The sequence below is a fragment of the Candidatus Krumholzibacteriota bacterium genome (assembly GCA_016931295.1).
Lineage (GTDB): Bacteria > Krumholzibacteriota > Krumholzibacteriia > Krumholzibacteriales > Krumholzibacteriaceae > JAFGEZ01.
Genome location: JAFGEZ010000047.1, coordinates 1 through 113,574, shown reverse-complemented (window position 1 = coordinate 113,574; position 113,574 = coordinate 1). Strand labels below are relative to the sequence as shown.

The window sequence follows — 113,574 nt, the reverse complement described above, 5'->3', positions numbered from 1 at the left end:
TTCCCGCGGACGATCGGGAAATTCGTCGTCATACGATGAGTGCGAAGCGAGAGAACTTTCGAGGAGGTCTGGTGATGATGCGCAAGGTATTCGTGGGGGTCATATTCCTGGCGCTCGTTCCGGGGCTGGCCGTGGGAGGCACGCAGCCGTTCGAGAAGGTGGGGACCTACGCCGCCCAGTTCCTGAAGATCAACACGTCGGCGCGCGCGGCCGGCATGGGAAGCGCGTTCACGGCGGTTGCCAACGATGCGTCGGCGATCTACTGGAACCCCGCCGGGATGGTCGAGCTGAGCCGGACGCAGGTGACGCTCAATTCGGTCGTCTGGCCCGCCGACATCGACGTCTATTTCGCCGGCGCGGTCTTCACGACGCCGTACTTCCCCGGGACCTTCGGGATCAGCGCCCGGGCGCTGACGATGGATCCGCAGGAGGAGCGGACGATCTACATGCCGCAGGGGACGAACCGGTACTTCGACGCCGGCGACATGTCCTTCGGTCTTTCGTACGCGATGTACTTCACCGACCGGTTCTCGGCCGGCATCACGGCCAACTTCATCCACATGGGGCTGGCCGACAAGAGCGTCGAGACGATGGCCTTCGATTTCGGCCTGATCTACCGGATCGGCATCCAGGGGATGAAACTCGGCATGATGATCCAGAGCCTGGGCGCCGAGGTCGATTTCGACGACCGGTCCTCGAAGCTGCCCACGCTCTTCCGCGTCGGGCTCTCGGTCGACGCCTACCGGCAGGGTGCGCATGCGCTGCTCGCCGCCGGCGAGTTCTCCCATCCCTCCGACAACAAGGAACGGATGAACGTCGGCATGGAGTACGGATTCAACCAGTTCTTCTTCCTCCGCGGCGGCTACAACATCGAGTACGATTCGCAGGGCGTGGCCGGCGGCGTCGGGTTCCGGATCGATACGAGCCAGACCTCCGACATCGGGCTCGACTACGCGTGGGAGGATCTCGGATATCTCGGAAGCGCGCATCGTGTGACGCTGAACTTCAGCTACTAGGGAGCGGAGAGGGTCGCCGGAGGCCCGGATCGTCGATGAGGCTTGTCCGCATATTCCCGACCCTGATCGTGCTGGCGGCGCTGGGCGTGCCGCTGGCGGCCGGCGCCGATGAGGCGCTGACGGGCGAGGGGAAATTCGAGTTCTTCGTCGACGTCGCCTCCTTGCCGGTCCCGGGAGAGAAGACGCTCGAGCTCTTCCAGGTCGCGATCCCCACGAAAGAGGTGGCCTACCGCGAAACGGACGGGCGGTTCGAAGCCTCGGTCCGGATCCGGCTGACGCTCTCCCTCGAGGGAACGGTCGTCTACGACAAGGCATTCGGACTCCGCGACGCGCGGAGCGAGCGTCCCGTCGAAGACGACCTTTCCGGTTTCATCTACTTCACCGATTCCCTCCTCGTCGATCCCGGCCAGTACAGCCTCGACGTGACGGTCGAGGATCTCAACCGGCGGGAGAAGTCCCTCTTCGGGATGATCAAGGACCGCCACCTCCAGTCCGAGATCCGTGAGGCCGTCGTCGTCGTCGCCGATTTCGGAACGGACCGGCTCGCCCTGGGCGATCCCGTTCTCGTCTGGCGCTTCGAACCGGACGGCTCCTGGGTGCCGAACCCGATCCGGATCTACGGGCTCAAGAACGATACCCTTTCCCTGTTCGTCAGTGTTCTCGCGCCGCAGCGGTCGATCGGCGACTCGCTCGCCCTCGATTTCTACGTCGTCGACAGGCGCGGCGACGTGCTGGCGGAGGAGCGGGTCGAATCGGTCGTCGACGACCGCCGCAAGACGATCTTCGCGCGTTTCGACGTCAACACCTTTCCGGCGGATACCTATCGCCTCTTCGTCGACGCCTTTACCGGCTCGGGCGAGACCGCCTCGTCGGGAAAGGATTTCAGCGTCGCCTGGCAGCTCGTGAACTGGCGGAAACCGCGCCGCGACGTCATGACCGAGGCGCGAATCGTCCTGTCGGGAAGCGACTTCCAGATCTTCCGGCAGAAGAGCATCGGCGAGCAGGAGCAGATGCTCTCACGGTTCTGGCGCGAGAACGACCCGACGCCGTCCACCGCGTACAACGAGACGTACGAGGTCTTCCGCGAGCGCGTCGCCCGGGCGGACCGCACCTACGGCTGGATGCAGCGCGGCGCCCTTTCCGATCGCGGGCAGATCTTCATCCGGTTCGGGCCCCCGGACGAGATCGTCCAGCAGGTGCTGCCGAAGACGAGGGACGAGCTGGAATCGGCCATCGATATGCTCGAGGACGAGTTCCAGGTGGTCGTGTTCAGCTCGGCCACCGGTCCCGAGGCCGACGAACTCCGCCTGGTGGACAACCGGACCCGATCGCGGTTCTACCGCGGGTCGGAGGGACACGACACGGGCGGGTACGAGCTCTGGGTCTATACGGGAAACGGCGATCCGATCTTCAAGCGGGACATGCTCATGACGATACACGCGGGGCTGCGGTACCTCTTCATCGACAAGGACGGTGTGGGGAATTACCGCCTCGCGGCGGACTCGGAGGAATTTCAGGTATCAGAATGATACGTAACGAGTTCAGGCCTTTTTGCTTTCGGGATTTTCTATTGACAAGGGGGGACGCATAAACTATTTTATTGCAGTCGCGGTAATCACCGGGGTGGATGTCGCCCGCTCCGGACGCGGCCGCTTTCGCGAATGATCCGTCTCTGTGTTGATCGGTCAGACGTCAATACATCCGTCACTGCAAGGAGTGCGTCGTATGCTCAAGAGAAGCCCCTTTGCGGCAATCCTGATCGCCACCGTCCTGATGCTCGCCGTCGCGGGGCCGATCCTCGCCCAGGAGGAAGGTTCGGCCGTCCCGGTCCAGGAGTGGACGGTCCAGGCCGAAACCGATTCTCTCGGCACGGCCAAGGGAGATTCGGTCGCCATCGCGCGCAAGATCGATGACATGGTCGAGCGCGAGCGTCTCGGCTGGTTCTACAACCTCAAGCACAGCGGGATCGGAGAGAAGTACACCCAGGGCGGGATGTTCATGCACTTCCTCCTGATCGCCTCGGTAACGGGCATCGTCTTCATCATCGAGCGCCTCTTCACGCTCTCCCGCGCACGCACGAACGTGCGGCACCTCATGGGGGACGTCATCTCGACGCTGCGCTCGGAGGGCATCGACGCATCGATGAAGGTCTGCGAGCGGACTCGCGGCCCGATCGCGGCCATCCTGCACTCCGGGATGCTCCGTGCGAACCGCGGTCCCGAGGCCGTCAAGGAAGCCATCGAGACGGCCGGCGGGATCGAGACCTCGTTCCTCGAGCGCGGACTCGTCGCCATCGCGACGGTCGCGCAGGTCGCGCCGCTTCTCGGATTCCTCGGCACCGTGTCGGGTATGATCAGCGCATTCGCCTCGATCGCCGCCGCCGAGCAGGTCAGCGCGAAGGTCGTGGCGTCGGGTATCGAGGAAGCGCTCATCACGACCGCGACCGGTCTCATCATCGCCATCCCGGCCAGCATCGCTCACTCCTTCTTCGTCTCGCAGATCGACCGCTTCGTTCTCGAGATGGAGGAGGCTTCCAGCGAGCTGGTCAACGAACTGATCGAGATGGGTGCCGCCGGCGGACGGTAACCGCCGCGACGGAGAAAAGACATGATCAAGAAACGAAGCAAGGTCAGCGCGGAATTCAGCACCGCCTCGATGTCGGACATCAACTTCCTGCTGCTCATCTTCTTCCTGGTGACGACGATGTTCGCCGTGGAGAAGGGTCTGCCGATGTCCCTGCCGGGAAAGCAGTCGCAGACGGTCAAGTTGAAGCGCGACAACGTTCTGGCGATACAGGCGTTCGCCAACGGTTCGATCGTGATCCGCGGCACGGGTCCGGTCGGGCTGAGCGACATCAAGCCGATCATCGAGCAGAAGCTGATGGCCAATCCGAAGCTCGTCATCGTCATCGAGACCGACAAGCAGGCCGCGTACGGCCGGATGATCGACATCCTCGACGAGTTGCGGCTGGCGAAGGCGTCGAGGATCTCCCTCAGGACGCTGAGCGCAGAAGGCTGACGATACAGGAGCTGAAGCCTTGAAATTCGAACGAAGACAGACCGTCCAGAGCTCGATCCCGACAGGGTCGATGGCGGATATCATCTTCCTCCTCCTCATCTTCTTCATGGTGACCACCATCTTCAAGATGGAGGAAGGGCTGCCGATCAAGCTCCCCCGGGCCGATTCCGGGGCCGAGCTGGAGCGCGAGCGGCTGATGCAGATCTGGGCGGACCGGTACAACCGGATCAGCATCAACGACAAGCTCGTCCGTATCTCGAACATCCAGGCGCTCGTGACGAGGCGCTTCGAGGAGAATCGTTCGCTGATCGTCGCCTTCAACGTCGATCACCGGACGCAGTATCACCTCGTGTCCGACATCATCGAGGAGCTCAAGGAAGCGAACGCCGTCAACGTGACATTCGTCTCCGTCGGCGGCGACGAGGAATGACAACCGAATAAAGGGGTAGCAGGGTGGCCCTTGTAGCTGTTGCAAACGTAGAATTCAAGAAGGGATACAACCGGTATCTCCGCAACTCTCTGCTTGTGGCGATACTGATCCACTTCCTGCTCTTCTACTTCACGCCGCAATTCGAGTTCAAGCCGTACGTGCTCAAGGAAGAGTACTTCGAGGCCGTCGATCTTCCCGAGCAGTTCGATATCCCGCCTCCGCCGAAGGAGATCGCCCAGCCGGCGATCCCCATGGAGGCCGCGGAGGGCGAGGAGGTGGACGAGGAGGCGGAGATCGCGCCGACGAGCTTCGAGAGCATCGAGGACGTTCCGCCGCCGCCGCCGCCCGCGAGCGAGCAGGCCCAGGAGTTCTATGCCTTCGACGAGCCGCCGGTTTTGATCAAGTTCGTGAGCCCGTCCTATCCGGCCCTCGCGCAGCAGGCGGGGATCGAGGGGACCGTCCTGATCCGGGTGCTCGTGACCGAGAAGGGCGATGTGGCGGAAGCCATCGTCATCCAGTCGGACGTGACGCCGGCGATGGAGAAGGCCGCGATCGCCGCGGCGAAGAAGTTCCGCTTCAAGCCGGCGAAGCAGCGGACCGTGCCGGTGCCCGCGCACATGGCGATCCCCATCAGGTTCAGGATCCACGGCTCCTGACGCCGCGACACAGACGATACCGAGACGCCCGGTTCCGTGCCGGGCGTTTTTTTTGCCGTTTGGCTCGGGTTGGAGCCGCGATTTACGGTGGAGGGGGTTCGGCGGCTGTGATATACATGTGGAACAACGGCTTTCCGATTGAAACCTGCGGCGCCGCCGGGCCGTATTCCTGTTGAGCCCGGTCATGCCGACCGGTTGCGGGAACGCGATACGAAAGGTGTCGATGATGAAGCACACGGCCACCCGGGTCCCGGCCCTGATCGCCGGATTCTGCATGCTCGCCCTATTCGCCGCCGCGGGCGGCGCAGGCGCCGAAGGCCTCTCGCTCGACGAGTGCGTGAGGATCGCGCTGGCGAACAATCCGCGCATCGGGATCTCGGAGGAGAATTACCGCAAATCGGAAAGCAACCTCTTGATGAACTACGGGGGGTTCCTGCCCAGCATCGGAGTCGATTTCTATACCGGCCACCAGGTGTTCGGACCGTCGGCCTCGGTCCAGTTCGATGCGCAGGGGCGTCCCGTCCAGAACGAGGGATTCGACTACGAGAGCTACACGTTCCGGTTCTATTCGGACATCGCCCTCTTCGACGGCGGCGCCTCGATCGCGGGCGTCAGATCGGCGATGCGTTACCGCGACGCCGCCGGCGAACGCCTTCGCTACGAGAAGGATTTGCTGGCCGCGCAGGTGATCCGCGCATACTACGATCACGTGCGAAGCAGGAGGCTGGCGCTCGTGCAGGCGGAGGCGCTCGACCAGGCGAAGCAGAACCTCGACCGTTCCGAGGCGTTGCTCGAGGTGGGCTCGGCCACGCGGGCGGACGTCCTCAAGGCGCGCGTCCGCCACTCAAACACGCGGCTCGGCCTGATCCAGGCGCGGAACGCGGTCGAGCTCACGCGGGAGGACCTCGCGAAACTGCTCAATATGCGCGAAAGCCGCCAAGTCGCCGTCGACACATCCATGACGATCATGCTCGTCGAACCCGACGAGCAGGACGAGATCTCATTCGCTCTCGCGAACCGCCCCGACCTGCGCTCGCTCGGCCATACGATCCGCGCGACTCGGGCGGACGTCTCCGGCGCGAGAAGCGGCTGGCTGCCGACGATCGGGGCGAATTTCAGCTACCTGTGGAATGACCGCGAAATGGCCGACAACCTGAACTTCTTCAAGAACGAGTACCAGTGGAGCGTCACCGGGTACGTCTCGATCAATCTGTTCGACCGGTTCCGGACGGCCTCGAACGTGCGGACCGCCCGGGCGAACGAGCGTATCGCCGAGTACGACCTGGAGAACGCCCGTCTCGACGCGGTGCGCGAGATCAAGAGCCTGCTCTTCAGCATCCGCGAGGCCCGGGAGCGGATCGACGTGGCCACCGAGACGGTCGAGCAGGCGATGGAGGATCTCCGGCTCGCCGACGAGCGCTTCCGGGTCGGGGCGGGAACGATGCTCGAGACGATCGACGCGCAGGTGGCCCTCACGCAGGCGAAGGCGGACGTCATCGAGGCGAAATGCGATTACCTGATCGCCGTGGCCGATTTGTCGAGGGCGACCGGCCGCGAGAAGCACGAATGAGGGACCGGCGGTCCCGGGAGCGAGGAACATGCTGATCAAGGTCGAGCAAGTCAGGAAGATATACGAGGTCGGCGTGCAGCGGATCGAGGCGGTCGCCGGCGTCGATCTCGATATCGCCGAGAACGAGTACGTCGCCGTCATGGGGCCGTCCGGCTCGGGGAAATCGACGTTCATGAACATCCTCGGATGCCTCGACACGCCCACGGACGGGCGGTACTGGCTCAACGGGCAGGAGGTGAGCAACCTCAGCGACGACGATCTGGCCTACATACGGAACAAGGAGATCGGGTTCGTCTTCCAGACCTTCAATCTCCTGCCGCGTGCAACCGCTCTCCAGAACGTCGAGCTGCCGCTCATCTACGGTGGCGTGGGCGCGGCCGAGCGGCGCAGGCGCGCCACGGAGGCCCTCGATCGCGTGGGCCTCGGCGATCGTGCGCTGCACAGGCCGAACGAGCTCTCCGGCGGCCAGCGCCAGCGGGTCGCGATCGCGCGGGCGCTGGTCAACCGGCCGTCCATCATCCTCGCCGACGAACCGACGGGCAACCTCGACTCGAAGACGGGCCAGGAGATCATGCAGATCTTCGACTCCATCTACGCGGCGGGGAACACGATCGTGATGGTGACGCACGAGGAGCACATCGCGAAGCATTCGAAACGCGTGATCAGGCTCCTCGACGGCAGGATCGAGTTCGACAGACGGATGAACTGACCGCTCCGGGGGCGCCGGGGACGCTCCGATCGCGGACCGCGAAGGTAAGGGGGATCAATGAAGAAGCGGATCCTGATTTTCGCGGCGATCGCCGTGGTGATCGCCGTGCTCGTCATCGTCAATCTCCGCGCCCGGGGAGGGCGCGCCGTCTCCGTGCAGACGGAGGTCGTCTCGCGCAGAGACATATCGATGGTCATCTCGGCGTCCGGGTCGATCCGGCCGAAACGGCAGGTCGACGTCAGCGCGCGGAGCATGGGGAAGGTCACGCGCGTGGCCGTCGAGGAGGGCGACGTCGTCCGCCGCGGCCAGTTCCTGCTCCAGATCGATCCAATCCAGCTCGAGTCGATCGTGGGCCAGCTCGAGGCGTCCCTCTCGGCGGCCCGCGCCGAGGAGCGTCGCTCCTGGGCCCAGGTCCAGCAGGCGAAGAGCGACCTCGACCGCTCGGGGCCGCTCTCCGAGCGGGGCTATCTCACCGAGCAGGAGGTGGAGACGACGCGGACGGCGTACGAGGTGGCCGTCGCCGCCCACCAGGCCACGAAACACCAGATCGAGCAGTACGAGGCCAACCTGAAGAGCGCCCGCCACAATCTCGACGAGGTCACGATTGAGGCCGAGATGGACGGGATCGTGACACGGCTGAACGTCGAGGAGGGAGAGACGGCGATCATGGGGACGACGAACATCCCCGGCACCGTGCTCCTCACGATCGCCGACCTGTCGACGATCGAGGCGGAGGTCGAGGTCGACGAGACCGAGGTCGTCCACATCAATCTCGGCGACCGGGCCGAGATCACGCTCGACGCCTTCCCCGACACGACCTACGCCGGCGAGGTGACGGAGATCGGCAACAGCCCGATACTCTCCGCGTCGACGGCGGGACAGCAGGGGGTGGACTTCAAGGTGGTGATCACCGTCATCGATTCGATCGTCAGCGTCAGGCCGGGGCTCTCGGCGGACGCGGAGATCACCGTCGCCGAGAAGGACAGCGCCCTGACGATCCCCATACAGAGTTTGACGGTCCGGCGGCGCAAGGACATCGAGGCGCTCGCCGATTCGACCGGCGTCGACGCCGAGGAGGAGATCGAGGGCGTCTTCGTCGTCACGGGCGGCAGGGCCCGGTTCCGTCCGATCGATGTCGGCATATCGAGCCAGCAGCACTTCGAGGTCGTCTCGGGGCTCGATGAGAAAGAAGAGGTCGTCAGCGGGAATTTCAGGGCGATCAGGGATCTCGGCGACGGCCAGCGGGTGAAGGTCGCCCGGAAGGCCGCGAAGAGATGAAGGGCCGACCGGCGCTGCTGATCTTCCAGGGCGTGCGGATCGCGCTCGGCGCGCTCCGCGAGAACAAGCTGCGCACGTTTCTCACGCTCCTCGGCAACATCGTCGGCACGATGTCCGTCATCGCCGTCGTCTCGTTGATCGGCGGCATCGACGAGTACGTGCGGGAGGAGGTCGCCGACGAGGGGAGCAACGTCTTCACGATCGAGCGGATCAACTTCTTCGAGGCGATCACCGATCTCGACAGCTTTCTCGAGGCGATCGCCCGCAATCCGGTCATCCGCATGAGCGACGTCGAGCACGTGCGGGAGTCCGTTCACTCCGCCTCGCAGATCGGGGCGGCGGCCAGCGCGACTGACAACGTCGTCTTCGGAAACGAGACGGCGGAGGGGATCGCGATCAGGGGCCGTTCGGCGGAATACCCGATGATCGAGAAGGCGCCTCTCAAGGTCGGCCGCCACATCTCGCGGCTCGAAAACGAGCGGAGCGCCGCCGTCGCCGTGCTCGGATGGGAGGTCTACGAGCGCCTCTTCGGCGTACGGGAGCCGATCGGACGGAAGATCAAGATCGGCGGCAAGCATTTCCGGGTCATCGGCGTCGTCGAGGACATGGGCACGGTCATGGGAGAGTCGCGGAACCGCTTCGTCTACGTTCCGGTCAACGCCTTTCTCAAGCTGTACGGTGCGCGCACGTCGCTCGAGATCAAGGTGAAATCGGAGGACATCACCGCACTGGAGGACGCGATCGACGAGGCGACGATGGCGATGCGGATCCGCCACCGGCTGCGGCCGCTCGAGAAAAACGATTTCTCCATATCCACTTCGCAGCAGCTCGTTTCCCTGTGGGAGAAGATCTCGACCTCGATCTTCAACGCCTTGATCTTCATCGTCTCCATCGCGCTCGTCGTGGGCGGGGTCGTCCTCATGAACGTCATGCTCGTCTCCGTGACTGAGCGGACGAGGGAGATCGGGCTGCGCAAGGCGCTCGGGGCGCGGCGCTCGCATATTCTCTGGCAGTTCATCGTGGAATCGGTCACGCTCTCGATCGTCGGCGGAACGATCGGCATCCTGGTCGGATTCACGATCGCGGCGGTGATCTCCCTGCTCACGCCGCTGCCGTACCTGATCGCCCCGTGGTCGATCGCCGCGGGTCTGATCGTCACTTTCATGATCGGGCTGGTCTTCGGGACCTACCCGGCGGGCCGCGCGGCGGGACTCGATCCCGTCGTCGCGCTTCACCACGAGTAGGACGGCCATGCCGGAACGAACCGATTCCACGAACGGCGTCCTGCGGGGCCGGGGCGGCCAGGTGTGGCGGGAGAACGTCAGGCAGGCGTTCGAGGTCATCAGGACGCACCGCCTGCGATCCTCGCTGCTCATCGTCGGGGTCGCCATCGGCGTGACGACCGTCCTCGCGATGGTCACCGTTCTCACGGGGCTCGGGAAACGGATCGAGGGGGACATCCTCTCGGCCAACCGGCCCTACCTCTACATCACCCGCTTCGATCCGATGGAGGGCGGGGACGAACGGGATCGCCTGCGCCGCAAGCAGCTCACCCCGGAGGACGCCGCCGCCATCGCCGAACTCGGCACGGTGGACCGCGTCGACATCCAGATCGATCCCCAGAACATGCGGGTGCTCCGGTACGAGGGGGAGAGGACCAACCTGATGCAGGTGGTCGGCTCGACGCCCAACTTCGCCTATCTCTTCAGTTTGAATCTCGACGAGGGGCGGTTCTTCACCGATTTCGAGGTCGAGAAGAAGCGCCGTGTCGTCGTGCTCGGCTACGGTCCCGCCACGGATCTCTTTCCCAACCGTGATCCGGTCGGCAAGCGGGTCCGCATCGCCAACCACGAGTACGAGGTCGTCGGGACGATGCAGTCCCGCGAGCACATACTCGGCGCCATCGGCGACAACTTCGCCGTCGTTCCCTACACGAGCTACGAGAAGGATCTGTCGGGCCGGTACGACGATTACCAGATCGCCCTGACGGTGAAGCCCGAATTCACGATCGAAGAGGGCCGGGAGGAGACGATCGCGCTGTTGCGCGTCCTCAGGAAGGTCGCGCCCGGGGAGGAGAACGACTTCCACGTGACGACCTCCGAGACCTTCAAGGAGATGCTGGAGAACATCACGAAGGGAATCGCGCTCGTACTCGTCGTCATCTCGTCGATCGGCCTGATGGTCGGGGGGATCGGCGTGATGAACATCATGCTGATCTCGGTGACCGAACGGACGCGCGAGGTGGGCATACGCATGGCCACCGGCGCGAGGCGGAGCGACATCCTCACGCAGTTCCTCATCGAGGCCGCCACCCTGACCGGCGTCGGCGGTTTCATCGGGATCGTTCTCGGGCTCCTCGCCGCGCGGGGCGTCGCCAACCTCATCCATTTCCCCTACGCGGTTCCCTTCCTCTGGGTCATCGTGGCATTCGTCTTCTCCGCATCCATCGGGATCATCTTCGGGATGTACCCGGCGAACCGGGCGGCGAAGATGGATCCGATCACCGCCCTCCACTACGAGTGACGGGGGTGATTCGCGGTTGCCTCGGGCCGCGGACGCACCTATACTCGTATCGAGACGGTCATCATGTACCCGAGTTTCGCGGAGTCGAAGATGAGACGATCGATCCGGGTCGCGGCGGTCGCGGCCTTGCTCTCCATCGCGGCGGCGCCCCTCTCCGGCCAGTACGCTTCGCCGGAGCGGCAATCCGCGTTCGAGCTGCTCGTCGGGCAGCAGTACGATCCCGACGGCCGGACGGTGCTCGTCCTCGGCGCGACGGTGCCGTACCGGCGCCTCGTCTTCTTCAGGACGCCGGGCGGGTTCCGCGCCTCCTACCGCGTCTACATGGATCTCAGGGATCGAAAAGGCCGGCAGGTCCGCGGCGACGTCTGGGAGGAGGAGCTCGGCGTCGAAAGCTACGACGAGACGCGCGCCCCCGCCGTCCAGGCCGTCTCCCGCCGCACCTTCGACGTGCCGCCCGGCGAATACACGGCCCGCGTGACGATCGAGGTGATCGGCACCGACCGCCGATTCTACCGGGAACGGCGGATCAGGATGCTCGGCAGGAAGGAGGGGCGGCTCGAGCTCGGCGACCCGGTTTTCTACTCGCCGGTCGGCCCCGCCGCCGAACCGCCGCCGGGAGGCGAGATCGCCATCTCCGTCTGCGATCCGGAGGGGGATGGGCGCTTCGAGTCGAACAACGACGCCGTCTACGCCGGCCTCGACAGCTGGCCGCGCATCGCCCACGACATGATCATCCCCGATCCGACCGACGAGATCCGCGAGTACGTCATCTCCGTGCGGATCAGCGAATACCGCGGCCCCGCCATCCTCTACAGCCGGAAGCGCGGCGATATCACGCGCGGGGGACACGGGAGGATCTGTCTCGATCTCGGCACGGACCTCCTTCCGATCGGGGAATACACCGTCGAGACCGCCGTCGAGATCCCGGGGACCGACGAGCGCGTGACGACGAAGGGACGGTTCACCGTCGTCCTCGGCCGCGGCATCCTCGTCTCGCAGTTCGACGAGCTCCTCGATATCCTCTCCCTCTTCGCAAACGACGAGGAGATTGCCCGTCTCGCCGCCGCCGCGCCGGAGGAACGGATGGAGGCATGGCGCCGTTTCTGGCTCGCCCGGTCGGGGGAACGCGAAGGGCCCCACCCGGCCGACGAGGGGGAATTCCTTTTCCGGCTCCGCCACGTCATGCGCAATTTCTCGGATCACGGCGCGGGCTGGAAATCCGACCGGGGCAGGGTCTGGATGCGGTACGGCAGGCCGGACGACATCCGCGAGGGTTCGGACCGGGCGTACGGGCGGGGCTACCTGGCCTGGTACTACTTCAACTGGGACATCATGTTCCTCTTCGAGGACTCGATTGGCACGGGGGATTACAGGCTCCTCGAATCCCGCCCGATCTAGGAACGGGCGGCGATCGGCCATCTTCGCCGCGATCGGCGTGGCCGCCGCGATCCTCGTGGCGGGATGCGGCGCGGAGGAAGCGACCTCCGTCGTCAAGCTCGCCCTCGAGACGGAGCCGGCCACGGCCGATCCGGCCTTCGCCGTCGACTATTCCTCCGGGCTGCTGGCCGCCCTCGTCCACGGCGGTCTCGTCGCCTTCGACGAGGACGGCGCGCTCGTCGCCGACCTGGCGAAGAGCTGGCGCGTCTCGGCCGACGGGCTGACGTGGCGCTTCGTCCTCGCCGGACGGCGATTCGCCGACGGCACGCCCGTGACGGCATCCGCCGTCGCCGCCTCCTTCCGCAGGCTGCTTTCCCCCGACACAAGGTCGCCCCGCTGGTGGGTGCTCGCGCCGGTCGCCGGCGCCGCCGCCTTCCACGCGGGGGGCGCGTGGGAGGCGGTGGAAATCGAGGCGCCGGACGATTCGACGCTTTCTTTCCGGCTCGAGCGCCCGGCGGCGCACTTCCTCTCCCTGCTCGCGATGCCCGCCGCGGGAATCGTGTGTTCCCGGCGCGCCGACAGCCTCGGCGCCGCGTACGGCCGGGCGCCCCTGGGAGCGGGGATCTGGACCGTCGGCGCATGGCGGGAGGGGGACGAGGTCGAGCTTTCCCCCAATCCCTTCGGGCTGCCCCGTCCCATCGTCGGGGGCCTTGTCTTCCGGATCATCCCCGAGGCGATGACGCGCGTCGCCGAGTTCGAAGTCGGCGGGCTCGACCTCCTCGAGGTGCCCCGGGCGGAGCTCGCGATGTGGCGGACGGCCGGCGTCGATCTCCTCTCCTCCGAGGAGCTGCGGGTCGTCTACATCGGGCTGGCGCTCGAGCGTCCCCCCCTCGACGATCCGCGCGTCCGGCGGGCCCTCAACCACGCGATCGACGTCGAGACGATCATCGCCCGCATCCTCTTCGGGGCCGGCCGCCGGGCGAGGGGCGTCGTTCCCGCGGGGCTCCGCGCCTGGCCGGAGCAGGCGGAAGCCTATCCATACGATCCGGCGCGCGCGCGGCGCCTGCTCGCCGAGGCGGGGCTTTCGGACGGCTTCGAGATGGAGATCTGGCAGCGCGACAATCCCGAGGGCGGGCGGATACTCGAGAGCGTCCAGGGATACCTCGCCGCCGTCGGCGTGCAGGCGCGGCTCGTGACGCGCGAGTGGGGCGCCTTCAAGGAGGCGATCGCGAACGGCGCCGTCGACGCCTTCTACCTCGACTGGTTCGCCGACTACCCGGACGCGGAGAATTTCCTCGTACCCCTCTTTTATTCGGCGAACCGCGGAGGCGGAGGGAACCGGACGGGGTACGCGAACGCCGTCGTCGATTCCCTTCTCGACACCGCCGCCGCGGCGGCAAACGGCGAGCGCGCGAAACTCTACCGGGAAGCGGAGGAGATCGTCTACCGGGACGCGCCGTGGATCTTCCTGTGGTTTCCCCGCCGGTACGAGGTCGTCTCGCCCCGCCTCGAGGGCTACCAAATCCCCGTCATCTTCAACGGGCAGCGCTGGACAGGGGTCTCCCTGAAGGGGGTGGGCGGGTGATCGCCTATCTCGGCAGGCGCCTGCTGCACCTCGTGCCCGTTCTCTTCGGCGTCGTCACCGTCACCTTCCTGCTCCTGTACGTCGTGCCGGGCGACCCGGTGCTGGCGATCGCGGGGGAGCGGTACGACGAGGAGACGATCGGGGAGATGCGTCGCGACCTCGGTCTCGACCGGCCACTCGTCGTCAGGTTCGGCACCTACCTCGGCCGCCTCGCGCGTTTCGATCTCGGCGAGTCCTACGTGACCAGGCGGCCCGTCGCCGACGCGATCCGCGAGCGGTTCCCGCGCACCCTCGCGCTCGCGGCGAGCGCGACGGCCCTCGCCGTGATCGCCGGGACGGCGATCGGCGTCGTCGCCGCGTGGGGGCGGGCCCCGCTGCTCGGCCGGCTGCTCATGGGCGGATCGCTCGTGGGGGTGTCGATCCCCGTCTTCTGGCTCGGGCTGCTGCTGATCAACGTCTTCGCGATCAGGCTGTCTCTCCTGCCCCCGTCGGGATACGGCGGCGGATCGCTCCGCCACCTCGTCCTTCCCGCGCTCACGCTCTCCTTCGCCTCGATGGCGACGATCGCCCGTGTCACGCGGGCGGGCGTCCTCGACGCCATCGACGCCGAATTCGTCCGGACGGCCCGCGCCAAGGGGATGGGCGATCGGCTCGTTCTGCTCAAGCACGTCCTCCGGAATGCCCTCGTGCCGGTCGTGACGATCGTCGGCACGGATTTCGGCAGCTACCTCGGGGGGTCGGTCCTCACCGAATCGATCTTCGGCTGGCCCGGCCTCGGGCGCTACGTCGTCCAGGCGATCATGAAACGCGATTTTCCCGTCATCCAGGGCGCGGTGCTCTTCATGGCGGTCGTCTTCGTTTTCGTCAATCTCCTCGTCGACGTGAGCTACCGCCTGATCGATCCGCGGACGCGAGAGGGGGGAGGATCGTGACGGGCGAGCAGGCGGGGCTGTCCCGCAGGTTCCGCCGGCGTCCCGCCGCCGTCGCGGGGCTGTGTCTTCTGGCGGTCGTCCTGCTCGGCGCAATCTTCGCCGGACGGATCGCCGGCGGGGGCGGCGAGATCGATCTCGACGCCGCCCTGCGTCCCCCCTCGGCGGCCCACCCCTTCGGGACCGATCCCTTCGGCCGGGACGTCCTCGCCCGCGTCCTGCTCGGGGCGCGGCTCTCGATCGGCGTCGGCTTCGTCGCCCGGACGGTATCGGTTTTCCTCGGGCTGTTCTTCGGCGTGCTCGCCGGGTACGTCGGCGGCCGGACGGAGACGGTCATCATGCGCCTCGCCGACATCACCTTCGCCTTCCCGACGCTGCTCCTGCTCATCGCCGTCATGGCGGTCGTCGCGCCGGGGTTCCTCTCGCTGACCCTCACGCTCGGCGTCGTGGGCTGGGCGGCGACCGCGCGGCTCGTCCGCGCGCAGGTCCTCTCCGTGAAGAACCGCGAATACGTGCAGGCGGCGCGGCTCGCGGGCGCCGGGCATCTTTCGCTCGTCAGGCGGCACATTCTGCCGCAGTGCCTCTCGCCGGTCATCGTGGTGTACACGCTCGGGCTGGGCATGACGATCATGGCCGAATCGAGCCTCAGCTTTCTCGGGCTCGGCGTCCAGCCTCCCGCGCCGAGCTGGGGGCGCATGGTCTCCGGCGGGATCGTCTTCATGCGCGCGGCGCCCTGGCTGACCTTCTTCCCCGGACTCGTCCTCACCCTCACCGTCTGCTCATTCAATCTCGTCGGGGACGGGCTGCGCGACGCGCTCGATCCCCGGGGCGGGAAGCGGGCGGCCGCCGCGAAAGGAGTCGATCGATGAATGAGACGGTGGCGCTGATCTCGGCCTGCATCCGGGAGACGGAGAAGCGGCTGGGCCTCGACTGGCGTTTCAGCTGGTCGTCGATCGAGGTCTCCCCGGACGGGGAGATCGTCGTCTCGGTGAGCGTCCCGGCGGTCGCCGAGGCGGTCCGCGAACTCGGGGGCGGGGAAGCGGGCGGCCCCGGTTGGCGTCCGGGAAACGTTCCGGTGCGGCTGCTGCTGCTCGGCGACACCCCCCGCCGGCTCCAGGTGACCTCGAGCGTGGCCGATATCCGGCGCGAGCCGACCCACGCGGCCGAGCTCCTCACCCAGGCGATCATGGGCGAGGAACTCGTGCCGATCGTCGAGCGCGACGACTGGCATCTCGTCGTCCTGCAGGGGGGTTACCACGGATGGGTGCGGTCCTGGTCCGTCGCCGAGACAACGGTCGACCTGCTCGCCGACTGGCGCCGGCGGGCGGCGATGCGGATCGCCGCGCCGGTCGCCTACGTCCTCGCCGAACCGGTCGCGGGGAGCCTGCCCGTCGCCGACATCACCGCCGGTTCGGCGGTCGTGCCCGTGGCCTCGCGGGAGGGTTGGCGGGAGGTCGAGATCCCCGGGGGCAAGCGGGGATTCGTCGGCGAGGCGGATCTCGAGGAAGCGCCGGCGAACCCGCCGTCGCGCGAGGGGATCGTCGCGCGGGCCGCGCGATTCACCGGCATCCCCTACCTGTGGGGGGGGACGTCGGCGAAGGGATTCGACTGCTCCGGGTTCGTTTTGCGCGTCTGCCGTCTCGAGGGCATCGAGCTTCCGCGGGATTCCGACCGGCAGGCGGCCGCAGTCCGGCCGATTTCCCGCGACCGGCTCGAGGATGCGCGCCCGGCCGATCTCCTCTTCTTCGGCGAGGGCGAAACGGTGAGCCACGTGGCCGTGTACCTCGGCGGAGGGCGGTTCATCCACGCCTACGGCGACGTCCGGGTCAACGGTCTCCTGCCGGAGGATCCCCTCCTCGAGGCGAAACTGGCGGGAAGCTTGCTGCACGCCGGTGTCCTGCCGGCGCTCGATCGGCAGGCGGGAAATGCGGAGGATACCGGGCCGCGGCGGGACCCGACGCACCGGAAATAGTAAAAAAAGTGTTGACAGGCCTTTCCGGCTCAGTTAATTTTTCGCCCAAATAAATCAGGCACTGTCGTTCGAGCATCTGAAAGGGGGTTTCCTCGAACGGCCAGGGGACGGAAGCGGTTCTGCGGCGACGTTCGCAGGAGCCACACACCGGGAAGAACAGGAGAAGGGAGGAGCCGGCAACAGACGACACGGCGCCGGAAGGCGCACCGAAAAAAAAGTGCTATCGGGAAGTATCCGCACTCGTGCGGTGATATAGACTCTGCAACCTGGAAGGGTTCTTCCCCGAATGGAAGACGACTGACAGGAGGTTATCATGAAGAAGCTTCTGACTCTGATCCTGGCCGTGACGATCACGGCCGCGCTTGCGGCGCCGGCGATGGCGACGCAGTCCCGCCTGCGCGCCATGGGCGACGTGGGCAACTACATCGAGGACGACGCGAACATCTTTTCGTGGTACGCGACGCTGCCTTCCTATTCCAACCTCGTGCTCATCGAGCTCCAGAACGACGACATGGTCTGGGGCGACTACTGGATGAGCGACAACGGCGAGGGCGACTACGGCGACTGGGTCCGCGGGACCTACGGCCTCACCTACGCCCTGGGCGAGGACGGCCATTACGGAACGCTCGCCATGTTCTTCCAGGAGGGCGCATTCGGCATCAACCCCTTCAGCTCGTACTACGACATGTACGCGCCCTGGAGCGGTGCCTACCTCTTCAGCGACTGGCTCTGGGAGAAGTGGAACGTCATGTACGGCTACGCGATGGACGGCATGAGCTTCGGCCTGTACTTCGCGCGCGCCGACCAGATGTACAAGGAAGAGTGGACTGACGGCGAGGACGAGGAGAAGATGGCCTACACGACGATCGGCGTGGGCGCCCGCTTCGACATCGGCGACGACATGTACGCCGACCTCGCCTTCGACGTGTCGATGGGTTCGTATCTCGACAGCGAGACGTCCTACGGCGAGATCACCGAGGACGCCAACATGGCCCTCGGCTTCCGCGGCCGTCTCTTCTACGAGAAGAGCGAAACGATCACCCTCGTTCCCTACTTCAGCTACAAGATGTTCGACTTCAGCCTGCAGGCCGACAGCGCCGACTTCTACGATGACGACGAGTGCTACGGCTCCAAGGGCATGATGTTCGACTTCGGCGTCGGCGCCAACATCATGGTGAACGACGACAACCTGATCGTCTTCGCCATCGAGCCCTTCAAGTACATGAAGGGCGAGCCCTCCGACTGCCTCGGCGACTACTCCTTCGAGGGCTCCATCACCACGATGCCCCGCTTCCTGATGGCTCTCGAGAGCGACGTCAGGGACTGGATGACCTTCCGGACCGGCTGCTCGAAGTCCCTGGAGAAGTACGAGCTCACCGGTTCCGAGGGAAGCGACGAATACACCGAGACGATGACCTGGGCGCCCTTCGAGTGGTACCTCGGTCTCGGCTTCCACGTGGGCGATTTCGACGTCGACTGCGTGCTCAACAAGGAAGTCCCCTTCTCGATGGGCTACTGGCTCACCGGGTTCCGTCCCTACGAGGACGAGGAGACTCCCGTATGGATGATCTCCGCCAAGTACCACTTCTAGGGTACGGCGACGATATCCGACCTGCGGGCGGGGGGCCGATCGCGGCCCCCCGCCTTTTTCGTCTTTCGCGGTCGCCGCTGGCCCGCCCCTTGCACCAATGTGCTCCGTTTGGACGGCAAGGAGCACCGTGTACTTTTTCTATTACATCCCCGTGGGGCTCGACGTGGAGCGGCGTCGACAGACGTTCCTGACGTGGTTCCTCGCCGTCTTCTGCACAATCATCTATCTCGTAACCCGTTACGCCCCCGTCGGCTCGTGGTGGAACGTCTACAACCTCGTCTTCATTCCCCTGGATCCGTCGCCCGCCACCGCCGTGGCCCACCTCTTCGTCCATGCCGGCTGGTTTCACCTCGCCGGAAACATGGTTTACCTCCTGGTCTTCGGGCGCGCGGTCGAGGACCGGCTCGGCGCCGTCCCGTTCGTCCTCGTCTTCGCCCTCTCGGCCATGGCGGGCGCCTACACCCACGTCCTTTTCGGCCATCTCTTCTCGCCGGCGATGCTCGAATACGGGATCGTCGGCGCGTCGGGCGCGACCTCGGGGCTCCTCGGCGCCTTTCTCGTCCGGTTCTGGTACGGCCGGATCGACGTCGCCTGGTGGGTGTTCATGCCCCTCCAGGGCGTGAACCGCGCGGGGCGCAGCGGGGTGCCCGTCTTCGTGGCGATCGTCGTCTGGGCGGGTCTACAGGCCCTCCAGGCGGTGCTGCAGTTCGGGGAGGGGGGGCTGCGCGTCGCCTACGGCGTGCACGTGGGCGGTTTCGCCGCCGGCGCCCTGCTCGCCGTCCTCTTCGGGGCCGCCCGGGAGGCGCGCGTGGAGCGGATCCTCGTCAAGGCGCGCAGGCACGTCCGCCGCGCCGAGTGGTTCGCAGCGCGAGCGGAATTCGCCGATTACCTCGAACGGCGTCCGGGCGAGCCGGTTATCCATCTCGAGGCGGCCCGCGCGTCCGTCTGCGGCGGCGACGCGGGAGCGGTCCGCTACCACTACGTCGAAGCGATCCGCGCCGCGCTCCGGCGGCGGGAGCGGTCGGAAGCGGAGGACGCCTTCATCGAGGGGATGCGGCACATCGAGGGATTCAGCCTGGCCGAGCGACTCCACCTCGACCTCGCCTGCGGCATGGAGCGATCCCTGCGGTTCCGGGGCGCGATGATGGCGTACGCCAATTTCGTCGGGCGGTATCCCCGATCGGCGGAGACCCCCTTCGTCCTCCTCAGGATGGCCGGGCTCCTCGAACGGCGCGATGAAGATCCCGCCGGTGCGCTGCGATGCCTGCGGAGGATCGCCGACCGGTACCCCGACGATCCGTGGGTTGATTTCGCGGTTAAGGAGGCGCGGCGGATCGAGACGACCTGCGTCGTCCTCGGCCCCGGCCCGGAGGCGAAACATCTTGAAACCGGTTGAGGCTTCTGTTAGTTTCTGGCCGGAGATGCGGGGTGGTGCGGTGTGCAAAGTTCCGGGGAGACGTCTCTCGACGCGTTACGCTCCAGGGGGAGCCTCCGGGGGCTCGATGCGCTCGGCGACACCGAGCTCGTCGCCCTGATTCTCGGGCGTCAGCGGGGGCGCTCGGGGGGATCGATCGCGCAGGAGCTCGTCGACCGGTACGGTTCGATCGCGGCGCTCGGCCGGGCGGGACTGCGCGAGCTGATGGGCGTCGACGGTGTCGGGATCGCGGGGGCCCTGCGGCTCAAGGCCTCCTTCGAAGTGGGCAGGCGGTGCGTCATCGCCCGGCGGGAGCGGGCGATCAGGAAAGTCGGCTCGCCCGGGGACGTGGCCATGCTGATGGCCCCCGAGATGAGGGAACTCGACCGCGAGCATTTCAAGACCATCCTGCTCAACACGAAAAACGGCGTCATCGAGATCGCGACCGTGGCGGTCGGCTCCCTGAACGCGGCTCTCGTGCATCCGCGGGAGATGTTCAAGGCCGCGGTGGCCGCCAGCGCGGCGGGGTTCATACTCGTGCACAATCATCCGACCGGCAACCCCGAACCGAGCAGGGAGGACGCCGATCTCACCGTCCGCTTCGCGCGGTGCGGCGAACTGATGGGGATCGACCTCGTCGATCACGTCATCATCGGCGGAGCCGATTTCGTGAGCATGCGCGAACGGGGACTCGTGACCCTGTGATGTGAAAGGGGATTGCGTTGCTTGACCGGCTGTCCAACTATTTCTCGAACGACATCGCGATCGATCTCGGGACGGCGAACACGCTCGTCTACCTGAAGGGGAGCGGTATCGTCCTCAACGAGCCGTCGGTCGTCGCCGTCGACCAGAAGACAAGGAAGGTCTACGCGGTCGGGGCCGAGGCCAAGACGATGCTCGGCAAGACCCCGGATCATATCACCGCGATCCGTCCGATGAAGGACGGCGTGATCGCCGACTTCGAGATCACCGAGGTCATGCTCCGCGAGTTCATCAAGAAGTCGCAGAAGAAACGCTTCTTCATCCGGCCGCGCATCGTGGTCTCCGTGCCCAGCGGGATCACCGAGGTCGAGCGGCGGGCCGTCACCGATTCCTGCCAGAACGCGGGCGCCCGCCAGGTCTACCTCGTCGCCGAACCGATCGCCGCGGCGATCGGCGTCGGCCTGCCCGTCGACAAGCCGTCGGGGAACATGGTGATCGACATCGGCGGGGGCACCACGGAGATCGCCGTCATCGCCCTCAACGGGATCGTGACCGACATCTCGATCCGCATCGGCGGTGACGAGATGGACGAGGTGATCGTCCAGCACGTCAAGAAGGCGTACAACCTCCTGATCGGCGACCAGACGGCCGAACACGTCAAGATGGTGATCGGTTCGGCGACGAAGCTGAAGCAGGAGGAGGAGATGGAGATCAAGGGCAGGGATCTCGTCTCCGGTATTCCGAAGACCCTGCGCATATCGAGCGTGGAGATCCGCGAGGCCCTCGCAGAGCCGCTCAGCCAGATCACGGCCGCGGTCAAGACGGCGCTCGAGCAGACGCCGCCCGAGCTCGCCGCCGACATCGTCGACCGGGGAATCGTGATGATGGGAGGCGGATCGCTGCTTCGCGGCATCGACCGGCTCCTCAAGGAGGAGACGAACCTGCCGATCAACGTCGTCGAGGATCCGCTCACCTGCGTCGTGCTCGGCAGCGGCAGGATTCTCCAGAACCTGCACCAGTACGAGCGGATCATCATGAAGAACTCGCGGTTCTAGGCATGCAGCTGCGTTTCTTTCTCTTCGAACGACATCGCGACAAGACGGCGCTCGTCGTGGCGGTCGCGCTCTCGATCTTCCTGATGACGCGCGACGACGGGGGCAAGGCGGCAACGGCCCGGGCCTTCTCGGCGGTGCTCCTCGGACCCGCGGTGCGGGTCGGGGCGTACTTCGACTCGATGGAGGAACTGCGGTCGGAGAACCGCCGGCTCCGCGAGCTCGCGGCGAGCCTCTACCACGAGCGGGAGCGCCTCGTCCGCCAGGGACGCGAACGCGACCGTCTCCGCCGCCTGCTCGAGCTCCGCGAGAAATCGCCCTTCCGTTTCCTTCCCTGCGAGGTCATCGCCCACTCGTCGAGCCGCTTCCACCAGGCCGTCACCGTCGACCGCGGCGAGGCGGACGGCGCGCGCGCCGGGATGGCGGTTGTCGGCTATCGCGGTCTCGCGGGCCGCGTGACACAGACGTTCGAGAACACGTCGCGCGTCCTGCTGATCAACAACAAGGCGATCGCGGTGAGTTGCCGGGATCACCGGAGCGGCGTGGTCGGGATCCTCGAGTGGGAGCGGGGGAACCTCTTCCGGCTCGAATACGTCGGGCGGGAAGAGGACGTCGCCCCCGGCGACACCCTCCTGACGAGCGGTCTCGGCCGCCTGTTCCCCGAGGGCTTCCCCGTCGGGACCGTCTTCCAGGTGTCGACGGAGCCGGGCAACCTCTCGCGGCGGATCGGCGTGGTCAGCATGGCCGATCTGCACAAGCTCGAGGAGCTCTTCATCGTGGTCTCCGGCGAGGGATGGGACGCCGAGGCGGTCTTCGACGAACTGCAGCGCCGCGAGGGGGGGGGCGAAACGCCGTGAGATTCGCGAAGGCGGCGATCGCCGCGATCCTCGTGTTCCTTTTCCAGCTGATCGTCGTCGGGCGGTTCGCTGTCGCCGGCGCCGCGCCCGACATCATGACAATCCTCGTCGTGGTCCTTGTTCTCGACATGGACCCGGTCCTGGCCGTCGTCACGGGCTTCTTCCTCGGATTCCTGCAGGATCTCGGCAACGCCTCCTTTCTCGGAATGAACGCCCTCGCCAAGTGCCTCGTCGCGTGGGGCGTGGCCCGCACCGGCGGGGGGCTCGTGCCGGAGAGCGTCCCCTTCCGCGCCGCGCTCGTCTTCGCCGCCTCGATCGTGAACGACATCGTGGTTCTCGTCGTGACGACGGGGTTCGACGTGCCGCTGATCCTCGTCTCCTTTTTCCGGTATTCGCTGCTCTCCGCCCTCTACGCCGCGGCGGTCGGCGCCGTCGTCTTCGTGCTGCAGGGGGAGATCGCCGGAAGGATGGTGCGCGCCGGTGGACGCCGCTGACCGCCAGAGCGAGGGCGCCCTCAGGAGGCGGCTGATCCTTGCGGTCGTCGTCGTCGCCGCCGTCATGCTCGTTCTCGTCATCCGTCTCTTCCATCTACAGGTCGTCGCGCACGGGCACTACGCGAAGCTCGCCCTGACGAACCGCATCCAGCGGGAACGGGTCGTCGCGCCGCGCGGACTGATCCGCGCGCGGGACGGGACCAAGCTCGTCGTCAACGTTCCCGTCTACCAGATCAGCATTCTGCCCAACAAGCTCCGCGGGGCCGGGGAACGGCTCGGCATCGCCTGCCGGTGGCTCGGCATCGACGAGGTGAAACTCGACGCCGACCTGGCCGCCTGGCGGGAGCGGTACCGCGACGGCCGCGAAATGACGGTCGTCCAGGCGGCCGACAAGCGGCAGATCTCGGTGCTGATCGAGAACCGGAGCCTCTTCCCCTTCTTCCGGCTCGTGCTGAAGCACCGCCGGCAGTATCCCCAGGGGGAACTCGCCGTCCATCTTCTCGGCTATACGGGCGAGGTGGGAGACGACGACATGCGCCGGGCCTCCGCGCTGCAGCCCGGAGACATTATCGGCCGCACGGGTATCGAGCTGCAGTACGAGGCCGACCTCAGGGGCGTCGACGGCGTCAAGATCGTCGAGATAAGCGCGGAGGGGACGAAGATCGGGGAGATCGATCAGCACGAGAGCGGATTCGCCGGCGAGGGGGAGGCTCTCGGTTCACGGCCCCCCGTTCCGGGAAGCGACGTCTACCTGACGGTCGACATCGAACTGCAGCGGTCGATCGAGGAGATCTTCGACTGGGCGAAGGGATGCGTCGTCGCGATGGATCCGGAGAACGGCGAGGTGCTCGCCGCGGTGAGCCGCCCGGGCTACGATCCCAACATCTTCCTCGAGGGGGTGACGCGACGGCAGTGGCAGGATCTGTTCGGCAATCCCGACAATCCCCTGTTCAACAGGATCGTCCAGGCGGTCTATCCGCCGGGGTCGATCTTCAAGATCGTCACGGCCACCGCCGCGCTCGACGCCGGCGTCATAGGCCCGAGGGACCGCCTCGCGCCGTGCTGGGGCGTCTACCGGTTCGGCAACCGCGATTTCCGTTGCTGGAAGGCCGAGGGGCACGGCTCGCTCGCCCTGTCCGCCGCGATCGAGCAGTCCTGCGACATCTTTTTCTACCAGATCGGCGAGATGCTCACGGCAGACCGGTTCCACGAGGCGGGCGAGCTCTTCGGCCTCGGCCGCCGGACGGGGATCGATCTTCCCTCGGAAGCGCGCGGCCTGTTGCCAAGCAAGGCCTACTACGACAAGCGGTTCGGGCGGGGCAGGTGGACGAAGGGCCACCTGCTGAACATCTCGATCGGCCAGGGAGACCTCCTCGTCACGCCGGTGCAGATCTGCGTCCTCGCCGCGGTCGTCGCGAACGGGGGATTCCGCGTCACGCCCCACCTCGTCCGGGAGATCCGGAGCCCCGACGGACGATCCGCCGGTAGCCGGCCAGAGTCGCCCGTCCCCGTGCGCGGCCTCGACCGCTCGACACTGGCCCTTCTCCGGCGGTCGATGGAGGCCGTGGTCCACGGCGAGCACGGAACGGCGCGCGGGGCCCGCGTTGCCGGCGTCCGGGTCGCCGGCAAGACGGGCACGTGCCAGAATCCGCACGGCGAGGACCACGCCCTCTTCGTCGCCTACGCCCCCGCCGACGATCCCGAGATCGTCCTCGTGATCGTCATGGAGAACGCGGGGCACGGCGGCGCGATGGCCGCGCCGATCGCGGGACGGATTCTTTCCTCCCGTTTCCTCGGCGTCGCCTCGGGGCCGGCGCGCGCCGCCGCGTCTTCAAACGGCGAGGTGACGAGATGAAACGGGAATTCGACTGGTTGATTTTCGTGTCCGCGCTCATGCTCATCGGGATGGGCCTGCTGACGCTCTACTCCGTCGGCCACGTGCCCGCAGAACTGAGCGAGACGGTGCCCGAGGCGGAGGGCGCCTGGTTCCACCGGCAACTCGTCTGGGCGCTGATCGGCATCTCCGTGATGGCGGTCGCCGTCTTCATCCCCTGCAGGTACTACGAGACGCTGGCCGTCCTCCTCTACGGCGCCTGTCTCGCGCTCCTCGTCATCGTCCTCGTCATCCCCGCGCGGGGAGCGTCCCGCTGGATCGCGATCGGTCCCTTCGGTCTGCAGCCGAGCGAGTTCATGAAGCCGGCCCTCGTCTTCCTGCTCGCGCGGTTTCTCGCCGAGAAGCGCAAGGATCCCAACCGCCTGCGCGTTCTCGCGGCGACGCTGCTGATCACCGCCATCCCCTTCCTCCTCGTCAAGCGCCAGCCCGATCTGGGCACGGCGCTCGTCTTCCCGGCGATCCTCCTGCCGATACTCTACTGGCGCGGTCTCGACGGGGGAGTGCTCGCCTTCTTCGTCACGCCCGTCGTGAGCGCCTTCCTCGTGATCTACAGCGAATGGTCGATCGGCGAGGGATATCCCTTTCTGCTCCTTCTCTTCTTCCTCTTCATCCTGATCCTCGCATACGCCGGGCGCCGTCGGCTCTTCCAGAGCATCATGCTCGTCGGTGTGAACCTCGCCGTCATGCTCACCGTCCCGGGCGTCTGGAGCCGCCTGCACGTCTATCAGCAGAAGCGCGTTCTCGCCTTTCTCCGCCCGGAATCCGATATCCTCGGAGCCGGGTGGCAGGTGTACCAGTCGAAGGTCTCGATCGGCTCGGGAGGATTCGCCGGCAAGCAGTACCTGCACGGCACGCAGAAGCTGCTCGCATTCCTCCCGGAGCGTCATTCCGATTTCGTCTTCTCCGTTCTCGCCGAGGAGCTCGGCTTCATCGGCGCGATGATCATCCTCGTCCTCTTCACGATCATCATCGTCCGCGGCCTGTTCCTCGCCGCGAAGATGAAGAGCCGGTTCGCGTCGCTCGTGGCGATCGGCATCTGTTCCTATTTCGCGTTTCATGTTATCGTGAACGTCGGCATGGCGATCGGGCTGGCGCCGGTGACCGGACTGCCCCTGCCGTTCATGAGCTACGGGGGAAGCTCGATGCTCGTGAGCTGCTTTTTCGTCGGGGTGCTGCTCGACATGTCGATCAGGTTCTACGAGTACTGAGGAGGAGTCGCGCATGGAGCGGGGTGTCGACCGGTTGCTCTCTCTCGCCGGCAACGACGGGTTCGAATGCGAGGTCTACGCCGAGCGCGTCCGGCGGTTCCAGGTGGAGGTGTTCCGCGGCGAGGTGGAATCGGTCGACCGGTCCGTCGACGAGGGTTTCGCCCTGCGCCTCGTCCGGCATGGGCGGGTCGGCGCCGCGTTCACGACCGCCACGGGCGCCGACGGTCTTTTCGCGGTCTACGCCGAGGCGCGGGGAAACGTTCGCGCCGCCTCGCCGGTCGACGCGGACGTGCTCGCCGATTTCCGCGAAGCGCCGGCCCGCGCCGGGCTCTTCCCTCGTTTGCCGGGGGAAAAGGATGCGCGGATCGCGCTCGACGGGGTTCGCGAGATGGAAGCCGCCTGCTACGGGACGGACGACCGCGTCGAGAACACCGAGGGAGCCCTGTACGCCGAGGAGGTCGAGGAGGTCCTCGTCGCCGGTACGCGCGGGTTTCTTTGCCGCGAGACGCGGGGGATGTGCTCCTGCTCGATCGCGGCGGTCGCGCGGACGGGCGGGGAGACGCGCACCGGCTGGCATCACGGGCAGGCGCATCATCCGTCGGACCTCGATTTCGCCGGTATCGGACGGGAGGCGGCCGTCAAATCCGTCGATCTGCTCGGTTCGCGCCCGGTCGCCACGAAACGGTGCGGCGTCGTCCTCGACGCCCCCGCGGCCGCCGATATCGTCGGTCTCCTCGAGCAGGCGCTCTCCGCCGAATCGGTCGTCCGCGGGATGAGCGTCCTCGCCGGCATGCTCGGCGGGCGGATCGCCCCCGCCGGCGTCTCCGTCGTCGACGATCCCTTCCTGCCGGGGGGCTGCTACAACGCCTCCTTCGACGCGGAGGGGCTTCCGAAGAACCGCGCCGTCCTCGTTCGCGACGGCGTTCTCGAACAGTATCTCCACACCGCCTATTCGGCCAATCGGATGGGCGTCGAGGCCACGGGAAACGCCGTGCGCGCCTCCTGGAAGAGCCTGCCCGTCCCGGGGCCGGCGAACCTCTGCCTCGAACCGGGCGGCGCGACGCTGCAGGACCTCCTGGCAGCGGCCGGAGAGGGGATATTCGTCAGGGACATCATGGGCATGCACACGGCCGATCCGATATCGGGGGATTTCTCGGTGGGCATCAACGGCCGCCTGATCCGCGGCGGCGCCTTCGCCGGACCGGTCAGCGAGATGACGCTGAGCGGCAACCTGTCGAAGCTGCTCGCCGGCATTCGCGGCGTGGGCCGGGAGCGGACGTTCATCGGCCCGTACGGCGCGCCGCCGCTCTTCGTCGAAGGATTGACCGTCAGCGGAACGTGAGGAGAATCAGATGCACCCGGTACTCGTCGAACTCGGCCCGTTGAAGATCTATTCCTACGGATTCATGCTCGCGCTGAGTTTCCTCGTGGGGATCTGGCTCGCCGCGCGGCGCGCCGACAGGCGCGGACCGGGCGGGGACCTGATCTACGACCTGAGCATCATCCTCGTCCTCGGCGCGGTGATCGGCTCGCGCGGTCTCTATATTCTCACCCACCGGGACAACTACCACAGCATTCTCGACATCATCGCCCTCTGGCAGGGAGGCGCCACCTATTACGGCGGACTCGTCCTCGCCGTCGCGGGGGCCGTCGTCTTCCTTTGGCGCAAGAACATCTCCTTCATGCTGATCGCCGATATCTGCGCTCCATCGATTGCCCTCGGGGTCTTCTTCACGCGGATCGGCTGCTTTCTCTCCGGTTGCTGCTTCGGGCACCCGACCAGTTGCCCCGCGGGCATGGTCTTCCCGGCCGGATCGCCGGCCGGCTGGATGTTTCCGGGGATCCACATCCACCCGACGCAGCTCTACTCCTCCCTGTACGGCATCGCGATCTTCGCCCTCCTTCTCCTCGTCGAGCGATGGAAGCGCTTCGACGGTTTCGTCTTCTCCTTTCTCTGCATCTTCTACGGCATCGCCCGGTTCGTCGTCGATTTCTTCCGGTGGTACGAGGACTCGGCGATGGTCGGCGGCGGGCTGACGTTCAACCAGGTGATCAGCATCGGTCTCGTCGCGGCGGGCGGGATTCTCCTCGCCGTGCTGGGCAGGCGGAAAGGCCGAAGCTGACCGGACGGCATGCGGGGTGCGGTGGTGCGGGGTCTCATCTCCATTCTTCTCGAACAGCTTCTGCCGTCCGTCTGCCTCTCCTGCAAAACGACGCTCGATGAGAATCCGTGCTTTGTCGCGGAGATCCCGCCCGGCTGGCCGCCGGAGACGATCGATTTCCTCGGCGCCGACCTGCGCGTCGCCCTTTTCGGCGGGGTGGAGCTCCCCGCCCGCGTGCTCTGCGCCTCCTGTTTCTTCCGCCTCGAGTTGGCGGCCCCCGGAGCGGAAAGGGTCATCGCGCCCTTCCAGACCAACCAGCTCCTGCTCGAGACGGTCCGTTTCCTGAAATTCTCCGGCGGACGCGCCGCCGTTCCCTCGCTCGCCTGGTGGATGGCGAACGCGCTGGCTTCGCGGGCGGGGCGCGAAACGGTCCTCGTCAACGTGCCCCTTCATCCGCGCAGGAAGCGGGACCGCGGATTCGACCAGGCGGAGCTCCTCGCTCGCGACGTGGGCCGCCGCCTCGGTTTGCCGGCGCCGCGAGGCGTCCTCCGGCGCGTCCGCCATACGCGCGGGCAGCGCCTCCTCGATCGCCGGGAACGGGAAGGGAACGTGAGCGGGGCCTTTCGTCTCGAGCGGCCGGAGGCGGTGGCGGGGCGCGACGCCGTGCTCGTCGACGATCTCGTCACCTCGGGCGCGACCGCGAGGGCTTGCCTGGCCGCTCTCGCCGAAGCCGGCCCTCGCTCGACGAGGGTGCTCGCGGCGGGGACGGCCGGCGCCCCGGAGGGGCTTATTTGATTTGACATGCAAGGTCGCGGGTGCTAGAAATATCCAGGACCGTGCGGGGCAGCTTCGCGCGGATCGCCCGATATCTGACACGGGAGGGCCCGGAAAGAAGCGATTTCCCGGTGTTCTTCGCCGCTCGGCAATCCAATCAACGACAAACAGGGAGGACGACGTGCTCGTCACGAACAAGGAACTTCTCGACGCCGCCCGGGCGGGAGGATACGCGGTCGGGGCCTTCAACATCAACAACATGGAATTCGTCCAGGCGATCACCGACGCGGCGATGACGCTGCAGAGTCCCGCCATCCTCGCCGTCTCGCAGGGGGCGCTCGCGTACGCCGGATTCGAGAATCTCGTCGAGCTCGCCCGGACGGCCGCGGAGGTCAGGAAGATCTCGATCTCGCTGCATCTCGATCACGGCCAGGACATGTCGATCATCGAGCGGTGCATCGAAGAGGGATTCACCTCGGTGATGATCGACGGCTCCCATCTGCCCTTCGACGAGAACGTCGCGGTCACCCGGAAGGTCGTCGAGAAGGCGCGTCCGAGGGGGGTGTCGGTGGAGGGCGAACTCGGCCGTCTCGCCGGCATCGAGGACAACATCTCGGTCAGCGAGCAGGAAGCGCGGTTCACCGACCCCGACGAGGCGGCCGCGTTCGTCGAGAAGACGGGCGTCGATTCGCTCGCCGTTGCCGTCGGAACGAGCCACGGGGCGTACAAGTTCAAGGGCGAGGCGAAGCTCGCGCTCGACCGGCTCTCCGAGATCGTCGCCCGCGTGCCGGTTCCGATCGTGCTGCACGGCGCGTCCGGCGTGGATCCTGCGCACGTGGCCCTCGCCAACGAGTACGGGGCCGAACTCGCCGGGACGCGCGGCGTGCCCGACGAGGCGATCGTGGACGCGGTCCGGCGGGGTGTCTGCAAGGTCAACATCGATACCGACATGCGTATCGCGTTCACCGCGTTCGTCCGCCAGACGCTCGGCAAGCAGCCCGCGGTCTTCGATCCGAGGAAGATCCTCGGGCCGGCGCGCGAGGCCATCAAGAACGTCGTTATGCACAAGATGAAGCTGTTCGGCAGCGAGGGCAGGACGCCCTCCGCCTGACGGGGCAATCGCCACAAAAGGAGGAGACGATGGCGATCAACGTCGCGATCAACGGTTTCGGGAGGATCGGGCGGCTCGTGTTCCGCGGCGCGCTCGCTGCGCGCGGCATCAACGTCGTCGCGATCAACGACCTGACCGACGCCGACACGCTCGGCCACCTGCTCAAGTACGATTCCGTCCACGGGCGATTCCCGGGATCGGTCACCGTCCTGAAATCGGGGTACATCAAGGCGACCTCCGGCGGGCAGACGGCGAAGGTGAAGGTCCTCGCCGAACGCGATCCCGCGATGCTTCCCTGGAAGGAGCTCGAGGTCGACGTCGTCATCGAATCGACGGGGCTCTTCCGCAAGCGCAAGGACGCCGGCAAGCACATCGCTGCAGGAGCCAGGAAGGTGATCATCTCCGCCCCCTCGGGCGACGCGGACATCATGATCGTGATGGGGGTCAACAGCAACCTGTACCGCAAGGGCAAGCATCACATCATCTCCACCGCCTCCTGCACGACGAACTGCCTCGCGCCGGTCGCGAAGATCCTGAACGACGCCTTCGGCATCGCGAACGGCCTGATGACGACGATCCACGCCTACACGAACGACCAGATGATCCTCGACGCGCCGCACAAGGACCTCCGCCGCGCCCGGGCCGCCGCCGTTTCGATGATCCCGACGACGACGGGGGCCGCCAAGGCGACGGGCGTCGTCCTGCCCAAGCTCGCCGGCAAGCTCGACGGCATGGCGGTCCGCGTGCCCACGGCCGACGGCTCGCTCGTCGATCTCACCGTGACGCTCCGGAAGAAGACGACGATCGGGGAGATCAACGCGGCGATGCGCACGGCGGCCGCCGGCCCCCTGAAGGGCATCCTCGAGTACACCGAGGATCCGATCGTCTCCTGCGACATCATCGGCAACCACCACTCGTCGATCTTCGACGCCCGGGCGACGATGATGATCACGCCGACCGTCTTCAAGGTCCTCTCGTGGTACGACAACGAGTGCGGCTACGCGATGCGGATGGTCGACATGATGAAGCTCCTCATGAAGTGACGGGGATGGGGAGAAAGGAACGGTTGTGAGGAAAAAGACTGTCAGGGACCTGCCCCTCGCCGGCCGCCGGATACTGATGCGCGTCGATTTCAACGTTCCCCTCACGAAGGAGGGGGACATCGCGGACGACACGCGCATCAGGGCGGCGCTGCCCACGATCGAATACGCGGCGGGGCAGGGGGCCTCGATCGTGCTCCTCTCGCATCTCGGAAGGCCGAAGGGGAAGCGCGATCCGAAGTACAGCCTGCGGGTCGTGGCCTACCGCCTCGGCGAGCTCACCGAGCATCCGGTCCGTTTCGTCGACGATTGCGTCGGCCAGGCGGCCGAGGAGGCCGCCGGATCGCTGGATCCCGGGGAGATCCTCCTGCTCGAGAACGTCCGGTTCCACGAGGAAGAGACGAGGAACGATCCCGCTTTCGCCGCCCGTCTCGCGTCGCTCGGCGATCTCTACGTCGACGACGCGTTCGGAACGGCCCACCGGGCGCACGCGTCCACCGAGGGCGTCACCGGTTATTTCGACGATCGCGTCGCCGGGCTCCTCATGGAGAAGGAGCTCGAGATGCTCGGCGGTCTCCTCCAGGAGCCGGGCCGGCCGTTCGTCGCCGTGCTCGGCGGGGCGAAGGTGTCGACCAAGATCGGCCTGATCCGCAACCTGCTCGATCGTGTCGACCGGATCCTGATCGGGGGAGGGATGGCCTTCACCTTCTTCCGCGCGGCCGGGTTGGGAATCGGGGATTCCCTCGTCGACGAGGAGTGTCTCGGCACGGCGAAGGAGCTGCTCGAGCAGGCAGGCCGCGGTGACCGCAAGCGGATCTTCCTGCCGGTGGACTGCCTCGTCGCGCGAGAGATCGAGGAGGGGGCGGAGACCCGGACCGTTTCCACCGGCGATCTCCCCGACGGCTGGGTTGGCGTCGACATCGGCGACAAGACTGTCGAGGTCTTCCGGGCCGAGCTCGAACGGGCCAGGACGGTCTTCTGGAACGGGCCGATGGGGATCTTCGAGATACCGGGCTTCGACGCCGGGACGCGGCGCATCGCGCGCATCGTGGCCGAACTGACCGGCGGCGGCGCGACGACGGTCGTCGGCGGCGGCGACAGCGTCGCCGCGCTGAACAGGCTGCATCTGACCGACCGGATAACGCACGTTTCGACGGGAGGCGGCGCGTCCCTCGAGCTTCTCGAGGGAAAGAGCCTTCCCGGGGTCGCCGCACTCGACGATCCGGACTGAAGACGGACGAAAGGCGTGTCAAGCGGCGGCCGGATCCCGGCGGGGTCCGGCCGCCGTGCCGAACGACGGCAAGCGAAAGGGGACGCGGACATGGGCAGGATCATCGTCGCCGGCAACTGGAAGATGCACAAGACGCACGAGGAGGGACGCCTACTCGCCGAGGCGATCGTCCACGGGACGGAAAAAGCTCCGCCGGCGTGCGAGATCGTTCTCATCCCGCCCTTTACGGCGATCCCGGCCGTTTGCGGCGTCACCGGGGGGACGACGGTGCGATGCGGAGCGCAGAACCTCTGGCATGAGCCCGCCGGGGCCTTCACCGGGGAGATATCCGGCGCGATGCTCGTCGCCCTCGGCTGCGAATACGTGCTCGTGGGGCACTCGGAACGGCGGCACGTGATCGGCGAGGAGGACTCCCTGCTCCAGCTGAAGCTCGTCGCGGCGCTCGAGGCGGGCCTGCAACCGATCCTCTGCGTGGGGGAGACGCTCGAGCAGCGCGAGGCGGGGCGGGCCCGGGAGATCGTCGCCGCGCAGGCGACCGCCGCCCTCGGGGAACTCAACCGCCCGGCCGCGTCGCGCGTACTGCTCGCCTACGAACCGGTCTGGGCCATCGGGACGGGGAAGACCGCGACGCCGGAAGACGCGGCCGATATGCACGGGTACCTGCGCTCGGTCGTCGGCGATCTCTTCGATGCCGTGGTCGCCGAGGCGATGCCGATCCTCTACGGCGGAAGCGTGAAGCCCTCGAACGCCGCGACCCTTCTCGGCCGGCCGGGGATCGACGGGGCCCTCGTGGGGGGCGCCGCCCTCGATGCCGCTTCATTTCTCGGCATCGTCGCGGCGGCCCCGGAGAGCAGATAACTCCCGGGATACGAACGAGTTGAGGGGAAACACAAAGCGTTTGACTTGGCCGCGGCCATGTATTAGACTATAGTTTCGAAAAGGTTGGTGCGTATATGCTGTTCAACGTGTTCGTTACATTTCACGTCGTTACCTGCTTCCTGCTCATCGTCGTCGTGCTGATGCAGTCGAGCAAGGGTGGCGGGCTCTCCGGCGCGTTCGGCGGAGGCGGCGGCCAGGCGATGATGGGCGGCCGGGAGGCGGCGACCTTCCTCTCGAAGGCGACGACCTGGCTGGCGATCGTCTTCATGGTCACGTCCCTGACGCTCGCCTTCCTGTCCGCCGACCAGGGCGGCAACGAGCAGGAGAGCGCCCTCAGGCGCGCCGCCCAGCGACAGCAGATCAACACGATCGTTCCCGAGGAGCAGAAGGACATCGACGACGTCCTCGGCAACGTCCCGGAGCCGGCGGGCGACGAGGACGAGTCCGGGGAGGGCGGCGAGACGCGCCAGCCCGACGGCGGCGAATAGGGACGCGATCGATTCGTGCCGAGATGGTGGAACTGGTAGACACGCTACTTTGAGGGGGTAGTGGGAGAAATCCTGTGCGGGTTCGAGTCCCGCTCTCGGCATTAGATTCCCGGGGCCGAAGGGCCCCGCTTTTTTTTGCCCCGGCGCCGGATCGGCATGGACGGCCCGCCGGCCACTATTCGCTTTACACGGGAGTCGGCGTTGGGTACCCTCACCGCTGTTCGATGTCAAGGAGGTCGGGATTGGGCTGGAACGCATATATCGAGGCGCACGTCGATCTGCTGACGGTGGCGGCCCTCGTCATCGCTCTTCTCTCGCTCGCGGCCGCGATCGTGCTCCTCGGCCAGGTGCGGCGACTCCGTCGACCCTACCGGAGCATGGCGGCGCTCTGCGAGAAGAAGGGCGCGGAGAAGGCGCTCGAGGAGCTCCTCAAGGGCGTCGACGAGAATCGCGCCCTTCTCGGCGAGCAGTCCGGGCGGCTCGCCGGCATCGCCGCGCGGCTCGAGGGCTCGTTCAGCGGCGCCGGCCTCGTGAAATACAACGCTTTCGAGGACGTCGGCGGCAACCAGAGCTATTCGCTCTGCCTGCTGACCGGGGAGCGGAACGGCGTGATCCTCACGAACCTCGTCGGCAGGAACGCGACGAGGGGCTACGCGCTCGACGTCTCCGGAGGGACGCCCTCGCGCGACCTGAGCGACGAGGAACGGACGGCGCTCGAGACCGCCACGAAGGCGGTCGGCGGCTGACGGGGCCGGCGCCGCGGCATGGAAAACGACGAGGGCGGAAGCCGGCGATGCGGCGTCCGCCCTCGTTTTGTCTCCGCCAGTCGGCCGCGGGTTACCTGATGATCGACTTGATCCCGCCCCAGCTCGATTCCTCGGTGCCCACGCCCAGCGGGCAGCAGGTCGAGGTCAAACCCATGTACTGGAAGGGGAGGTTGTCTGGCCAGCAGGTCCCGGTGATCATCCCCGTGTCGGGGTGCGGAAGGATCATGATCGGCACGTTCGACATCGTCCCGCCGAAATCCTCGCAGACATCGAGAGCGAAGAGATGCAGGGTGGCGAGGAGATTGTATCCCGGCGTGAATCCGTCGAGTGGCGGCCAGTAGGTGATGGCGACGCCCGAGAGCGGATCGCCGAGATTCAGCGAGCCCTCGGGAATCTCCATCCCGGAAAAACCGATCATCGGCGAGCCGATGGCGAGCTGGAACTCGACGGCGGTGAGATAGCATCCCGTGTTGTGGGCGTAGACGTACGCGTCGAACATGACGCCGGGCGATGCCGGGCTGTAGTGCATCTGGTACGGATCGTACGTGAAATAGACGCCCATCGTCGGCGCCGCGAGAAGACCGGCCGGTACCAGCATGATCAGTGCGACGATGCAGCAGCGTTTCATTGGTTCCCCCTTGTTCGGTCGAATCACGATGCAGCGGAAAGCAAACGGTCGCAAAAAGGAGCCGTGCGTCATCACCTCCCCGCGCGCGTGTCGTCGTGGTCGTCTGCCGTTTGAGATATTCGAAGGATTGTTCCCCTGGAGCAGCATCGAACAGTATACACCAACGCGCCGGCGGCGTCAAGGCGCATTTCGATTCAATCATTTGTGGAGAAAAGGGTTACGGAATGTTCAACGTGGGCGGTGCTCGTCTGAGTAGCGTTCGAGGATGCGCCGCTCCGTCTCGGTGAGATTCTCCCATCCCTTTTCCGATATCTTGTCGAGGATCGAGTCCACCTTCGCCGCATCGTCGTTCGCCGCCCCGTCAGGGGGGGATTCGTCGCCGAAGCGCACGCTGATCGGGATGCGCCGCCAGAGGCGGCCGAGACGGTTCCAGAGGCGGAAGGAACGGTGGTCTCCGCGGAGGACGAGCAGCCCCGCGGCCATTCCCCCGAGATGCGCGAAGTGGGCGATGCCGTCGCCGCCGGTGATGCCGTTCAGGAATTCGATCCCGGCGATCACGATGACGAAGGTGCGCGCCCGCACGGGAAAGAGCCCCCAGACGTAGATCTCGTTGTAGGGAAAGAGGACCGCGTAGGCGAGGAGGATGCCGTACCCGGCTCCCGACGCGCCGATGACGGTCGTCCGGTAGGAGAAGAGGAACGAGGCCGCGGCAGCGCCGAGGCCGCAGAGCAGGTAGTACCGGAGAAAGCGGGCGTTCCCCCAGACCGCCTCGAGCTGGCGGCCGAACATGTAGATGATGAACATGTTCAGGGCGAGGTGGAAGAAGCCCCCGTGGAGGAACATGTAGGTGACGACCTGCCAGATCCAGCCGCGGTGGACGACCAGCCACGGCGTGAGGCCGAAGACGTCGCCGAATCGAGTCCGGATGAGGACGATCTGCAGGATGAAGACGATGACGTTGATCGCCACGAGGGTCAGAACGGCGCTTCCCGTCACGTTGTCGAGGAAACTGCCGCCGGGTTTCCGGTATCCGCGTCGTCCGTACATGCCAGGCCTTTCCGGTGCGTGTGCAGTCATCACATGATAATCGATCGGGCCCCGCCGGGCAACCGGCGAATGCGGTAAAAAAAGGGAGTCGACTCCGGCCAATCCGCTGTGGTATCGTCGTATGGAGGTGATGCACGGTGAAAGGGATCCTGGTATCGCTCTTCGCGCTCCTCTTCCTCGCCGGCGCCGCCGAGGCGGCGTTCTGGAATGTCTACCCGGACGGTTCGGGCGTGTGCCCGACGATCCAGTCGGCGCTCGATTCGGCTGCCGCCTCCGGCGATTTCATCTCCATCGAGGGCGGGGTCTACCACGAGGAGAACCTTTCCGTCGCGGGCAAGGACGTCTTCCTCTCCTTCAACGGCGGGAACGTCTACGTGACCGCGCCGACACCCGGGAGCGGCACGGGGATCACGATCGCGGGCGCCTCGCCGGCGTTCAATCTCTTCGGCATCTCCTTCGTCGGCTTCGCGACGGGCGTGGCGATCGAGGACGGCTCGCCGGCCGTCTCCTACGCGAACATCAGGGAATGCGGCACGGGGATCGCCGTCTCGGGGGCCTCCTCCGCTCCCGATCTCTCCTTCAATTTCATCGACTCCTGCGCCGTCGGCATCGAGGCGGCGGGGGGGATGCTCGTCGATGTGGGCAACCACACGATCGTCGATTGCGAAACCGGCGTCCGCGTCGCCGGCGCCGCGGCCGTCGTCCAGCGAAGCATCGTCTACGGGTGCGACACGGGGATCGACCTGGCATCCGGCACGGTCGCGATCGACTGCAGCGATTTCTGGATGAACGGCGTCGATGCCGCCGGCGTCTCCCTGCCGCCGACGAACATCCACGAACTGCCCCGTTTCTGTTTCGTCGCCTATCCGCAAGCCCCGTTCTTCCTGCACGTCGATTCTCCCTGCTGGAGCGCCAACAACGATTGCGGCGTGAACATGGGGGCCTTTACCGTCACCTGGGGGTGCGAGGGGACCGCCGTCCGCGAGACGACCTGGAGCGGAATCAAGTCGCTCTATCGCTGAACATGCCGCGATCGGGAGGACGTCACGTGACAACGATGAATCCGGCGGCCATCGTCGCCCTGCTGTTCGCCGTGTCGGCGGCGGCCTGCGGCGTCGCGCACGGAGGTGAGACGACGGTGAACACCGTTTTTTCGAACGCAGTGATCCATACCCTCGACGAAGACAGGCCGCCCGCGGCGGCGATCGCCTTCGGGGACGGACGCATCATCGCCGTCGGTTCCACGGACGAGGTTCTCGCCGCCGCCGGCCCGGGCGCCCGGACGGTCGATCTGGGAGGCGCGACGGTCATCCCCGGCCTCGTCGATGCGCACGCGCATTTCCTCGGCTACGCGAAGAGCCGGGCGTGGATCGATCTCGTCGGCACGGGTTCGCCGGAGGATGTCGTCGGCCTCGTCGCCGGGCGCGCTGCGTTTGGATCGGGATGGATCGCCGGCAGGGGATGGGACCAGAACGACTGGGACGATCCCGTCTACCCCGGGCGGGGCGACCTCGACGCGGTCGCGCCGGACTGGCCGGTCTATCTCTCGCGCGTCTGCGGGCACGCCGCGTGGGTGAACGGCGCCGCCCTCGCGGCGGCGGGCGTCACCGCGGAAACGCCCGATCCAACTGGGGGAAAAATCCTCCGGGACGCCGGGGGCGAGCCGACGGGCATCCTGCTCGACACGGCGATGGAGCTCGTCTCGTCGATCATGCCGCCGCCCACGCGAAACGAGGAGCGGGCGCTTCTCCGGGACGCGGCGAGGCGCTGTCTCGCCGCCGGGCTGACGGGCGTCCACGAGATGGGCGTGAGCGCGGCGACGATCAAGCTCTACCGCGAGATGTACGATGCGGGCGAATTGCCGATCAGACTCACGCTCTACGTCGATTGCGAGGAGCCGGGGCTCGATTCGATCCTCGCCGCCGGGCCCCTGCGCGGCCATGCCGGCGGCATGCTCGATGTCGTCGGGGTCAAGTTCTTCGCGGACGGCTCGCTCGGGGCCAGGAGCGCGGCCCTTCTCGAGGATTACCACGACGATCCGGGCAACCGGGGCATACTCGTCGTCGATTTGGACACGCTCGCCGATCGCCTCGCCGCATGCCACCGGCACGGCTTCCAGGCGGCCGTCCACGCGATCGGCGACCGGGCGAACCGCGTCGTGCTCGACGCGATCGAGCGGATTTCCGGGGAATCGCCCGCGCCGGACCGCCGCCACCGGATCGAGCACGCGCAGGTCGTTTCCGAAGCCGACATTTTGCGGTTCGCGGCGCTCGGCGTCGTGCCGTCGATGCAGTTCACCCACTGCACGTCCGACATGTCGTGGGCGCCGGATCGGCTCGGAGCGGACCGGCTCGCGGGGGCGTACGCCTGGCGGCGCCTGCTCGACGCCGGGTGCCGGATCCCCGGCGGCTCGGATTTTCCCGTGGAGTCGATCGATCCCCTGCTCGGCATCCACGCCGCGGTCACGCGCGCCGGCGTGGACGGCGAGCCGGCCGGCGGCTGGTTCCCCGATCAGCGGCTCGATGCCGGGGAGGCGGTGCGCTCCTTCACCGCCGACGCGGCGTGGGCGGCGCACCAGGAGGGAAACCGGGGCGTTCTCGCCGCCGGCATGTTCGCCGATCTCACCGTCCTATCGGCGGACGTCATGACCGTCGATCCCGCGACGATCCCCGAGATCGAGGTGCTCATGACCGTCGTCGGCGGCCGGATCGCCTATTCGCGGAAGGGCTTCAGCGCGATTCCCTGATCCTGATCCGTCCGTCCTGCCCGCTGATCCTGATCTGTCCGTTCCCATCGCCGAGCGTGCCGGACACGCGGTGCCGCCGCCTGTTCGTTTCCGTTTCCCCGGGAAGAAAGATCCGGATCAATCCGTCGTCGACGTCGACGGTGTAGACGGCGGAGAATCCCGGCGGCAGCGCGAGATCCACGTCACCGTCGTCCGTGTCGATCGAGTAGTCGACGCCGTCGACGGGCAGCAGCGCCAGGTCGATGTCGCCGTCGCCGGTCTCGATGCGGAGCCGGCGCGCGGCGGTGTCGCGGAGCCTGATTTCGCCGTCATCCGTGTCGATGCGGAAATCCCCCTCCGAGCGACTGATGTGCACATCGCCGTCCTCGACGCGTATCGCGCAGGATGCGGTCACGGCTCCGTCGACCGAGACGTCGCCGTCGTCCGCCGTCACGTCGAGATCTCCCTCGTGGCGCTCGATGTCGAGGCTGCCGTCGCCGAGCTCGATTGTCGTCTCTTCGGCCTTCACGTCGCGCAGGCGAACGTCGCCGTTGTCGAGCGATAGGTCGATCCGCGCCCGCCACCCCTCGATATCGACGTCGCCGTCGTCCCCGTCGAGATCGAGCGAGGTGCCGGCCGGCGCGTGTATCGTGTAGGTGTACTCGTGCGTGCGCTGCAGGCGGAAGCCGAAGAAGCCCCCGGTGCGCCGTTCCTCGATCACTTCCACCTCGTTCCCGTCATGGCGGAACTCGACGCGGAACCGGGATTCGTCGCCGACCCCCAGCGAACTGTACTCGGCGCGGTAGCGGACGGTCACCTCGATCTCGTTTCGTTCCCACGGGCGGATCGTGACGTCCCCGTCGCCGTGCAAGAGGCGCAGCCGGGCATCGGGTTCGACGGGAAACGTCTCGTGGTAGTTTTTCCTCACCATCTCTCCCGCAACCGCGGTTTCCGCCAAGAGGAGGGCGGCCGCCGCGACGAGAACATATCCATATCTCTTCATGTCGTCACCTCCATGTCGGATATACGGAACGGGCGCTCTTCTGTTGCAGGGCCCGCTACGGGCGGTCGACGGTCGCCTCGTCGACGATGTCGGGAAGCGGCCGTCCGGCGCGGGCGAGCAGCAGGCGTCGCGCCTTCTCCCGGGGCGTTCCCCCGCCGGGGAGGAAGGAGGCCTTCCTGACGAGCTCATCCGAGAGGAGGATCGCGATTCCCGGATAGGCGATCGACGGGTCGATCGACGCGGCGGCGACGATCGAGGCGGCGTCGAGAGCGGTCATGCCCGGCACGGCGGAGCGGAGCTGGACCGCGGCCGCCTCGGAGGTGTACGAGCCCCCGTGCAGCCGCATCGTGACGACCAGGACGGCCAGCGCCCGGATGCGGTCCTCGTAGAACGACCGCCGCAGCGCGTCGTCGTCGGAGGCGTCGACGAGATCCTGGACGACGTGGTCGACGAAGGCCATTCTGGCGAGGCGCGATGCGAAGAGGATCCCGAGCGGCGATGCGGTGCGGCAGAGCTCCCGGTCGTAGTCCCTGGCGTTCGCGGAGACGCGGAAGAGGGCGATGCGGAGCGCCGCGGCATCCCCGTCGGTCGACGTTGGATCGAGGAAAACGACGGGGAGGTGTCCGGACACGGGGCAGGCTGCTTCCAGCGCGGCGACGGGCGGCGGGACGGCGGGCGGCGCCAGGAAGGGATCCGCACCGACCGCGTGCGGCGGTTTCGCCTGCACGATACGGACGGCGGGAACGTTTCCCCCCGGCCCGGCTCCCGCGTCGATCGCGGCGAGGATCTCCGCCGGATCGTGACGGCGGCCGCCGGCTTCTCCGGCGCTCCTGCGCACGGCGAGCCAGCGGCTGTTGTACCGGCGGATGCTCTTCTCCGCGTCCGCCGCGGCGGCGACCGGGTCGATGACGAGCCCTTCGTCGTAACGGAGCACCCGCGCGAAATTCTCGGCGCCGATGATGAGGCCGCCCCGCGCTTCGCTCCGCAGCGGTCCGTCGACGAATCGCCGGAACGAGACGACGGCTGCCCGCGCGGCGTCGAGATCGGGCGCCCGCGCGCCCCATCGCGCCTCGCATCGCGAGGCGAGCGCGTCGAACCTCCCGATCAATCCGTCGAGCCTGGCCGCGGCGAGGTCGACGTGGAGGAGGGGGGGATTCACGATCCGTTCGGCGGCGTTTTCGAGGAGACGCGGAAGTTGCGAGATGCGAGCTGCATAGGCCTCCGCCTCTCCCTCGCGGGGGGGCGCGGACCGGTAGGGGATCCCCTCGAGCGCCTCCTCGGCCATCCAGCAGTAGAGGACCGGTCCGCGCCGGTCGGCGCCGAGCTCGCGAAGGGAGAAGAGCTGGCCCTGCGCCCAGACGGCGGCCCGGGCGACGTCGGTTCGCCTCTCCGCGCCGAGGATCGCCGACGAGAGGGAATCGACGAGCGCGAGCAGGGAATCGAGGCCCGCCGCCGCGTCCGCCACGCACCGCTCGTCGAAGGTGAAGAGCAGCGAGTCGGCGCCGGCGAAACCGAGCCGGGAGGCGCGCAGGGGATGAATCCGTTCGTAGAGTCGCAACGTCAGGCTCTCGATCCGGATGAAGGGGTCGGGCCCCGTCTCCGGCGGCGCTCCGCATCCGCCCGCGCAGAAGAAAAGCGCAAGCGAGCACGCCACGAACCTCGTCTTTTGCCCGTTCATGATCGCCTTTCCGGGAATATCCCTCTCCCCGTCGGTTATACTCCCCGCCGCGGGAGGGAGGCAAAGGGATTTTCCCGGAAGGCACTTGAGGACGCCGGCGCCTTCCGGTACAATACCGCCGACACGGGAAAGGCGCCCATGAAGAAAGCCACGCATACGCGCTCGAAGCCTCTCGTCGGCAACCGGTTCGCCGTCGGCGTCATCGCCGTCCTGTTCGCGGCCAGCGCCGCCGGGTGGATCCTGACCGAGCTCGTGCCGCCCGACGTGCCGACGGCGCGCGACGCCTACGTCGATCGCTGGGGAAAGCGCGCCGTCGACGCGGTTTTGTTCCTGCGGCTGCACGATCCCTTCCATTCCCCGTGGTACCGCGGCGTGCTCGGCCTCTTCCTCGTCACGACATCTCTCTGCGTGGCGACACGGTGGCCGGGCATCCTCCGGCGATCCTTCCGTCTCGACGCGCCCGCATCGCTGCCGCGGGGGCCGCACCGGTTGACGGTTCCCTGGAAGCGCCCGGGGGGGGACGAGCGGGACATCGTCGAGCACCATCGACGGCGGTTCGGCGCCGCGGAACGTCTCGACGAGGTGGCGGTCGGGGCGGCAGCGGAACGACTCGCCCGGCACCTGCGGTCCCGCGGATGGCGCGTGGCGATGCGCGCCGACACGGATTCCGTCCTGTTCGCCGCGCAAACGGGGCGGTTTCGGAGCGTCGGCACCCTCCTCTTCCACCTCGGGCTCCTTCTCGTCACCGTCGGCGCGGTCGTGACGAGCGTCGGCGGCAGAACGGAGATCCTGTACGGCCGGCCCGGCGATGCGCTGCCGCTGCAGGGGGACGACAGGCAGTTGCTCGTTCGCGATTTCGACATCCTGCGGGGGCCGTCGGGCGAGCTGCTCGACTACGTCTCGGTCATCTCCGTGATCGACGCGGGCGGTGACACGGTGCGCACCGCCACGGTCGAGGTCAACAAGCCCTTCTCCGTCGGTCCGTGGGAGGTCTTCCAGAGCTCCTGGTTCATCGACGAGGACGTGTTCGAGCAGGCGATCGTCGAATGGCGAAGCGCCTCGGCCCCGCCCCGGAGGATCCGCCTCCGCCCGGGCGAGGAAGTTGCCATCGACGGCCTCGTTCTTCGGGCACGCCGCTTTCTTCCCGACTTCCGCACCGGTCCCGGCGGGGCGTGGTCGGCGAGCGGCTCCATGGAGAACCCGGCGCTCCTCGTCGAATTCGGCGACAGCGCCAGGACGGAACGGGGATGGCTCTTTCTCCGGTACCCCGCCGCTGACAAGCGGTTCGCGCGGCCGGGGACGCTCGCCTTCATCGACGTCGAGCCCGTCTACGTGACCGGCCTGCAGGTGAGCCGCGATCCGGGGAGCGCCCCGGTCCTGGCGGGCGTCATCATCGCGACGCTCGGCCTCGGCATGATGTACTCGACGACGCGGCGTTCGCTTCTGGGCGCCGTCGAACCGGAGGCGCTCGTGATCGCCGAGGCGGGGGGCGGGTGGCGGTCGAGTCTCGACGACGAGATCGGGCTTCTCGCCGCGGCGGCCGTCGGCGGAGTCGCGCCGATACCGAAAACGGGAGACGACCGATGAGCGGCACACCGGACGTACAGCTCTTCTGGATCTCTTTCTGGCTCTTCCTGGGATCCACCGCCGTCTTCTCGCTGTTTCTCGGGTTCGGGCGGCGGGCGCTCGGCCGCCTGGGCGCGGCGCTCTTCATCGGCGGATTCCTCTTCCTGACGGCGGGCTACGCGACGCGATGGGTTCTCGCCGGGCATCCTCCCTTCTCGAACATGTACGAATACGCCCTGACGATGTCCTGGACCGTCGCTTTCGCCTTCATCGTCATCATCCGCCGTTTCGGCAATCTCGAGGCGGGGGTGATCGTCGCGCCGGTCATCGTGATGGTGATGGTCGTCGCGTCGATGCTGCCGAAGGAGATATCGCGGCAGTTGATGCCCGCGCTGCAGAGCTACTGGTTCTACATACACGTCTCGCTTGCCGCCGTCGCCGAGGGCGCGTTCCTGACGGCGGCGGGCGGCGGGATCTTCTGGCTCGTCCGCCGCGGGCGGACGCGCGATCTCGTCGAGGAGATCATCTCCCGCTCGATCCGGATCGGCTATCCGCTCTTCACCGTGGGGGCCCTCTTCGCCGGCATGATCTGGGCGAAGAACGCGTGGGGGCGGTTCTGGAGCTGGGATCCGAAGGAGACCGGCGCGCTCGTCATCTGGCTCTTCTACACCATGCTCCTGCACCAGAACATGCGCGGGCGCTGGTTCGGCCGCACCCTCGCCGTCCTTGCGATCGTCGGATTCGTCATCATTCTGCTCTCGTTTCTCGGCAACCTGTTCCTCGGCGGACTCCACGCGTACATCTAGGAGCGCGGCCGACGGAAGGAGACGACATGTCGGTGAAGAAGCTGATCGAGCAGCGTCGGGCCTATCGCGCGCTCGCCCCGGTCGACGTCGACGATTCGCTCGTGCGCGACCTCGCGACGTGCGCGTCCCTGGCTCCCTCCTGCTTCAACAAGCAGCCGTGGCGATTCCGGTTCGTGACCGGCGGCGAGACGCTCGACCGCCTCTTCGACGCCCTCTCTCCGGGAAACGAATGGGCCAGGCGCGCGTCGATGATCGTCGCCGTCTATTCGAAGGACGAGCTCGACTGCCTGGTGAAGGGGCGGGAGTACTACCTGTTCGATACGGGGCTCTCGGTCTCCTTCCTCGTTCTCCGGGCGACGGAACTCGGCCTCGTGGCGCATCCGATCGCCGGATTCGACGAGGAGGAAGTGGCGCGGGCGCTCGAAATCCCGCCGGGCATGACGGTGATCACGCTGATCGTCGTCGGGCGCCACGACCCGGAAGCCACGGACCTGCTCGGCGAGAAGCAGATCGAGGCAGAGCGAGAGCGGCCGCCGCGGCTCTCCTTCGGGGAGTTCGCCGGCCACGACCGCTGAGGGACGGAACAAAGAGAGGATCGGTGGATATGGGGAACCCGTCCAGGGCGCGTCGGGCCGCCGCCGCGGCGATCGTCATTCTGCTTGCCGGGTGCGGGGGAAGAGAAGACGCGGGCGACGGCGCGCGCGGCGTCGGCGGCCCTCGCGGCCGGCTCGTCATCGGGATGCAGCAGGAGCCCGAGATCCTGAACGAGGCGCTCAACTCGATGGTGAGCGTCGTCTACGCGTGCAATCTCCTCTTCGGCAGGTTCGTCAGGCACGACGACGCGATGCAACTCGTCCCCGACCTGATCCGCGAGATACCCACCGTCGAGAACGGGCTCGTCTCGCCGGATCATCTCCGCTACACCTACCGACTCAGGCAGAACGCGATGTGGCACGACGGCGTGCCGCTCACCTCCGGCGACGTCGAATTCACCTGGCGGGTGATGACGCACCCGGAGATCAACGTCGAGACCCGCCAGGGATGGGACGTGATCGACCGGATCGAGACGCCGAATTCCTTCACCGTCGTCTTCCACCTGCGCGAGGTCTACGCGAACTTCGTCGGCGACTGCTTCTACGACGAATCGGTGCTGCCCCGGCACCTCCTCGAGAAGAGTCTCGGTCCCGGCTTCGCCTCGGATCCCTTCAACCGCGCGCCGGTCGGCTCGGGGCCATTCGTCTTCCGCGAGTGGGTGGCCGGGTCGCACATCCGTCTCGAGGCGAATCCCCGCTACTACGGGGAAGGACCGGGGATCGCCGAGATCGTGCTCGTTTTCGTGCCCGACGGGAACGCGCTCCTCATGCAGCTCGAGGCGGGGGAGATCGATGCGATCGACAATGCTCCGAACGCGCTCCTCGACGTCGCGTCGTCTTTGACCGACGTGCGGGTCTATCGGAACGCGGCCCTCTTCAACGAGCACCTCGATCTCAATCTCGACCATCCCGTTCTCGCCGACAGGCGCGTGCGGCGGGCCCTCGCCCTCGCGGTCGACCGCGCCGAGATCTCCGGGAAGATCTACGATGGCGTATGGATTCCCGCCTGGGAGGACGATCATCCGTCCTCGCCCTACCATACGGGATTCGCCGCGGAGCACAATCCGTACGATCCCGACGGGGCGCGCCGTCTCCTCCGGGAGGCGGGATGGAGGGACGCGGACGGCGACGGGATCAGGGAGAAGGAGGGGCGCCCCCTGTCGCTCGAGATCACGACGACCGCGGGACGTCTCAACAGGGAGCGGACCGAGGTCGTTCTCCGGGAGCAGTTCCGGAGGATCGGCGTCGATCTCACGATCCGCAATCACCACCCGACGGTCCTCTACGCCGGATGGGACGACGGCGGCGTCCTCAAGCGGGGGCGGTTCGACATCGCGCTCTACGCCTTCCTCTCGCCTCCCGATCCCTCGACGAAGCAGGGAACGTACTCGGCCGACTACATCCCGCCGGCCGGGCAGAACAATTCGCGCATACGGAACGAAGAGCTCACGAAACTCCTCGCGCTCGGATCGGCCACCTTCGACCCCGACGAGCGGCGACGGATCTACGCCGGCGTCTCGGCGATCATCGCCGAGGAAGTGCCGATCATTCCCCTCCTGTGGGTGACGCAGCTCGACGCGATGCCGGTCCGGCTCCGCAACTACCGGCCGAATCCCACACAGTCGGGCGACACCTGGAACGCGGCCGAATGGCGGCTCGAGTGAAGAGCGAGAACACGAATCGACGTCGGGCGGACCTCCTTCTCGCGGCAGTCGCCGCGATGCTGATATTCGCTTTCCCCGCGGGGGGCGGGGCAGGTTCGCCGTCGCTTGTTTTCGTCGGCGGCGCGCAAACGGTCGGCGGCTCGTGCATCCTCGCCGAGACGGCGGTCTCCAGGTTCGCCGTCGACTGCGGGATCTTCGGCCCGCCAAACGCCCCGCTGCCGCCCCGCCCGGAAACGCTCGATTTCCTCATCCTCACCCATGCGCATCTCGATCATTGCGGGCGCCTCCCGGAACTCGTCGAGGCGGGATTCGCCGGCCCCGTGTTCTGCACGGCGCCGACCGCCGATCTGACCCTCGTCATGCTTCGCATGAGCGGAAACCTTTCGCGGGGCGCCGAGCGGAAAGAGGCGATCAAGCGGACGATCGAGCTGCTGACGCCGGTCGGGTTCGACAGCTCCTTCGTCGCGGGCGGCTGCCGGTTCCGTTTCGTGCGGGCGGGACATCTCCTCGGCGCGGCGTCGATCGTCGCCGGGTTGCCGGCAAACGATGACACCGTCGTCGTCGTGTTCTCGGGGGACATCGGCGGAGACAACCTGCTCCTCGCGCCGCCGCACGGATCGATCGGCGCGGCGGATTACGTCGTCATGGAGTCCACGTACGGGGGTTCGGTCCGGGAGGCCGGAGCGAACGAGGCGCGCCGCCGTTTCGCCCGCGAGGTCGGGCGGACTCTCGAACGCGGGGGGGACGTGCTCGTGCCCGCCTTCACGCTCGGCAAGACGCAGGAGGTCATCGCCGCGATCCAGGAGGCGATGGATCGGAAAGAGATCCCTCCGGGAACGATCGTCTGGTCGGACAGCCCGACGGCGCGCAGCATCACGGCGATCTACCGGCGGTATCCGGACGCGCTGTCTCCCTACGCGCGTTCGCTAAGAGGGCGGCTGCTCTCCTTCCCGTCGCTGCGCGAGGTGAAGAGCCGCACGACGATGGCCGTGCACGCGCGGTTGCACGAGCCCGCCGTCTTCGTCACATCGAGCGGCGATCTCGAATACGCCAACTCGCCGCGCCACCTCGCGCGCATGATCGACGACGAGACGAACCTGCTCTGTCTCGTCGGCTGGTGTTCGCCCGGCTCGCTCGGCGCCCGGCTGCGCAACGGCGAGAGTCCCGTCATGGTCGTCCGACGCGAGGGCGGGAAGACAAAGCGGGAATGGATGACGCCGACGATGCGCATCGCCTCCTTCGAATGCTTCTCCGGCCACGCGGACCGGGAGGGATTGACCAGGTGGCTGGATCGGATCGGAAACGTGCGGCGCGTCTTCCTCGTGCACGGCGAGATGGGAGAGGCGAGCGTTCTCGCCGACACCCTGCGGCGGCGGGGCGTCGATACGGCGATCCCGCGCGCCGGCGAGCGGTTCAAACTCGATCCGCCGCGGCGGGCGGGGCAGGCAGGGTCGATCGGCCCCGCCGCGGAGGGGAGGGGCGGCGCGTGAGACGGCTCGTGCTTTTCAGGCTGTTGCGGACGGTGCCCCTCGTCATCCTCGTATCGATGCTCGCCTTCGCGCTGCTCCATCTCGCCCCGGGAGGCCCGGCCGGACTCCTCACGCAGAATCCGAAGGTCACGGGCGAGGATCTCGCCCGCATCCGCGCGAACTACGGCCTCGACCGGTCCCTCCCCGTGCAGTACGGCCTCTGGTTCCGCCAGGTCTTCCTGCGTTTCGATTTCGGGGCGAGCTACGTGACGGGGCAGCCCGTCTCGCGCATGATCCTCGATCGCGTGCCGGCGACGCTCGAGCTCATGGGGGCGGCGTTCCTCGTCGCGCTGGCCGCCGCTCTCCTGGCGGGCTCCCTCGCCGCGCTCAGGCGGGGGGGACTCGTCGACCAGTGCGTCTCGCTGCTCGCCGCCGCGGGGATGTCCGTTCCCGTCTTCTGGCTCGGCTTGATGGCGATCGCCCTCTTCTCCGTCAAGCTCGGCGTTCTTCCCGCCGGGGGCCGCGAAACGATCGGCGCGGCGGGGGCAATCGACCGGTTGCGGCATCTCGCGCTCCCGTCGCTCATCCTGGCCTTCTCCCTCTTCGCCGCGTGGAGCCGTTACGTGCGCGGCGCCGTCGCCTCGGCGCTCGAGGGGGAATTCCTGCGGACGGCCAGGGCAAAGGGCCTCGCCGAGCGGACGATCCTCTTCAAGCACGCGATGCGCAACGCCCTCCTGCCGGTGATCTCCGTCGTCGTCATGCAGGCACCCGTCCTTTTCACCGGCGCCGTCACGCTGGAGACGGTTTTCGCCTGGCCGGGGATGGGCCGCCTCTTCTACGAGGGGCTCCAGCGGCACGACTACACGCGCGTGCTCGGGATCGCCGTCGTCGCCTCGATGCTCATCATCCTCTTCAACCTCGCCGGGGACATCCTCTGCATGATCGCCGATCCCCGTTTCGTTCCCGGGGAGGCCGCCCTCGGCCGGGAGGCGCGGGCGACGCTCCGGGGGGAGGCGAGATGACGCGTCGAGTCGGCGCCGCCGGGGAGGAAAGAACGCCCGTGCGCGGGGTCGTGCCGCGTCTCGCCAGCGACCGCGCCGCGCTCGCCGCAGGCGGGCTGGTCGCGCTCGTCCTGCTCCTCGCGGCGCTGGCGCCGCTCTTCACGCCCTGGGAACGCGACACCATCGATCTCGACGCCGTGCTGGCGTCCCCGTCGCCCGATCACGTTCTCGGCACCGACGAGCTCGGCAGGGATCTGCTCACGCGGCTCCTCTACGGAGGCCGGTTCACGCTCGGAACGGCCTTTCTCGCCGTCGCCGTCGCCTCCGCGGCGGGGATCGTTCTCGGCGCGCTCGCCGGATGGGCCGGGGGAGCCGTCGACGCCGCCGTTTCATCGCTCGTCGATCTCTTCCTTTCGATCCCGGTCTTTCTCGTCATCCTCGTCGTCGCGGCGGCGGGCGGGGGAGGGATCGCGACGGTGCCGCTGCTGATCGGCGCGACATCGTGGATGGAGACGGCCCGGGTCGTCCGGGCCACCTTCCTTTCCCTTCGCGAGGAGGAATACGTTTCCGCCGCGCGCTCCCTCGGGGCACGGGGGCCCTCGATCGCTTTCCGGCATCTTCTCCCGCAGGCCATGCCGCCCGTGATCGTCGCGGCGACGGTCCTCTTCGCAAACGCGATCCTCGTCGAGAGCGCGTTGAGCTTCCTCGGCTACGGGATCCAGCCGCCGTTGCCGACATGGGGCAACATGCTCCGCAACGCGCAGGTCCTCATCCGTCGCGCGCCGGCCGCCGCCTTCGCTCCCGGATTCCTGATCTTCGCCGTCTGCCTCGCCGTCAACCGGTTCGGCGCGGGCCTCAGGCGGGCCTTCGGTCGGGCGCTGTGACCGGTGCGCCGGCCGCCCTCGCGCGAACCGGCCGCGGGGATCCTTGCGCGCGCGCGCACGGATCGTGTATCCTCGATCGCGGCGGCACCCTGGACGGGAAAGGCGGTTCGCGATGCGTACGGTACGCGCAATCGGCATGGTTTCCGGCGGCCTCGATTCGATGCTCGCCGTCGCTCTCGTCAGGCGGCAGGATATCGAGGTCCGGGGACTTTCCTGCTACGTGGGATTCTCGCAGTCGGTGTTCCGCTGGCTCGTCGACGGCGCCGGGTCGCTGCGCGAATATCTCGACAACAGGGAGCGCGAGCTCACGGCCGCGCTCGGCATCCCCGTGGAGTGCGTCGACCTCTCGACGGAATATCTCGAACTCCTCCTCGACCCGCCCCACGGCTACGGGGCCAACGTCAACCCCTGCATCGACTGCCGGATCTTCATGCTTCGCCTGGCCCGGCGGCGGATGGAGGAGACGGGGGCGGACTTCGTCTTCACCGGCGAGGTGCTGGGACAGCGGCCGATGTCGCAGCACCGGCAGGCGATGGAGACGGTCGAGCAGGAGAGCGGTCTCGAGGGACGGCTTCTCCGTCCGCTGTGCGCGAAGCTGCTCGAGCCGACGATCCCCGAGAAGGAGGGGCTCGTCGACCGGGAGCGGCTGCTCGATATCCGCGGACGGTCCCGCCGCCGCCAGATGCAGCTCGCCGAGGAGCTCGAGATCGGGCCGTACGCCTCGCCGGCGGGCGGGTGCGCCCTGACCGACATTCCCTACGCGGTGAAGTTCCGCGATCTCGTCGGCCGGCGCCGGCCGGCCGCGATCACGCGGGAGGAGGCCGTTCTCCTCTCGACGGGGCGGCATTTCCGCATCTCGCCCGACGCCAGGATCGTCGTCGGGCGAGACAAGCGGGAAAACGAGTATCTCGAACGGGAGTGGTCCGGCGAGTGGCTCGCAGTCACGGTCTCCGCGCCCGGCCCGACGACGGTGATACTGGGTGACCCCGACGAGAAGGAACTCGAGACGGCGGCGAGGATAACGGCGAGATACGGCGACGGCAGGAGGAATCCGCCCGTGACGATCGCCCTGCGCCGGAACGGAACGGAGCAAACGGTCGAGGTGGTGCCGGCGGATGACGAGGAGATCGACGGTTACCGGCTGTCCGGTTCCTGAGTCCGGCGCCACTCGTCGACGAGCGCGAGGTGGCTGCGGAAGGCGAGTGGCGGCATGGCGCCGGGATCGAAGAATCCGACCTCCGAGGCGTCGTCCCCCGCCGTCGGCGTTCCCGTCCACGAGTCGAAGCGATAGCCGATGATCAGCAGGCTCGTCCCGTAGAACTCGCTTTCCTCGTAGATCACGTCGAGGAGCCCGGCTCCGAGGACGTGAAGGCCGGTTTCCTCCTCGAGCTCGCGCTCCGCGGCCTCGGCCGGGCTCTCGCCGTGCTCCACGAATCCCCCCGGCAGCGACCACATCCCCGCCCGCGGCTCGCGGTTCCGCCTGACCAGGAGGATTCGTCCCGATTCGTCCCGGACGATGCCGGTGGCGGCCGGGACGGGATTCTCGTAGACGAATCGCGACTCGGCGCCGCACCACAGGCGGACGCGGCCCTCGTTCGTCTTCGTCGAGAGACGTTCGCCGCAGAAGGGACAAAACCGTTTTTCCACGATCACGAGTTTCTCCTCCGTTCCGGGATGATACGCCATGGTTCCGCCCGCCGCAAGGCGGAAGGCGCCGGCGTTTCCTTTCCCGTTGCCGGCTCCTTCGCCGGTGCGCTACCATGTCGTGGTTCCGTCACCGGAAAGGAGCCCGGAGATGAACTCACTCCTCGTCGCGCTGATCACCATCGTCGCCTATCTTCTCGCCTACCGGTTCTACGCCCGTTTCATCGGCGACCGCATCCTGTCCCTCGACCCGGCCCGCCGGACGCCGGCACACGAGCGCGAGGACGGCGTCGATTTCGTGCCCACGCGGCCGATCATCCTCTTCGGCCACCATTTCGCCTCGATCGCCGGCCTCGGGCCGATCCTCGGACCCGCCATCGCCGTGATCTGGGGATGGCTGCCGGCCGCCTTGTGGATCCTCTTCGGGTCGATCTTCATCGGCGGCGTCCACGACCTCTCGGCGCTCGCCGTCTCGCTGCGGAACGGCGGCCGCTCGATCGGCGATGTGACCCGGTCGCTCGTCGGGCGACGCGCCCATCTGCTCTTCCTCGTCATCATCTTCTTCACGCTCTCGCTCTGCATGGGCACATTCGTCAGGATCATCGCCCAGCTCTTCACGGAGAGCGGCGCGTCCTACTCCCATCCCGAATCGGTCATCCCCGTCGCCGCGCTGATACTGCTGGCCGTCATCGTCGGGCTCCTCGTCTACCGGTTCCGGGCCCGCCTCGCCCCGGCGACGATCGTCGCCCTGATCGCGATGTTCGCCTCGATCTGGCTGGGCATCCGCGTTCCCGTCGGCGGGATCGCCGAGTCGACCTGGGTCTGGATCCTCATCGCCTATGCCTTCGCCGCATCGGTGCTGCCCGTCTGGCTGCTCCTGCAGCCGCGCGATTACCTCAACGCCTACCAGCTCGTCGTCGGGATGGTGCTGATGTACGCGGGGCTCTTCATCGCGCGGCCCGAATTCACGGCGCCCGCGCTGAACGCGGCCGACACCGGGGCGCCCCCGATCTTTCCGTTCCTCTTCATCACGGTCGCCTGCGGCGCGATCTCCGGCTTCCACAGCCTCGTTGCCACGGGAACGACGGCGAAGCAGATCGACCGCGAGACGCATGCACTGCCGATCGGATACGGAGGGATGCTGGCCGAGGGGCTTCTCGCCATGGTCGTCGTCATCGCCTGCACGGCGGGGATCTCGCGGGAGGCGTGGTCGGGCCACTACGCATCATGGAGCGCCGCCGCGGGACTCGGCCCGAAGATGGAGGCCTTCGTCGTCGGGGCGGGAGCCTTCGTGTCGAGGATCGGGATACCGGTGGGGATCGCCGAGAGCTTCATCGTCGTCATGGCGGTCGGATTCGCCATGACCACGCTCGACTCGGGGACGCGGCTGCTCCGGTACAATCTCGAGGAGCTCGGCGAGGGGCTGGGCATCGCGTTCCTGCGCAACCGCTTCGCCGCCTCGTTCGCCGCCGTCGTCGGCGTCGGGTACTTCAGCCTCATGACGGTCGACGGCCGGCCCGTCGGGCTCGCGCTCTGGGAGCTGTTCGGCACGACGAACCAGATGCTCGGCGCGCTCGGACTCCTCGCCGTCTCGCTCGTCCTCTTCCGCCGCGGCAAGCCGATCCGCTACACGGCGGTGCCGATGGCGGCGATGATGGTCATCGCCATGGCGGCGATGATCATCAAGCTGCGACAGAACCTGGCATCGCGCAGCTGGCCGCTGCTCATCGTCGGCGGGATGCTTCTCGCGCTGATCCTCTGGCTGATCGTCGAATCGGTCGTCGCCTTCCTGCGGTCGAGGGAGGCCGGGAAGCGGACGCCGTGAGCGGGGAGGGCCCGGTCGTCTGCCTGGGGCACGTGGCGATCGACTATCTCGGCATCGTGCCGCACCTTCCCGCGAAAAACACCAAACTCGAGCTGGAGCGCCTGATCGTCCAGGGCGGGGGACCGGCGGCGACCGCCGCGGTCACGCTCGCGCGGCTCGGTCGCCGTGTCTGCTTCGTCGGGACGGTCGGCGGCGACGACGCTGGACGCCGGACGCTCGACGAGCTCCGGGCGGAGTCGGTCGACGTCTCCCTCGTCGAACGGCAACCCGGCGCGTCTTCTCAGTTCGCCTTCATCATGGTCGATCGGGTGTCGGCGGACCGCACGATCCTCTGGTCGCGCGGAACGCTCCGGCCGCTCGATCCGCGCGCCGTCGATCCCGAGCGTGTGAAAACGGCGAGGGGCCTCCTCGTCGATTCCCTCGAGCCGGCCGCGGCCCTCGTCGCGGTCCGGATCGCGCGCGAGGCGGGCGTTCCCGTCGTGATCGACGCCGGGACGCTCCGGGAGGGCGTGCAGGCGCTCCTTCCTTTCTGCGACCACATCGTCGCCAGCGAGGTCTTCGCGGGGCAGATCGCGCCGGGCGGCACGATCGACGACGCCCTCGAGGCGATCGCCGCGTTCCGGCCAAGATCGGCCGTCGTCACGCTCGGCGAGCGCGGCTGCGCGACCCTCGCGGAGGGGGAACGGTTCGATACGCCGGGATTCGCCGTCGAGGCCGTCGACACGACGGGGGCGGGAGACGTCTTCCACGGCGCCTGGCTTCACGCCGTCCTCGAGGGGTGGGAGGCGCGCCGTGCGGCCGTCTTCTCCAACGCCGTCGCCGCGATGGCCTGCAGAGAACTCGGCGGGCGAACGGCGATCCCCGACGCCGCCGAGGCGGAGACGTTCATCCGGGAACGCGGCGCCGCACCGCCGTTCAGGCGGTCTCCTCGCCGACGGTGAAGATCTCCTCGACGCCCGTCTCCGTATCGAAGACGATCCAGCCAGGCGTTTCGCGAAGCCCCATCAGCTCGCCCGGATTGAGCAGCGTCGTGTTGCACACCGTGCGCCGCTCGCGGCGGTGCGTGTGGCCGAAGAAGACGGCGAGGTAACTGCCCGTCGACGCCAGCTCGAAGGCGAATTCCGGCCGGTGCGTGATGGCGATCGTCCCCTCCGGGATCTCGACGAAACCGACCTCGCCGTGGAGTCGCACGTTGGCGAAGCGTTCCGCCACGCGCTCGATGGTGAAACGATCCCCCTCGTTGTTTCCGAAGACGACATGGACCGGTCCCTCGAAGGCGGCGAGACGCTCGATGACGAAGGGCGAGCAGAGATCGCCGCAGTGGCAGAGCATATCCGCCCCGTATCCGTTGATGCGCCCGATGGCCGCTTCCAGGTTCGCGAGATGGTCGTGCGTGTCGCTCATGACGGCGATCTTCATGACGCTCCTTTCGCCGGTGCCGCCGTCCATCATACCAGCACGCGCCCTGCGCCGCCAGAGGCTCCCCGGAACATACACCCCCCGGCGGGGAACGGGCGGCCGGCCGACCGGGGACATTCCTGCCCCTCACCGGCCGGATTTCCGCCTTCCGCAAATCGGCGCCGCACGGGGACGCATGGCGCCGGCCGTTCTCCAGCCCGTGCCTCGAAGATCCAATGCCAAGTCATTGTTGATGATGCGGGCGTCTTGCCGGGTCCGCCGGTTTCCCGGGTCCGCCGGGACGTTTCATGGCACGGCTCTTGAAGTCATGGTGCGCGTCAGCGGTTCGCCCCCGCGGGACGGATCCCGCGGCGGAGCGGCCGCCGGAGGCCGCGCAGGTGACGGATATCGTGGATATCGATACGGCGAGACGGCGGAGACGGGGCTCCATCAGCCTCTGCATGATCGTTCGCGACGAGGCGGAGACGATCGCAGCCACGATCGGCAGCGCCCGGGAACTCGTCGACGAGGTGATCGTCGTCGACACCGGCTCGACGGACGGGACAATCGCCGCGGCCCGCGCCTGCGGCGCACGGGTGAGCCGCGTCGACTGGACGAAGGATTTCGCCGCGGCCCGGAACGCGTCCCTCGACCGGGCGTCGCGGGACTGGATCCTCGTCCTCGACGCCGACGAGGAACTCGACGCCGGGGGACGCAAGCAGATCCGCGCCATCGTCGACGGCGGCGAGGCGGGGGCGTATCTTCTCGAACAGCGGACCTACACCGACGATTCCGCGACCGTCGGCTGGCGGCCGTGCGCGGGCGGGAGAATGGCCCGCGGGGCGCTCGGGTTCTTTTCCAGCCGGCAGGTCCGGCTCTTCCGCAACGACGGACGGATCCGGTATTCAAGAGAAGTGCACGAGACCGTCGAGCCGTCGCTGCGGGCGGCACGCGAGCCCCTGCACGAGGGGGGGGCGATCGTCCACCATTACGGGCGCACCGGACCTCCGGGGCGCATCTACCGCAAGTATCTCCTCTGCCGCGAACTCGGAACGGGGAAGCTCGACGCCGACCCGGAGAACGTGAAATTCGTCTTCGAACTGGCCGTCCAGTTCCTCGCCCTCGACCGGGTCGACGAGTCGCTCGAACTCGCCGACGCGGGGCTCGCCGTCGAGCCGGATTCGTGGCAGTTCCTCAACCTCCGCGGTCTCGCCCTCCTGAAGCGCGGCGACCGCGCGAAGGCGCTGGAGAGCTTCAGGGCCGCGTTGAACCATGAGCAGAACCAGCCTGATCTCTACAACAACCGCGGCGTCGCCCTGCTCGATTCCGATCGCCCAGCGGAGGCGCTGGACTGCCTCGGGAAGGGGCTCGCGCTCGACGACGGGAACGCGAACCTGCTGCGGAACGCCGCCTCGGCCTGCCTGGCCCTGGGACGCCACGAGGCGTGCCTCTCGCACGCCGACCGGTCGCTCGCGATCGATCCCTATTCCCCCGAGGCGCACCTCCTCCGCGCCGAAGCCCTCCACGGCTGCGGAAACGACGACGAGGCCGCCGCCTCCCTCGATTCGATCCGATTCCTCGCGGATACGCCGTTCGCCGTCTCCTTCAAGGCGATCCATCTTTTCGTCAGGATGGGGCGCGCCGCGCCGGCCGCCGAGGCGCTCGAGCGCATTGGCCGAAAGCATCCCGCGCACGAGGGGCTTCTCTTCCTCGAGGGGAAGATCAGGGAGATGAACGGCGATGACGAAGGCGCCCTCGAGGCCTACGAGCGGGCGCTCGCCTCGAATCCGCGGCGCTCGGAGGTCCTGAACAGTCTCGGATGCGTCCACGAACGGCGTGGTCGGTTCGAGGAGGCGGAAGGCGCGTTCGAGGAGGCGCACCGGCTCTCGCCCCAGGATCCGCAGATCGAGACGAATCTCGGCATCGTCGTCGGGAAGCGGGGACGATCCGGCGAGGCGGAACGGCGCCTTCGCGAGGCGATCGCCCGCCATCCCCGGTTCGCGCCCGCCCTGAACGCGCTCGGCTGCCTGCTCGCCAACGGAGGCAGGTTCGCCGAGGCGACCGTTTTCTTCACCGATGCCGTCGAGAACGACCCGGAGAACGGTCCCTATTATCTCAACCTCGGCCTCGCCTGCGAGATGCTTCATCTTCCCGGCAAGGCCGCCGAGATCTACGAGCAGGCCATCAGGCGGATCCCGGAAGCCGGGCTCCTCGTCGCGCCGCGCCTCGAGCGTCTCCGCCAGCCGGCCGGACGATCCTGACGATCCCCCTTCAGTTTCAGTCTTCTCGCCATCTTCATCGACGACCGGGGCTGCATCTTCGATTCCGAACTGCAGCGCCGCGCGGCGCGGAAATACGCGTTCGCCGCGCCAGCGGGAGTCTTTCCGGCCCTCGAAAAGATGCTTTGACTTCGTCCTCGGCCCTCCGCTACCATTTTTTCGTTCTTCGAACGGTCCGATCACCCCGCGAAACGGCGGAAAGGCGGAGACCCGATGGCGAAAGGGAAACCGCGCCGGCGTCCGGTCATCGCCTTGATGACCGACTTCACCTGGCACAACTGGTATCTCGGCGTCATGAAGGCGGTCATCCTCGGCGTCGCGCCCGACGCACGGATCGTCGATCTCTGCCACGACGTCTCGTCGCGCGACGTGCGGGAGGGATCCTTCATCATCGGCAACAGCTATCGGTACTTCCCTCCCGGAACGGTCTTCTGCTGCGTCGTCGACCCCGGCGTGGGGGGGCGGCGCAAGAACATCGTCATCGAGACCGACGAGTATCTCTTCGTCGGCCCCGACAACGGAATCCTCTCCTGCGTCTTCGAGGAGGGAATCGTCCGGAAGGTCTACGGCGTGGAGCCGGGCGAATTCACCCTGTCGCCGCGCGGGGCGACCTTCCACGGGCGCGACATCTACGCGCCGATCGCCGCCCACCTCTCCCTGGGCGTCGATCCGGCCGCCATGGGAACGGAGCTCGATTCCGTGCTTATCGTCCCCTCGACCAAGCCCGTCGTCGACCGCGGCGGGGAGATCAGGGGCCGCGCCGTCTACGTCGACACCTATGGCAACATCATCACTGATATCGACGAGGCGTTCCTCGAGTCCCTCATGCCGGGGAAGGTTCCGTGGGAGGAGATGGGCGTCCGGTTCGCCGGCCGCCGCGTCACGGGCGTGAAGCAATTCTACGAGCAGGGCATGGAGGGAGCGCTGATGGTCCTTCGCAACAGCTGGGGATACCTCGAGATCGCCGTCAACAGGGGCAGCGCCTTCGAGAAACTCGGTCTCAGGGAGAAGAAATCGCTCGAAATCGTCGTTTCCCCTCCGGCGCCTGAAACGACGGGCGCCTAGATGCGGTTCCGGGTGCGGATACTGGGAAGCGGCACGATCACGCCGCGGGCCGACCGCCGGGCCCCGGCCCTGACCGTCGAGACGGGGGAGATCCTGCTCTTCGACTGCGGCCCGGGCGTGCCCCAGGCGCTCGCCGAGAGCGGGATCGACTACCGCTCGCTCGCGGGGATCTTCTTCACGCACCATCACCCCGACCACTCGCTCGGCCTCGGCCGGCTCCTCGCCGCCGCGCGGAACGATCCCGGCTGCCGGCCGTTCCCGCCGCTCTTCGGTCCTGCCGGGCTCGACGATCTCGTCGGGGGCTGGCCGATCCTCTTCCCGGGGACCCGCCTCGGCGACGGTCCGCCGGCGACGCGGGAACTCGCCGGGGGGGAGACGATCGACCGGGGAGCGGCGAGGATCGGCTGCGCCGCCGCCGACCACGGCGACCGGCCGGCCCTCGCATACCGCGTCGAGGCGAACGGCGCATCGATGGTCTACACGGGCGACACGGCCCTCACCGATGCGGTCGTCGAGCTGGCGGCCGGAGCGGACCTGCTCGTCGCGGAATGCTCCGCGCCCGACGAAGCGCCGCTCGACGGGCACATGACCCCGGCCGCCGTCGCCGCGCTGGCGGGCCGCGCGGGGGTGAAGCGCCTCGTCGCGACGCATCTCTACCCCCGCATGGAGGAGTTCGACGTCGCGAGGGCGATCGCCTCGTCGTGGGACGGCCCCGTCGAGGTCGCTCGGGACGGGATGATCGTCGATCTGTAGCCGGTTCGTCCAACACACGAACCGTTTCAACGGAGGCAGCACGATGCCGAGACGCATGATCGCCGCGATCGCGGCCGCCTCGTTCGTACTCCAGCCCGCCGCCGCGTTGGCCTACCGGCTCGTCGACGACGGGGACGTGCGTCGATTCGAGGTCGAGGAGGGCGCGAGCCTCGTCATCGAAACGAAGAGCGGCCGGATCCGGGTCGAGAGCGGTGAAACGAACGGGATCGTCGTCAGGATCGAGACGGTCGTCCGCGCGCCGAGCAAATCGGAGGCGCGGAAGATCCTGGCGAGGATCGCCTTCGACATCGAGTCGTCGCCGCGGCGCGTCTCGCTCGGCGCCGATCTTCCCCGGCTGCGGTCGACGGGTCTTTTCGCCGGCGCACTCGGCGATCGCACCTCGGTGGCCGTCAACTACCTGGTCGTCGTTCCCCGACGGACGGATCTCGATCTCGTTTCGCGAAACGGCGATATCGACGTGAGGGACGTCGAGGGGGCCTTCTTCATCGAGACGGGGAACGGGGACGTCGCGGCCCGAGGCCTGGCCGGTGAGGGCACGCTCAAGACGGTCAACGGGCGGGTCGATTGCCGGCTCGATCGTCTCGAACGCGGCGGAAACCTGACGATCCGGTCCGGCAACGGCCCGGTCGTTCTCCTGATACCGCGGAAGACGGGAGCCCGGCTCGAGGCGGGCGCGCGGAACGGCCGCGTCCGCGTGGGATTCGCACTCGAGGACGCGAAGCGGGCGGGCCGGCACCGGGTGAGCGGCGTGATCGGCGACGGCGACGGACGGATCGCGATCCGCACGACGAACGGAAACATCGACATCGACAACCGGTGACCGGGGCGGCCGGCGGCGGATTCGGGCGGGCGGCCTTCCGGCCCGCCGGGAGGCGGGCGCTCGAATCTTCTTGAAAAATCCCCATCGCAGGTGTTTTTTTATCGAATAATCCCCATGGAAGGGCTGTACGTGTAATGAATGCGAGAGACCAGGCGACGGACATATCGCGCGAGACGCTGGTCGCGTGGAAGGCGGGCGGTGTCGAGGCGTTCGAGCGGATCGTGCGGTCGACGATGAAACGAGCCTACGCGACCGCCGTCGGGCTGCTCGGGAACGCGGAGGACGCGAAGGACGTCTCGCAGGAGGCCTTCATGGCTGCCCACCGGGCCCGGGAGCGGTTCGATCCAAACAAGCCCTTCTACCCGTGGTTCTACCGGATCCTCCGCAACCGATGCCTGAACTTCATCGAGAAACGGGCCCGCCGCCGCGAGACCTCGATGGAGCATCTCGTGGAGCGCCGGGGCGACGGGCCGTTTCCCGACACGGACCTCCTGCGGAGGGAGCGGTGCGAGACGGTCTGGCGAGCGCTCTTCTCGCTCTCCGCGGATCACCGGGAGATCATCGTCCTGCGGTCCTTCCAGGAGCTGACGTACCGCGAGATCGCCGCGACGCTCGGGATATCCGAGGGAACGGTCATGTCCCGTCTCTTCTACGCGCGGCGCGCCCTCGCGGCGGCGCTGCGGCGGGACGCCGGAGACGAATCCGCGGAAGGGGATGATCCTGCATGAACTGCACGCGGATGGAATGTGACGGGATGCGGTATCTCGACGGCGAGATGGGCGCGTCCGAGAAGATGGCCTTCGAGCGTCACCTCGAGGGCTGCGAGACCTGCCGGGCGGCCGTCGAGGAGCTCGGCGGGCTCGAGAAGGAACTCGGCGCCATGCAGATCAGGGACCCGATCGACGAATTCTGGGAAGGCTACTGGCGCGGCATCTACCGGCGTCTCGAACGGCGCTTCTCCTGGTGGCTCGTCGTCGGCGGTCTCCTGATGATCGCGGCGTACATCGTGTACGAGACGGTGCGGAATTTCGGGCAGCTCACCTTCGGCAAGACGGCGCTCGTCGTCCTCGCCGTCGGCGTTCTCGGCCTGTTCGTCTCGGTCGTTCGGGAACGTGTCCACCAGTGCCGGTCGGACCGGTACCGGGATATCCAGCGTTGACCGGCGGCGGCCGGCGGAAAGGCGGTCCGGCGATGATAACGGTGACGACAGAGACGATCCACGGCAGACGGATCGTGAAGGTCCTCGGTTTGGTGCGCGGCAACACGATCCGCGCCAGGCACGCGGGACACGATTTCATGGCGGGTCTGCGGAACATCACCGGCGGCGAGATCGTCGAATACACGAAGATGATCGCCGAGTCCCGAGAGCAGTCGATCGACCGCATGGTCGACGAGGCCGAGGCGCTCGGAGCGAACGCGATCGTCGGCCTTCGGTTCACGACCTCGTCGATGATGCAGGGCGCCGCGGAACTGCTCGCGTACGGGACGGCGGTCGTCGTCGAGGAAGAGGCATGAGGGTGGGGTTCTTCGAGGTCCGGGGCGTCGTGACGGGGCGGTTCCGTCTCGACGGCGGCGCGATGTTCGGCGTCGTGCCGAAGGTCCTCTGGGAGAAGACCGACCCGGCGGACGGCGACAACCGCATCGCCATGGCGATGCGCATCCTCTACGCCGAGCGCGGCGGGATGCGTCTCGTCGTCGACGCGGGCGCGGGAGACAAGCTCGGGGAGAAGATGATCCGCAACTACCGGATCGAGTCGCCGCCGCTCCGCGAGCGCCTCGCCGGGGAGGGGATCGATCCGGACGCAGTCACCCACGCCGTCATGACGCACCTCCACTTCGACCACGCCGGCGGCTTCACCTGGCGCAACGGCGACGGCCGTCTCCAGCTCGCCTTCCCGAACGCGACGCACTTCGTCCAGCAAAGCCAGTGGGAAGCCGCCCTCGATCCGAACGAGAAGGACCGGGCGAGCTTCTTTCCGGAGGATTTCCTGCCGATCGAGGAGGCGGGCCGGCTCGAGATGCTCGACGGCGAGAAGGAGATCGCCCCCGGCGTCCGCGTGATTCCCACGTCGGGACACACGCCGGGCCACCAGACGGTCCTCCTCGAAGGAAACGGGGAAGCCCTCCTCTACGGCGCCGATCTCCTTCCCCTCGCCTCGCACGTCAACCTGCCGTGGATCATGGCGTACGATCACCGGCCACTCGACACCCTCGAGGAGAAGAAGCGGTTGCTCAAACGGGCCGCCGACGAGAACTGGATCCTCTTCTTCGAGCACGACCCCCGGATCGCCGCCTGCCGCGTCAGGCGGAACGAGAAGGGGCGATTCGAGGCGACCGCCCCGGTGGAGTTGCGGTGACCGACGACGCCGCCCTGATGCGCCTCGTGGCCGGGGGGGACGCCGACGCGCTCCGCCGCCTGTTCGATCGCCACGGAAACGCCGTCTTCAACTTCTTCCTGCGTTCGACGGGAAGCCGCGAGGACGCCGAGGACCTCACCCAGCAGACCTTCGTCAACCTCTACCGGGCCGCCGGCCGGTACCGGCCGACGGCCGCGTTCCGCACGTGGCTCTTCCGCATCGCGCGCAATCTCGCCGTGAGTTATTCGCGGCGCCGCCCTGCAGGCGACTCGCTCGACCTGCTCGCCGAGGGCGGGTTCGAGCCACCGGCCGCCGGTGTCGATCCCGCGGCCGACGCTTCGCATGCGGAACTGCGGGGTGCATACGCGCGGGCGCTTTTGCAGCTCCCCGAGGAGCAGCGCACGGCCGTCGAGCTGCGTATCGGCCGGGGGTTGTCCTACCGGGAGATCGCCGAGGCGATGGGAAAGAGCCTGCCGGCGGTCGAGGCGCTCGTTTACAGGGCCCGCGAACGCCTGGCGGCGGCCCTCGCCCGCTTCAGGGAAGATGCGACGTGACGACGCATGGATAGACGACACGAACGGAAACGGCGGGTCCCCCGGAATATTTTCCGCACGGTTTTCCGTATCGGCGCGTTCGTACCATATGGAGAAGGAGTTCACATGGATTGCACCGATTACCGCATGATGGTCACGATGAGAGAGGACGGCGAGCTCGGACCGGACCGGCTCGCGATGCTCGATGCGCACCTGTCGGTCTGCGGGGCCTGCCGGGTTTTCGAGGCCGCCGTGCGCGAAACGACCGCTCTCCATGCCTCGCTCGTCGAGATGGCGCCTCCGCCGTCGATTCTCGAAGGCGTGATCGCGGAAGTCGGCCGGCCGGCCCGCGCCGGCCTTTTCGCCGGCTGGCGCCGGTTCGCCGTGCCCGCGGCGGCGATATTCGTGCTGGTGGCGGGAGTCATCGCGGGCGGGCAGATCGGCCGAACCACGCTCGGCGCCGACGGCGACGCCGACGCCTCCTTCGGTCTCGAGTACCTCGAGGAATATCCACCCGGCTCCGTCGGCGACCTCGTCGTCTCCTACCTCGAGGGGGGTGAGACGGATGAGTAATCGCCTCGTCGGCGTCCTCCTCGTCCTCTCGCTCGCCTTCAACCTCGCGGTGGCGGCGAGTCTCGGATGGCTGTGGATCTCGCGCGAGCGGGAGACCGGCGATTCCGCGCCGCATGTCTCCGCGCCCGATCCGTGCGGGCCGGCGTGCAGGATGCTCTCGAGGCGGATGGGGCTCCGCGGCGAACGGGCCGAGCTCGTTCACCGGATCATGGGCCAGTCACTCGAGACCACCCGCGATCTGCGGGAGAGGATCGGGGCGGACCGCCGGCGTCTCGTCGTCCTGCTCACGGGCGACGAGCCCGATTCGGCCGCGATCATGCAGACGGTGGACGATATCTCGACGCTCCAGGGGGAACTCGAGAAAGTTCTCGTGGAGCGGCTCATGAAGGTGCGATCGGTGCTCGACGAGAGCGAGATGCACATCTTTCACCGGATGCTCGGCGAGACGGCCGGCCCGCCCCCCGGGGAGGCGCGGCATACCGGGCATTCTCGACGTCACGAACCCGGAGGTACACGATGAAACGGAACGCGATCCTGTTGACGACGGCCCTCATGCTCGCGGCCGCGCCCCTCGCCGCCCAGCACCGGATGCACGACGAGGGCGGGAGCTGCGCGATGCCGGCGCTCGAGCTGAAGGCCGACCAGGAGACGGCGATGGAGAAGCTGCGGGTCGAACACCGGATGACGATGATCGATCTCGAGGCGGCGGCCGAGAAGCTCCGCATAGGCATGCGGGCCGCGCTCGCGGCGGACCGGCCGGACGCGGAAAAGCTCGGCAAGATGAACGCGAAGCTCGCCGCGACCCGCGAGAAGATCGGGATGGCGAGGATCGATCACATGCTCGCCGTGCGGAAGATCCTCGACGACGAGCAGTGGAAGATCTTCGTGAAGCACCACCGGATGGGCGACGGCATGCGCGGGCGCAACTGCCGCGACGGCAGTGGCATGCATCGCCCGGGCCGCGCCGGTGGCGAAAAGCGGGGATGCGGCGATGGCGACGGAACGGGGCGCCGCGGCGGGGACGGACACTGCGGCGCGGGCGGCAGTTGACGATCGGCGTTCTTTCGACGCTCGACGGCGGGGGCTTCGGCCTCCGCCGTTTTTTTTTACCGGAAGAGGAGGTATCGGACGAGGATGTAGCCGCTCGAGAGCAGGATCGAGAGGAGCATCAGGGGAAAGCCGTACCGGAAGTAGTTGCCGAAGGTGAGCGGCGTGCGGGTCTTTCCGCTGAATCCGGCGATGACGACGTTCGCCGAGGCCCCGATGATCGTGCCGTTGCCGCCGAGACACGCCCCGAGGGCCAGGCTCCACCACAGGGGCATCGATTTTTCCATCAGATAGACCGCGTAGGCCGCCTCGTCGAGTCCTGCCGTGTTCGGGAAGAGGGAGACGCTGATCCTCGCGAGGAGCGGGATCATGGCGGCGACGAAGGGGATGTTGTCCAGGAACGAGGAGGCGAGCGCCGCGAACCACAGGACGCAGAGGCTCAGGACCCCGACGTCGCCGCTCAGGCGCAGCACGCCGGCGGCGAGCACCTCCAGGACGCCGACCTCCTCGAGGCCGCCCACGAGGACGAAGAGGCCCATGAAGAAGAAGAGGGTGGGCCACTCGATCTCCTCGAGGCGTTTCTCGATGTCGGTGCCGCTCCAGATGAGCAGGACGCCGCCGCCGGCGAGGGCCACCGTGGCCGGCTTGAGCCCGAGCGCGTCGTGGAGGACGAACCCGAGTATCGTGAAGGAGAGCACGACGAGACTCCGGCGTAACAGCACCGGATCGGTGATCGCCTTCGTCTCGTCCATGCCCGCCAGCACCCGTTCGGTGTCGACGAAGGCGCCGCTTAGCTCGCGCCGGAAGACGACACGGAGGACGAGGAGCGTGACGCCGAGGATCAGGAGGGCCGGCGGACCGAGGTGGATGAGGAAATCGAGGAAGGAGAGGTCGGTGGCCGATCCGATCAGGATGTTCGGCGGATCGCCGATCAGCGTCGCCGTTCCCCCGATGTTGGAGGCGAGGATCTCGGCGACGAGGAAGGGATAGGGCCGGATATCGAGCATCTCGGCGATCAGGATCGTGATCGGCGCGATCAGGAGAACGGTCGTCACGTTGTCGAGGAGGGCCGAGGCGAGAGCGGTGAAGATCGAGATCCAGAGGAGGATGCGCCAGGAATCCCCGCGGGCCTTCTTCGCGATCCTGATGGCGACCCACGTGAATATCCCCGTCTCCTTGACGACCCCGATGAGGAGCATCATGCCGACGAGAAGGCCGATCGTGTTGAAATCGATCGACGCGAAGGCGTCGGCCTGCGGCAGGACGCGCAGGAGGACGAGGAGGACGCCTCCCATGATCGCGATCTTCGTGCGGTGGATCCGCTCGGTGATGATCAGGATATAGGCGACGACGAAAACGACGATCGCTATGACGGCGTGAGCGGTCAATGTTGTCCTTCCGTGCCGTAGAGGGCCCTCACGATGTCGTTCTTGCTGATCATGCCGACGAGACGGCCGTCGCGGACGACGGGTATCCGGGTGATCCCGGACCGGTGGAGGACCGCCGCCGCCTTCATGACGCTGTCATTCTCGGCGAGGACGGCCGGTTCCTCGCGCATCAGGTCCTCGGCGACGAAGAGCGATTCCTCGATCGAGAAGGAATGCTGCTCGATGGCGCCGAAGTCGTGCAGGAAGTCGATGTTCCGGATGAGGTCGATATACGCGGGGAGGAAGATCAGCAGGAAGTCGTCGATCGTGATGACGCCGGCCAGCTCTCCGGTCTCCTCTCGGACGGGGAGGACCGCCTCGCCCGTCTCCTCGAAGAGCCGGGCGATATCCCGGAGGGACGCATCGGGAGCGAGAAAGCGAAACTCCCGTTTCATGCAGTCGCGGATATCCACGCCGTCTCCTTTGCGGCTAGAGGTACTCGTCCTCCGCGCGCCTGACGATGTCGAGAAGCGTCTTCTCGTCGGGGCAGGAGAGGAGCTTCTCCCGGAATGCCTCGTGCTTGACGAGCCGCGAGATCCCGGCGAGCGCCACGATGTGGGGGCCGGAGACGTCCTTCGGGGAGACGAGGATGAAGAAGATCTTCGCCAATTCGCCGTCGATCGCGTCGAAATCGACGCCCCGCGCGCTCCGGCCGAAGGCCACATGGAGCTCTTTGACGACGGGCGTCTTCGCGTGGGGCAGCGCGAGGCCCATCCCGACCCCGGTGCTCTGCTTCTTTTCGCGACGGAGGATCGCCTCGAGGATCGTATCGCGGTCGGAGAGGCGATGGGCGTCGCAAAGCAGGCCGACGAGCTCGCCGAGAGCCTCCTTTTTCGTGGAGGCCTTCATGTCGAGTCTGACGGCGTTCTTCTTCAGTTTGCTTGACAGTCTCATTCCGTGGCTTCCTTCGACAGAGGGACAAGGTAGTGCGCGCCCCGACCGAAGTCAAATCATTTACAGCCGGACGCCCGCCGTCAGGAAGAAGAAGGCGCCGCCGTATTCGAGATCGAATCGGAGCGATTCGCCGAACTTGTTCTCGAATTCCCGGACGGTGACATTCCGCCACCCGAACTGGATGCCGATCTCCACCGGGTTGAGGAAGTTCGTCACCGCCTCGGCGGCGAGCTGGAAGCCGCCGTCGTCGCCCTTGTATTCGTCGAGCCGCCTGCCGGTCAGGATGTTCGTGCCGTAGACCGTCTCGGCGAGGCTGTAGTAGGCCGCGAGGTTGACGTCGAGGATCTGGGGAAAGCTGAAGATGCGGCCGACGACGCCGAAGGAGATCACGTCCGCGGGCGCCTTGAAGGTGATCGTGTAATCCCCCGATTCGTTTTCCGTCGACGCCCACCAGCGTTCGTACATCGCGGCCGCCGCGAATCGGTCGAACACCCAGATCCGTCCCTCGATCTTCACGTTCGTCCCGCCGTCGAGGTCGGGGATCCGGACGCCGGCGTCCCGGCTGAGCTCCTGGATGGCGTCGTTGAGGTCGGACATCGAGTAGAAGGCGTTGCCGATGCCGCCCCGGACCGCGATGCCGATGGGGAAGGCGGATGCCGGAGCGCTCGCGGCGCAGGCCGCGGCGAGCAGGCAGACGAACAGGGCCGGACGATTCATGCGGTGTCTCCTTTCGATCGATGCGGAGCCGGCAGCGCGTCCCGGCGCGCGAGATAGCCCTCGAGCCTCCTGACGCCGTCGGCCAGGTTCTCGATCGAGTTGGCGTACGAGATGCGGAGATGTCCCTCGCCCTCCGCGCCGAAATCGATCCCCGGCGCCAGCGCGACGCCGGCCGTCTCGAGGATGTCGAAGGCGAGACGGTAGGAATCGCGGTCCACGTGGGAGGCGTCGACGAAGATGTAGAAGGCCCCCTTCGGCTCCACGCGGCAACCGAGTCCGATCTTCGGCAATTCCTCGAGGAGGAATCGCCGGCGCGCGTCGTATTTCGCGACCATGTCGTCGATCTCGGGCTGTTGCCGGGAAAGGGCGCTTAGGCCGGCCCGCTGCACGAAGGCGTTCGGGGAGATGAAGAAGTTCTGCAGGAGCACGTGCAGGGTTCGCACGGCCGACGCCGGCGCGATGCAGTAGCCGAGGCGCCAGCCGGTCATCGCGAAGAGCTTGGAGAAGCCGTTCAGAACGAAGACGTCGTCACCGTACTCGAGGGCCGAATGTTCCTTCGCCCCGTAGACGAGCCCGTGGTAGATCTCGTCGCTGATGACGGGAACGCCGAGCGAGCAGATCTCCTTGATGTCGGCGGGAGGCATGAGCGTCCCCGAGGGATTGGCGGGGGAGTTGATCATGATCGCCTTCGTCCGGGGCCCGACGAGCCGCCGGGCGTCCGCCGGGTCGAGCTGGAATCCTCGATCGCTGCTCGCCGGCGCGAATCGCGGAACGCCGCGGAGAAAGCGTATGAAATTGGGATAGCACGGGTAGTAGGGGTCGCCCAGGACGATCTCGTCGCCCGGTTGCTCGATGAGGACCGAGAGGACGAGGAGGAGGGCCGGCGAGACGCCGTTCGTCACGAGGACCCGGTCGCCGGTCACATCGAGCCCGTATCGGCCGTTGTACCAGGAGGCGATCGTCTCGCGGAGCTCGTGCGTTCCCCGGCTGTCGGTGTAGTGCGTGTCGCCACCCGTCATCCCCGCGACGCCGGATTCGACGATTCCCGCCGGCGTGTCGAAATCGGGTTCGCCGATCTCCATGTGGACGATCGACCGGCCCTCACGCTCGAGCGCCTGCGCGCGCTCGAGGATCTCCATGACGATGAAGGGCTTTATTCCGTCGGTGATTTTGCTGCGCATCCCGCTCCCGTTCCTGATACACTATGCAGTAGCATAGGTTCTGGAAGAAGCGAAGTCAAACGAAAGGAAAAACGGGATGGCGGTCTGTTCGGTGAGCGTCGTGCCGCTCGGGACGGGCTCACCAAGCCTGAGCGCATTCGTCGCCAGATGCCAGGAGATCCTCGGGGAGACCGAGGGGGTGCGCTTCCGCCTGACGCCGATGTCGACCGTGATCGAAGGGGAGACGGAGACGATCCTCGCGGTCGTCGCCCGGCTCCACCGGGCGCCGTTCGATGCGGGGGCGCTCCGGGTGATGACGCTGGTGAACATCGACGAGCGGCGGGACACGGAACTGACGATGGACGGGAAGGTCGCTTCGGTGGAGGCGAGACTCCGCTGACGGCCGCTCACGGTTCGTCGATCCAGGCGATCGTCCAGTGGCGCCCGGTTTTCCCGCCGTCGCGGCGGTGCGAGAAGAAATGCCCGGGATCGCAGCTCGTGCAGAGCCCGGAGGCCAGGACATTGCGCCGGCGAAGCCCCAGCGACACGAGGTCGTCCGCGATAAAGGCGGCGAGGTCGACGTGCCAGCGGCCGTTCCTGCGCCGGCGCGAAGCGGGAAAGGCGCGGGAGTCCGTCTCCCGCACCGGGTAGCATCTCTCGCAGATCCCCGGTCCGACGAGCGCGATCGTGTCGGCGAGGTTCGCGCCGAATCCGGCGGAGAGCCGGTTGATCCCCGCTTCGAGTATCCCCGCGGCGGCGCCTGCGCGGCCGACGTGCAGCGCCGCGAGCGCGCCCTCGGCGGGAGCGAAGAGGACGACCGGGTAGCAGTCGGCCGTGGAGACGGCGAGCGGCAGCGATGGGCGCCCGGTCACGAGGCCGTCGGCGCCGCGGGCGATCCGCCCCGGACGGGCGACGGCGATCGATGCGCCGTGGACCTGCTCGGCGCGCGCGAGGCGGTTGCGTTCCAGTTCGAGCGTCTCGAGCAGTCTGCGCCGGTTCGCGTGAACCCGTTTCGGCCGATCGCCGCACGAGAGTCCGAGATCGAGCGAGTCGAAGGGCGGTTTGCTGACACCGCCGATCCGCGACGCGAAGAAGACGCGGAGCGTTGGCGCGAGCGCCTCGATCGCGGGGAAGATCCCCAGAACGAGGCCGTTCTGTCCGATCCATCGCATCATGTCGTACTCCCCTTGCCGGCTAGAGGATAGGGGAAAACCGGGGGATTGCAAGCGGAAGGTAGAGGATGACCGTTTTCGAGGGATACCGTTGCGGCCTGTGCGGCAGGGAAGTGCCGGCCGGTTCGATCGCCGGCGAATGCCCGACCTGCGCGGGGCCGCTCCTCGGCGTCTACGATCTCGCCGCCCTGCGCGCCCGGACGACGCGTGAGGAGTTCTTCGGGGCCGGCGAAGGAGTGTGGCGCTTCCGCGGGCTGCTGCCCGTCTTCCCGCGCGAGATCACGCTCGGCGAGGGCAACACGCCGATACTCGACGCGTCGCGACTTCGCGGGGGTTCGGGGCTCGGCGGCCTCTTTCTCAAGGACGAATCGCTCAATCCGACCGGCTCCTTCAAGGCGCGCGGGATGGCGGTCGCCGTCTCGCGGCTCGTCGACCTCGGCGCGAGGCGCGCCGCGGTGCCGTCGGCGGGGAACGCGGGGCTCGCCCTGGCCGCCTACGGTGCGGCGGCGGGGATCGCCTGCGACGTCTTCATCCCGGCGGATACCCCGGCGGGCGTGGCGGAGGAGTGCCGTCTCTACGGGGCCCGCGTCGTGCAGGTCGCCGGCGTGATATCCGATGCGGCGGGCCGCATGGCCGGGGAGAACGCGGAGACCGGCGCCGCGGTGATGAGCACCTTCCGGGAACCGTGCCGCGTGGAGGGGAAGAAGACGATGGCCTTCGAGATCGCCGCCGCCCTCTCACCGCCGCCCGACTGGATCATCTACCCGACGGGGGGCGGAACGGGGATCGTCGCGATGTGGAAGGCCTTCGCCGAACTGGACGAACTCGGCTGGCTCGAGGGTCCGCGTCCGCGGCTCGCCGCCGTCCAGGCCGCCGGGTGCCAGCCGCTCGTCCGCGCCTTCGAGGATGGGCGGGAGAGCGCAGGATGCTGGGAGGCGCCGGAGACGGTCGCCGCGGGATTGCGTGTGCCTTCCTCGCGAGCCGACCGGCTGATTCTGCGCGCCCTCCGCGAGACGGGGGGGACGGCCGTCGCGGTGGACGACGAGGCGATCCTCGAGGCGGTCGGGCGGATGGCCGCCGAGACGGGCGTATTCCCCTCGCCCGAGGGCGCGGCGACGCTCGCCGGTCTCGACGCGCTCGTCGCCCGCGAAACGATCAAGCCGGGCGACCGGGTCTGTCTCCTCGTGACGGCGGGCGGTTCCCGCTATCGCCTGCTCCTGGACGACTCGGCCCGATAAGGCGGTCGGGCACGAAAAACGGGAGGGCGCCAGGCGCCCTCCCGCTGATATCCCTTCGATTTTCCTCTCCTACTTCCGGCGTTTCGATCCGCCGCCGCTCCCCGAGGAGCGGGAGCCGGACGAGCGTGAACCGGAGGAACGGGAGCCGGAACTCGTGCGACCGGCCGAAGAGCCGCCCGACGATCTTCCCGAGGCGCGTCCGACCCGTTCGTCGATGCCCCGGTCGGTGCTCGAACTCCGGGCCGAGGAGTTGCTCGAGCGCTTCGTGTCGTCGTTCGATTTCTTCGGGGCGCTCTTCCGGGCGCCGGTCGGACGCTGCGTCCGCCGCGTCTCCGCCTCGCCCGATTTCTTCGCCGGCTGCGTCCGGTTGGTGGAGGTGGAACGCGTCCCGCCCGGCGTGGAGCGTTCGCGTCGGGTCGAACGGCGCCGCGTCGAATCGTCGCCGCGCGCAGGCGTCGTCGTCGAACCGCCGTCGGTGCGCTTCAGGTTCCTCCGCCTGCTGTCGGGATCGGCGGTCGGGCGCACGGTGTCGCCCGGGTCGCGACGCGCGGTCCGGGCATCCTGCCCGTGCACGACGCGCCTCGTAACGACGCGATTCGCGGTCCGGGTCGTTCCGGCAGGCCTCGTCGTCCCGGTCGCGCGGGAGACGACGGGCATGCGCGCGGACGTCGCCGACGTCGTTCTTCGCGCGAGCGTCGAACGCTCGATCGTACGGTCGCGGCGCTCCTTGACCTTCACGCGGGCGAGCCGCGAGCCGGAGATCGCGTCGACGCGGCGCACCCTCGCCGCCGTATCGGCGTAGGTGAGGTACCGTTTCGTCACGGTCCGGCCGTTCGCGATCGTCCGGTACTGCCGGTCGTCATGCCGCCAGTAGCCGTCGTAGCCGTAATCCCACCACCAGTCGTTCCGGTACCACGACGCGTAGTAGTACGGGCGGTACCACGAATAGAAGGGCCAGTGGTGGTGATAATAACCGCCCCAGCCGACCGACCAGCTCCAGCCCCAGTACCAGTCGTCCCACCAGTAGGGATCCCAGGCGACGTACCAGTGCCAGGGATGATAGGAGTGCCGGGGGACGTACCAGTCGTTGTAGTAGACGTGGAGATGCACGTCTGCGTCGTCCCAGTCGTCCCAGTCTTCCCAGCTCCCGCCGTCGTCGTACACGTCGTCCGCGTCGTCGAAGCGGTCGCCGAGATCGGCGACGTAGTAGTCGTTTTCATCCTCGTCGAGGTGCCGGACGACGAAGGTCTCCTCGTAGGGATAGTCGGCGTCGGCGTACTCGACCCGCTCGATCTCGATCGCGGGGCAGACCATCGCATAGGGGTCGCTCATCCGGTCGTGACCGTGGCAGCTGGCGCACAGGTAACGGGGATAGTCGACCTCGCGGTTGATGTAGAACCAGGTGACGTCGGCGGACATCGCGGCGATGCCCGCCTCGGAGACGATCTCCTCGTCGATCGTGTTGAAGGCGAGGAAGGGATCGGTCTGGATGCGGAAGCGCTTCTCCGCCGGAAGGGAGGCGCCGCGGGCGAGGTAGGCGAGCTCGTTCTCGTCGATCATCGAGCGCTCCGGCACGGCGATGGCATGGATGTACTCGATCCCCGTTCGTTCGCCGACGGTCCAGCGGATCCCCCGGCCCGCCTCGGGAAGGAAGTGGACCGTGCGGCCCTCGCTTCGCACGGGACGGCCGTCCGCCGGGTAGAGGAGGTTCACGTAGCCGTCCGTGTCGATGTTGTATATGAATACGAAGGCGTCCTCGCTCGTCTGGAAGGTGATGTTCACGTCCCTTCCTGGCATGAGGACGGCTCCCTTGCCGCCGACGAGCCGCACCGAGAGGTCGAGTCCGTCGCCGTCGAAGGCGCCGCGTCGCACGTCGACCGCGGAGACCGGAGCGGACAGAAGGATCAGAGCCGTCAACAGGAGGCATATGGTCACGATGTGTCTCATCTGACTCACTCCTTCTCAGGGGTTTCTCTCACATCCTGCATATACGAGGTCTTTCAAGGAGCATGCCGGAAAGGCCCTCATTAATTATAGTCGTTTCGCCGTTCCGTTACAAGCCCGGCCTCCGCGCCCGGAGATGGAACCGATTCCGGTGCAACCGTCTGTCCTCGTTGGCGATGCGCCGTTCTATCCCCCGCGGGGGTCCGGCGCGCTCCGCCACCCTGTTATACACCGGGGGGCGGATTCCGTTTCATCGGCCCCGCCGGCGTCGGCATCCGGCGTCCCCGCCCGGGGACGATCTGAAACTCACTTGACCCTCCGGGAGTACAATGATACTGTGCCCCCTGACGCGGGAGAGAAGGACAGAACACGGGAGGTTCGCGCGTGCCGTTGTTCCTGCAGATCGCCGACAGCTTTTCCGGGCTGGTCGCTCATACCGGGACGCTCGCCAAGACGATTCTCGCGATCCTGGCGGTGCTGTCCGTCGTGTCATGGACGATCATGGTGGAGAAATTCAGGTTCTTCCGCCGCGCGCGTTCGGAAAGCAACCGCTTTCTCGCCCGTTTCGGCGAGGCGCGCAGCCTCGACGAGGTTCGCGACGGCGGGCGATCCCTTCCCGAGAGCCCCGAGGCGGCGCTCGTGCGCTCTCTGCCCGAGGGACGGGAAGCCGACGTGCTCCGCGACCCGGCCTTTCTCGACCGGTTCCTCGAATCGTCGGCCGGGCGCATCGTCTCCGACTGGGAATCCTACCTCGTCTTTCTCGCCACGACGGCCACCGTCTCCCCCTTCCTCGGCCTGCTCGGCACGGTCTGGGGCATCATGAGCTCATTCCTCTCGATGGGAGCGCGCGGTTCGGCCGATCTCTACGTTGTCGGGCCGGGGATCGCCGAGGCCCTGATAACGACGATCTTCGGCCTCGCCGCGGCGATCCCGGCCGTGATCGGCTACAACTACATCCTGCGGGTGATCCGCCGGCGGGAGGACGAACTGGCGATGTTCGCGGCGCGGCTCCGGAGCAGGATACTGGAGGGGTGAGATGAAACGCCCGCGCTACTCGTCCCTCGCCGAGATCAACATCACCAACCTCGTCGACGTCACGATGGTGCTGCTGATCGTCTTCATGCTCACCGCACCCTTCCTGCAGGCCGGCGTCGAGCTCAAGCTTCCCAAGGCGGAGGCGAGGGCGATCGAGGAACAGGACGGCGTGACGGTCTCCATCGACGAGGAAGGCGCGATATTCATCGACAAGCGGGAGGTGAGCTGGGAGGACTTCTCCGCCGAGCTGCGCCGGGCGCTCGACGAGACGGCCCCGCGCGTCTTCCTGCGCGCCGACCAGGATGTCCGTTACGGCGCCGTGATGCGCGTCATCGCGCGCGTGAAGATGCTCGGGATCGAGGATCTCGGTCTCATCGCCGAGCAGGAAGACCGCAAGTGACCGCGGGGTGCGGGGAAGGATGCGGATGCGGCTTTCCCTCCTGATATCGCTCCTGATGCACACGCTTTTGCTGGCTGCCCTCGTGGCGGTCTTCCGCATCGTGCCCGAGATGAGGCTTCCGTCGGAGATCTACAACGTCAAGATACTGCAGCCCGCCGTCCGCGCGCCGGAGCCGGAGCCGGAAGCGGAGGTCTCGCCGCCGCCTCCTTCCGAGCCGAAGCCCGAGACGAAGCCGAAGGAGACGCCGAAGCCGAACAAGCCCGAGCCGGAGCCCGAACCCGAGCCGGCGCCCCCCGAGGAGACGCCGCTCGAGACGACGGTGGCGGAGTCGGACGACGACGGGACGGCGATGACCGTCGACGCGCCCCGCTTCCCCTTCTCCTACTACCTCTCGGCGATCGAGCGCCGGATATCGCAGAACTGGTTCGCCGGCACGTCGGCCGGGACGTCGGGCCTCACCTGCGTCGTCTTCTTCCGCCTCGATCGCGGCGGCGGGATCGCCGGCCTGCGCGTCGAGACGAGTTCGGGGAATTCCTACTTCGATCGATCGGCGATGCGGGCCGTCAGGAGCTCGGTTCCCTTCCCGCCGTTGCCGAAGGCCTTCGCCGAGCCGTGGCTCGGGATCCATTTCACGTTCGTCCAGAGGGATTGACCATGCCGAAGCGACTTCTCCTCGCCCTGCTGATTCTCCTGCCGTCCCGGCCGGTCGCGGGGCAGACCGACATCTATCTCCGGACCGAGACGACGGGGCGCGGGCGCATCCCGATCGTCGTCCGGGACGTGGCGCCCGGCGGGGAGGCGCTCCGCACGGTCGCGGATCTCGTCTCGCGGACGCTCGAGAAGGATCTCCGCTATTCCGGGTTCTTCGATCCCGTGCGCGTCTCCGGCGGCCCGGATTCCCTCCCCGACGGGCGGACGGCGGCGGCCATCTTCGAGGGGGCTCTCCTCCCCGACGGCGAATCGCTCGCCCTCGAGGCCCGGCTGCTGGATTTCTCCAGCCGCGCCGTGATCTTCAGCAAGATCTACCGCTTCGAGCGGACGGCGGCACGTCTCGCCGCGCACAACGTCTCGGACGCGATCCTCTACTTCCTCGTCGGCGAACGGGGCATCGCCACGACCCGGCTCCTCTACTGCCGCCGGGAAGGGGAGGCGAAGACCCTCTACGCGATCGACTACGACGGCCACGGGGAGAAGGCCTACACGAAGGAGGAGATCGTCGTCTCGCCGCTCTGGCTCGATGATGCGCGCTTCGTCTACACCTCCTACCGCCGCGGCAACCCGGATCTCTACCTCGTCGATCTCCGGCGCGGGAAGCGCCGCGTCATCTCGCACCGCGTGGGGATCAATCTCGCCGGCGACTACGTCGGCGAAAGCGACGAGCTGGTCGCGACGCTCAGCGTGGCGGGGAACAGCGAGATCTTCGTCCTCGGTTCCGACGGGGCGATCAGGCGCCGGATCACGCGGAACCGGGCGATCGACGTCTCGCCGACCTGGGCGCCGAACGGGCGCGAGCTCGCCTTCGTCTCCGATCGCACCGGCTTTCCGCAGGTATACGTCTGCGACGCCTTCGGCGGGAACGTCAGGCGTCTCTCGGAAAGCGGTTCCTACAACGTCTCGCCGGCGTGGTCGCCCCACGGGGACGCGATCGCCTACGTCTCGCGCGACGGCTGGCGCTACCGACTGAAGCTCGTCTCCCCGGACGGGCTCGCCGAGGAGATAATCCACGAGGACGACTATTCGTACGAGGACCCGTCGTGGGCTCCCGACGGCCGGCACATCGCGGCCACGGTGCGGTACGGGGGAGTGCCCTGGATCGTCATCATCGACGTCGATTCCGGGGAGAAACGGCTCCTCGTCAGGGGCGAGTCCCCCGCGTGGTCGCCGCTTCCCCCCGGGGAGGACTGATCGGCCGGGCGGTCCGGCGCCGGGCGGGAATCCGCCCGCCCTGCGGGCGGGAGGCGGATACGGAATTTTGAAAGAAACAGTTGCAAACGCTCCAGTCCCCGCTATCATGGGGGCAAGGTACGATGCGTGAAACCGCCCCGGCGACGCGCCGGGCTTTCAACACGGAGGTTTTCCGGATGAAGCGATACTGGTGGCTCGCTCTCGCGATGATCGCGCTCATCGCCCTGCTTCCCGCATGCGCGAAGAAGGACGTCGCCCCGCCGCCGACCGATCTCGAGGAGCAGGAAGTGGCGCCGCCGCCTCCGCCGCCGCTCGAGAAGGTGGAGGAGGAACCGGCCGAGGAGATCGTGGAGGAGGAGCCGATCGAGCTCGAGGACGTCTTCTTCGAGTTCGACAAGTACGCCATACAGGACAAATACAAGCAGGTCCTGGCACGCAACGCCGAGATCCTGCTCGCTCACGACGACATCGCGCTGCTCGTCGAGGGGCACTGCGACGAGCGCGGCACGAACGAGTACAACATCTCGCTCGGCGAGAAGCGCGCGAAGGCCGTCATGGATTTCCTGGCCACCTACGGCGTGCCCGCCTCGCGGCTCTCGATGGTCAGTTACGGCGAGGAAAAGCCCTTCGCCTACGGCCATGACGAGGCCGCGTGGGCGAAGAACCGCCGGGCCCACATGGTGCTCAGGTAACTCGCGAGGCCATGAGTAACCGTCGATCATTCCGCGGGGCCGTCCTTCTCGTGCTCGTGACGGCCCTTGCCGGCAGCGGCTGCTGGGGGCGCTCGTTTTTCCGCGCCCCCGCCGCCACGCTCGATTCCTCGGCGAAGATCGATTCCCTGCTCGATGAGAACGCCCTGATGCGGCAGCGCCTGGGCGAGCTCGAGCGGCAGGTGCGCGAGATGCGCGACTACGACCGGGGCGCGGCCGCCCGGTCGCAGATCGACGTCGAGGAGATCAAGGACGGGCTGAACGCGCTGCGGCAGATGCTCAGCGACGCGGGGCAGGCGGCGACGCCGCGCTCCACGCGGCCCGGCGCGGAAGAGCGTTTCCCCCCGGTTCCGGCCGCGGACACCCACGCCGCCGCTGCGGACTCGGCCGCGGTCGACAGCGCGGCCGTGCCCCCGCCCGAGGAGATCCACCGGCAGGTCTACCTCGACTTCAGCCGGGGCGAGTACGAACTGGCCATCGAGGAATCGGCGGCCTTCCTCGACGCCTATGCCGATCATCCCCTCGCCGAGGAGGTCCTCTTCATCCGCGGCGAATGCTTCACGGAACTGGGCAGGCACTTCGACGCGCTGAACGAGTTCGCCCGGATCCGCAGGGAATTCCCGAAGGGGCGGCGGACGCCGGCCGTGTTGCTGCGCATGGCCGTCTCCTACGAGAAGATCGGGGAAAAGGCGGTCGCCGCCGGCATCGTCCGGCAGCTCGTGCGGGAGTATCCCTACAGCGAGGAGGCGGCGGCAGCGCAGGAACGGTTCGAGTCCCTCCTCGAAGACTGATTCGGCCCCCCGGTCGGATCGCGTCCGGATGGTGATCACGGCGCCGTGAATCCCGACCCACGACTCTCCCTCCTGCTGCTCGTCGTCGTCCTGCTCTTTCTGTCTGCATTCTTCTCGGGCGTCGAGACGGCTTTCTTTTCCCTGTCGCGGTTCGCCGTGGTCGAGATGGAGAAGGAGGAAGGGCGCAAGCGGCTCGTTTCCCGGCTGCTCGCCGAGCCCAGGAAGCTCCTCGTCACCATCCTGTTCGGCAATCTTCTCGTCAACATCGCGAGCACCTCGGCGGTCACCGCCTTCGCGATCTCGGCGTTCGGGGAGAAGGGCCTCGGGATCGCGATGGTCTTCATGACCGTCCTGATCCTCATCTTCGGCGAGATCGGCCCCAAATCCGTATCGATGCGGCACGCCCGGACGATCGCGGTGTCGTCCGCCCCCGTCATGCGGGGCCTGATGGTTCTATTCACGCCCGTGCGTGTGGTGCTCGGGGCGGTCGCCGATTTGGCCGTCTCTCGCAGCCGTGTGCTTCTCGGCGAACGGCAACTGGAGATGGAGGGGCGCGAACTCGCGACGGCCGTCGAGATCGGCCACAGGCAGGGGCTCCTCGACGAGTTCGAGCACGAGATACTCCGCAATCTCTTCCTTTCCACGGAGACGACGCTGCGCGAGATACAGACCCCGCGCGTTGAGGTATTCACCCTCGACGTCGAAACGCCCCTCAACGAGGCGATCATCCAGGTCAGGGAGCGCGGTTTCAGCCGTGTCCCGGTCCACGAGGGGGAATCGGACAACATCGTCGGCATCCTCATGGCCCGGGACCTCCTTTCCTACGGGCGGGACGAGCGCGTCCACCTGCGCGAGGCGATGCGCGAGCCCCTCTTCGCGCCGGGAAGCAAGAAGACGCGCGAGCTCTTCGGCGAGCTGATCTCGGCGCGGCGGCACATGGTGATCGTGGTCGACGAATACGGGGCCTTCGACGGCATCGTCACCCTCGAGGACATCCTGGAGGAGATCTTCGGCGAGATCCGCGACCGGCGCGAGCCCGATGTGCCCGAATACATCATGATCGACCGCGAGCACATGATCGCGGAGGGAGCGATGCGTCTCGAGGACGTCAACGACATCCTCGGCACGGCGCTGGATTCGCGGGACGTCGAGACGGTGGGGGGGTATCTCCTCGAGGAGATCGGCCGCATCCCGCGAGAGGGTGAGTCCTTCGACATCGCGGGATTGCGGTTCCTCGTCCTCTCGGCGGAGAAGACGCGTGTCTGCAAGATCAAGATCGAACGAGGAGAACGGAAGGAGACCGATGGGCGCCGCTAGCCTGATCGCGATCGTCGTCGTCTCCCTCATGGCCGCGGGCTTCTTCGCCGGCGCCGAGTCGGCGGTCGTCTCGTGCAACAAGGTGAAGCTCCATCACCGCGCCGCCCGGGGCAACCGGCGCGCCCGCGCCGTGGAGCGGCTGCTCTCCTCGAGCGAGTCCTTCTTCAGCATCGTCCTCGTCGGCACCAACATCGCCGTCGTCGTCTGCACGGCGACCGCAACGGCCCTCACCGTCCGCTGGTTCGGGGAGTCGGGCGCCGCCGTGGCGACCGCCGTCATGACGCCCCTCATCCTCGTCTTCGGCGAGGTGATCCCGAAAGCCGCCTTCATCTACCAGGCGGACCGTGTCTCCCTGCTCGTCGGACCGCTCCTGCGGGTCTTCCAGTTCGTCCTCTGGCCCATCGCCTTTCCCGCCACGCTTCTCGTGCGGGCGCTCCTGCGCCTCACCGGGGCCGGCGACGACCGCCGCGATCTCCTCGCCTCCCGGGAGGAACTCGTCTACCTGTACAGCCGGGGAAAGCGCGACGGTGTCGTCGAGCGGCGGGAGCGGATGCTGATCGACCGTGTCTTCCATTTCAGGCGCGTCCTCACCGGAGAGCTCCTCGTTCCGCGGGAGAAGGTGATCTCCTTCGCGGCGACGGCGACGGTGGGGGAGACGATCGAGGACGCGAGGCGCCACACCTATTCGCGGTTCCCGATCCTCTCGCCGGATCACCGGGTCGTCGGCGTGATCTCCCTCTTCGATCTGCTCGGGCTCGACGGCGGGGAACGCCTCGGGGACGTCATGCACGATCCTGTCTTCGTCGACGTCGACGCGCCGGCCGAGCGGCTGCTCGTCCAGATGAAGGAAAGCGCGATCCACCTCGCCGTCGTCACGGGAAGCGATGGAAACTGGCTGGGGATCGTCACGCTCGAGGACGTGCTCGAGCACATCATCGGCGACATCGCGAACGAGTACGACGAGTGACGGACGGTCTCGATCGGCCGTTGCCCCCGGGGGCGCGGCCCGCTATACTCGGCGCATGAAGAAATGGAGCCTTTGCACGCCGAACGGCGACGTCAACCTGCTGCGTGTGCTGTGGCACGTCCTCGGCGGCCTGGCGATCGTCGCGGGGCTGCTCGTCTGGCGCCACGACCGCCGCTTGCCCGTTCTCATCCTCGCCGCCGCGTCTCTCCTGCTCTTCATACTCGACGTCTTCCGGTTCCGCACCCGGTACGGCCGCTATCTCTTCTGGCGCCACCTGCGGCATCTCGCCTCCTCGAAGGAGCGCGAAGGGATGAACACCTCCTTCTACTACGTCGCCTCGCTCACACTCTGCGTGCTGGTGTTCCCGCCCGGGATCGCGATCGGGTGCGTCGTCTGCCTCGCCGTCGGCGACCAGGTGGCGGGGATCGTCGGCAGGTTCGCAGGGCGGGTGCGGTGGGGAGAGAAGTCCGTCGAGGGGGCGCTCGCCTCCTTCGCCGTCTGCCTCGTCCTCATCCGTCTCTTCGTCCCATCCACGCGGATCGCCCTCGCGGGGGCGGCGGCCGGCGCGCTCGCCGAGCTCGCCCCCACGCCCGGGCTCGACGACAACATCAAGATTCCCCTCGTGGCCGGGGGGGTCATGTACGGCGTGATGCTGTTCGGGTGAGGGGGACAGCCGAACTCATCCGGTCGCTTTGCCCGCCGTGCCACGGCCGGGCGTTCCGCCGAAGATCTTGTCCGCCTCGCCCAACGGGCGGATACGTTCGGGAGGAATGGAGACGGGCTCGGCGCGCCATATCTTCCGGTTGTAGTCCGCGATCGACCGGTCGGAGGAGAAACGGCCCATCCGCGCGACGTTCAGGATCGCCCGCCGCAGCCACTCGTCGCGGTCTCGGTAGATCCGGTCGACATCCATCTGGCACCGGTGATAATCGGCGAAGTCGGCGAGGACGAGGTAGGGATCCTCGTTGAGGAGGCGCTCGACCAGCGGGCGGAAGAGCCCGGGCTGATCGGGCGAGAAGAATCCCCGATCGACGAGACCGATCGCCTCCTCGAGCGCCGGATCCCGCCGCGCGTACTCCCGGGGGTCGTAGACGGGCCGGAGCGCGGCGACCTCGTTCGCCTCGAGACCGAAGAGGAAGAGATTCTCCCTGCCCACCTCTCCGGCGATCTCCACCGTCGCGCCGTCGAGCGTGCCGACGGTCAGGGCGCCGTTCAGGGCGAGCTTCATGTTGCCCGTTCCGGATGCCTCGTAGCCCGCCGTCGAGATCTGCTCGGAGACGTCCGCAGCGGGAATGATGCGTTCGGCGAGCGTCACGCGGTAGTTGGGGAGGAAGACGACACGCAGCGTCTCGCGCGTCACCGGGTCGGTGTTGATCATCTCGGCCGTGTGGCAGATGAGACGGATGATCAGCTTCGCCGCCTCGTAATCGGGGGCCGCCTTGCCGGCGAAGACGAAGGTCCGCGGGTGAAGCCTGAATTCCGGCTCCTCCTTGAGCCGCACCCAGAGGTAGATGACGTGGAGGATGTTGAGGAGCTGGCGCTTGTACTCGTGGATCCGTTTCACCTGGACGTCGAAGATCGTGTCGGGATCGACGAGGTAGCCGGTGAGATCCTCGGCGAGGTCCGCCAGGGCGGATTTGTTTTGCTTCTTCACCGCGGCGAACCGGCTGCGGAAGCCGGCGTCGTCGGCGTACGCCTCGAGGCGGCGGAGCTCGTCGAGGTTCCTGACCCAGTCCGTGCCGATCGCCCCGCTCACCAGCCCGGCCAGGGCGGGATTCGCGGCGAGGAGCCATCGCCGCGGGGTGATGCCGTTCGTCACGTTCCGGATGCGGCCGGGAAAGAAATCGTCGAAATCGCGGAAGATCCCCTCGCGGAGAAGGCCCGTGTGGAGCCGGGCAACCCCGTTGACGGCGTGGGAGCCGACGATCGCGAGGTGGGACATGCGGATCTTCCTGCCCGCGTCCTCGCGCACGATCGACATGCGGCGCGCGCGGTCGTCGTCGCCGGGATGGGCGATGGAGACGTCGCGGAGGAACCGCCGGTTGATCTCGTAGACGATCTGGAGGTGGCGCGGCAGCAGGGAGCCGAAGATCTGGACCGGCCATTCCTCGAGCGCCTCCGCGAGGATCGTGTGGTTGGTGTAGGCGCATGAGCGCGTCGTGATATCCCACGCCTGCTCCCACGGCAGGTGCTGTTCGTCGACGAGGAGGCGCATCAGCTCGACGACGGCGAGCGAGGGGTGGGTGTCGTTCATCTGGATGGCGACCTTCTCGGGGAACACGTCGAAGGTGTCGTGGTTGACGAGGTAGCGTCTGACGATGTCCTGGATCGAGCAGGAGACGAAGAAATACTGCTGCTTGAGCCTGAGCTCGCGGCCCTGGTCGTTCGTGTCGCTCGGGTAGAGGACCTTCGAGATGTTCTCCGAGAGGTTCTTCTCCTCGACCGCCTTGAGATAGTCCCCGTTCTGGAAGTACTCGAGGTCGAACTCCTTCGACGCACGCGAGGCCCAGAGCCGCAGCGTGTTGACCGTCGTGTTGTCGTACCCGGCGATCGGCGTGTCGTGGGCGACGCCCAGGACGTCTCTCGTGTCGACCCAGAGCGTCCGCTGCGAACCGTCCGGCCAGGTCGTGTCGCGGGTGCGGCCGTGGAATTTGACGGTGAAGCTGTACTCCGGACGCTCGATCTCCCATGGATTTCCGTATTTCAGCCAGCAGTCGGGGAGCTCGACCTGGCCGAGGTCGCGGATCGCCTGGTCGAAGATCCCGAATTCGTACCTGATCCCGTAACCGTAGGAGGGAAGCTCCAGCGCGGCCATCGAGTCGAGAAAGCAGGCGGCGAGCCGTCCGAGACCGCCGTTGCCCAGCCCCGCGTCGGGTTCCTGCCCGGCGAGCTCGTCGATGTCGAGGTTGAGCGTGGCCATCGCCTCGCGGGTCTCCGCGTAGATGTTTAGATTGACGAGATTGTCGACGAGGGCGCGGCCGAGCAGGTATTCGGCCGAAAGGTAGTAGACGCGCTTGGCGTCCACGTCGTAGTAGTGCTGCTGCGTGCGGATCCACTGCTCGATGAGCCGGTCGCGCGCCGTGAGGGCGAGCGCGTGGTAGAGATCGCGGACGGTCGCCGTGTACTGGTCCTTCGAGAGGGAATACTCGAGGTGGTTCGCGAACCCCATCGCGATGCTCTCGCGATCCATCCCCTTGTGGAAGATCCCCCATTTCCTGAAGAGCTCGCTCTGTCTCATCATTTCCTCCGCGCGGTCGGCGCGGCGTCAGTATGCGCGCGGTCCCGGCATCATTGAAAGGGGAAAATGCCCCCGCCTCGTCACGTGCCCGGGAGCCGGAGCGACGATCCGGGATCCCGGCAGATGCGGTAGAAATTGCATGCGCGGCACGCCGCGGCATCGTCGATCCGCGGAAAATCGCTGGGCGGACGGGCCTCGTTGCGTTCCGTGTCGCCATCCACGACAAGATCGGCCAGGCGCGCGATGCCCCGTTCGATGTGTTCGTGGAAGGTCTCGAGACGCTCCGCGTCGACGAAATGGTCGCGGATTTTGCCGCCGGAGGCGAGTGTGACCTCGCGGAGGCGTATCGCGTCGATCGGCTCCCCGAGCACCTCCGTCGCCCAGTAGGCGTAGATCCCGAGCTGCACCCCGGTCCGGGCCGATCCGCCGCCGCCCGTCTTCCAGTCGACGATGTTGAAGACGCCGTCCCGTCCCCGGTAGCAGAGATCGGTTTTGGCGAAGACGGTCACTTCGCCGAAGACGAATGACTGCGAGAACTCGGCACGGTCGAGATCCTCGATACGCCACGTTCCGGCATCCGTCTCCAGAAGCTCGGCGAGGATGGGGCTGTCGAGGAGCCCCTCGACGGAGGCCACGCACTCGTGCCGCGCCCGCTCGATGCGCCCGGGCGGAAGGGGAAGCTCGTACTCGTGTTCGAAGAGGGCGAGCCAGTCGATGTCGAGTTTCCCCCCGCGTTTCTTCGGCGCGGTCAGGTACCGGCGATCGCCCGAGAAGTCGAGCTGCGCGGCGAAGCGTTCGAGGGCGTACCGGACGACGTCCCCCCTCGCGGGGATGCGATGCTTCAGGCGCATCGACCGGAGGACCATCGTGGCGACGTAATGGACGAGTTGTCCCCGCCAGAGGGGAAGGGAAACGAGGCGCTTGAGCTTGAACGCCTCGCGCGCGATCGCCGGCGCGCCGGCGGTCCATCCGCCCCACGACACGTAGTAATGGAAAAGGTACCTGCGCGGGCAGGCATCCAGCGTCGATTCCCGCGAGAGGGAATAGCCGAATCGATTCCGGAAGGCCATCGTTTCCTGCCCTGCCGGCACGCGCCGCGACGGCTACTTCGCCTTCGCCTTCGTCTTCCGGCGCGAAGCCGTGGTCCGGCGGCGAGGCTTCGCCGCGGTCTTCGTCGCCTGCTTCGGCGCGATCTTCCGCGTCGGGTCCTCGACGATCGCGCGGCGGGCGCGGCGCCGGATCGGCTTGTGCATCGGTTTGTGGTCGTCGAAGACGCCGCGGTAGAGGCGGTTCTCCAGCCGATAGGGCTCGAACTCGAAGTCGAATTTCATGTTCTTGTTGCCGCGGAGCGCCACGTCACGGTCGGTGTACATGTAGAAGTGCATCTTGCCGGAGGTGCGCTGCTGGGCGAAGGAGTCCATCTCGTCGCGATGGAACAGCCAGGCCCGCAGGGTGCTCAGGTCGACGCAGACGATGAAGTCGGCATCGTGCTTTTCCCTGATCCACCAGTCGAGCGCCGGCTTGCCCTTGCCTCCCGCCTGTTTCGGCCGGAGGTTGGAGACGACGAGGGCACGGTAATCCCTGATCGGCTTGTCGAGACTGACGATGAGGTCGAATTCGCCTTCCGCCGACGAGCACCCGATGCTGTCCCGCAGGAACAGCGCCTGGGCGAAGAGTTTGCCGCTCAAACCGATCTTGTTCTTCTGGATCCTGCGCATGGGCGTCTCCTTTCGCTTGCTGGATACATCCACTGACTATAGAAAACGTCAAGGCCGCAAGGCCGGAATCTGATGGTGTAAATCACGAACGCATTATATCATACACCGGACGAAGAGCACGAAACAGAAAATTCGTCTTTTCCCGGGCATGCGATCGTCCGCGAGAGGTCGCCATGCAAGCGGGCGACGTGCGGCGCATCCCCGTTCCCGGCGATCGTATCCGCCGGGCTTCTTTTTTCAAGGAACCGTTACCCGTGTCGGGCGATCGATCTCTCCATGCAGAAAACATGCAGACAGTCGACGACGATGTCCGATATCATCCTGCCTGTCGGGTTCGCCACTATCGCGGACTTTCCGCAGGAGGAAGGGAACGCTGCACTTTCCTTCTAACAGACAATCGTTCCCTAATAAAATACATTTTTAGTCGGAAAGAAGGAAAAGTCAAGAAATGTTTACATACGATGAGCCGTTGTACCGGCCCCCGAGCGAGGCGGAGTCGCTGATCCTGCAGGCCACGATCGGGTGCTCGCACAACCGGTGCCGATTCTGTTACATGTACAAGGGCAAGCGGTTCCGCGCCAGGCCGTGGGAGGATCTTTGCCGCGAGATCGACGAGGCGGCGGCGGTTCTTCCCGGCGTTCGCCGCGTTTTCCTCGCCGACGGCGACGCGCTCGCGCTGCCGGTGGATTGCCTCGTCCGGATACTCGAGCACATCGGCGTCTCCTTTCCCGCTCTCCAGCGGGTGAGCGCGTACGCGACGCCGCAGAACCTGCTCCGCCGGACCGTCGGCGATCTCGAGCGGCTGCGCGAGCTGAAACTCGCGATACTCTACTACGGCATCGAATCCGGCGACCCCGGCGTGCTCGCGCGCATCGACAAGGGCGCCACTCCCGACGAGATGGCCGACGGCTGCGCTCGCGCCTCGGCGGCGGGGCTCAAGCTCTCGGCGACGGTCATCCTGGGGCTCGGGGGACGAAAGGGAAGCGACCGCCACGCCCGGGAGACGGCGTCGCTCGTCAACCGGATCCGGCCCCGGTATCTCTCGGCGCTGACACTCATGCTCGGCCCGCGCGCCGACGACTTCGCCCGGGAGATGGGGGAGGGATTCGCCTTCAACACGCCGATGGACGACCTCGCCGAGCTGCGCACGCTCGTCGATTGTCTCGACGTCGACCGGTGCATCTTCCGGAGCAACCATGCGTCGAACCGGCTTCCGCTCGCCGGGACGCTCCGCAAGGATCGAGAGCGCCTGATCCTGGCGATCGACGAGGCGATCGCCGATCCCGGGGCGCACCTTCGCGCGGAGTGGATGCGGGGGTTGTAGAGCCGCCGGGGTCAGCGGCGGAGGAGCCGACGGAGCCCCGAGGCGGCGACGTAGAAGGCGTAGTCGACGCGTTTGCCCCCCCAGCGTTCCTTGTAGTCGATCAGGCCGTGGGCGTTCTCCGGCGAGGCGCCGAGGTTCACCATCTTGACACCCGTCGCGGCGCCCCGCTCGATCGCGTCGGCGAGCAGGACATGGTTGGGTTTGAGGTGGCGGTTCTCGTAGTCCGAGACGGTCTGCCAGTTGAAGAGCGTGTCGCCGTGGATGAAGTTGATGCACGATCCGACGAGGCGGCCGCCCTCGTTCAGCCCGTTCCAGTAGAGCATGGAGGAGCCGCCGAGTTTCTCGAGGAGCGCCCGGAAGAACCGTTTCCGGTAGAGGGGCCTGACGGCGCCGTGGCGGCGCTCGGTGAGCGAGTAGAGCCGGTAGAATTCGTCGAGACGATCCCCGTCGTCGATCCGCACGATCTCGGTCAGGGCGCGCTGGCCGCTCCTGATGTGGCCGTTGAGCTTCTTGTCCGGCGGGGTGTGCTCGCCGTCGCCGTTGAGGCTGATGACGTGCGTGAAACAGTCCCGCTGTTCGAGGAAATCCCGATCGATCCCGCCGAGGCCGCCGTTGAAATCGGTGATGACGATGCGGGAGTAGCCGCCGGCGCGCAGGTGGTCGAGGAGGTGCCCGTAGAACCCGCGTTTCCTCTCCGGGGTCGCCTCGCGGAACAGGGCGTGGCCGTACGTGCCGTAGGGCATCGCGTAGAACGAGCGCATGCCGAAGTGGCGCGTGATCACCGCGGGCATGCCGGCGACGAGCCGGCCCGTCTCGTAGCCGCAGAGAAAGACCGCCTCGACCCCCCGGGGGAGACCGGCGACGCAGACGTCGGCCCAGTGGATCGTATGAAAAAACGAACCGGTGCCGACGAGGTCCGACCAGTCGTCCTCGTCCAGCGACCGGCGATCGACGACGCGAAATTCCATGTATCTCCAACGGCGAGAAGATCGTTGTCCGCACGATTCGACATGGCGAATGTAACGGATTCTCCGGTTCCCGTCAACGTTCGAGTCGTTCCTCCCGTTCGAACGGCAACCCGGGGATGTGCCGGGACGATCGGGTCGGCGGCGGCGCTGCCGCCGCCACGCTCCGCTGCCCGGTCGTCGACGAACAAACCGGCGCGGGGATCAGACTCGCCGCGGTGACCGTGCTCGAGACGGGCGCGTTCGCCCTGATCGGTTCCCACGGCAATCTCGACATCGTTCTGCCCGAGGGCCTCCGGCGCGCGCCTCGTTTTCTGATCGTCGCAACTCTCTCCTGGACGGTGTGTTACGAGGTTCCAGGCCCGTGGCGCGCCCCGTGCCGGTTCCCGGGCCGCGCTCGAGGAATAGGGTTGCAATATCCGGGATGCTGTATTACCTTTTTCGCGTTTGACCCGCCGGGCCGCGGTCCGGCGCTCTTTCGCAATCGTTCGCCCCAAGCCGGCGGGGGAGTCTCATGGGAAAGCTCGTGATCATCATCATCAGCGCCGTACTCGTCAACAACTACGTGTTGATGCGGTTTCTCGGCATCTGTCCCTTCCTCGGCGTGTCGAAGCGGCTGAAGACGGCCGTCGGCATGAGTGGGGCGGTGCTCTTCGTCATGACGATGGCCGCCGTCGTCACGTGGGTCGTCTATCATCACGTTCTCGTTCCCTTCGGCCTCACCTACTTGCAGACGGTCTCGTTCATCCTCGTCATCGCGAGTCTCGTCCAGCTCGTCGAGCTCGCCCTGCAGAAGCTGAGCCCGGCCCTCTACAAGGCCCTCGGGATCTTCCTCCCGCTGATCACGACGAACTGCGCGGTGCTCGGCGTCGCCATGCTCAACATACAGAAGGATTTCAACCTCCTCGAGACGATCGTCTTCGCGATCGGGGCCGCGCTCGGCTTCGGGCTCGCGATGGTGCTCTTCTCGGGGCTGCGCGAGCGGATCGAGCTCTGCGACACGCCGCTGCCCTTCCGCGGCACGGCGATCGGGCTCATCACGGCGGGGCTGCTCTCGCTCGCCTTCATGGGCTTCACCGGTCTTGTGAGGCTGTAGGTGCGCGCCGGCGGCCGGCGCCTGGCGGATTTCCACCGGAGGACAGGTAACCGATGCTGACAGCGATTCTGGCACTCGCGGCGGTCGCGCTCGCGCTGAGCTTCGTCCTCGCCATCGCGGCGCGCGTCTTCGCCGTCGACGTCGATCCCCGTGCCGAGAAGATCGAGGAAGCGCTCCCCGGCGCGAACTGCGGCGCCTGCGGCCTGCCCGGTTGTTCGGAGCTCGCCCGGCGCATCGCCGAGGGGAAGGCCGACATCGACGCCTGCCCCGTCGGCGGCGCGGCCGTGGCCCGCGCCATCGCCGCCATCATGGGACAGGACTTCGCCGGCGGAGGCGTCCGGCGGGTCGCCATGGTGATGTGCAACGGCGGCGACGAATCGGCCCGCAGGCGTTTCTGGTACAACGGGGTCCGGGACTGCAACTCCGCCGCCCTCCTCTTCGGCGGCGACAAGTCCTGCGCCTACGGCTGCCTCGGCCTCGGGACCTGCGCCGGCGTCTGCCCGTTCGGCGCGATCGACATGACCGGCGCCGGCCTCGCCGTCGTCGACCCGGCGCGCTGCACCGGCTGCACGAAGTGCGTGGACGCCTGTCCGAAGGGGATCATCAGGATGGTTCCCGCCGACCGGACAATCCACATCCTCTGCTCGTCCCACGACAAGGGGGCGAAGACGCGGAAGGTGTGCGCCGTCGGGTGCATCGGCTGCATGAAATGCGTGAAGGCCGCGCCTGAGGGAGCGATCGCGATGGACCGCAACCTCGCCGTCGTCGACTACGAGGCGGAGATTCCGCCGGAGATCGCCGGCGAGTGCCCGATGAAGACGATCCACGTGCGGAAACTCGACGGGTTGGCGGACCTCGACGCCGCCGCGGGAGGTGAGAGGTGATGGGCCGGTTCTTCGGAGGCGTTCATCCCGACTACAACAAGGATCTCTCGCGCGGGAAGCCGATCGAGACGATGCCCGTCCCCGGGCGGCTCGTCGTCTATCTCTCGCAGAATCTCGGCGCCCCGTCGAAGGCGGTCGTGAAGAAGGGGGACGCGGTCCTGAAGGGGCAGGTGATCGCCGAGAGCGGCGGATTCGTCTCGACACCCGTGCACGCGCCCGTCTCGGGCGTCGTCGCGGCGATCGACACCTTCCCCCATCCGGTGGGGACCGACCTGCCGGCGATCGTCATCGAGCCGGACGGAAATGACCGCTGGGCGGACGGGTGCGACGTCGAGCGAGACGTCGACGCGCTCTCTTCCGCGGAGATCAGGGATCTCGTGCACGACGGCGGGCTCGTCGGCATGGGCGGCGCCACCTTCCCGACGCACGTGAAGCTCTCCCCGCCCCCGGAGAAGCCGATCGACGTCCTCGTTCTGAACGGCGCGGAGTGCGAGCCCTATCTCTCCGCCGATCACCGGATGATGGTCGAGCACGCCGAGGAGATCCTCGACGGCGCGGCTCTCTTCGCGCGAGTCATCGAAGTCGGCCGGGTGATCGTCGGCATCGAGAAGAACAAGCCCGATGCCATAGCGGCGATGCGCGAGCGCGCGGCCGGGCGCGAGGGCTTCGAGGTGGCGGCGCTCGACGTCGTTTATCCCCAGGGGGCGGAAAAGCAGCTCATCTTCGCGGTCACCGGCCGCCGGGTGCCGGCAGGCGGGCTGCCGATGGACGTCGGCGTCCTCGTGCAGAACGTCGCGACATGCAGGGCCGCCCGCGAGGCGGTCCGGTTCAACCGGCCGCTCATCGAACGCGTCCTCACGGTCACGGGGCGCGCAATCGCCGAGCCGAAGAACCTCCTCGTCCGGGTGGGGACGCCCTTCGAGGATATCGTGGCATTCTGCGGCGGGATGAGCGGGGAGACGGGAAAGATCATCAGCGGCGGCCCGATGATGGGCGTTTCGCAGTATTCGCTCGCCGCGGCCGTGACGAAGGGAACGAGCGGCATCGTCCTGCTCAGGCGGGACGAGGTGGCGCAGTTCGTCTCCGACGCCTGCATCCGGTGCGGACGCTGCGTCGAAGCCTGCCCGATGCGGCTCGATCCCTCGACGCTCAGCATCCTCGTCGAGCGGATGCGTTTCGACGATGCGGGGGAGACGGGCGTGAACGACTGCATGGAATGCGGCTGTTGCGCCTACGTCTGTCCCTCCCGGCGCCCCCTCGTCCAGCATTTCCGGCGGGCGAAGGCGGAACTCCGCGCGAAGGCGCGCAAGGCGGGCTGAGAGCCGGCCGGCACGAACGACAGCAGACGACCGGCCGCCGCGGCGGCCGGGCAGGAGGTTCCGGTGGAAGAGAAAGAACAGGGAACGCGCCCCGGCGGGGACGGAACGCCCGCGGGCGGGGAAGCGCCCGGAAAGCCAACCGCGCCGACGGCGAAGAAGAAGGACGAGCCCGGGCCGCGCTTCATCGTGAGCGCCTCGCCGCACGTACACGACGGCCGAACCGTCGCCGGGATCATGAAGCTCGTCGTCCTGGCCCTGGCCCCCGCGACCCTCTTCTCCTTCTACATCTTCGGTCTCGCCGCGGTGCGCGTCGTCGGCGTCTCGATCCTGTCTGCGGTCGTCTTCGAGGCCCTCTTCCAGCGGATCGCCGGCCGCCCCGTCAGGATCGGCGACTGGAGCGCCGTTCTCACCGGCCTCCTCCTCGCGCTCAACCTCCCCGCGACGGCCCCGTGGTGGCTCGTCGTGGTCGGCGCATTCTTCGCGATCGTGATCGCGAAGCAGCTCTACGGGGGGCTCGGGTACAATCCCTTCAACCCGGCGCTGGTCGGCCGGGTCGTTCTGCTCCTCTCCTTTCCCGTGCAGATGACGGCCGGGTGGGTCGCCCCGTCGCGGTGGGGGATGGACGCGGTCACCACCGCCACGCCGCTCACGCGCCTGCGCGAGGCGCTCCTCGAGACGGGCAGTGTCGAGGGATTCGCCATGACGCGCGACCAGGTGCTCGACCTCGTCATCGGCAACCGCGCCGGCTGCCTCGGCGAGACCTCGGTGATCCTGCTTCTCATCGGCGGCGTCTTCCTGATCGCGAAGAAGGTGATCTCCTGGCACATCCCCGTCGCCTTCATCGCGAGCGTGTGGATCTTCGCCGGGATCGCCCATCTGGCAGACCCGTCTCGCTTCGTCGACGCGAGCTTCCACGTGATCACCGGCGGCCTCTTCATCGGCGCGCTCTACATGGCCACCGATTACGTGACGAGCCCGCTGGCGAAACGGGGGATGCTGATCTTCGGCGCCGGCTGCGGGATCATCACGATGGTCATCCGGCTCTTCGGGGCGTACCCGGAGGGCGTGTCGTTCGCCATATTGCTCATGAACGCCGCGACGCCGCTCATCGACCGCTACACGAAACCGACGGTTTTCGGCGCGGTGAAGCGGGCCGCGGCCTCGTAACGCCGCACCGGCGGGAGGAAAGACGACGATGAAGGAGATTCTCAGGCTCTGCGCGGTCCTCACGATCATCGCCGCCGTCTCTGCGGGCGTGCTGGCATACGTCAGCGCAAAGACGGAAGAGCCGATCCGCAACGCCCTCCGCGAGGAGACGCTCAGCGCCGTGCGCAGCGTGCTGCCGCCCTTCGACAACAAGCCCGACGAGGATACGGTCGTTCTTCCGGTCGTTTTCGCCGGCGACACCCTCGAGACGACCTTCTACCGCGGCAGGCTCGGAAACGCGGTCGTCGGCGCTGCCTTCCCCGTCGTGTCGATGGACGGCTACTCGGGCGAGATCGCGATCATGGTCGGCGTCGACACGCTCGGCGTGGTGCGGGGGATCGAGATCCTCCGCCATCTCGAGACGCCCGGGCTCGGCGCCAAGATCGAGACGGAGGCCTTCCGCCTCCAGTACGGCGGAACGAGCCTCGAGGATCCGGCGACGTGGGCCGTTACGAAGGACGGCGGCACGTTCGTGCCGATCACGGGGGCGACGATCTCGTCGAGGGCCGTGACGAACGCGGTGGCCGAGGGCCTGCGCTTCTTCGCCGCGCACCGCGGAGAGATATTCGCGACCGCCGCGGACGCGGCGCGGGAGGTGGAGCGATGAGCGCCGTCCGGGAATTCACCAAGGGCTTCTGGGCGGAGAACCCGATCTTCCGCCTCGTCCTCGGGCTCTGCCCGACCCTCGCCGTCACGACGACGGCCGAGAACGGGATCGGCATGGGGCTCGCCGCCACGTTCGTGCTGGTCTGCTCGAACGCGGTGATCGCCGCGATGCGCTCGATCATCCCGAAGAAGATCCGTATCCCCGCCTTCATCGTGACGATCGCCACCTTCGTGACGATCGTCGATCTCGTGATGAACGGCTACTTCCACGCCCTGCACAAGAGCCTCGGGCTCTTCATCCCGCTGATCGTCGTGAACTGCATCATCCTCGGGCGGGCCGAGGCCTTCGCCTCGAAGAACCGCGTGGCGATCTCGATCGTCGACGGCCTGGGGATGGGGCTCGGCTTCACGATCTCGCTCGTGCTGATCGGCGCGATCCGCGAGCTCCTCGGCAACGGGACGATCTTCGGGGCGGCCGTCTTCGGCGACGGCTACCTGCCCCTGCTGCTCATGATTTTGCCGCCGGGGGCCTTCGTCGTCCTCGGGATCCTCCTCGGCCTGATGAACAACGCCGAGATCCGCCTCGCCGAGAAGGCCGGGCGCACGCCGCTCATCCGCCGCGAGCACGACTGCTCGACCTGCGCGATCCACACGAGCTGGTTCGGGGAGTTCAAGCGGGAGAAGCCGGCGGACGCGGCGGACTGACCGCGCCGGCGGCGTCGAATCGACGATACGAGCCCGCCCGGCTTCGCCGGGCGGGCTCGCTGCTATTCGAGCCAGGAGCAGGGCTCCGTCGTTCGCCAGACGCCGTCTCCCGTCGCCGCCCACCCGAGGCCCCCGGCGTCGATCTCGACGTCGCGGATGCGGCGGCCGTCCATGCCGTCGTCGAAGGGGAACCAGTCGCCGCCGGTCGGCATGAAGACGAGACGCTCCGTTTCCCAGGTCAGCGCGAGGATGCCGCCCACCAAACTGAAGAGACGCGTCGCTCCCGCGTCGAGCCCGAGCGAGCGCCAGCCCCCGACGATCGCGTCGAACAGCCAAACGTCGCGGTGGCCGCCGGCGACCAGGCGCCCCCCGCCCGCCGCGGCCAGCGCGCGCACGCTCTCTCCTGCGAGCCCGGCCCCGGCCCATGCGTCCGCCCCCTCCTCGAGCACGAGCACGCCGAGGCCGTCCGCCGCGGCGGCGATCCTTCCGTCCGGCGCCGCCAGGAGGCACCGCACGCATTCGAGGTCCGGGGCGGAATCGAATGAACGGATCCAGGACGCGCCCCCGTCCGAAGAGACGAAGATTCCCCGTTCCTTTAGGTTGACCGAGCATGAGGCGAGCCACAGGCGCCCGTCCGGGCCGACGTCGAAGCCCCGGCAGAATCCGAGGAGAGATTCCCTTGACGCGCATTCCCAGCTGACGCCGAGATCGGCCGAACGGTGCAGGCCGCCGGTCGTTATCGCCCACAGGTCGCCGCCGGGACCGTGCCGCAGGAAATATGCCGCGGGTTCGCGGATGCCGCCGTTGGCGGGGCGCCACGACCCGGTTCCCGGCGGGGAGTACCAGAGTCCGGCGCATGACGTCGCGACGAGGATGCCCCCGCCGGCGACGGGGAGTATGTCGTGCGGCTCGGCGATCCCGATATCGAGGGGGAGGGGCGACCAGGAGTCGCCGCCGTCCGTCGTAGTCCACGCGCCCGCGCTGCGGGTGCCGACGATCGCGCCGGAGCCGCTCACGGCGCGGATGCACCAGAGGGAGAAGACCGGCAGGTTCGTCCTGCGCCAGGTCTCCCCGTCCCCCGTCGCGAAGATGCCCCGGTCGTCGGCGTCGACCCAGGCCTCCTTTCCGACCGTCGAGATGCGCCACACGAGGGCGTCGTCGCCGAAGGCGTGCGCGCCGACGGCGCGCCACGTCGCGCCGTCGTCCGGGGAGAGGAAGACCGAGCGCATGCTCGTGCCGACGAAGATGCCAACGCCCGGGAGGACGGCGGCGGCGGTAATCAGGTCCCCTATGGCGCCGTTGTCGATGCGCGACCAGCTGTCGCCCCCGTTTGTCGAGCGGTGCAGTTCCCGCGACGTCGAGACGTAGACGTGTCCCGCGGAGGTGACGGCGTGCAGCCGGGAGGCCTCGATGGACAAGACGGTCGTCCAGCTCTCCCCGGCGTCCGTCGAGCGGAGGATACCGTCGAAGGTCCGGCAGTAGACCCGGCCGGGTCCCGCGAGGAGCTCGACGCCGCCGATTTCCGATGCGACGACCGGCCAGGTCGCGCCTCCGTCGGTCGAGCGCAGGATCCTCCTGTCGTTGACGATGGCCAGCACGGTGTCCGGGTGGGGGGATGCGAACATGCGAACGCATGTCTCCGGCGGGAAGGACAGGACCGGCACCCAGGAGGCGCCGCCGTCGGTCGAGCGGAAGAGGCCACGGTCGGCGCTCGATGCGACCAGCACGCCGGGCGCCGCCTCGAGGACATCGACGATCGTGCCTCCCGGCGGGCCGCCGACCGGTTCCCATTCGGGGAACCCGGTGATCCCGATCGTCTCGCCGATCGATTCGCAGCCGGCGAACAGGCAGACGAGCGCGACGGCCGGCGCGTGCCGCGCGAGCGAACGTGCGACTCCCATGGTAATTCCTCCCCCCGGGGATATGATAGCCCGGAAGAAGCGCGGGGGCAGTCCCTCAGAACTTCACCACGTGCCCGAGCCAGAGGACGAACAGGATCGCCGCGACGTGGACGATCCACCACCCCGCCCTGAATCGTATCAGGTAACGCAACACGTCACCTCCACAGGAAGAAGCCGAGCGCGTAGGCCGCGCCGAGATATGCGAAGTGGCGCAGCCACCAGGCGGTGGTGAACATCCGTCCCGTCCCGTCCGGCCGCCAGTGGCGGAGGGCCGACTGCCCGACGGGGAGCTTCGCGAAAAGGATGAGGATGTTCGGGATCATCGACCGCAGAAGCAGGGCGCCGGCGCCCCCCGGCGGCGGATGGGCGATCGAGAGGTGCGCCATCGTGATCGTGCCGACGACGACGCTCATCCCGTTGATGAGGTAGCCGGCGAGCCATGTGCGCTTGAAGAAAAGCATCGCCGGGACGGCGATCGCGCTCACGACGCCGAAGACCGCCGGCAGGACGTTCGCCGGGTTCCGCGGATCGGCCGGGTCGACGGGAAGCGGGTGCAGCCGCAGGTGCAGGAAGAGCCCGCCGAGCGAGAGGAGGCCGAGCGCGAGGGCGGCGCCGACCGGCCGCCGAACGCTCATCGTCCACCGCCTCCCGCCGCCACGTGCACGCCGCAGATCCAGAGCCGCAGCAGTCGCACGTCCGCTTCGGCCATCGGCGGCGCATCGTCGGGCATTCGGTCGCCGACGATCCCCTCCTCGCCGACGATCTTCGCCATGAGGTAGCTCGCCGCGGGATCGGCCGGATCGACGAGAAGCCGTCCCTCGGCCTTCCGGCTCGGCGCGCCGACGACCGACGCGGGGAAGGCGCCGGCGGAAAGGTCGAGCCCGGCCCGCGGGAACCGGCCCGCGTGGCAGCCGGACGTGGCGCAGCCGGCCGTCATCAGCGCGGTCGCGCCCGTCTCGAGCTCGGCGTGGATCGCCGCAGCGGTCATCGGGACCTCGTCGGCCGGCGAGGGCGCGGAGAACGGGGCGGCCGCCAGAAGAGCCGCTGCGAAAGCGGATACGTGGACGATACGCATGTCGTCGCCTCCTGTCCGTTGTCGTGTCGGAGTTCCCCCGTGCAATCGTTATAGGGCACCAGCCGGCCGGGGCGCAACGGAATTCAACCGGGCGGGCGGCGAAAGCGGGACGCCGGGTGGAAGTCAGGGGCGGTCGAGCCGGAGGGCGTCCCCGAAATCGCCGAGGGGGACGTAGCGGACCCCTTCCCCGTCGGGAAGGGCGAAGAGGGCGCGTGCCCTGGACGTGGCGAGGGCGACGGGCGCCCGTTCGGGGCCGAGGACGAAGAGGCCCGTCGAGAGGGCGTCGGCGGCCATCGCCGTCTTCGCGACCACCGTCACGCCGAGCACCCGGTCGACGGGGCGGCCGTCGCGCGGGTCGATGATGTGGCCGTACCGCCGGTTGCCGATCTCGACGAAGTTCTCGTAGTTGCCGCTCGTGGCGACCGCCTCGTCGCGGAGGAGAAGCGATCCGACGATGCCGTCGCCGCCGCGCGGATCGCGGATCCCGATCGTCCACCCCCCGCGTCGGGGCGGTGCGCCGAGGGCGTACATGTTGCCGCCGACGTTCACGAGGGCGCTCGACGCGCCGCGGCTGCGCAGGATCGCGGCGGCCCGGTCGACGGCGTACCCCTTGGCGACGCCGCCGAGGTCGATGCGCATCCCCGGCGGCAGGGTGAGGGCGCGGTCGTACCGGTCGACGACGATCCGCGTCGAGCCGACGACGGCCAGCGCCGAGTCGAGCGCGGCCACCGAGGGAACGGCCGGCTCGCCCCCCCGGAATCCCCACAGCTCGACGAGGGGGCCGGTCGTCGCATCGAAGGCCCCCTCGGTGATGCGGGAGAAATCGAGGGCGCGGCCGATGACGTCGAAGAGCTCTTCGGAAAGCCGGTGCGGCAGGCCGTCCGCCGCCCGGTTGAGGCGGGAGAGCTCGCTCTCCTCCTTCCAGACGCTCATCACCGATTCGACTCGGTGCAGCTCGGCGAGCGCCTCGGCGGCGGCCGCTTCCGCCTCTCGCGGCGCGAGGCCGTGGATCTTCACCCAGGCGACCGTCCCCATGACGAATGTCTCTTCGACGACGGGATCGTCGCCCCCGCAGGCGGAGAGAAGGAGGGCGAAAAGCGCCGCGAGGGCGGGGGGGAGTCTGCGCGCGGGCATCGTTCGATCACGTCCTTCCGGCGGTGGTCATTCCGCGTACCCCGGCTTGCCGAGCAGCCGGAAGATACGGGCCTTGTACTCCTCGACGCCCGGCTGGTCGAAGGGGTTCACGCCGAGGCAGAGCCCCGAGACGGCGATCGCGATCTCGAAGAAGACGAAGAGCTCGCCGATCGATCCGGGCGTGACGGCGTCCATTTCGATCGTGAGGACCGGGAGGCCGCCGGCGGCGTGGGCGTCGCGCGTGCCCTCCCAGGCGATCCGGTTGACCTCGCCGAGGCTCCTGCCGGCGAGATAGTTGAGATTGTCGAGGTCGTCGGGATCGGCCGGTATCGCCAGGTCGCGCGACGGCCGGCGCGCCGTGAGGAATGTTTCGAGGATCGAGCGCGTGCCCTCCTGGAGGAGTTGACCGAGGGAGTGGAGGTCGGTGGTGAGGACGGCCGAAGCGGGGAAGAGCCCCTTGCCGTCTTTTCCCTCGCTCTCGCCGGTGAGCTGCTTCCACCACTCGCCGACCGTCGCCAGCTCGGGATGGAACGTGGAGAGGACCTCGATCGCCGTGCCCTCCCGGTGGAGGAGGTCGCGGATCGCCGCGTAGCGGAGGGCGTCGTTCTCCCCGTCGAGGCGTGTAAAGCGGTCGAGGGCGCCGGCGGCTCCCGCCATGAAGGGGGCGATCGGGATGCCCGCCGCGGCGATCGGCAAAAGACCGACCGGGGAGAGGACGCTGAACCGTCCCCCGACGTCGGGGGGGATGTCGAAGGTCGTCCAGTCGCGCTCGGCGGCCATGCGGCGCAGCGCGCCCCGCGCGGGGTCGGTGACGGCGACGATCCGCCGCGCCATGCCCTTCTCCCCGACGCTGTCGAGCAGGGCCCGGCGGAGGAGCCGGAAGGCGATCGCCGGCTCGGTCGTCGTGCCCGACTTGGAGACGACGCAGATCGCGAAGCGCGTGCCGGCGATCTCGTCGAGCAGGCGCGCGAGGCCGCCGGGGGAGAGGCTGGTCCCGGCGAAGCGCACGGGAAAGCCGCCGGCGGGGGCGAGGGCGTCGATCGCCGCCTTCGCGCCGAGCCACGAGCCGCCGATTCCCACGACGACGAGCAGATCGTTCTCGTCCTGTATCCGTTTCGCGGCGTCTTCGATGCGGCCGATCTCCCGGGCGGGTGCGTGCGGCAGGTCGAGCCAGCCGAGCATCTCCGATCCCGGAACCCGCCGGTCGAGGAGGGAGGCGAGCGCCTCTCGCGCCCGTTCGTCCGCCGCGCGCGGCGCGCCGCTCGCATCGAGGGTGATCATGACGTGCTCCTTTCCGGGCGCGGCGGCCCGGTCACCTGTCCGCCCCGAGTGCCCGCGCGGTCATCGCGACGGTCTCGTCGGCGTGGGCGGTCACCTCGGCGCGGAGCCGGTCCGCCTCGGCCCGGACATCGCTCTTGAAGGCGTCGTCCTCGATCCCGGGGAGGTTGATGACCACGTTCATCCAGGCGCCCTGGGCCGCCGTCCGGGCGGCGAGGGCGGCGACGCCGGCGTCGCTGATCGAGTTGCGGTTGCCCTCCTCGCAGACGCGGCGCGCGAGCGCGGCCGCTTCCTTCGAGCGGCGGAGCACGTCGAGGGGGACGAGGGTGGCTCCCTTCGTCGCCTCCTCGATCGCCGCGAGCCGGGCCGTCTTCTCCGCGTCCGTCTTCTTCGGCAGGCGCATCGCGTCCATGAGGAGGTTGAAGGCGTCGGTGTCGCGGTCGACGTCGGCGAGGAAGGCCGCCTTGAGACGCTGTCCCGCGACGCCCGTCTCGACCATGCCGTCGGCGACCGCCTCGTATCCCTTCTTGCCGTGCGTGAGGGCGGCGACCATCGCCGCGAGCGCGCCGGCGAGCGCGCCGCAGAGGGCGGCCACGCTCCCCCCGCCCGGGGCGGGGGAATCGGTGGAGAGCTCGTCGGCGAATCGCTCGACGGTCATCGCGGCGAGGGCGCCCTCGCGCCGGAACTGGTACTCGATGATCTTCTTGTCCGGCTCGAACGGGTAGAGGTCGCCGAGGCCGAGGGACAAGGCCGCGATGTGCACCAGCTCGCTCTCGGGCACGCCCTCGGTCCGCCCCTGCTTCCCGAGGTAGTGGCGGCCGGCCACGAGCATCGCCTCGATGGGGATCAAGCCGACCAGTTCGCTCCCCGTGACGCGGGTGCCCATTTCGTTCGCGATGCGGCGGCACTCGTCGAAGACGCGGTGCGGCGGCGAGACCTTGTAGTTCGTGAGGTTGATCGAGATCTGCGCTCGGCCGAAGTCGGCCATGTACCAGCCGACCGCCTTGACGTCCTTGAAGATCCCCGGCTCGCGGAGGGCCTTCCCCGCCTCGTCGCGGACGATCTGGCCCCCGGCGTCGCGCTTGATCCGTCCCTTCTCGCGGATCGCGAAGGCGATGTCGCGGGCGATTCTCGTGTCGCGAGTGTTGAGGTTGACGTTGTAGGCGATGAGGAACTCGCGCGCGCCGATCGCCGTCGCGCCGGCTCCCGCGTTGAACGCGGCGGGGCCGAAGTCGGGCTTCCAGGCGGGGTCGGCGAGCTTCTCGGCGAGCCCCTCGTACTCGCCGGCGCGGACGTCGGCGAGGTTGCGCCGTTCCGGGACGCTCGCCGCGTGCTCGTAGAGATAGACGGGGATGCCGAGCTCATCGCCCACGCGCGCGCCGAGACGGCGTGCCAGCTCGGCGCAGTCCTCCATCGTCACGCCGGAGACGGGGACGAAGGGACAGACGTCGGTGGCGCCCATGCGCGCGTGCGCCCCCGAGTGTTTCGACATGTCGATGACCTCGGCGGCGCGCCTGATCGCGCGGAAGGCCGCCTCGACGACCGCGTCGGGGTCGCCGATGAAGGTGACGACCGTCCGGTTGGTGTCGCGGCCGGGATCGACGTCGAGCAGCTTGACCCCCTCGACGGCGGCGACCTCGGCCGTGATCCGGTCGATCCGGGACATGTCGCGGCCCTCGCTGAAGTTGGGAACGCATTCCACCAGTCTCATCATCGGTTTCACTCCTTGTCTCGGCGGCCGATATCGGGCAATATAGGGGAGAATATAAACTGATGGCGCGGCAGGTCAAGACAAGCCTGTCGCGGGAAGAACGGCCCGATGGAACTGCACGTCAGCGTCCCGATCGATCGCCTCGCGGAGAGCGTCCCCTTCCTCGAGCAAGAGAAGCTCCTGCCCGAGCTGCGGATGACGGACGTCGACGGTCTCATGGCCATGACCGACGGCGACGCTTCCCGGCTCAGGTCGATCGTCGACGAGCGCGGATGGCGCACCTTCACGCACGGCCCCTTCTTCGGCCTCGACGTGGCGAGCATCGACCGGCACATCTCCGACTACTCGATCGAAGCCCTCTTGCGCGCGATCGACGTGACGGCGATCCTCGGCGGCGCGGTCATGGTGATGCACACCGGCTACCTGCCGCAGTTCTCGCGCCACGGGCGCCGGCTCTGGTTCCGGAACTGGCGGGATCGGTTCCCGCGCCTCCTCGAGCGCGCTGATCGCGCCGGCGTGACGATCGCCCTCGAGAACACGTGGGACGACCGGCCCGAGGTCCTGCTCCAGCTCGCCGACCTCGCCGGTGATCCCGGACTGCGATTCTGCCTCGACACGGGGCACGTGAACGTCTTCTCCCGCCGCCCGGTCTGCGAGTGGTGGCGGGGGGTGGGCGACCGCACCGCCGCGCTCCATCTCCACGACAACGACGGAAGCTCGGACGACCACCTGCCGCCCGGGCGGGGCTCGTTCGATTTCCCCGCGCTGGCCTCCCTCCTCGCCGGGAGGGATGCGCTCCCGCTTCTCGACCTCGAGGTCGATCATCCGCGGGCGGCGGAGGGGAAACGGTTCGTCGAACGGCTTCTCGCCGGGCCGCGCCGGCCGGGCGTGGAGCGTTTGAAAGGAGCGTGAGATGGAGGAGATCGAGGTCGGACGGGTCGCCGACTACTTCGCGAAGGTCGGCGTGGTGGCCGTCGAGGTGACGGCCGGGAAGATCCGCGTGGGCGACACGCTGCACTTCCACGGGCACACCACCGATTTCACCGAGACGATCGTCTCGATGCAGGTCGAGCACGAGACGGTCGAGGAGGCCGAGGCCGGCGCGAACGTGGGGATCAGGATCAGCGACCGGGCGCGGGCGCACGACACCGTCTTCAAGGTCGTCGGAAAGTAGCCTACTTCCCGGCCAGGATCAGCAGGCCGAAGAAGACGAAGAGGCCCCCCGAGATCCAGCGGATCACGCGCTCGCCGAGCAGCGACGGCAGGAAGGTGCCGACGGCCACGCCGATGGCGGTGGCCGCGATCATCGCCGCCGCCGCGCCGGCGAAGACGACGCGCGGGTTGTTGAATCGCGACGAGCACGCGATGACGGTGAGTTGGGTCTTGTCGCCCAGCTCGGCGAGGAACATCACGGCGAAGGTCGTGAAGAAGACGCGCCACATCACAGGTCCTTTCTCCTGACGATCGAATCCAGTGTCTCCGCGAGCGCGGCGCTCGCCGGGAGGTCGCCGGCCGCGGCGAGCCCCGCGCGAAGCGAGGCGAGCCCCGCAGGGATGGAGTCGAGGAACCGCCTCTTGCCGCGCTGCGCGCCGAGCCGGGCGAAGGCGGCGAGCGCCTGCTCGTTGCGCTGGATGCCGGCGAGGAGGAGGTCCTTCTCCCATCGGCCGCGGCCGGAAAGATCGGCGCCTCCCCGTGCGAGCCCCGCGTACAGCCGATCGATCAGCCTCGCCCGGAGATCGTTGCCGATCGGGTGGTAGGGGTCGCGGAGGAGGGAGGCCGCGTCGTAGACCCCCGGGCCGCGGTGGGCCGACTGGAGGTCGACGAGGCGGAGCCGGCCGGCGGCGAGGAGGATGTTCCGGCTCTGGAAATCACGGTGCATGAAGACGCGCGGCAAGGCGGCGAGCCGCGCCGCGACGGCGCGCCGCTCCTCTTCCCAGCCAGCCGGTGCGGCCGCGGCGCAGAATCCCTCGACGAAGGTCTCCCGGAAATAGTCGGTCTCGGCGAGCAGGCAGGTCAGGTCGAAGGGGCGGTCGGCGAGCAGGCCCGTCTCTTCCATCCGCCGCGTGACGGTCGTCTGGAGGTCGACGAGAAGGTCGATGCACCGCTCGTAGAGCAGCCGTTCCCCGGCCGCGTCCGTCTCGAGGAGGGCGGTCTCGAGGTGACGGTCGCCGAGATCCTCCATCAGGAGGACGCCGGTCGCCTCGTCGACGCCGTAGAGGGCCGGCGCGGGGGCGCCGCATTCGGCGAGGAAGGCGGCGACGGCGGCGTAGTCGGCCGTCGCGCCCCCGGGCGGATCGATCGCCGCCACCGCCGAGAGGGCCGCGCCGCGGAGCCGGAGGAAGCGGCGGTCGCTGCCACCGTGGGCGATCTCCTCGACGGCCGGGGAAACCGGCCCCGCCCCGGGAAGCAGGCAGAAGAGCTCGACGGCGCGGTCGATCGCCCGACAGCCCGTGTTCATGCCCCGCCTCCTCGTTCCCCGTCCGCCGCGACGACGCCGCCCGGCCAGACGATCCGGCGGCGGAGCTCGCTTCCCGGGGGAACGACGGCGCCGGGAAAGACGACCGATTCGACGAGGCGGACATCGTCGCCCACGACGGCGCCGGGGCCGATCTCGGCGAAGCCCTCCCACCGCAGGCGAGCGCCGACGCGTGCGTCCGCGGCCACGTGCAACGCGCCCGACGCCTCGGGGATGGCGGGATCGAAGCGCTCCCCCCCGGCGAGGATGCGGCGGTGGAGGTCGAGGTAGGCCCCGACCGATCCGGTCTCGGCCCACGAGACGGGGCCGTCGGCAGAGAGGTCGAGCGCGATCACCGCGCCGGGCCGCTCCGCCGCGAGGGCGAGGATCGTCTCGACGAATCCGCCGGCGCGGTCGGCGGGAAAACGCGCGAGGGCGCCGGGAGAAAGGACGGCCATCCCCGTGTACCCGAGATCGCCTCTCCTTCCGCCGATTGCCGTCACGCGGCACGCGCCGTCCACCCGGACGCTCGGCGGCGGGGCAGCGCCGCCGGGGGGCAGGCAGAGGAGCGTGGCCAGGGCGCCGCTCGCCTCGTGGCGCCGGAGGGCAGCGGCGAAATCGATCGAGGCGATGACATCGCAGTTGTTGAGGAGCGCGACGTCGAAGAGGCGGAGGGATGCGGCCATGTTGCCGATCCCGCCCCCCGTGCCGAGGAGCGACGTCTCGCGGTGGATCGTCGCCTCGACGCCCGCGCGGCGGAGATGATCCGCGAGGGCGTCGGCGAGGTGGAAGGCGTTCAGGTGGACGGCCGCCGCGCCCGACCGGCGCAGCTTCGCCGCGACCGTATCGATCATCGGACGGCCGAGGACGGGGAGGAGCGCCTTGGGGATCGCGCCGGTGATCGGGCGCATCCGCAACCCGCGCCCCGCGGCGAGGATCAGTCCCGCGATCCGCGTTTGTTCGGCGGTCATGCCCTCTCCCCGTAGCCGAGCCAGGGGGCGCGGTCGGCGGCGAAGGCCGCCTCATCAGCCGTCCATCCGTCGAAGAGCGCATCGAGCCCGCCGCCCGCGTCGATCGCCTCGCGCAGGGCCGGGCCGCCGGCGATCGTGTCGATCGAAAGGCGGCGCGCCTCGTACTCGTAGGGGCCCTCGAGCCACCGGAAGCGATCCGGGGCGATGGCGGCGGCCGCGGCGATCGTCTCGGCGGCGCAGCGCACGGGACGGAAGAGGTCGCCGTCGGTCACGTGGATCTGGACGCCGCCGCAGAGCTCGCCGGCGTGCTTGTCCCACCGGGGCTCGAACCAGGCCGGGCGGAAGAAGACGCCGGGAAGGCCGCGATCGGCGAGGTCGCGGGCGAGGCGGTCGGCGTCGAGCCACGGCGCGCCGACGAGCTCGAAGGGCTTCGTCGTGCCCCGTCCCTCGGAGAGGTTCGTTCCCTCGAACAGGACCGCGCCGGGATAGACGAGGGCCGTCTCCGGCGTCGGCATGTTCGGGGAGGGGGCGACCCACGGCAGCCCCGTATCGGCGAAGGACATCCCGCGCGTCCAGTTCTCGAGGGGCACGGCCTCGATCGCGCCGCCCGTTCCCTCGCGATCGGCGATCATCGCGAGCAGCTCGGCCATCGTCATGCCGTGGCGCATCGGCAGTGAGGAGAGGCCCACGAAGGACTCGTGGCCGGGCGAGAGGAGCGGGCCCTCGACGAGGCGGCCGCCGATCGGGTTCGGGCGGTCGAGGACGACGAGGTCGACGCCGGCCGCCGCGCACGCGCGCGCCATCAGCACGGCGGTCCAGAGAAAGGTGTAGGGGCGCGCGCCGACGTCGAAAAGATCGACGACGACCGCGTCGAGGCCGGCCAGCCACGCGGGATCGGGCTCGCGGCGCTCGCCGTAGAGGGAATAGACGGGGATGCCGAGGCGGGGATGGCGGAAGCCCTCCCACTCGATCATGTTGGCCTGCGTCTCGCCCCGCCAGCCGTGCTGGGGGCCGAAGAGCGCGGCCAGCTCGACGGGAAGGCCGGCGAGGATATCGGCGGCGTGGCGGAGGTCGGCCGCGACGGAGGCCTGGTTCGCGAGCAGCCCGATCCGCCGGCCCCCGAGCGTGCCGCCGCCGGCCGCCGCGATCCTGTCGAGTCCGCTTCTGGTCATCGTCCTCCTATGTTCGGTTCCGCCGTCGAATCACGCGGCGGGGGCAAAGGGATATCTTGATGATGATAATCCCCGAACGAGGATAAGGTCCAGATTATTCAATCGGTTGGCGATCGGAACATATGCAGGCTTGACGGATGTGCCGATATATGTTTAGAAATAGGGTCTCAACGAAACATGCTAGGTGACGTGAGGTTGTGCATCGTGATGTTTCAATACAAGGGATATACAATATGGGGCAAGACGAAACGGGGAGGCACGTCGAATCGAATTCTCTCTGATTGCCAATATCACCCCTTATTGTACCACATGCTCGATGTTGCCGCAGTGGCTGGCCTAGTCTGGGATCAATTCCTTTCACAACAAATTCACAACAGGTTCAAATGCTCGCTTGGAACTGATGCGCGTACCCAAGTCGTGTTCCTGGCCGGTGCGCATGATATAGGTAAAGCCAGTCCGGGATTCCAGAAGAAAGTTCAGGAAATTTCCCAGAATTTGGGACTTCCATTCACAAAACACGATCATAGTTGTCCTCATGGGATTATTAGCGCTCATGTTTTAAATGATTTTCTCGGTTCTTGCTCGGCTGCCGCTGTTCTATCACAGATTGCCGGAGGCCACCACGGTGTTTTCCCGCGATCGACCGACCTCCGTATGGGTGTGGATACGCTCGGAAATAAATGCTGGAGTGAGGCGAGAAATGGGCTTCTTCTGGAATTCGCCGATATCGTGGATTTCGACTTAAGCCAAGTGGCTCGAAAAATGTCCGAGATCAGGGACCCGGCCCTCGTTCCCATGCTCGCCGGCTTAATCTCTGTTGTGGATTGGATCGGCTCGAATCAGGATTATTTCAGATGTGTTGCCAAATGTGAGACTCCCATTGAAAGTGATGCAGAGGAATATTGGATATATGCACAAAATCAAGCGCAAAATGCTCTTGAGAAACTAGGTTGGTTGCCGGCTGTGTCTTTTGCAGATGAGACTCGGTTCGATGCTGTTTTTAGTGGATTTATCCCAAATATTCTCCAGACAACTGCGATCGAATTGGCATCTAATCAACATTCTCCGTATCTCATGATTGTCGAAGCACCAATGGGCCTAGGAAAGACCGAAGTTGCTTTCTATGCGGCAGACATGGCTATGTGTAGAGGCTTTGCGTGCGGCATGTATATCGCCATGCCAACCCAGGCAACCGGGAATGCGATGTATAAAAGGGTCTCGGACGATTACCTTGGAAGTCGTGGTCACCAAGGGAAACTCAATTTGCAGCTCGTGCATGGCGATGCCCGTCTAGCGCAGGAAGAAGTGAAAGAAGGAGAGATTTCGGAATTCAAGCCAACGAGTATTGGAGACGAAGGCGATGTGCGAGCGCAATCCTGGTTCACTGCGAGAAAACGACCTCTGCTGGCGACGTTCGGTGTCGGTACCATCGACCAAAGCCTATTAAGTGTTCTTCAAACAAGACACTGGTTCGTGCGTCTGTTTGGGTTGGCGGGCAAGGTGGTGATTTTTGATGAGGTTCACGCTTACGATACGTACATGAGCACTATACTCGAAAGGCTTTTACATTGGCTTGCAGAAGTGGATTGCACCATCATTCTGTTATCTGCAACACTTCCGGAGGCCAAACGAGAAGCATTCGTCAAAGCTTATTCCGGACGGAACGAATGTGAACACAAGCGCTATCCACGAATCACCCTGGCCAAACCACGTCGATATCCAAATGACCAGGCCGCCAGTTCTCCGGTATGTGCTGAGATCCAAATAGAGAAGCCGTATTGTGTTGACTTGCACTTTTCAGAAACCGGTCTGACCGCTATTACCGAAAGTCTTAGACAGCACTTGGAACACGGTGGTTGCGCTGCCGTCATCTGTAATACGGTCAACCGCGCTATAGAAATCTATAAATACCTCAGAGACAACCTTATGGGCACCGAATGCATGCTATTCCAGGCTCGCACGCTCCGGAAGTGGCGGCAAGAACGCGAATCAGAAGTCTTGCGCAAGTTCGGCAAGGGTGCGAAGCAGCCAGATGGAACCTACGCAAACCCGGAACGTCCGATTCGTGCCGTCCTTGTTGCGACGCAGGTTATCGAACAGAGTCTTGATTTGGATTTCGATATCATGTTTTCAGAGATCGCCCCTGTCGATTTACTACTCCAGCGCTCAGGTCGTCTGCATCGTCATCGTCGTCAACGCCCGGATAATTTGGAAACGCCTCGATTCATCGTTCTCTGTGATGCTGAGTCAAACGGACTCCCTCCCCAATCTTTTGGACAGAGCATAGAGTTCGTTTACGATCGATATGTTCTTTTACGAACGTGGCTGGCCCTTCGCCAGCGAAAGAAACTCGGAGTGCCGAACGAAATCGAGGAACTGGTGGAGGCAGTGTATGGGGAGTTGACTCCATGCAGCGGCAATGAGTGGAACGCCGCCTTGGAAGAGGCGAAACAGCGCATGGAATACGACTGCAACGAATCAGCAAAGGCGGCAAGTCGGCTATTAGTAAATTCGCCTCGGTGCCCTTGTGATCTCATAGAGGAATTCAATTATCAGTTGGTCGAGGACGAGGATCCACGGGTCCATAAGACGATAAGGGCTGCGACGCGTGAGGGTGATCCTTCCATTACAGTTGTAATAGTGCCGGAGGACAAGGTCCTTGCTACCAGCCCCGACGTTTCGGATGTGCGCGAGCTACTCGACTATTCGGTAAAGTTGAGCCATCGGGGAATCTTCCGGAAATTATTTGAAAGTGGTGAGTCGCCAGAAGAATGGGCCAAAAATGCATATCTTCGCCATATTCGTTTGTTACGGTACGATGCTAATTATCACGGACGAATCGGGAATTACACGTTGACCGTGGATGAGATCCTGGGTGTTGTGATTGAAAAGGACAGAGATACCAATGGATGAATTCAATCTTATCGACGAGCCTTGGATTCCGTGCATCGACTCTCATGGTCAGCGCGTTGAACACGGCATCCGTGACACACTCCTACAGGCTCACGAATTGCGCGAGATATGTGACGATTCGCCTCTGGTCACCGTAGCAGTACACAGGCTGTTACTGGCGATATTGTACCGTGCATACGACGGCCCAAAAGATTTCAATTTGTGGAAGAACCTGTATAGTGGAGGCGCAATAAATTTTGAGAAAATAGAGGAATATTTGAAAAGATGGGATGGCCGTTTCGAACTTATTTCTAATAGCCATCCTTTTTACCAGATAACACGGTTACAAATGAATAATTCAGTACCCATCGCTCGCTTGGCAACAGAGTGTGCTAGCGGCAACAACGCAACACTTTTTGATCATTGTAGTGATTCCGAGAAGGCAAATTGGGTATCTGCTCAAGCAGCAAGATGGTTGGTTGCTTGCCAATCATTTGCATTGGGATTTGGTAAATGTGGAAATGCAGATATAAACGGTAAACTTGAAGCGTTGCCTTATTTTGCAGATGCGATCGCACTGCGAGGCATGAATGTCTGGCTTCAGGGCAAGACGCTGTTCGATACATTGATGATCAACCTTGTTCCCACTGGAGAAGTATCATTGCCGCCTTGGGAACTGAGTGATCCTCATAAATATCGAGACAAGTTCCTTGGGAAAAAAAGAAAAGTGAATGCATCTTTGGGTGTCGTTGACCTTTTTACTTGGCAGAGCCGGCTTATACGTCTCCTTCCGAATGATGGTTCTTTCTCCAGAATGTATATCGCGCAAGGGCGGTCCGCCGATAAATCCCCAGGGGATCCCATGAAGGTGTATCGAGTGTCGAAAGAGGAAGGAATATCATATATATCATTGAGTAGCAGGAAGGCTGCATGGCGAGATGCACATGTGATTCTCACTATCCCAGCGGAAAAAAGCTATGAGCGAAGACCTGAATGCTTCAACCTTGTTGCTCGAGCCCATTCGACGGGATTCTTTCCTATGAAGACGCAATTCGTTGCACACGTAGTTGGGTTGGCATCTGATGTACAGAAAGCGGGAAAATTCCTGCTATGGAGACATGAGCGGATGCCTGTGCCAGCAGCATTGCTAGCTGATGACAATATGATTAATCGATTAGGAATACTGTTAGAGAACGCAGAGAATGTGGCATACGAACTAAATAGTAGAACACGCAGGATGGCAAAACTCTATCTGGCACCTGATGCAGAATATCCTGGTGCCAGGCAAGCCGACAAGGATGAGGTTGCGAGGGTGGCAAACGCAATAGACCCTCGTTCCATTTACTGGGCACGGATGGAGAAGCATTTCTTTGAACTACTGAACAATCTCTCAAATGATTGGGATTCGATAAGCGGTGAGTGGAAACCGGACGATCAACAGGAAGCGACGAACGCGTGGCGCGAATATATAAAGGGCGAGGCCCGGCGAGCGTTGGAAGAGAGCATTCGCTCACTCGGGAGTACTGCCCGGGCTATTCAGGCAGTCGCGCGAATCCAGACTGATTTCAATAATGACGATCTCAGCCGCAAACCGCATAATTTGAAAAAAGAAAACGCGAACCCAAGGGAGGCAGCAAGAAATGAGTCTGGATGAAAAACAAAAATCGTTTATTGGATACCTCCTCAACCTAGCAAAAGAAGGTAAAGAAGATCGAGGTGCGCTGGCAGATCTGCGTAGTGGTTTAGGAAAGGAACCAGGAAAGATGGGCCGCGTTCATAAGCACGTTTCGCCGTATCTGCCCGAAAACAATTTCAACGACCGATGGTATTACCTTATCGCGACGCTCTTCGGGGCATTTCCGCAACACAAGAGCGGTATTTCCCTAGGCATGGCATTTCGTCCACTGAGGCGGAAGAGTGACAGTATGGAAGCCCGCTTTGTCGCATTGCTCAATGTGCATCAGGACAATCTGGCAGACCACCTCCGCCATGCCGTTAATTTGCTGAAAGCAAACGAGGAGTCGCTTGACTGGTTTCGGCTCTTTGAAGATCTGCTCCACTGGGATCACCCGGAAGGCCATGTCCAACTGAGGTGGGCACGCGATTATTACAGCATGGAACAGAGAAAGTAGGTCGGTTTCGTGTTCGATACGAATGGTGATCATACTTCCACTCAGCAAGGAGGAAGAAGGCAATGAATGGTTCTGGCGTTAAAATCGAACTTCATTTTATTCAGAACTTCGCTCCGTCCAACCTGAACCGTGATGACACCGGGCAGCCCAAGAGTGCCTATTTCGGCGGATTTCGGAGGGCGCGTGTATCGAGTCAATGTGGAAAGCGTGCGGCTCGAGACTGGTGGCGTGAACATGGTACAGTTACTGTCGGGGACAGGACGAAGAAACTCCAACAATTGATTGGCGATAAGCTTGCCCTAGACAAGGAATTTACTAAGAAAGTGGCTGAAGAGGAAGATCGACGAGCAGGGATTCGTAATTTCACGGATCTGTATTATTCCGTTGAAGACAATAAGAAGGCGGGGAATACAAAGGTATTAATCTTCGTCGGTCCGGATGAGGTTGATGTCTGTGCACTGCTAATCAAGGAACTCTGGGATGACTTGACTAAACAAGCAACCAAGAAAGGAAACCTCAAGCCTCAAAAGGAAATCGAGGAACGCATTAAAGCAGCTAAGGTTTCAGCTGATATCGCACTTTTCGGCCGAATGCTTGCCGAACAGCCGGGGCGCAACACTGACGGTGCCTGCCAGGTAGCCCATCCCATATCCACACACAAGGTCGATATGGAGATGGATTTTTACACCGCCGTGGATGACCTCAATCCCGATGAAGAAACAGGTGCTGGAATGATGGGTATCGTGGGATACAACAGTGCCTGTTTTTATCGCTATGCTCTCGTGGATCGGGACCAGCTTGCCCGAAATCTCGCGCGTAAAACGGATCGAAGAAACGGCAATTGGTTGCATGAAATCGAAGGCGAAGACTACGAGATAGCAGATACTGTGATAAAGGCTTTCCTCGAAGCGATGGTTTACGCTATCCCAACCGGAAAACAAAACTCCTTCGCTGCCCAGAATCTTCCCTCTTTCGGGCTGTTCGTTAGGCGACAAGGTGGTGTTCCCATTTCCCTCGCCAATGCTTTCGTCAAGCCTGTTCGTCCTACAAAACATGATGATGATCTAGTCGGTTTGTCGGTGGCTGCCTTGGCTGAGCATTGGGAAGCGACGAAAAAGGTCTATGGCGATCAAGGTATTCAGATGACCGCATGCTTTCACATGAAACAGGAAGGTCGGCTCGGCGAACTCAAAAACTCTGATAAGGGAAGCGTAGAGAAGGCGATAAAGGCAATCATGGAGGTGGGGAAGATTAAATGAGCAAGCCACACACCCTTCTCTTGCGTTTAGAAGGACCCATGCAGTCGTGGGGATACCGCAGCCGTTTCGATTACCGTGATACGGCCTTGGAGCCGACTCGAAGCGGTGTGCTCGGCCTGATCTGCGCGGCCATGGGAATTTCACGCGGGGAAGATATCTCGAGGTTCGACGCGATTCGAATGGGTGTTCGTATAGACATGGAGGGAAGGCAAGAGCGCGACTACCACACAGCTCAGGATGTCATCAAGGCGAATGGGAGCGGAGTGGCGACTGTCGTGTCCAAGCGAGACTACTTGGCCAATGCGTCTTTCACCGTAGGACTGGAATCGGATAACATAGTATTGCTTGAGGAGATCGCTAAAGCGCTGTGCGATCCGGCTTGGATTTTGTATCTGGGCCGCAAGGCTTTTCCATTGGCCGTTCCACCACTTTGTTCAACAGATTGCCTACAGATTGGTACATTGGAGGAACATCTTCTTTCGGAGCAATCCAGCAAACGTGTTGTACTGGAAACACCTGACGGTGAAAGAACACAGCACGATTGGCCACTTTGCTACGGTAGACGACAGTTCAAACCTCGTTCTATGACAACTTGTTTCGGGGTAGAAGGAGAGCCGAAATGAGCGCGGTGCCTCTTGAATCATTATATCTCTCTCGACTTATCCTTAACCCATGCTCCCGGCAGGTCGTAGGTGAAATCTCACACCCATATGAAATGCACCGTACGCTGATGCGTGCTTTCCCTGGATTAACGGACAACAAACATACTAAAGCGCGCGATGAGTTCTGTGTCCTATTTCGTGCGGAGGTTGACGATCAGCGAGGTACGGTTAAGGTTTATGTTCAATCACGCATAGAACCGAACTGGTCTTTTCTTGATAGGCTGAATGATTATCTGTGCATCGATGCAGATCTGCCAAAATATGAATGCAAAGACATCATGCCGTTGTACCGAAGGATAGGAAACGGGCAAATCCTCTCTTTTCGTTTGCGAGCCAATCCTACTAAACGTATCGGGAAGCACGGCGACGCGATGAGGGGTAAACGTGTCGAACTGAGACGTGAAGAGGAACAAATCGAATGGTTGATTCGCAAAGGACAAGTGAGGGGGAAAGGTTTGTTTGGGGGCTTCAATCTTCTCATGAAGAAATCAAAGGATGTGAATGGCGAGCATCTGGTCCCGAACATTAATGTTTGCTTCGAAGGAAAACAGCAGGACAAAAAGAAGGATATGGCGCGAGGGCATACGACAACGCACTTATCCATTCTATTTGATGGTTACTTGCGGGTTACGGACAAGGATTCCTTCCTGAAAACGATCGTTTATGGAATAGGCGCCGGAAAGGCCTTTGGATTCGGGCTTCTCTCCGTCGCGTCTGTTTCTGCGGCTCAGGTCCGGAGAGAATGACTTGAGGATCAAGGATCTGCACGTTCTGCCTAAGTTCAGCGACGGTTGGAGTTATCTTTATGTAGAGCACTGCCGCATTGATCAGGAAGCTCAAGCGATAGCAATCCATGACGAAACCGGTAAAGTGCCTGTCCCCTGCGCCAAACTGGCTCTGCTCATGTTGGGCCCGGGTGTGTCAATTACTCATGCGGCTATCTCAGTCCTCGCGGATCATGGATGTCTCGTTGTCTGGTGCGGTGAGGAGGGAGTACGGTTCTATGCTTCGGGTATGGGGGAGACGCGAAGTGCAGTGAATTTTCTGCATCAGGCTCGGATGTGGGCGCACGAGAAACTCCGAATGAAAGTCATTCGGCGTTTTTACCAGCTACGGTTTGCCGAGGAACTAGATCCGGAATTAACTCTCAGACAAATCCGTGGGATGGAAGGGGTGCGAGTGCGGGAAACCTATGCAAGAGCTTCTCGTGAAACAGGTGTTCCCTGGACTGGACGAAGTTACCACAGGGGAAATTGGAGTGATGCGAATCCTGTGAACCGGGCGTTATCAGCTGCGAACTCGTGCCTGTACGGTATCTGTCATGCAGCAATTGTATCGGCTGGATTCTCGCCGGCACTTGGTTTTATTCATACAGGAAAGATGCTGTCGTTCGTGTATGACGTAGCCGATCTTTATAAAACAGAGGTAACAATCCCCGTGGCATTCCAGGCTGCCGCGGCAGAAACAGATAGTTTGGAACGTCAGGTACGTATGACATGCCGAGATCAATTTGTAGCAACACGAATTCTGAAGAGGATTATTCCAGATATCAAGACGGTCTTGATGGTGCACAAGAAAGATGTTTCTTGTGACAGTGTGCTTTTCGACCAAGACGCTGCTGCCCCTGGTGCATTGTGGGATCCTGAAGAGGGGGAAGTGGAGGGCGGGCGTATCCATCCACTGGGAACTTATGAAGCGGGGGAAGATTGTGGTTATCATGATTCTTGAACGTGTTACGCCGGGGTTGCGGGGGGAGTTGACACGGTGGTTTCTGGAGCCGAAGGCTGGAGTTTTCGTTGGACGTATTTCTGCCATGGTTCGTGATAAGCTCTGGGATAAAGCATGCAGACGGGCTAGAGATGGCGGTTGTTTAATGATTCATGCGAGCGACAATGAACAGGGATTTCGGATTCGAAGTTGGGGGAAAACGGCACGGGCGATCAAAGACTTCGAGGGGCTATTTCTCGTCCGAGTGTAGTAAAATCAACAATATATTAAGTATTGTCCCCACGCGCGTGGGGGTGAACCGAAGACACCCCAACCGGAAGGAGCGAGAGATGAATTGTCCCCACGCGCGTGGGGGTGAACCGTTGACGCTCGCCACGGCGGCGGTTGAGACTACATTGTCCCCACGCGCGTGGGGGTGAA

113 protein-coding genes and 1 tRNA gene are annotated in these 113,574 nt (G+C 66.4%); 86 read left to right on the top strand and 28 right to left on the bottom strand.

Annotated features, from left to right (window positions below):
- Positions 1-74 precede the first annotated feature (74 nt).
- The 34 genes from JW876_12115 (at position 75) to JW876_11950 (ending at position 34,646) form a co-directional block, all read left to right on the top strand.
- Positions 75-1,016, top strand: a complete 942-nt coding sequence (locus tag JW876_12115; GenBank protein ID MBN1886252.1) for a PorV/PorQ family protein — start codon at positions 75-77, stop codon at positions 1,014-1,016.
- 35 nt (positions 1,017-1,051) lie between these two features.
- Positions 1,052-2,545 (top strand): GWxTD domain-containing protein, encoded by a 1,494-nt coding sequence (locus JW876_12110; protein MBN1886251.1) that lies wholly within the window; start codon positions 1,052-1,054, stop codon positions 2,543-2,545.
- Positions 2,546-2,741: 196 nt separating this feature from the next.
- Complete coding sequence (locus tag JW876_12105) at positions 2,742-3,602, top strand: MotA/TolQ/ExbB proton channel family protein (GenBank protein MBN1886250.1); 861 nt, start codon at positions 2,742-2,744, stop codon at positions 3,600-3,602.
- Positions 3,603-3,623: 21 nt separating this feature from the next.
- Positions 3,624-4,034: a biopolymer transporter ExbD gene (locus JW876_12100; GenBank protein ID MBN1886249.1), complete on the top strand. Its 411-nt coding sequence runs from the start codon at positions 3,624-3,626 to the stop codon at positions 4,032-4,034.
- Positions 4,035-4,104: 70 nt separating this feature from the next.
- Positions 4,105-4,464, top strand: a complete 360-nt coding sequence (locus tag JW876_12095; protein MBN1886248.1) for a biopolymer transporter ExbD — start codon at positions 4,105-4,107, stop codon at positions 4,462-4,464.
- A 23-nt stretch (positions 4,465-4,487) separates the two neighbouring features.
- Entirely contained in the window at positions 4,488-5,120 is a 633-nt protein-coding gene (locus JW876_12090; GenBank protein MBN1886247.1) for an energy transducer TonB, read from the top strand.
- 223 nt (positions 5,121-5,343) lie between these two features.
- Complete coding sequence (locus JW876_12085) at positions 5,344-6,690, top strand: TolC family protein (protein MBN1886246.1); 1,347 nt, start codon at positions 5,344-5,346, stop codon at positions 6,688-6,690.
- A gap of 31 nt (positions 6,691-6,721) precedes the next feature.
- Positions 6,722-7,399, top strand: a complete 678-nt coding sequence (locus JW876_12080; protein MBN1886245.1) for an ABC transporter ATP-binding protein — start codon at positions 6,722-6,724, stop codon at positions 7,397-7,399.
- A 57-nt stretch (positions 7,400-7,456) separates the two neighbouring features.
- Positions 7,457-8,677 carry an efflux RND transporter periplasmic adaptor subunit gene (locus tag JW876_12075; GenBank protein MBN1886244.1) on the top strand — a complete coding sequence of 407 codons (1,221 nt, stop codon included), beginning with the start codon at positions 7,457-7,459 and terminating at the stop codon, positions 8,675-8,677.
- On the top strand, positions 8,674-9,921 hold the full coding sequence (locus tag JW876_12070; GenBank protein MBN1886243.1) for an ABC transporter permease: 1,248 nt from the start codon (positions 8,674-8,676) through the stop codon (positions 9,919-9,921). The genes JW876_12075 and JW876_12070 overlap by 4 nt, the downstream gene beginning before the upstream one ends.
- Before the next feature lie 7 nt (positions 9,922-9,928).
- Entirely contained in the window at positions 9,929-11,200 is a 1,272-nt protein-coding gene (locus JW876_12065) for an ABC transporter permease (GenBank protein MBN1886242.1), read from the top strand.
- Positions 11,201-11,290: 90 nt separating this feature from the next.
- Positions 11,291-12,598, top strand: coding sequence for a GWxTD domain-containing protein (locus JW876_12060; protein MBN1886241.1), 1,308 nt, complete (start codon positions 11,291-11,293; stop codon positions 12,596-12,598).
- Positions 12,599-12,635: 37 nt separating this feature from the next.
- On the top strand, positions 12,636-14,162 hold the full coding sequence (locus JW876_12055) for an ABC transporter substrate-binding protein (protein ID MBN1886240.1): 1,527 nt from the start codon (positions 12,636-12,638) through the stop codon (positions 14,160-14,162).
- Positions 14,159-15,094, top strand: a complete 936-nt coding sequence (locus JW876_12050) for an ABC transporter permease (GenBank protein MBN1886239.1) — start codon at positions 14,159-14,161, stop codon at positions 15,092-15,094. The genes JW876_12055 and JW876_12050 overlap by 4 nt, the downstream gene beginning before the upstream one ends.
- Positions 15,091-15,960, top strand: coding sequence for an ABC transporter permease (locus JW876_12045; protein ID MBN1886238.1), 870 nt, complete (start codon positions 15,091-15,093; stop codon positions 15,958-15,960). The genes JW876_12050 and JW876_12045 overlap by 4 nt, the downstream gene beginning before the upstream one ends.
- Complete coding sequence (locus JW876_12040; protein ID MBN1886237.1) at positions 15,957-17,063, top strand: C40 family peptidase; 1,107 nt, start codon at positions 15,957-15,959, stop codon at positions 17,061-17,063. Before JW876_12045 ends, JW876_12040 begins: the two co-directional genes overlap by 4 nt.
- A gap of 313 nt (positions 17,064-17,376) precedes the next feature.
- Entirely contained in the window at positions 17,377-18,654 is a 1,278-nt protein-coding gene (locus JW876_12035) for a hypothetical protein (protein ID MBN1886236.1), read from the top strand.
- Positions 18,655-18,781: 127 nt separating this feature from the next.
- On the top strand, positions 18,782-20,050 hold the full coding sequence (locus JW876_12030; protein MBN1886235.1) for a rhomboid family intramembrane serine protease: 1,269 nt from the start codon (positions 18,782-18,784) through the stop codon (positions 20,048-20,050).
- Between the two features lie 42 nt (positions 20,051-20,092).
- Entirely contained in the window at positions 20,093-20,773 is a 681-nt protein-coding gene (gene radC, locus JW876_12025) for a DNA repair protein RadC (protein MBN1886234.1), read from the top strand.
- 17 nt (positions 20,774-20,790) lie between these two features.
- Complete coding sequence (locus tag JW876_12020; protein ID MBN1886233.1) at positions 20,791-21,825, top strand: rod shape-determining protein; 1,035 nt, start codon at positions 20,791-20,793, stop codon at positions 21,823-21,825.
- A gap of 2 nt (positions 21,826-21,827) precedes the next feature.
- Positions 21,828-22,679 carry a rod shape-determining protein MreC gene (gene mreC, locus JW876_12015; protein MBN1886232.1) on the top strand — a complete coding sequence of 284 codons (852 nt, stop codon included), beginning with the start codon at positions 21,828-21,830 and terminating at the stop codon, positions 22,677-22,679.
- Positions 22,676-23,173 (top strand): rod shape-determining protein MreD, encoded by a 498-nt coding sequence (mreD, locus tag JW876_12010; GenBank protein MBN1886231.1) that lies wholly within the window; start codon positions 22,676-22,678, stop codon positions 23,171-23,173. Before mreC ends, mreD begins: the two co-directional genes overlap by 4 nt.
- Entirely contained in the window at positions 23,160-25,028 is a 1,869-nt protein-coding gene (gene mrdA, locus JW876_12005) for a penicillin-binding protein 2 (GenBank protein MBN1886230.1), read from the top strand. Before mreD ends, mrdA begins: the two co-directional genes overlap by 14 nt.
- The gene (gene rodA / locus JW876_12000; protein MBN1886229.1) at positions 25,025-26,275 is read left to right on the top strand and encodes a rod shape-determining protein RodA; all 1,251 of its coding nucleotides are present in this window, start codon (positions 25,025-25,027) and stop codon (positions 26,273-26,275) included. The genes mrdA and rodA overlap by 4 nt, the downstream gene beginning before the upstream one ends.
- 13 nt (positions 26,276-26,288) lie before the next feature.
- Positions 26,289-27,617, top strand: a complete 1,329-nt coding sequence (locus JW876_11995; protein MBN1886228.1) for a TldD/PmbA family protein — start codon at positions 26,289-26,291, stop codon at positions 27,615-27,617.
- Between the two features lie 10 nt (positions 27,618-27,627).
- The gene (gene lgt, locus JW876_11990; GenBank protein MBN1886227.1) at positions 27,628-28,398 is read left to right on the top strand and encodes a prolipoprotein diacylglyceryl transferase; all 771 of its coding nucleotides are present in this window, start codon (positions 27,628-27,630) and stop codon (positions 28,396-28,398) included.
- Between the two features lie 21 nt (positions 28,399-28,419).
- On the top strand, positions 28,420-29,172 hold the full coding sequence (locus JW876_11985) for a ComF family protein (protein ID MBN1886226.1): 753 nt from the start codon (positions 28,420-28,422) through the stop codon (positions 29,170-29,172).
- A gap of 160 nt (positions 29,173-29,332) precedes the next feature.
- A complete protein-coding gene (gene fba, locus JW876_11980; GenBank protein ID MBN1886225.1) occupies positions 29,333-30,262 on the top strand; it encodes a class II fructose-1,6-bisphosphate aldolase in 930 nt (309 codons plus the stop codon).
- Between the two features lie 29 nt (positions 30,263-30,291).
- Positions 30,292-31,305 carry a type I glyceraldehyde-3-phosphate dehydrogenase gene (gap, locus tag JW876_11975; protein MBN1886224.1) on the top strand — a complete coding sequence of 338 codons (1,014 nt, stop codon included), beginning with the start codon at positions 30,292-30,294 and terminating at the stop codon, positions 31,303-31,305.
- A gap of 25 nt (positions 31,306-31,330) precedes the next feature.
- Positions 31,331-32,533 carry a phosphoglycerate kinase gene (locus JW876_11970; GenBank protein ID MBN1886223.1) on the top strand — a complete coding sequence of 401 codons (1,203 nt, stop codon included), beginning with the start codon at positions 31,331-31,333 and terminating at the stop codon, positions 32,531-32,533.
- Positions 32,534-32,623: 90 nt separating this feature from the next.
- A complete protein-coding gene (locus JW876_11965; GenBank protein ID MBN1886222.1) occupies positions 32,624-33,391 on the top strand; it encodes a triose-phosphate isomerase in 768 nt (255 codons plus the stop codon).
- Between the two features lie 95 nt (positions 33,392-33,486).
- Positions 33,487-33,900 (top strand): preprotein translocase subunit SecG, encoded by a 414-nt coding sequence (gene secG / locus JW876_11960; protein ID MBN1886221.1) that lies wholly within the window; start codon positions 33,487-33,489, stop codon positions 33,898-33,900.
- A gap of 17 nt (positions 33,901-33,917) precedes the next feature.
- Positions 33,918-34,001 (top strand) — tRNA-Leu (locus tag JW876_11955).
- 141 nt (positions 34,002-34,142) lie between these two features.
- On the top strand, positions 34,143-34,646 hold the full coding sequence (locus JW876_11950) for a DUF4446 family protein (protein ID MBN1886220.1): 504 nt from the start codon (positions 34,143-34,145) through the stop codon (positions 34,644-34,646).
- A gap of 91 nt (positions 34,647-34,737) precedes the next feature.
- Here the strand turns inward: JW876_11950 and JW876_11945 are convergent, their stop codons facing one another.
- Both JW876_11945 and JW876_11940 read right to left on the bottom strand, forming a co-directional pair.
- Entirely contained in the window at positions 34,738-35,295 is a 558-nt protein-coding gene (locus JW876_11945; protein ID MBN1886219.1) for a hypothetical protein, read from the bottom strand.
- A 228-nt stretch (positions 35,296-35,523) separates the two neighbouring features.
- Positions 35,524-36,342 carry a rhomboid family intramembrane serine protease gene (locus tag JW876_11940; protein ID MBN1886218.1) on the bottom strand — a complete coding sequence of 273 codons (819 nt, stop codon included), beginning with the start codon at positions 36,340-36,342 and terminating at the stop codon, positions 35,524-35,526.
- 137 nt (positions 36,343-36,479) lie between these two features.
- On the opposite strand from JW876_11940, the gene JW876_11935 reads away from it, so the two are divergent.
- Both JW876_11935 and JW876_11930 read left to right on the top strand, forming a co-directional pair.
- A complete protein-coding gene (locus JW876_11935; GenBank protein MBN1886217.1) occupies positions 36,480-37,364 on the top strand; it encodes a hypothetical protein in 885 nt (294 codons plus the stop codon).
- A gap of 35 nt (positions 37,365-37,399) precedes the next feature.
- Entirely contained in the window at positions 37,400-39,088 is a 1,689-nt protein-coding gene (locus JW876_11930; GenBank protein ID MBN1886216.1) for an amidohydrolase, read from the top strand.
- On the opposite strand, the gene JW876_11925 is transcribed toward JW876_11930, so the two are convergent.
- A complete protein-coding gene (locus JW876_11925; GenBank protein MBN1886215.1) occupies positions 39,072-40,070 on the bottom strand; it encodes a DUF4097 family beta strand repeat protein in 999 nt (332 codons plus the stop codon). The two genes, JW876_11930 and JW876_11925, sit on opposite strands and share 17 nt — an antisense overlap.
- Positions 40,071-40,125: 55 nt before the next feature.
- A complete protein-coding gene (locus JW876_11920) occupies positions 40,126-41,748 on the bottom strand; it encodes a DUF885 family protein (GenBank protein ID MBN1886214.1) in 1,623 nt (540 codons plus the stop codon).
- 138 nt (positions 41,749-41,886) lie between these two features.
- Between JW876_11920 and JW876_11915 the strand changes: the two genes are divergently transcribed.
- The 8 genes from JW876_11915 (at position 41,887) to JW876_11880 (ending at position 50,887) form a co-directional block, all read left to right on the top strand.
- Entirely contained in the window at positions 41,887-43,335 is a 1,449-nt protein-coding gene (locus tag JW876_11915) for a cytochrome c biogenesis protein ResB (protein MBN1886213.1), read from the top strand.
- Positions 43,332-44,120, top strand: coding sequence for a cytochrome c biogenesis protein CcsA (ccsA, locus tag JW876_11910; GenBank protein MBN1886212.1), 789 nt, complete (start codon positions 43,332-43,334; stop codon positions 44,118-44,120). Before JW876_11915 ends, ccsA begins: the two co-directional genes overlap by 4 nt.
- Positions 44,121-44,146: 26 nt before the next feature.
- The gene (locus tag JW876_11905; GenBank protein MBN1886211.1) at positions 44,147-44,695 is read left to right on the top strand and encodes a nitroreductase family protein; all 549 of its coding nucleotides are present in this window, start codon (positions 44,147-44,149) and stop codon (positions 44,693-44,695) included.
- 23 nt (positions 44,696-44,718) lie between these two features.
- Entirely contained in the window at positions 44,719-46,377 is a 1,659-nt protein-coding gene (locus JW876_11900; protein MBN1886210.1) for a peptide ABC transporter substrate-binding protein, read from the top strand.
- Entirely contained in the window at positions 46,362-47,867 is a 1,506-nt protein-coding gene (locus JW876_11895) for an MBL fold metallo-hydrolase (GenBank protein MBN1886209.1), read from the top strand. The genes JW876_11900 and JW876_11895 overlap by 16 nt, the downstream gene beginning before the upstream one ends.
- Entirely contained in the window at positions 47,864-48,868 is a 1,005-nt protein-coding gene (locus JW876_11890) for an ABC transporter permease (GenBank protein MBN1886208.1), read from the top strand. The genes JW876_11895 and JW876_11890 overlap by 4 nt, the downstream gene beginning before the upstream one ends.
- The gene (locus JW876_11885) at positions 48,865-49,731 is read left to right on the top strand and encodes an ABC transporter permease (protein MBN1886207.1); all 867 of its coding nucleotides are present in this window, start codon (positions 48,865-48,867) and stop codon (positions 49,729-49,731) included. Before JW876_11890 ends, JW876_11885 begins: the two co-directional genes overlap by 4 nt.
- Before the next feature lie 112 nt (positions 49,732-49,843).
- Positions 49,844-50,887 (top strand): thiamine biosynthesis protein, encoded by a 1,044-nt coding sequence (locus tag JW876_11880; GenBank protein MBN1886206.1) that lies wholly within the window; start codon positions 49,844-49,846, stop codon positions 50,885-50,887.
- Here JW876_11880 and JW876_11875 read toward each other — a convergent pair.
- Positions 50,866-51,381, bottom strand: coding sequence for an NUDIX hydrolase (locus JW876_11875; GenBank protein MBN1886205.1), 516 nt, complete (start codon positions 51,379-51,381; stop codon positions 50,866-50,868). The genes JW876_11880 and JW876_11875 overlap by 22 nt on opposite strands.
- Before the next feature lie 145 nt (positions 51,382-51,526).
- On the opposite strand from JW876_11875, the gene JW876_11870 reads away from it, so the two are divergent.
- Positions 51,527-53,200: a carbon starvation protein A gene (locus JW876_11870; protein MBN1886204.1), complete on the top strand. Its 1,674-nt coding sequence runs from the start codon at positions 51,527-51,529 to the stop codon at positions 53,198-53,200.
- On the top strand, positions 53,197-54,141 hold the full coding sequence (locus JW876_11865) for a sugar kinase (GenBank protein ID MBN1886203.1): 945 nt from the start codon (positions 53,197-53,199) through the stop codon (positions 54,139-54,141). Before JW876_11870 ends, JW876_11865 begins: the two co-directional genes overlap by 4 nt.
- On the opposite strand, the gene JW876_11860 is transcribed toward JW876_11865, so the two are convergent.
- The gene (locus JW876_11860; protein ID MBN1886202.1) at positions 54,116-54,619 is read right to left on the bottom strand and encodes a YfcE family phosphodiesterase; all 504 of its coding nucleotides are present in this window, start codon (positions 54,617-54,619) and stop codon (positions 54,116-54,118) included. The two genes, JW876_11865 and JW876_11860, sit on opposite strands and share 26 nt — an antisense overlap.
- A 377-nt stretch (positions 54,620-54,996) precedes the next feature.
- Here JW876_11860 and JW876_11855 point away from each other — a divergent pair, with 377 nt between their 5' ends.
- The 12 genes from JW876_11855 (at position 54,997) to JW876_11800 (ending at position 64,049) form a co-directional block, all read left to right on the top strand.
- On the top strand, positions 54,997-56,859 hold the full coding sequence (locus JW876_11855; protein MBN1886201.1) for a tetratricopeptide repeat protein: 1,863 nt from the start codon (positions 54,997-54,999) through the stop codon (positions 56,857-56,859).
- A gap of 231 nt (positions 56,860-57,090) precedes the next feature.
- Positions 57,091-57,942 (top strand): SAM-dependent chlorinase/fluorinase, encoded by an 852-nt coding sequence (locus tag JW876_11850; GenBank protein ID MBN1886200.1) that lies wholly within the window; start codon positions 57,091-57,093, stop codon positions 57,940-57,942.
- Complete coding sequence (locus tag JW876_11845; GenBank protein ID MBN1886199.1) at positions 57,943-58,695, top strand: ribonuclease Z; 753 nt, start codon at positions 57,943-57,945, stop codon at positions 58,693-58,695.
- A gap of 43 nt (positions 58,696-58,738) precedes the next feature.
- Positions 58,739-59,536, top strand: coding sequence for a DUF4097 family beta strand repeat protein (locus JW876_11840; GenBank protein ID MBN1886198.1), 798 nt, complete (start codon positions 58,739-58,741; stop codon positions 59,534-59,536).
- A gap of 134 nt (positions 59,537-59,670) precedes the next feature.
- Entirely contained in the window at positions 59,671-60,264 is a 594-nt protein-coding gene (locus tag JW876_11835; protein MBN1886197.1) for an RNA polymerase sigma factor, read from the top strand.
- Entirely contained in the window at positions 60,261-60,695 is a 435-nt protein-coding gene (locus JW876_11830; protein ID MBN1886196.1) for a zf-HC2 domain-containing protein, read from the top strand. The genes JW876_11835 and JW876_11830 overlap by 4 nt, the downstream gene beginning before the upstream one ends.
- A gap of 32 nt (positions 60,696-60,727) precedes the next feature.
- Positions 60,728-61,051, top strand: a complete 324-nt coding sequence (locus JW876_11825) for a YbjQ family protein (GenBank protein ID MBN1886195.1) — start codon at positions 60,728-60,730, stop codon at positions 61,049-61,051.
- Between the two features lie 2 nt (positions 61,052-61,053).
- Positions 61,054-61,893 (top strand): MBL fold metallo-hydrolase, encoded by an 840-nt coding sequence (locus tag JW876_11820; GenBank protein MBN1886194.1) that lies wholly within the window; start codon positions 61,054-61,056, stop codon positions 61,891-61,893.
- On the top strand, positions 61,890-62,447 hold the full coding sequence (locus JW876_11815; protein ID MBN1886193.1) for a sigma-70 family RNA polymerase sigma factor: 558 nt from the start codon (positions 61,890-61,892) through the stop codon (positions 62,445-62,447). Before JW876_11820 ends, JW876_11815 begins: the two co-directional genes overlap by 4 nt.
- Before the next feature lie 105 nt (positions 62,448-62,552).
- Positions 62,553-62,999 carry a zf-HC2 domain-containing protein gene (locus tag JW876_11810; GenBank protein ID MBN1886192.1) on the top strand — a complete coding sequence of 149 codons (447 nt, stop codon included), beginning with the start codon at positions 62,553-62,555 and terminating at the stop codon, positions 62,997-62,999.
- Positions 62,992-63,519 (top strand): periplasmic heavy metal sensor, encoded by a 528-nt coding sequence (locus JW876_11805; protein MBN1886191.1) that lies wholly within the window; start codon positions 62,992-62,994, stop codon positions 63,517-63,519. Before JW876_11810 ends, JW876_11805 begins: the two co-directional genes overlap by 8 nt.
- Positions 63,516-64,049 carry a periplasmic heavy metal sensor gene (locus JW876_11800; protein MBN1886190.1) on the top strand — a complete coding sequence of 178 codons (534 nt, stop codon included), beginning with the start codon at positions 63,516-63,518 and terminating at the stop codon, positions 64,047-64,049. The genes JW876_11805 and JW876_11800 overlap by 4 nt, the downstream gene beginning before the upstream one ends.
- A gap of 56 nt (positions 64,050-64,105) precedes the next feature.
- Here JW876_11800 and JW876_11795 read toward each other — a convergent pair whose 3' ends face one another.
- Genes JW876_11795 through JW876_11775 form a run of 5 tightly spaced genes read right to left on the bottom strand, consistent with a single transcriptional unit; the run spans position 64,106 to position 68,265 of the window.
- Entirely contained in the window at positions 64,106-65,434 is a 1,329-nt protein-coding gene (locus JW876_11795; GenBank protein ID MBN1886189.1) for an ArsB/NhaD family transporter, read from the bottom strand.
- The gene (locus JW876_11790; GenBank protein ID MBN1886188.1) at positions 65,431-65,886 is read right to left on the bottom strand and encodes a CBS domain-containing protein; all 456 of its coding nucleotides are present in this window, start codon (positions 65,884-65,886) and stop codon (positions 65,431-65,433) included. The genes JW876_11795 and JW876_11790 overlap by 4 nt, the downstream gene beginning before the upstream one ends.
- Positions 65,887-65,902: 16 nt before the next feature.
- Positions 65,903-66,367: a PTS sugar transporter subunit IIA gene (locus JW876_11785; GenBank protein ID MBN1886187.1), complete on the bottom strand. Its 465-nt coding sequence runs from the start codon at positions 66,365-66,367 to the stop codon at positions 65,903-65,905.
- A 60-nt stretch (positions 66,368-66,427) separates the two neighbouring features.
- The gene (locus tag JW876_11780; protein ID MBN1886186.1) at positions 66,428-67,084 is read right to left on the bottom strand and encodes a hypothetical protein; all 657 of its coding nucleotides are present in this window, start codon (positions 67,082-67,084) and stop codon (positions 66,428-66,430) included.
- Positions 67,081-68,265: a pyridoxal phosphate-dependent aminotransferase gene (locus JW876_11775; GenBank protein MBN1886185.1), complete on the bottom strand. Its 1,185-nt coding sequence runs from the start codon at positions 68,263-68,265 to the stop codon at positions 67,081-67,083. Before JW876_11775 ends, JW876_11780 begins: the two co-directional genes overlap by 4 nt.
- A 76-nt stretch (positions 68,266-68,341) precedes the next feature.
- Here JW876_11775 and JW876_11770 point away from each other — a divergent pair, with 76 nt between their 5' ends.
- Positions 68,342-68,644 (top strand): MTH1187 family thiamine-binding protein, encoded by a 303-nt coding sequence (locus JW876_11770; GenBank protein MBN1886184.1) that lies wholly within the window; start codon positions 68,342-68,344, stop codon positions 68,642-68,644.
- A gap of 7 nt (positions 68,645-68,651) precedes the next feature.
- On the opposite strand, the gene JW876_11765 is transcribed toward JW876_11770, so the two are convergent.
- Entirely contained in the window at positions 68,652-69,419 is a 768-nt protein-coding gene (locus JW876_11765) for a laccase domain-containing protein (protein MBN1886183.1), read from the bottom strand.
- 65 nt (positions 69,420-69,484) lie between these two features.
- Here JW876_11765 and JW876_11760 point away from each other — a divergent pair, with 65 nt between their 5' ends.
- On the top strand, positions 69,485-70,654 hold the full coding sequence (locus tag JW876_11760) for a threonine synthase (GenBank protein MBN1886182.1): 1,170 nt from the start codon (positions 69,485-69,487) through the stop codon (positions 70,652-70,654).
- Positions 70,655-70,723: 69 nt separating this feature from the next.
- On the opposite strand, the gene JW876_11755 is transcribed toward JW876_11760, so the two are convergent.
- Positions 70,724-72,601, bottom strand: coding sequence for a DUF4384 domain-containing protein (locus tag JW876_11755; protein MBN1886181.1), 1,878 nt, complete (start codon positions 72,599-72,601; stop codon positions 70,724-70,726).
- A gap of 498 nt (positions 72,602-73,099) precedes the next feature.
- On the opposite strand from JW876_11755, the gene JW876_11750 reads away from it, so the two are divergent.
- The 9 genes from JW876_11750 (at position 73,100) to JW876_11710 (ending at position 80,387) form a co-directional block, all read left to right on the top strand.
- Positions 73,100-73,633, top strand: a complete 534-nt coding sequence (locus JW876_11750; GenBank protein MBN1886180.1) for a MotA/TolQ/ExbB proton channel family protein — start codon at positions 73,100-73,102, stop codon at positions 73,631-73,633.
- Between the two features lies 1 nt (position 73,634).
- The gene (locus tag JW876_11745; GenBank protein MBN1886179.1) at positions 73,635-74,033 is read left to right on the top strand and encodes a biopolymer transporter ExbD; all 399 of its coding nucleotides are present in this window, start codon (positions 73,635-73,637) and stop codon (positions 74,031-74,033) included.
- A 25-nt stretch (positions 74,034-74,058) separates the two neighbouring features.
- On the top strand, positions 74,059-74,685 hold the full coding sequence (locus tag JW876_11740) for a TonB family protein (GenBank protein MBN1886178.1): 627 nt from the start codon (positions 74,059-74,061) through the stop codon (positions 74,683-74,685).
- A 2-nt stretch (positions 74,686-74,687) separates the two neighbouring features.
- Positions 74,688-75,938 (top strand): PD40 domain-containing protein, encoded by a 1,251-nt coding sequence (locus JW876_11735; protein MBN1886177.1) that lies wholly within the window; start codon positions 74,688-74,690, stop codon positions 75,936-75,938.
- Between the two features lie 176 nt (positions 75,939-76,114).
- A complete protein-coding gene (gene pal, locus JW876_11730) occupies positions 76,115-76,630 on the top strand; it encodes a peptidoglycan-associated lipoprotein Pal (protein MBN1886176.1) in 516 nt (171 codons plus the stop codon).
- Between the two features lie 11 nt (positions 76,631-76,641).
- Entirely contained in the window at positions 76,642-77,439 is a 798-nt protein-coding gene (locus JW876_11725) for a tetratricopeptide repeat protein (protein ID MBN1886175.1), read from the top strand.
- Positions 77,440-77,484: 45 nt separating this feature from the next.
- Positions 77,485-78,756, top strand: coding sequence for an HlyC/CorC family transporter (locus JW876_11720; protein MBN1886174.1), 1,272 nt, complete (start codon positions 77,485-77,487; stop codon positions 78,754-78,756).
- Positions 78,743-79,723, top strand: coding sequence for a DUF21 domain-containing protein (locus JW876_11715; protein ID MBN1886173.1), 981 nt, complete (start codon positions 78,743-78,745; stop codon positions 79,721-79,723). Before JW876_11720 ends, JW876_11715 begins: the two co-directional genes overlap by 14 nt.
- Positions 79,724-79,778: 55 nt before the next feature.
- Positions 79,779-80,387: a hypothetical protein gene (locus JW876_11710; protein ID MBN1886172.1), complete on the top strand. Its 609-nt coding sequence runs from the start codon at positions 79,779-79,781 to the stop codon at positions 80,385-80,387.
- Positions 80,388-80,402: 15 nt separating this feature from the next.
- Here the strand turns inward: JW876_11710 and JW876_11705 are convergent, their stop codons facing one another.
- The 3 genes from JW876_11705 to JW876_11695 form a co-directional block, all read right to left on the bottom strand.
- Positions 80,403-82,961: a glycogen/starch/alpha-glucan phosphorylase gene (locus JW876_11705; GenBank protein MBN1886171.1), complete on the bottom strand. Its 2,559-nt coding sequence runs from the start codon at positions 82,959-82,961 to the stop codon at positions 80,403-80,405.
- An 80-nt stretch (positions 82,962-83,041) separates the two neighbouring features.
- The gene (locus JW876_11700) at positions 83,042-84,031 is read right to left on the bottom strand and encodes a PD-(D/E)XK nuclease family protein (protein MBN1886170.1); all 990 of its coding nucleotides are present in this window, start codon (positions 84,029-84,031) and stop codon (positions 83,042-83,044) included.
- Positions 84,032-84,064: 33 nt separating this feature from the next.
- Positions 84,065-84,679, bottom strand: coding sequence for a hypothetical protein (locus JW876_11695; protein MBN1886169.1), 615 nt, complete (start codon positions 84,677-84,679; stop codon positions 84,065-84,067).
- 448 nt (positions 84,680-85,127) lie between these two features.
- Here JW876_11695 and JW876_11690 point away from each other — a divergent pair, with 448 nt between their 5' ends.
- Positions 85,128-86,003, top strand: coding sequence for a radical SAM protein (locus JW876_11690; GenBank protein ID MBN1886168.1), 876 nt, complete (start codon positions 85,128-85,130; stop codon positions 86,001-86,003).
- A gap of 11 nt (positions 86,004-86,014) precedes the next feature.
- Here JW876_11690 and JW876_11685 read toward each other — a convergent pair whose 3' ends face one another.
- The gene (locus JW876_11685; protein MBN1886167.1) at positions 86,015-86,971 is read right to left on the bottom strand and encodes a GNAT family N-acetyltransferase; all 957 of its coding nucleotides are present in this window, start codon (positions 86,969-86,971) and stop codon (positions 86,015-86,017) included.
- Positions 86,972-87,044: 73 nt separating this feature from the next.
- Positions 87,045-87,245, bottom strand: a complete 201-nt coding sequence (locus JW876_11680; GenBank protein ID MBN1886166.1) for a hypothetical protein — start codon at positions 87,243-87,245, stop codon at positions 87,045-87,047.
- A 237-nt stretch (positions 87,246-87,482) separates the two neighbouring features.
- Here JW876_11680 and rsxA point away from each other — a divergent pair, with 237 nt between their 5' ends.
- From rsxA to JW876_11650, 6 genes are all read left to right on the top strand, one after another.
- Positions 87,483-88,064 (top strand): electron transport complex subunit RsxA, encoded by a 582-nt coding sequence (gene rsxA, locus JW876_11675; protein MBN1886165.1) that lies wholly within the window; start codon positions 87,483-87,485, stop codon positions 88,062-88,064.
- 53 nt (positions 88,065-88,117) lie between these two features.
- Positions 88,118-88,948, top strand: a complete 831-nt coding sequence (locus JW876_11670) for an RnfABCDGE type electron transport complex subunit B (GenBank protein ID MBN1886164.1) — start codon at positions 88,118-88,120, stop codon at positions 88,946-88,948.
- Positions 88,945-90,267, top strand: coding sequence for an electron transport complex subunit RsxC (rsxC, locus tag JW876_11665; protein ID MBN1886163.1), 1,323 nt, complete (start codon positions 88,945-88,947; stop codon positions 90,265-90,267). The genes JW876_11670 and rsxC overlap by 4 nt, the downstream gene beginning before the upstream one ends.
- 183 nt (positions 90,268-90,450) lie before the next feature.
- Positions 90,451-91,434 (top strand): RnfABCDGE type electron transport complex subunit D, encoded by a 984-nt coding sequence (locus JW876_11660; protein MBN1886162.1) that lies wholly within the window; start codon positions 90,451-90,453, stop codon positions 91,432-91,434.
- Between the two features lie 28 nt (positions 91,435-91,462).
- Positions 91,463-92,080 carry an RnfABCDGE type electron transport complex subunit G gene (locus JW876_11655; GenBank protein ID MBN1886161.1) on the top strand — a complete coding sequence of 206 codons (618 nt, stop codon included), beginning with the start codon at positions 91,463-91,465 and terminating at the stop codon, positions 92,078-92,080.
- Positions 92,077-92,784, top strand: a complete 708-nt coding sequence (locus JW876_11650; protein ID MBN1886160.1) for an electron transport complex subunit E — start codon at positions 92,077-92,079, stop codon at positions 92,782-92,784. The genes JW876_11655 and JW876_11650 overlap by 4 nt, the downstream gene beginning before the upstream one ends.
- 62 nt (positions 92,785-92,846) lie before the next feature.
- Here JW876_11650 and JW876_11645 read toward each other — a convergent pair whose 3' ends face one another.
- The 6 genes from JW876_11645 to ftcD all read right to left on the bottom strand — a co-directional run bounded on the left by JW876_11645 (position 92,847) and on the right by ftcD (position 99,883).
- Positions 92,847-94,685: a hypothetical protein gene (locus tag JW876_11645; GenBank protein ID MBN1886159.1), complete on the bottom strand. Its 1,839-nt coding sequence runs from the start codon at positions 94,683-94,685 to the stop codon at positions 92,847-92,849.
- A 155-nt stretch (positions 94,686-94,840) separates the two neighbouring features.
- Positions 94,841-95,320, bottom strand: coding sequence for a hypothetical protein (locus tag JW876_11640; protein MBN1886158.1), 480 nt, complete (start codon positions 95,318-95,320; stop codon positions 94,841-94,843).
- Complete coding sequence (locus JW876_11635; GenBank protein MBN1886157.1) at positions 95,317-95,760, bottom strand: hypothetical protein; 444 nt, start codon at positions 95,758-95,760, stop codon at positions 95,317-95,319. The genes JW876_11640 and JW876_11635 overlap by 4 nt, the downstream gene beginning before the upstream one ends.
- Before the next feature lie 123 nt (positions 95,761-95,883).
- On the bottom strand, positions 95,884-96,894 hold the full coding sequence (locus JW876_11630; protein MBN1886156.1) for an FAD:protein FMN transferase: 1,011 nt from the start codon (positions 96,892-96,894) through the stop codon (positions 95,884-95,886).
- A 27-nt stretch (positions 96,895-96,921) separates the two neighbouring features.
- Positions 96,922-98,175: a glucose-6-phosphate isomerase gene (locus JW876_11625; GenBank protein ID MBN1886155.1), complete on the bottom strand. Its 1,254-nt coding sequence runs from the start codon at positions 98,173-98,175 to the stop codon at positions 96,922-96,924.
- Positions 98,176-98,206: 31 nt separating this feature from the next.
- Positions 98,207-99,883 carry a glutamate formimidoyltransferase gene (gene ftcD, locus JW876_11620; protein ID MBN1886154.1) on the bottom strand — a complete coding sequence of 559 codons (1,677 nt, stop codon included), beginning with the start codon at positions 99,881-99,883 and terminating at the stop codon, positions 98,207-98,209.
- 108 nt (positions 99,884-99,991) lie between these two features.
- On the opposite strand from ftcD, the gene JW876_11615 reads away from it, so the two are divergent.
- Positions 99,992-100,795 carry a sugar phosphate isomerase/epimerase gene (locus JW876_11615; GenBank protein MBN1886153.1) on the top strand — a complete coding sequence of 268 codons (804 nt, stop codon included), beginning with the start codon at positions 99,992-99,994 and terminating at the stop codon, positions 100,793-100,795.
- Between the two features lies 1 nt (position 100,796).
- Positions 100,797-101,057, top strand: coding sequence for a translation elongation factor-like protein (locus JW876_11610; protein MBN1886152.1), 261 nt, complete (start codon positions 100,797-100,799; stop codon positions 101,055-101,057).
- 1 nt (position 101,058) lies between these two features.
- Here the strand turns inward: JW876_11610 and JW876_11605 are convergent, their stop codons facing one another.
- The 4 genes from JW876_11605 to JW876_11590 are packed head-to-tail and all read right to left on the bottom strand — an operon-like array spanning position 101,059 to position 104,481.
- The gene (locus JW876_11605) at positions 101,059-101,325 is read right to left on the bottom strand and encodes a TMEM165/GDT1 family protein (protein ID MBN1886151.1); all 267 of its coding nucleotides are present in this window, start codon (positions 101,323-101,325) and stop codon (positions 101,059-101,061) included.
- Positions 101,325-102,341: a phosphotransferase gene (locus tag JW876_11600; GenBank protein ID MBN1886150.1), complete on the bottom strand. Its 1,017-nt coding sequence runs from the start codon at positions 102,339-102,341 to the stop codon at positions 101,325-101,327. The genes JW876_11605 and JW876_11600 overlap by 1 nt, the downstream gene beginning before the upstream one ends.
- Complete coding sequence (locus tag JW876_11595) at positions 102,338-103,309, bottom strand: NDP-sugar synthase (GenBank protein ID MBN1886149.1); 972 nt, start codon at positions 103,307-103,309, stop codon at positions 102,338-102,340. Before JW876_11595 ends, JW876_11600 begins: the two co-directional genes overlap by 4 nt.
- Positions 103,306-104,481, bottom strand: coding sequence for a DUF1343 domain-containing protein (locus tag JW876_11590; GenBank protein ID MBN1886148.1), 1,176 nt, complete (start codon positions 104,479-104,481; stop codon positions 103,306-103,308). The genes JW876_11595 and JW876_11590 overlap by 4 nt, the downstream gene beginning before the upstream one ends.
- Before the next feature lie 207 nt (positions 104,482-104,688).
- On the opposite strand from JW876_11590, the gene cas3 reads away from it, so the two are divergent.
- The 8 genes from cas3 (at position 104,689) to cas2e (ending at position 113,404) form a co-directional block, all read left to right on the top strand.
- Positions 104,689-107,394: a CRISPR-associated helicase Cas3' gene (gene cas3 / locus JW876_11585; GenBank protein MBN1886147.1), complete on the top strand. Its 2,706-nt coding sequence runs from the start codon at positions 104,689-104,691 to the stop codon at positions 107,392-107,394.
- On the top strand, positions 107,387-109,027 hold the full coding sequence (gene casA / locus JW876_11580; protein ID MBN1886146.1) for a type I-E CRISPR-associated protein Cse1/CasA: 1,641 nt from the start codon (positions 107,387-107,389) through the stop codon (positions 109,025-109,027). The genes cas3 and casA overlap by 8 nt, the downstream gene beginning before the upstream one ends.
- Positions 109,014-109,505: a type I-E CRISPR-associated protein Cse2/CasB gene (gene casB / locus JW876_11575; protein MBN1886145.1), complete on the top strand. Its 492-nt coding sequence runs from the start codon at positions 109,014-109,016 to the stop codon at positions 109,503-109,505. The genes casA and casB overlap by 14 nt, the downstream gene beginning before the upstream one ends.
- Before the next feature lie 62 nt (positions 109,506-109,567).
- Positions 109,568-110,764 carry a type I-E CRISPR-associated protein Cas7/Cse4/CasC gene (gene cas7e / locus JW876_11570; protein ID MBN1886144.1) on the top strand — a complete coding sequence of 399 codons (1,197 nt, stop codon included), beginning with the start codon at positions 109,568-109,570 and terminating at the stop codon, positions 110,762-110,764.
- Entirely contained in the window at positions 110,761-111,387 is a 627-nt protein-coding gene (gene cas5e / locus JW876_11565; protein MBN1886143.1) for a type I-E CRISPR-associated protein Cas5/CasD, read from the top strand. Before cas7e ends, cas5e begins: the two co-directional genes overlap by 4 nt.
- Positions 111,384-112,172, top strand: a complete 789-nt coding sequence (cas6e, locus tag JW876_11560) for a type I-E CRISPR-associated protein Cas6/Cse3/CasE (GenBank protein MBN1886142.1) — start codon at positions 111,384-111,386, stop codon at positions 112,170-112,172. The genes cas5e and cas6e overlap by 4 nt, the downstream gene beginning before the upstream one ends.
- A gap of 1 nt (position 112,173) precedes the next feature.
- Positions 112,174-113,154, top strand: a complete 981-nt coding sequence (gene cas1e, locus JW876_11555; protein ID MBN1886141.1) for a type I-E CRISPR-associated endonuclease Cas1 — start codon at positions 112,174-112,176, stop codon at positions 113,152-113,154.
- On the top strand, positions 113,135-113,404 hold the full coding sequence (cas2e, locus tag JW876_11550; GenBank protein ID MBN1886140.1) for a type I-E CRISPR-associated endoribonuclease Cas2: 270 nt from the start codon (positions 113,135-113,137) through the stop codon (positions 113,402-113,404). The genes cas1e and cas2e overlap by 20 nt, the downstream gene beginning before the upstream one ends.
- Positions 113,405-113,574 lie beyond the last annotated feature (170 nt).

Coding starts and splice junctions, on each gene's coding strand:
- JW876_12115 (MBN1886252.1), top strand. CDS start 75: ATGATGCGCAAGGTATTCGTGGGGGTCATATTCCTGGCGCTCGTTCCG.
- JW876_12110 (MBN1886251.1), top strand. CDS start 1,052: ATGAGGCTTGTCCGCATATTCCCGACCCTGATCGTGCTGGCGGCGCTG.
- JW876_12105 (MBN1886250.1), top strand. CDS start 2,742: ATGCTCAAGAGAAGCCCCTTTGCGGCAATCCTGATCGCCACCGTCCTG.
- JW876_12100 (MBN1886249.1), top strand. CDS start 3,624: ATGATCAAGAAACGAAGCAAGGTCAGCGCGGAATTCAGCACCGCCTCG.
- JW876_12095 (MBN1886248.1), top strand. CDS start 4,105: ATGGCGGATATCATCTTCCTCCTCCTCATCTTCTTCATGGTGACCACC.
- JW876_12085 (MBN1886246.1), top strand. CDS start 5,344: ATGATGAAGCACACGGCCACCCGGGTCCCGGCCCTGATCGCCGGATTC.
- JW876_12075 (MBN1886244.1), top strand. CDS start 7,457: ATGAAGAAGCGGATCCTGATTTTCGCGGCGATCGCCGTGGTGATCGCC.
- JW876_12070 (MBN1886243.1), top strand. CDS start 8,674: ATGAAGGGCCGACCGGCGCTGCTGATCTTCCAGGGCGTGCGGATCGCG.
- JW876_12065 (MBN1886242.1), top strand. CDS start 9,929: ATGCCGGAACGAACCGATTCCACGAACGGCGTCCTGCGGGGCCGGGGC.
- JW876_12060 (MBN1886241.1), top strand. CDS start 11,291: ATGAGACGATCGATCCGGGTCGCGGCGGTCGCGGCCTTGCTCTCCATC.
- JW876_12040 (MBN1886237.1), top strand. CDS start 15,957: ATGAATGAGACGGTGGCGCTGATCTCGGCCTGCATCCGGGAGACGGAG.
- JW876_12035 (MBN1886236.1), top strand. CDS start 17,377: ATGAAGAAGCTTCTGACTCTGATCCTGGCCGTGACGATCACGGCCGCG.
- mreC (MBN1886232.1), top strand. CDS start 21,828: ATGCAGCTGCGTTTCTTTCTCTTCGAACGACATCGCGACAAGACGGCG.
- rodA (MBN1886229.1), top strand. CDS start 25,025: ATGAAACGGGAATTCGACTGGTTGATTTTCGTGTCCGCGCTCATGCTC.
- JW876_11995 (MBN1886228.1), top strand. CDS start 26,289: ATGGAGCGGGGTGTCGACCGGTTGCTCTCTCTCGCCGGCAACGACGGG.
- lgt (MBN1886227.1), top strand. CDS start 27,628: ATGCACCCGGTACTCGTCGAACTCGGCCCGTTGAAGATCTATTCCTAC.
- gap (MBN1886224.1), top strand. CDS start 30,292: ATGGCGATCAACGTCGCGATCAACGGTTTCGGGAGGATCGGGCGGCTC.
- JW876_11965 (MBN1886222.1), top strand. CDS start 32,624: ATGGGCAGGATCATCGTCGCCGGCAACTGGAAGATGCACAAGACGCAC.
- secG (MBN1886221.1), top strand. CDS start 33,487: ATGCTGTTCAACGTGTTCGTTACATTTCACGTCGTTACCTGCTTCCTG.
- JW876_11945 (MBN1886219.1), bottom strand. CDS start 35,295: ATGAAACGCTGCTGCATCGTCGCACTGATCATGCTGGTACCGGCCGGT.
- JW876_11940 (MBN1886218.1), bottom strand. CDS start 36,342: ATGTACGGACGACGCGGATACCGGAAACCCGGCGGCAGTTTCCTCGAC.
- JW876_11930 (MBN1886216.1), top strand. CDS start 37,400: ATGAATCCGGCGGCCATCGTCGCCCTGCTGTTCGCCGTGTCGGCGGCG.
- JW876_11925 (MBN1886215.1), bottom strand. CDS start 40,070: ATGAAGAGATATGGATATGTTCTCGTCGCGGCGGCCGCCCTCCTCTTG.
- JW876_11920 (MBN1886214.1), bottom strand. CDS start 41,748: ATGAACGGGCAAAAGACGAGGTTCGTGGCGTGCTCGCTTGCGCTTTTC.
- JW876_11915 (MBN1886213.1), top strand. CDS start 41,887: ATGAAGAAAGCCACGCATACGCGCTCGAAGCCTCTCGTCGGCAACCGG.
- ccsA (MBN1886212.1), top strand. CDS start 43,332: ATGAGCGGCACACCGGACGTACAGCTCTTCTGGATCTCTTTCTGGCTC.
- JW876_11905 (MBN1886211.1), top strand. CDS start 44,147: ATGTCGGTGAAGAAGCTGATCGAGCAGCGTCGGGCCTATCGCGCGCTC.
- JW876_11895 (MBN1886209.1), top strand. CDS start 46,362: ATGGCGGCTCGAGTGAAGAGCGAGAACACGAATCGACGTCGGGCGGAC.
- JW876_11885 (MBN1886207.1), top strand. CDS start 48,865: ATGACGCGTCGAGTCGGCGCCGCCGGGGAGGAAAGAACGCCCGTGCGC.
- JW876_11880 (MBN1886206.1), top strand. CDS start 49,844: ATGCGTACGGTACGCGCAATCGGCATGGTTTCCGGCGGCCTCGATTCG.
- JW876_11870 (MBN1886204.1), top strand. CDS start 51,527: ATGAACTCACTCCTCGTCGCGCTGATCACCATCGTCGCCTATCTTCTC.
- JW876_11860 (MBN1886202.1), bottom strand. CDS start 54,619: ATGAAGATCGCCGTCATGAGCGACACGCACGACCATCTCGCGAACCTG.
- JW876_11850 (MBN1886200.1), top strand. CDS start 57,091: ATGGCGAAAGGGAAACCGCGCCGGCGTCCGGTCATCGCCTTGATGACC.
- JW876_11845 (MBN1886199.1), top strand. CDS start 57,943: ATGCGGTTCCGGGTGCGGATACTGGGAAGCGGCACGATCACGCCGCGG.
- JW876_11840 (MBN1886198.1), top strand. CDS start 58,739: ATGCCGAGACGCATGATCGCCGCGATCGCGGCCGCCTCGTTCGTACTC.
- JW876_11835 (MBN1886197.1), top strand. CDS start 59,671: ATGAATGCGAGAGACCAGGCGACGGACATATCGCGCGAGACGCTGGTC.
- JW876_11830 (MBN1886196.1), top strand. CDS start 60,261: ATGAACTGCACGCGGATGGAATGTGACGGGATGCGGTATCTCGACGGC.
- JW876_11825 (MBN1886195.1), top strand. CDS start 60,728: ATGATAACGGTGACGACAGAGACGATCCACGGCAGACGGATCGTGAAG.
- JW876_11810 (MBN1886192.1), top strand. CDS start 62,553: ATGGATTGCACCGATTACCGCATGATGGTCACGATGAGAGAGGACGGC.
- JW876_11805 (MBN1886191.1), top strand. CDS start 62,992: ATGAGTAATCGCCTCGTCGGCGTCCTCCTCGTCCTCTCGCTCGCCTTC.
- JW876_11800 (MBN1886190.1), top strand. CDS start 63,516: ATGAAACGGAACGCGATCCTGTTGACGACGGCCCTCATGCTCGCGGCC.
- JW876_11785 (MBN1886187.1), bottom strand. CDS start 66,367: ATGAGACTGTCAAGCAAACTGAAGAAGAACGCCGTCAGACTCGACATG.
- JW876_11780 (MBN1886186.1), bottom strand. CDS start 67,084: ATGAATCGTCCGGCCCTGTTCGTCTGCCTGCTCGCCGCGGCCTGCGCC.
- JW876_11775 (MBN1886185.1), bottom strand. CDS start 68,265: ATGCGCAGCAAAATCACCGACGGAATAAAGCCCTTCATCGTCATGGAG.
- JW876_11770 (MBN1886184.1), top strand. CDS start 68,342: ATGGCGGTCTGTTCGGTGAGCGTCGTGCCGCTCGGGACGGGCTCACCA.
- JW876_11765 (MBN1886183.1), bottom strand. CDS start 69,419: ATGATGCGATGGATCGGACAGAACGGCCTCGTTCTGGGGATCTTCCCC.
- JW876_11760 (MBN1886182.1), top strand. CDS start 69,485: ATGACCGTTTTCGAGGGATACCGTTGCGGCCTGTGCGGCAGGGAAGTG.
- JW876_11755 (MBN1886181.1), bottom strand. CDS start 72,601: ATGAGACACATCGTGACCATATGCCTCCTGTTGACGGCTCTGATCCTT.
- JW876_11750 (MBN1886180.1), top strand. CDS start 73,100: ATGGTGGAGAAATTCAGGTTCTTCCGCCGCGCGCGTTCGGAAAGCAAC.
- JW876_11745 (MBN1886179.1), top strand. CDS start 73,635: ATGAAACGCCCGCGCTACTCGTCCCTCGCCGAGATCAACATCACCAAC.
- JW876_11740 (MBN1886178.1), top strand. CDS start 74,059: ATGCGGCTTTCCCTCCTGATATCGCTCCTGATGCACACGCTTTTGCTG.
- JW876_11735 (MBN1886177.1), top strand. CDS start 74,688: ATGCCGAAGCGACTTCTCCTCGCCCTGCTGATTCTCCTGCCGTCCCGG.
- pal (MBN1886176.1), top strand. CDS start 76,115: ATGAAGCGATACTGGTGGCTCGCTCTCGCGATGATCGCGCTCATCGCC.
- JW876_11725 (MBN1886175.1), top strand. CDS start 76,642: ATGAGTAACCGTCGATCATTCCGCGGGGCCGTCCTTCTCGTGCTCGTG.
- JW876_11715 (MBN1886173.1), top strand. CDS start 78,743: ATGGGCGCCGCTAGCCTGATCGCGATCGTCGTCGTCTCCCTCATGGCC.
- JW876_11710 (MBN1886172.1), top strand. CDS start 79,779: ATGAAGAAATGGAGCCTTTGCACGCCGAACGGCGACGTCAACCTGCTG.
- JW876_11705 (MBN1886171.1), bottom strand. CDS start 82,961: ATGAGACAGAGCGAGCTCTTCAGGAAATGGGGGATCTTCCACAAGGGG.
- JW876_11700 (MBN1886170.1), bottom strand. CDS start 84,031: ATGGCCTTCCGGAATCGATTCGGCTATTCCCTCTCGCGGGAATCGACG.
- JW876_11695 (MBN1886169.1), bottom strand. CDS start 84,679: ATGCGCAGGATCCAGAAGAACAAGATCGGTTTGAGCGGCAAACTCTTC.
- JW876_11690 (MBN1886168.1), top strand. CDS start 85,128: ATGTTTACATACGATGAGCCGTTGTACCGGCCCCCGAGCGAGGCGGAG.
- JW876_11685 (MBN1886167.1), bottom strand. CDS start 86,971: ATGGAATTTCGCGTCGTCGATCGCCGGTCGCTGGACGAGGACGACTGG.
- JW876_11680 (MBN1886166.1), bottom strand. CDS start 87,245: ATGTCGAGATTGCCGTGGGAACCGATCAGGGCGAACGCGCCCGTCTCG.
- rsxA (MBN1886165.1), top strand. CDS start 87,483: ATGGGAAAGCTCGTGATCATCATCATCAGCGCCGTACTCGTCAACAAC.
- JW876_11670 (MBN1886164.1), top strand. CDS start 88,118: ATGCTGACAGCGATTCTGGCACTCGCGGCGGTCGCGCTCGCGCTGAGC.
- JW876_11655 (MBN1886161.1), top strand. CDS start 91,463: ATGAAGGAGATTCTCAGGCTCTGCGCGGTCCTCACGATCATCGCCGCC.
- JW876_11650 (MBN1886160.1), top strand. CDS start 92,077: ATGAGCGCCGTCCGGGAATTCACCAAGGGCTTCTGGGCGGAGAACCCG.
- JW876_11645 (MBN1886159.1), bottom strand. CDS start 94,685: ATGGGAGTCGCACGTTCGCTCGCGCGGCACGCGCCGGCCGTCGCGCTC.
- JW876_11640 (MBN1886158.1), bottom strand. CDS start 95,320: ATGAGCGTTCGGCGGCCGGTCGGCGCCGCCCTCGCGCTCGGCCTCCTC.
- JW876_11635 (MBN1886157.1), bottom strand. CDS start 95,760: ATGCGTATCGTCCACGTATCCGCTTTCGCAGCGGCTCTTCTGGCGGCC.
- JW876_11630 (MBN1886156.1), bottom strand. CDS start 96,894: ATGCCCGCGCGCAGACTCCCCCCCGCCCTCGCGGCGCTTTTCGCCCTC.
- JW876_11625 (MBN1886155.1), bottom strand. CDS start 98,175: ATGATCACCCTCGATGCGAGCGGCGCGCCGCGCGCGGCGGACGAACGG.
- ftcD (MBN1886154.1), bottom strand. CDS start 99,883: ATGAGACTGGTGGAATGCGTTCCCAACTTCAGCGAGGGCCGCGACATG.
- JW876_11615 (MBN1886153.1), top strand. CDS start 99,992: ATGGAACTGCACGTCAGCGTCCCGATCGATCGCCTCGCGGAGAGCGTC.
- JW876_11610 (MBN1886152.1), top strand. CDS start 100,797: ATGGAGGAGATCGAGGTCGGACGGGTCGCCGACTACTTCGCGAAGGTC.
- JW876_11605 (MBN1886151.1), bottom strand. CDS start 101,325: ATGTGGCGCGTCTTCTTCACGACCTTCGCCGTGATGTTCCTCGCCGAG.
- JW876_11600 (MBN1886150.1), bottom strand. CDS start 102,341: ATGAACACGGGCTGTCGGGCGATCGACCGCGCCGTCGAGCTCTTCTGC.
- JW876_11595 (MBN1886149.1), bottom strand. CDS start 103,309: ATGACCGCCGAACAAACGCGGATCGCGGGACTGATCCTCGCCGCGGGG.
- JW876_11590 (MBN1886148.1), bottom strand. CDS start 104,481: ATGACCAGAAGCGGACTCGACAGGATCGCGGCGGCCGGCGGCGGCACG.
- cas3 (MBN1886147.1), top strand. CDS start 104,689: ATGTTTCAATACAAGGGATATACAATATGGGGCAAGACGAAACGGGGA.
- casA (MBN1886146.1), top strand. CDS start 107,387: ATGGATGAATTCAATCTTATCGACGAGCCTTGGATTCCGTGCATCGAC.
- casB (MBN1886145.1), top strand. CDS start 109,014: ATGAGTCTGGATGAAAAACAAAAATCGTTTATTGGATACCTCCTCAAC.
- cas7e (MBN1886144.1), top strand. CDS start 109,568: ATGAATGGTTCTGGCGTTAAAATCGAACTTCATTTTATTCAGAACTTC.
- cas5e (MBN1886143.1), top strand. CDS start 110,761: ATGAGCAAGCCACACACCCTTCTCTTGCGTTTAGAAGGACCCATGCAG.
- cas6e (MBN1886142.1), top strand. CDS start 111,384: ATGAGCGCGGTGCCTCTTGAATCATTATATCTCTCTCGACTTATCCTT.